The sequence below is a fragment of the Dictyobacter kobayashii genome (assembly GCF_003967555.1).
Lineage (GTDB): Bacteria > Chloroflexota > Ktedonobacteria > Ktedonobacterales > Ktedonobacteraceae > Dictyobacter > Dictyobacter kobayashii.
In genome coordinates this window covers 2,479,870-2,595,212 of the sequence record NZ_BIFS01000002.1, presented here as the reverse complement: position 1 = coordinate 2,595,212, position 115,343 = coordinate 2,479,870, and the positions used below count along the sequence as shown (strand labels likewise).

Here is a 115,343-nt window from a genome sequence, read left to right as displayed (position 1 = left end):
CGGAGGCGGTACAACACCAAAGGCCATGTTCTGCGCATAGACCGCGCAGGTCGCGTGATTATCACCACAGATGCCGCAGATCCGGCTGGTGATAAAGTGCGCGTCGCGTGGATCTTTGCCCTGCATAAACAGGCTATAGCCTCTAAAAATAGAGGAGGTGCTATGGCATTCCACCACCTGGCGTTGCTTGAAGTCGATTTTGGTGTAGATGCCCAGGCTACCAACAATACGTGTAATCGGGTCCCATGACATCTCCACCAGCTGCGGTGGAACTTCGCGCGGTCCTTTTCGGCTAATTTCGGTACTCACGTTGCTTGTTTCTCCTTCCACCCGCACTTACGCGGAGCATCTGCGATCATTCTTTCCACGTTGGATGATAGCCAGTCGTCAGCTCACTACCTGTGTGACGCCAGGACGGCTCTTTGTTCAGCGTATCATTGGTGAACTGACGCAGGGTACGAATCACACGCCCATAGGTGCGTGTAACATTGGAGGATAGCTTGGCCCCGGGCGGCTCATCCATGAAAGGCATGAATTTATCAGGGAAGCCCGGCATGGTACAACCAATACAGATACCACCGACATTGGGGCAGCCGCCGATACCAGCCATCCAGCCACGTTTGGGAACATTACACTGCACGACAGGTCCCCAGCAACCTAGCTTGACAATACACTTCGGGGAACCATATTCGGTAGCAAAATCGCCTTGCTCAAAGTAGCCAGCGCGATCACAGCCTTCGTGCACCGTTTGTCCAAACAACCAGGTGGGACGAAGGGCGTCATCAAGGGGAATCACAGGGGCCAGGCCAGCAGCCTGATAGAGCAAGTAGAGGACAGTCTCCATGAAATTATCAGGTTGAACGGGACAACCTGGCACACACACAATGGGATTACCGGCCCAGGACTTCCAATGCCAGCCCAGATAATCCGGTAGACCCATGGCGCCCGTTGGATTGCCAGACATAGCATGAATACCACCATAGGTGGCACAGGTACCGGCAGCAATTACTGCCCAGGCCTTAGGAGCCAGGCGATCAATCCATTCATTGGTTTTAATTGGCTGGCCGCTGTCGTCTGTGCCCAGGGCCGCCCAATAACCTTCCGCCTTAATCTTCTCGTTCGGAATCGATCCTTCCACCACCAGCACAAAGGGATCTAACTCGCCACGCTCGGCCTTATACCACCAGGACAAGAAGCTGGCCCCGGTTTCAAAAGCGAGCACAGGATTATGCAAATACACCTTTGGCAGGCCTGGGATCGCTCCCAGCAACACGTCTTCAATGCTTGGCTGGCTGGCCGCTGTAATTGAGATAGTGTCGCCATCACAGCTCAGGCCGGCCGTCATCCAAATGATGTGTACTTCTTCCACACGAGTTCTGGTGACCATGATGTACCTTCTTAATCGTCACACTGACTTACTTACATATGTCAACCTACTGAAAAGCTAACTCTGCGTGGGCTTATTATGTTCTGTTGATCGGCATGCTGTAAAAAGCATTTGGAAACGCCGCCTGGACGCGGCTAGCTCCGCTGCCACTGGCTCAGCAGTTGAAATTGATCAGTATCAAGCAAACAGTTTCGCCTGTCAGGCAGCTTCGCTCATCCAAATGAACGGCATGGCATTACCTGTACAGGTAACGCGGCGCTACAATGTACGTGACTAAGGGGATATTCACGATTACTCTTTGATAGCGAAGGAGCAGCAAAAGAGGAGGCTGCTCGGCTCCTACTTCAGCTCGGAGCAAGCACACAAAGAAACATTACACTACCCTCCCTGGCAATGTCAAGAACTCGCTCCTGCTTTACCTCTTGCCTATTGAAGCAATACTTTGATATCTACAGCACAAATACTATCGGCATTGGCGACCAGCGGATTAATATCGATAGACTGTATAAAGTCATAATCCTGCATCAGATATTCAACAGATTTGATGACATCAATGACGCGCTCAACATCCACTGGTTGCTGGCCACGAGCCCCTTTCAGGATCGGGGCGATACGCGTCTCATCGATCATGGTATGTAGTTCCGCACGTTCCATCGGGGCGACACGCCTGGTAACATCGTTCAAGAGCTCGGCATAGATGCCACCGCTACCAAAGAGCAGGATGTTGCCGAAATTCGCATCACGCGTGGCCCCACAATTAACGGTACCCCCGGCGCAATGTATTTCTGTACCGCGATGGTAGCATCAAAGAGCCTGTGCGCAGCAATAAGCTCTTCAAGCTTTACATGCGCCTCAAGTAACGCCACCTCATCTTTGATATTGACGATCACCCCACCGACATCAGATTTATGCAGCAGTGAGGGGGAAGAAATTTTGAGTACGCATGGATAGCCCAGAGATGACCGCACATGCATCACCAGATCATCGACACTTTGAAAGACATGGGCTTCGGAAACAGGGATATGATAGCGATGGGCCAGCGCATCTACGCTTAGCAGCGGCAAAGTTTTGCATCCCGTGGCCCTGGCCTCTTGATAGAGCTCCATCACGGCCGCCTGGTTGGCCGCATAATACGGACACTTGACGGCCGGCGGCGGCAGATTATAGGCGGTCCGCTGCCGATAGCCTGTATACCAGGTCATAGCGGCCAGTGCCCTGATCGCTGTTTCAGGAAAATGGTAGGCCGGAATCTTTTCTTCGGCCAGGAGCCGTAAACCTTTCTCAACCAGGCTACCCCAATAAACGAGGCCAGTATCGGTTTACCATACTTCTTCATCTTCCCGATATAAGCCGCCGTCTGCTCAATTTCGGTCATCACCTGGGGGGTCAGTATAACGAGCAGAGAAGAAACATCTTCTTCTTGCAATACCACTTCCATGGCCTGTAGATAGCGTAGCGATAGGGCATCGCCAACCACATCCACCGGATTATGGATACTGGCCGAGCGAGGTAGGGTACGGCTGAGCATATTCATGGTGGTAGGACTCAGGCTGGCCAGCTCTAACCCTTGCTCGATCAAGGCATCGGTCGCAATGACAGCGGCCCCGCCAGCGTTGCTAATGATCGCGACCTTGTTAAAGGTCGGCAATGGTTGCCAGGCAAAAGCCTTGAGAGTATTAAATAAGTCCTCAATCGTCTCCACCACAACGTAGCCGTATTGCTGCAAGGCCGCTTTTGTTATCGGGTACCCACCCGCCAGCACGCCGGTATGGGACTTGATGGCCGCTGAAGCAGCCTCGTTCCTCCCCGGCTTCAAAACAATAGCCGGTCGCTCAACATTATATTGCTGCCCGAGTTGTAAAAACTTTTTGCCATCTTTAATATCTTCCAGATAGCAGGCGACCAGCTTATCGCTGCGCAGGCGCTCCAGAAAATAGTTCTCATCCAGGTCCGCCTTATTGCCAAGAGAGATAAAGTAATGAATGCCCAGATGATTGGCACTGATCCAATCCAGAAAAGAAGCGCCCAGCGCACCCGATTGTGAAATAAAGGAGATGGGCTCGTAGGCAGGAAAGCTGGCGGCGAAAGAGGCATTGACATGATTAGCGGCGTCAATTATCCCCAGGCAGTTAGGACCTAGCAGGCGCGTATGTGAGCCAGCGATAATCTCTAGCAACTGCTGCTCACAGCAAGCTCCCATTTCTCCGGTCTCCTTAAAACCGGCCGTGATAACGATTGCCAGGGGAATCTCTTTGTCCACACACTCTCGTAGTACCTCGGGAACGGCCGCCGCTGGAACAGCAATCACAGCCAGGTCAACATTCCTGGCGACCTCGGTCACGCGCAGATATGTCTTAATGCCAAGGATGGTCTGGGCATGGAAACTGATGGGATAAATAACACCTCGAAAGTGATAATCAACTAAATTTTTTACAATGGTATAACCCAGTTTCTGCGGATTTCCTGAGGCACCTATCACCGCCACCGACTTTATGTTGAAAAGTTCTCGCGCCATACCGTTGTGCTCCATGTTCTTTAAAAACTGGAAAACTGGAAAACTACGCAACCGGGAAAAGGCCGGCCGGTGCCGCATACCCGAGACAACTTAATTATCCATCAGACCAGACATCACTACCACAGGAGAAGCAGTAGCGCGCACCTTCGACTTCAACGTGTGGTGCGCCACATTTAGGACAGCTCTTGACCAGGCTAGCCCCACAATACACACAGTATTTCCAACCGGCCAGCACCTCACGCTTGCATGAAAGGCACAGCTTGGTCTGGGCGGCAGGATGCACCGCATAGCTCTCGCTCAGAAGAATACGGCGGCCAAAATGGCCAACCTGTAAGAATTCGGGATTCAACACCTCTGGCCGATAGGCTGTGGCCATGACCGCCATTAAAGGCTGCCAAACAATGCTATCCAGTTCAACGATCAGTTGTCGCTGCAGCGCAGCTTTATGCGCGGGCAGCTCTAAACGTGCCAGGGCATCCAGATCATCCAGGAATAAGAGACAGGGGGACCATTGCCGCGCCAGGTCAAAGGTGGCTTTGATCATATTGCGACCCGTCTGTGCGATATCGACACGCAGGAAGGTGGGATATTCTTGTTCAAGCCAGGCCAGGTCCTCTTCATCCACAGCCTCAATCGCCAGGGCGTTAATAAGATTTACCAGTTTTGACACTGAGAGCGTGACCATGGAGACTACCGCCTCACCCGCAATAGCATGTACCAGCAACGTACGTTCAGTGCAGGGATGTCCTACCAGCAGCGTCTCTTCGAGCTCGACGGTCTGGGAGCGTTGATAGAGCTGTGGCCGGCGCAGATAGGCGATCAAACTGTGTAACTCTTGCTTGGCGGCGTTGGCCCCCAGAATATCCGCAAAGGTGATCGTTGGACGCTCACATGTAATCATCGGCAAGGCAGCAAAATGCTTGCCTGAGCGCTTATACTCACGAATTTTGATCTGGATCAATTGATCCATGGCATTGGTATAAGGAGCCCCGCTCTCTTCAGCCAGGTAGGATGGAATCACATCATCGGGCGAAAACATCAACAGCAGCAGTGGCTGGACCTGGGGATGGCGCAAGACGCCCAGCACAATATGATCTGATCTCAAGTAGGGGCTGCGGCGCTGCATGGCAAAAGTGATGGCCCAATCCAGACACTCCTGGGCCGCCGGCGAAGGAGGGAGGTCACGCCAGCCAGCTTCCGAGCCAATCACATTGTTCACCACCTGGGCTGCCGCACGCCGCAAGGCCCGCATATCCATCCCCAGCAGACTGAAGATTCTTTCATTGGTATCATCTCTGAGCCGCAAGATACTGAGCAAAAGATGTTCGGGATAATATTCAGAGGCCTGCATATGAACTGCTTCGCGCTGGGCCCCTTGAATAACAGTATGGGCCGATGGGGCAAACGCGATCCGCGTTTCCTGCATAGTCTTAACCATTGTCACCGCCTTTACAAGCTGCCCCCCAGCTACCTCCAGACATCGCCACCTTACGCCTGTGCTAGAAGGGGACACATAGCTATACCAGCCATCATTCTTAATCACCTTACTTATCGCATCACGTCCCAATAGCACAAATTGTGACACTCCAACCAGATTGCGAGGTCAATTCAAACATGCCAGTCATGTGTGCATTAACTAGACTATAAGAATAGGACATGGAATTTAAGCATACCATAGCAGCGCCAGAAAATTGCTAAGGGCGGAATCAATGCTGAGGTGATAAACATTTCGAGCACATGGAGTGGGGCACGCGAGGTCTTTTGCAGGCGTTGAATACAGAGGCGCGTGGTCATATAGAGCCAGGCACAGAGGGCGATCACCGCCAGTAACCAGAGTCCAGCCAGTAAGCCTGCTAAAAAGAGGAGGAAGACCCCAAAAGTACAGTAATAGCCCCAGAGAGGTTTGGCCTGGATACGCTCACGATAGAGGGCTGGATGTTTTTTGAATAACAGGGCCTCATAGAGGCCTTTTTTTTGCTGGCGCAGACTCGTACCCCAACGGGCAGGGCGCACCGGGTGCATCACGATGGCCGCGGGCACTTTCAGGTAGGGCAGGTTGTGTTCAAGGAGCTTAAAGAATAGATCTGTGTCTTCACACCAGGAGCGGCGGTAGCGTGCATCAAAGCCACTTAGACGCTGTAATACGCTACGGCGGTAGAAGCAGTTGGCCGTTACAAATTCGGCCTGACTTAACTGCGAAACGCTATATTCGTAGTCGGTATACTCGTGTTGCAGGGGAACAACTATCTTACCGGCGACAGCGGCAAGATCATCATCAAAGGCGGCCACACCAGCTTTCAGCCAGCTCAGTTCAGGAATACAGTCATCATCGATAAAGGCAATGATTTCGCCGCGCGCCTGCTGCCAGCCGGCATTGCGCGCAGCCGCAGGACCATGGAGCGCGCCTGCCATTGGTACATACATGATGGTATAGCCATCGCTCTGGCTACGCTGTGCCAGTTCTTCAACCTGCTGCCGTGTAGCCGCACTGTTGGCATCATCCACAATAATAATTTCAAAGTCGGCCGCTATAAAATCCAGGCTGAGCAGTGCCCGCAGGCACCGCTCCAGGTAATCAGGACGTTTATAGGTCGGAACAACGACGGAAACCTTCGGTATCATAGGTTTGCCCTTAGTTTTTCAAACAGCCAGAGCACTATAGACGAGCGTGAGATAAAACTGTTTGCTCCATACCTATTATAATGTATTCCCCGGCAGGTTTTCATCCTCGTCATGTTGATGTAGGATGGGAGGCGCGTTGAACTCACTATACCTGGTCGCTGCATTGGATGCACCATTGCGCAAGAGAATGGTGATCACTTCGCCCTGATCAAAATTCGCCTTAACGGTTACTATAGTATCACCATTTTCCAGGGCACGCTGATAAAATTTGGCATCTTCCTGTGAAAAACCAACGCTACTCAAAATGCCAATGGCGCCGCCTGCGGTAGCTCCCAGGGCAGCTCCCCCTAGAGTCGCGGCCAGTATACCACCCGCAATAGCAGGTCCAAAGCCAGGAATCAACAGTGAGGCGGCCGCGCCCAGAATACCTCCGAGGACACCACCACCCAGAGCTCCTGTGGCCGCCGGCCTGCCAACATCCTCTATCCCAATGGTAGCATCAGCAGCGACACGGGCTAAGTAGCCCAGGCGTTCATCATTATAACCAGCGCTCTTCAGCTCATCAATAGCCTTCCTGGCCTGCTCCTGGCTGGCAAACACGCCTACTACAATAGAATCTTGTGCCATCGCCATCGTAATACCTGCCTTTCAAAAATTGGTACGCTTTGCATACTTTTCATTCTAACTCGGGCGACCAGTTCATTCTTAAAACACGGTCATGCTGATCCTTTTGAGACAATGCGCTGCACCGGTCTGTAAAAACCCATAAAGTATTGACACTTTCGCGATAAGATGGACATTCCTTTCAAGTGTGGAGTGTGTGGGAGGTGGCCGCGGCCGCGGCCGTCCCCCACACACTCCTAACCCGGCGCCACAGGCGCCCAAGAGGACCATAAAAAAGCCTGGCCACTTCAATCAGTTTCGACATGCATGAGTTCTAAAATGCTACAATAAAAAAATGCTACAATAATTAAGTACAATCAATCTCTACGTGATTTTGATTGAGTATACTAATACAAAACGGTAGGATATAGATGTTCAACAAAGATATACAAAAATGGGCACGACAATTTGCGGCACAAATTATCCGCCCATTAGCCAATCTCGGCATCACTCCCAATACCTTTACATTCATTGGCCTCTTCTTCAGTGTAGTGACTGCGGTAGTTATCAGTCAGGGCTACTTTGTGATTGGTGGCCTGCTCGTGCTCTTCACTGGCATCTTTGATCTTTTTGATGGTGCCACGGCACGGCTACGCAATATCGCGACCACCTTTGGCGCGTTTCTTGACTCCACGCTGGACCGTTATTCGGAAGCGATTATCCTTGGGGGGCTGCTATTTTACGCACTCTTTCATCCCGCTATGCAAGCCAGTCTATGGTTTACAGGGCAGACGCAATTGTGGATGATCATGCTCATCTATATCTCGATCGTGGGTTCCCTGATGGTAAGCTATACCAAGGCACGTGCCGAGGGTCTGGGTATTGAGTGCAAAACAGGTCTGCTGGCTCGCCCGGAAAGGGTCGTGATCCTGGCCGCTGGCCTGCTATTCGGTCTGACCATGTGGGCCTTGCTTATTCTGGCGGTTTTCTCCAATGTTACGGCGGTCGAGCGAATGTTCGCGGTCTACCGTGCTACCCTGCAAGCCGATAAGAAGCGGGTCGAGACGACCCCTATCAGCAGACAGCAACCTATTTCTATCGACCATACCCAGCCATCAACGCCAGAGGAATCGCTCTAAAACAGGTTACAATCATTGTATTCTTTTAACTGCGCATAGCTGCATGCAAGGCAACTTTTTTGGGCGGGCAATCGTGATATCAATAGACACTTGAAGCGTAAGAAATATGCAGCACGCATATTTGGTGATATTGTACATATAGCAGAATAGGGGATACATATCATGGGACAACTCGACCAGAAAGTTGCTGTGGTGACAGGTGCGGATAGTGGGATTGGACGGGGATCGCGCTGGCGCTGGCCGCAGAAGGTGCGACGGTGGTCGTTAACTATGCACATGCCAAAGATAAGGCTGAAGAGGTGCGCCAGCAGATCGAGCAGAAGCAGGGCAAGGCCTTCGTAATACAGGCCGATGTCTCACAATATCAGCAGGCGCTGGGGTTGATTCAGCAAACCGTAGAGCAGTTCAATCGCATCGATATCATGGTCAATAATGCCGGCATGGAGATTCACAGTCCATTTCTGGATGTGACAGAAGAGCAATTCGATCGTGTGCTGGGTGTTGATCTAAAAGGTACGTTCTTTTGCGCCCAGGCTGCGGCCCGTGAGATGGTGAAACGTCAGATAGCTGGACGCATCATCAATATCTCATCAGTACATGAAGATCTGCCAATGACGGAGAATGTGCCCTATTGCTGCGCCAAGGGCGGTGTACGCATGATGATGCGCACCATCTGCCTGGAACTGGCCCCGCATAACATTACCGTGAATAACATTGGTCCGGGCGCGATCGATACCCCTATCGATGCAGACGTCAAGGCTGACCCCAAGAAATATAAAGCCCTGCTGGATGAGATTCCACTGCACCGCATGGGTCAACCCGAAGAGGTCGGTAAGCTGGCACTCTATCTCGCCTCCGACGCGGCGGCATACGTGACCGGTTCGACCTTCTTTATCGATGGCGGCCTGATGCGCAACACCGGCGGCCTCTAAGCGGCGAACGAAAAAGCGAAAATGGGGAATAAAAGCGGGGACATAATGATATGTCCCCGCTTGCCATGATGTTTAGACGGCGGTATGGAATGGTACGTTGCCATGGAATGATTCTTCGCTCAGGCCAGGAGGCCAGAGGATACGATTGATGATATGCACAACACCATTGTCGGTTGTTACGTCGGCCTGCAACACGCGGGCATGCTCGACCATCAGATGCTCCAACATCCTGACATGCAGCGGATGACCAGAAATGGTGCCCAGTTCCAACGTGGGCCTGCTCTCGCGGCCAGTACCAGTTACGCCCACAGCTGCCTGTTCGCGCAATAATTGCAGCAGATCTGCTTGCATCAGCTTGAGCGGCACCATGTGGAATGTCAACAGCAGGTTGAGCTTATCAATATCCTGCATTAGATCGAAAGGGGTCTTCACTTTAAGCCGACCAAAGGCCTCGTCGGGTGGTGCAAACACAGTGAAGCTATCCGCGTAGTTCTGCAATTCTACGTCGCGGCCCGATGCATCCAGCAATGTGTGCAAAACATTAAAGGTGAAAGCGGTTTTACGTGAGAGCAGAATATCATCAATATCTTCCATACTCCCCCCTTTTAGCGCATAGACTCCCCGGTCTCTTGATTGTAATCTATCACAGCCATCTGCTCACTGCGCAAGCGCGTGACCGGACGCTCATGGGGCGGCGGCAACACTTTCAAGGGGCCCGGACGCGATGACGGCCAGGGCGGCAAAGCTGCCAGCTGCGCAGCAACGGATCTATCACCCGATTGTCCTAAGACGACAGGATTGACGCCAGGATCATCTGTTAGCTGGGAATTATTCATAGGTGCAACCTCTCTTCCAACTATCTCAACCAGGCATATTTCAATAACCCATACGCCCTCTGCTCTCTGCACGTCCGGCTACCCACAAAAAGTAACATGGTCCTGCACAGCAACCTCTAGCCTGGTAGCATATAATCATCCTTGCCGGCTCTATTCTTGCCGGTCTCGAAATAATCGAAGGTAACTTTCAGGACCAGTGGTTGAGGATAGTTGCCGAAACGCTCGCCAAAAATATTAAGTCCGCCGACATTCTGGGCATCCTCTTTAACCCCCAGCCGGACCTCGATATAAGGGCGTGCCTTCAATTTCAAGCGTTCAATCTGCACGTCGCTGATATTTTTTCCATCGATAAAGCTCCCTTCAGGGGTCACGGACCAGACTTTGAGCAGCCCATATTGTGTATCTTTGAGCTCCCACCAGGCTGGTGTTAAAACTCCACGTGAGCCACCAAAGTCGGCCGGGCTGGTCCAGCTGCCGATCTCGATGCCATTGATCCAGACCGTGATATCAGAGGGCCAATCCAGGTGATGCAAGGGAGCCTCTGAACAGATCTCAGCACTGAGTTCCAGGCGCGTGGCGATCGCGGTAGAGGGTAGATGATTGGGGAAACGGTAGGTGATATGACCATGGCCAAACCAGAGGAGCTGGGCAGAAATATGTTCGGGTTCATAGAAGCTGGCCGGCGTGTCCAGCAGGCCAATCATCTGTGTCTCATTGACCAGGCCACAGGTCGGATAGACGTCGAAGTCGATATATTGTCCGATCGGCATAGAGACCGTAAAGGTATTCTCGGCCTCCCTGGGCTTCTTTTCCAGGCGTATGTGCACATCATCGTAAGTCCGGCCACACAGCTTCTGCAGGCCGTGGGTGGCCGGTATAAACTTTGTGCGCACGAGATCCGCTTTTTCTAGAATCTGAATATGGGTCGTAGCTGACGATGGCGCAATCTGTAGGGCCGCAGCTATTTCGTTGAGATTAACCGTGCGCTCTCCTAGATACGCCAGGATGGCAAGGCGTGTCTCTGAACTTAGCGCTTTGAGGAGTAAGAGCGTTGTTTCGTTCTTCTCCGTGAGATCTAAAAATAACACTTTTCCTGGCATATTCTCTCTTTTTAGTGGTCCAGATATAAGCGAAACAGGCAAACATAAACAGTTTGCTTTATAAGTTGCCTAATCAATGTAAGAAAGTATAAAGTATTTTTGAGGTTAAATCAATGGGATTGCTGTTTTGCTCTGCCGCCTGCGGCGGCAGAGCAAAACAAGAGGTGAGTGGGGACACCCCACACCCCGGCAGAGGGACTGTCGTCCCCCTGCACCCCCTACTTGAGGGATGAGACACCCTGCGCCCCCCACTTGAGAGGTGAGACACCCTGCGCCCCCCACTTGAGGGATGAGACACCCTGCGCCCCCTACTTGAGGGATGAGACACCCTGCGCCCACTACTACACCCTGCGCCCACTACTTGAGGGGTGAGGCGCTCTGCACTTTTCCCTTCAGGAGTTGGTGGGATTGTTAAGGGCGGCCGCCCTTAACCTGGGGTTCGGGGCTGTGCCCCGACTCTCTCTCCCCATCTCGACGCCGAAGGCGGCGTTAACAGCGGGATTGTTAAGGGCAGCCGCCCTTAACCTGGGGTTCGGGCTGTGCCCCGACTCTCTCTCCCCATCTCGACGCCGAAGGCGGCGTTAACAGCGGGATTGTTAAGGGCAGCCGCCCTTAACCTGGGGTTCGGGGCTGTGCCCCGACTCTCTCTCCCCATCTCGACGCCGAAGGCGGCGTTAACAGCGGGATTGTTAAGGGCAGCCGCCCTTAACCTGGGGTTCGGGGCTGTGCCCCGACTCTCTCTCCCCATCTCGACGCCGAAGGCGGCGTTAGCAGCGGGATTGTTAAGGGCGGCCGCCCTTAACCTGGGGTTCGGGGCTGTGCCCCGACTCTCTCTCCCCATCTCGACGCCGAAGGCGGCGTTAGCAGCGGGATTGTTAAGGGCGGCCGCCCTTAACCTGGGGTTCGGGGCTGTGCCCCGACTCTCTCTCCCCCTCTCGACGCCGAAGGCGGCGTTAGCAAATGAAAAAGAGGCTACCCACGTGGTTTCGTTAGGGCTTTGTTTAAGCAAAGATTTTTTGAAGGGCTTTAGGCGCATTTATTTCTTTATTGTACTGGAGAATCCTGGAATTCATTTCGCAATACTTGACAATGAATCTTTTCTTTTCTATACTAGAAGTGTTTCATTCGTAAAAACATGAATCAATTAATTTATTGAAAGATGGTAAGTAGATAGATACTTCAGTAATATTTTATTCGGGGAAAGGAGAGAGATAGAAGAAATACAAAACGATCTCGCCATGTAGACAGAGTATATTCATACAATGCCTCGTTCAAGGAAGTTCCCGGTATTGTAGTTCATTATCCCAGAAGTTGTGCTGCTTATTTTTAGGGCCTGATGGAGGGTTTTCCTATGTCGCACAGTAAACTTTGGCACACTGGTACATCAGTGTTGATGTCTCTGCTACTCATTCCTTTGCTCGCGGCTTGCGGTACTACGAGCAACACTGGAGGCGGCTCTACCGCCAGTTCTACCTGTTCCTCTCCCCCTAAACTGACCAAAACTTCCCATTTGAAGGTCGGTTTCTCGCAAGAGGTCAATAATGCTCCCTGGCGTATTGCTGAGACAACCAGCATCCAGGAAGAGGCTTCCAAACGTGGCGATACCGTTATTTATACGGATGCCAATAACTCTGATAGCAAGCAGGTCTCCGATATTCAGAGTATTATTGCACAGCGTCCCGATGTCATCCTGATCGCACCTCTGACAGAGGATGGTGAAGTCTCCGCCATCAAACAGGCTCGCGCCGCCTGCATCCCTGTCTTTCTGGTTGATCGTGATGCCAACCATGCCCAGGTGACGCCGGGCAAAGATTATGTCACATTTATTGGCTCTGACTTCGTGAAAGAGGGCCAGCGTGTGGCTGACTATATGATACAAGCCACCAAAGGGACCGCCAAGATCATCGAGTTGCAAGGTACGACCGGCTCCTCTCCTGCGATCGCGCGTGGTAAAGGTTTCGATGATGAGGTCGCGTCACATCCGGGGATGCAGATCGTAGCCAAGCAGGATGGCAACTTCGACCGTGCTACCGGTCTGGCCAAGATGCAGACTCTCTTGCAGGCTCATCCCGATGTTACTGCCGTCTATGCTCATAACGACGAGATGGCCCTGGGTGCCATTCAGGCCTTGAAGGCGGCCGGTAAAATTCCTGGCAAAGATGTGCTGGTTGGCTCGATTGATGGTGAGAACGAGGCTCTACAGGATGTGCAGAGCGGGACCGAGGGTGTAGTCGTCCAGTGTAATCCACGCCTGGGTCCGATCGCTTTCGACACGATTGATGCGTATGCTAAAGGTCAAACACCTGCCCCCTGGATCGTTCAGCAAGATAACGAGTATACAAAAGCGAATGCGGCTCAAGCCATCTCACAGGGACTGGGCTTCTAGTCGATCTTCTTGATTAATAGCGTATTCCGTGGTTTGTTCGGCAGTGGGCGTACTGTTCCTCTGCCGAACCTTGCACTTAGCCACGCCCAGTCTATGTTTTAAGGCGTTGGTGCATAGATAAGAGGATACTGGAATGATCCCGTCCAAACCTTTGCTCACCATGGAGCATATCTCCAAATCATTCCCTGGCGTGGTGGCGCTGGCCGACGCGAACCTCAGCGTCTTGCCCGGCGAGGTACATGCCCTGGTTGGTCAGAATGGCGCGGGCAAATCGACCCTGATTAAGATTCTGACCGGCGCGTATGCACGCGAGGGCGGCGACATTATTTTTAACGGGCAGGAGGTCAATTTTCAAGCGCCGCAACAGGCACAGGCCCATGGCATCAGCACCATCTATCAGGAGATTAACCTGGTGCCGCTACGCTCGGTCTCCGAAAATGTCTTTATGGGCAAGGAGCCGCGCAATCGTCTGGGTCTGCTCGATTGGCGCAAGATGCATGCCGAGACCAGGAAACTCCTGGAGCGCCTCTCTATTTCTATCGATGTGGCACAGCCATTGTTGAACTATAATATTGCCATCCAGCAGATGGTGGCGATCGCACGCGCGCTCTCGTTCGATAGCCGGCTGGTGATTATGGATGAGCCGACCTCTTCTCTCAATGAGGGTGAGGTGGAGACCTTATTCTCGATTATTCGGCAGTTGAAGGCTGAACATGTGGCGGTCATTTTTGTGGGACATCGTCTCGATGAGCTCTATGCGATCTGTGACCGTGTGACGATCATGCGCGATGGGCGCACCATTGAAGTGTGTGCGATGAATGAGCTGAGCAGGGTTGAACTGGTGGCCAAGATGCTGGGCAAAGAGCTGACCGATGTGCGCCAGCATGGGCAGACCAGCTTTTCGGCCAGTGCGCACCATGCGGATGAGCGTGTTTTGCTTGAGGCACGTGAGCTGACGCGCGACCGCGTTTTGCAGGGTGCCAGCGTGGCGGTTCATGCCGGTGAGATTGTGGGGCTGGCTGGCTTGCTTGGTTCCGGCCGCAGCGAGGTGGCGCGCGCCCTTTTTGGCGCCGATCCCACCGACTCGGGTCAACTCTTTGTCTCTGACCGACAGGTGCACTTTCGCACGCCGGCCGACGCCATTCAGGCCAGGCTCGGCTTCTGTCCCGAGGATCGTAAGGCGGATGGGATCATTCCGTACCTCTCGGTACGCGAAAATCTGACGCTGGCGTTGCTCCCTACCCTGGCGCGTTACGGCATCGTTGCCCAGAAGCGGCAGCAGGAGATCGTCGATACCTTTATTCGGCGGCTGGACATCAAGACGGCGGGACCCGATCAGCCGATTCGCGAGCTGTCGGGTGGCAACCAGCAAAAAGTCTTGCTGGCACGCTGGCTCTGCATGAATCCACAGCTACTGATCCTTGATGAGCCGACTCGTGGCATCGATGTAGGCGCCAAGGCTGAAATTCAAGCTTTGATCGAGGAGCTGGCAGAGAAGGGACTCGGGGTCCTGATGATATCCTCAGAGTTAGAGGAACTGATCGAGGGCAGTGATCGGATTGTGGTCTTGCGCGATGGGCAGACCGTGGCTTCGCTGCCGCGCAGTGAGTTCAGTCAAGATGTGTTGATGGCCGCAATGGCCCAGGATAGTAAGCCGGTGGTCAGCGGTCGACAAGATGAGGTGCAGCATGGCGAAGCTTGATCCGACGACGATGTCAGCAACAACATCACCGGCGCAGGAAAAACAGCGTACAGTCTTTGCGGGCCGCTGGCGTAGCGTGATTCAGGGCTATGGAGCGTTGATTGCCTGCGTGCTTCTTTTTATTCTAAATTGTATTTTCACCCCTCACTTCCTCTCCCTGCAGACGGTTGGACTGAATCTGCAACAGATGTCAACCATTGCCATTGTGGCCATTGGGATGACGCTGGTAATCGCGACCGGCGGCATTGATCTGTCGGTTGGTTCTGTAATGGCCATTGCTGGCGTGCTGGCCCCTTTGATCTTCCTGCACCTGGATACGACACTCGGCATCATCCTGTCCTTCATTGCGCCCCTGCTCATAGCGGCGATATGTGGCCTGTTTAATGGCTGGCTGGTGGCGCGTATACGGGTCCAACCGATCATTGCGACCCTGATCCTCTTTATTGCCGGTCGCGGTATTGCCCAGGTACTCACCAACGGGGCCGGGCTACCATTCACGATGCCTGGCTTTCAGTGGATCGGGCAGGGCTCCTTCTTACATATTCCGATCCAGGCGTACATCATGCTCGCTCTGGTGGGGCTCTTTGTGCTCATCGTGCAGCGTACAACCTTTGGTCGCTACCTACAGGCTACCGGTGGCAATGCCTCGGCGGCGCGCCTGGCTGGCGTCCCTGTCACGCGCACAACCTGGTTGGCCTATGGGATCAGTGGTGTGCTGGCCGGACTGGCTGGCTTGATCGTGGTGGCCCTCAACTCAAACTCTGATCCCAGTTCGGTGGGCCTGAATTATGAGCTCAGTGCGATCGCGGCCGTGGCGATCGGTGGCACACCATTGATCGGTGGACAGGCCAGGGTATTTGGGACCTTTGTAGGGGCGCTGATTACGCAACTTATCTATACGATCCTGGTCGGCAATAACGTCCCACAGGCCGTGGCCCTGGTGGTGAATGCGATCATTATTCTGGCGGCCGTCTACATCCAGACGCAGCGTCGCAAGGCATAAACAAGGGAGTTTTTATGGCACAGATTTCTAGCGGGTCGAAGCGAACTACGCTACAAGAGCTCTGGGCGCGCAATAGAGGCTTGATCCGCCAGCAGGTTCCGTTGCTGGTCTTCATCATACTTTTTGTTTTTTCGTCGATTCGCTATGATGGTTTTCTTTCAAATTTCAATCTGACAACCTTCTTTTCGTATAACACGATCTTTGTCTTACTGGCCCTGGGTGAGACTTTTGTGATTATGACGGGGGAATTGATATTTCGATTGGCTCGCTGGCTGCGTTGTGTGCGGTGGTCGCGACACGCGTAAGTGGGGCTGGTCTCTTCCCGGCACTGGGGGCCGTGATCGTCGTGGGGGCTCTGGTCGGCCTGATCAATGGCTGGGCGGTTAGCTACCTGCGCATCCCTCCTTTTATTGTCACGCTGGCCACCCAGCTGGGTGTTCGGGGCCTGGCCTTGATTGTTTCGGGCGGCTCAACCTTATCAGCCGCATCGAATAATGATTTCCCTACCATCTTCTCGGGCAGCTTTCTGGGCATTCCTATCCCTATCTATATTATGGTGGTCGCCTTTCTGCTGGCCTCACTGCTGTTGAACTACACACGCTTCGGCCGACACGTACTGGCGATTGGCGGCAATGAGGAAGCGACACGGCTGCTAGGCTTACCGGTTGAACGCACCAAGCTACTGGTCTATGTCTTCAACGGCGTCCTGGCCGGGGTTGCTGGTCTGTTACTGGCGGCGCAGACCTTCTCGGGCAATCCAAACGAAGCGGTCGGCTGGGAACTGAATGCGATCGCGGCCGTTATCGTTGGCGGAACCCTGCTCACTGGTGGAAAGGGGACTGTTTTCGGCTCGCTGGTGGGAGCGCTACTGCTCGGCCTGATCCTTAACGCGCTCAATTTCGAGAACGGCTATGGCTTGATCAACCTCAGTTCTTACTGGGAGACAGTGATCCGTGGCGTCTTCTTGTTGATCGTGGTACTGCTCCAGGTTCGTCTTTCCAACGAGAAAAAGGCCCAGCAGGCAACCCAGCGACCAATGCCTCCCGTCCCGGCCGAGGTCATCCTGCAGGACGGCCCGACTGGCCAGTCAAGGATGCCCTAGCGCGGCCAGAGCTCACACAGAAATAGTTAAGCCGAGAGTGTTAGCCAGATCCGATGCCTACTTCTTCACTTGCTGGCGCGTACGGAAGCGTCGCACGCGCATTAGATTGGCACAGGAATCTTCGCACCAGCGACGGGTATGGTTAGCACTCTCATCATAGTAGGTCCAGCGGCACTGAGGATTTTCACACCGTTTGATGCGAGAGGTATCATAGCGCGTAATCAACGTGGCGAACGAACTCGCCACTTCACCTAGCACCCAGTTCCAATCCTGCTGCAAAGCCGAATCCTGTAACTGATACTGCCCCTCGATCTCGCGCAGCGCTCGGTGGAAAGGGGCCGCGGCCAGATAACGATTGAGGGCCTCCATCTGAGCCGCGGTCGGTGTCCTTCGATCCATCAGGTTCTGTACTATCTGCTGCATTAAAGTACGCAGGGCTTGCAGGGCTGCGATCTCGCTGGCCGCAGGCTTTGTAGCTACCGCCAATTGCCAGCAAGCCAGCAGCCGCTCAAGCCAGGCTGGCTGCAGCAGGCGATCTTCATCCGGGACCAGGCCTCGATGGTCATGCCAATCGCTATTTATTACCTCCAGGCAAAGCATCTCCATTTTTCAACTTCCTTTCAACTGCTGGCTGCTCAGGGCTTTTTCATGGTCCTCTTGGGCGCCTGCGGCGCCGGGTTGGGAGTGTGAGTGTGTGTGATGGACGGCTGCGGCCGTCCATCACACACACTCACACTCCTTGAAAGAAGGTCCATCTTCCCTCTTGCTCGTGATCTCCATGCTCGCAGGAGGGAGGAGACCGCGGTCGCCCACCAGGCACACTCACACATGAAAGAATGCGCATCTTGCTGCTCCCGCTATTTGAAGTATAGCGCACGTAATGGTATAATCGCAATATTGGGCGTTACGACGTCGCAACTCAACCAACCACACTTTCTTACATCTTACCTGACTTGACTTAAGGAGAAAGCAATGCCGGAGCGATCCACCGCCACACTGACCCCACTAGCTACGCCAGAGCCAGCGGTATCATTTGATAGCCAGGGCTTTTTTGCCGGAGCCAGGGCAATCATCCCCATCGCCCTCGGTGACGCTGTCTACGGACTGGTCTTTGGCGTCCTGGCTGGCCAGGTTCACCTTAGTGTGCTTGAAGTTTTGCTGATGAGCGGACTGGTCTTCGCCGGTTCGTCGCAGCTAATTGTGCTCAGCCTCTGGACGCTGCCGCTACCTGTGGCAGCCATTATCTTAACCACGCTGATAGTAAATGCGCGCAGTATTCTAATGGGGGCCGCCATCAGCCCCTGGTTCTTACGCCTATCTCCCTTCAAAGCTTACGCCACCTTATTCTTCTTGACCGATGAAAACTGGGCCCTGACCATGAGCAAATTTGATGCAGGCCAGAATAACGCGGCCTTTCTGCTCGGCAGCGGCTTGATGCTCTATCTCTTCTGGACGACCTCCACCGTTATAGGACGCACTGTGGGCAATATGATTGTACAGGACCCGGCCCGCTGGGGACTCGATTTTGCCTTTACAGCCGTCTTTCTGGCTCTGCTGGTACCGCTCTGGAAAGGGAAGAGCTATCTGGTACCATGGCTGGTTGCGGCAGGTGTAGCGGTCCTGGCGGCCCATTTTCTGCCTGGCAAATGGTATATTCTGCTGGGTGGCTTAGCCGGTAGTATAGTAGGAGTACTTCGCCATGCAGACTAGCCTTCCAGCCATCCTGGCCATTTGCGGTATGGCCATCGTTACGTACATCACTCGCATCGGTGGACTCTGGTTGATGGGCCATGTCGCTGTATCAGCGCGCACCAGAGCCTGGCTAGGCTATCTGCCCGGTACGATCCTGGTAGCGATCGTGGCCCCTACCGTCCTGAGCACCGGCTGGTCCGAAGCAGGGGCCTCGCTGGCAACGATCCTGGTGGCCGCCCGCACACGCAACCTATTGCTATCAATGATCGTGGGCATCGGCGCTGCCATAGCTCTGCGAGCCCTGCTATGAACTTTCACTGTGCAGCCTCGCAATCCCCAGAACCTCACAGCAAGCTCACAGGCACACTTGCATTTATCAGTATACTTTGTACTAGGAGGCGATAAACCATAAAACACGTGAGGGGAGATAATATATGCATTGTCCAGTATGCCACGAGCAAATGAAAATTAAACGTAAAGATGTCAGCTATAATCGCGCCCGGCCTACCACTTATGATCGTACACTCTATCATTGTGCCAATTGCGATTCCTGGATAAAAACAGAAGTGCCACTCAAAGAGATCCTGATCCAACCCGACTTACAACAGCCTGCGTCTTAGTCCATTATCTATCGTGTACACAATCGCAATCACCTACGACCAACAAGAAAAATGCAAACCACACAGAAGCGGCCCCCAGTGGCCGCTTCCTCCCCCTATAGAGAAGGAGGAGGCGCCAATGGTTTTGCTTATACGTTTTTTTGCCCTTTGTCCTTATTTTTCCGAGCCTTGCTTTGCTTTGCTTTATAAACCCTGGGATTGTTAAGGATATATGCTGTTTGCGCCTTGAAATCTGCTTCATCACGAATAATATGATCATAGAAGCGCGATTGCCAGATGTCGCCGGGGTAATTGGCCCCTGTTGCGCTCAGGTGGCGCAGCCATGCATTTGCGACAATGGATTTATAGCCTCCAATTATCTGTCGCACACTTTTTTCTTGCTCAATTCCTTGCTTAAGGATCAAGATGCAATGAAGATGATCATGCATGACCATAAATGTTCCGGCGACAATACCAGGGAAATGTTGCGGCAGATTTGTCCATTCCTCGTATAAAATGGAACGTAATGCCGGAATATTGAATAACTTTTTCCGTTTTTTGGTGCAAATGGTAATCGCATACGCTCCCGGCAGCTTATATGTAGAAGTTGCCAGGCGCATAGGTTTCAATGGTACAAATTTTTTGCGCCGAGGCTTTTTTTGATCGCTCATATTTTCCCCTTTCGATTGGCATATACATTGCTCTACATATCTATATGCCGCCTTGCCCGAAAAAAACGGAAAAATACGCCCCACCAAACACAACCCCAAATACAAACGAACAACAACCCCAAACACACACGAACCACAACCCCAAACACACACGAACAACAACCCCAAACCGTAGGTGCGACCTTTAACGGTCGCTTGCCCCACCGGTAGTGGGGCCCGCTATCCTCGCCGCTCGGCCCCTATATACACCCACACATCCCCGCTCGCGGTGCCCAAACGCAACCTCCCCGCTCACGGTGCCCAAACGCGGACCTCCCCCTCCGTAGGTCATCGTGATTTTTGGCACGTTCGCGTATGGGGAGGTTGTTTGTAGGTGTGCGTTCCATTGTTTTAGGGACGCGCATATGCGGGAAGGAAGCGACCGTTAAAGGTCGCACCTACGGTTTGGGTTGTTGTTCGTGTATGTTTGGGTTGTTTTTCGTTTTCGTTTTGATGGGGGCATTTGATGGTTGGTCTCTCAATTACCGCCATCTCCCCGCTCGCGGTGCCCGAACACGGACCTCGCGCAACAGATTGAGCCGCACAAACGTGGCTACAGAAAGGGGTGCATTAATGTGAGCGCTTTTCTTGTGGCTTTTGTCGTGATATGATGGAGATGTGTTTAATTACAGCCGCATATAATGTGTTATCTCTATGATATTTCAAGGGGTGATTGCTTGGTTTCAAATGATATTTGTCCGGGTTGTCAGGCCGCTTCATTAGAGGTGTTGCCCGCCTCCGATAGCACGCTTACATTTTATCGCTGTCCCGCCTGTCAGGGCCAGTTCACGCGCATGGCGGGTCAGGCATTGGTTGAAAGGAAGAACGTGGAAAAGGTGGCGGATATCTTGCCGGCAGAGGCACAAGAGGATGTTGCTTTACATACGCTGACCGGCCACACCAGCTGGGTGCGCGCCCTGGCTTTCAATCCTGGCGGGAAAACGCTGGCCAGTTGTAGCAATGATGGCACAGTCAGGCTCTGGAACTATGAGGATGGCCAGTTGCTATCCACTTTTACCGGCCATCGGGGTATTGTTTTTACGCTGGCCTTTGCTCCAACGGGTCAACTGCTGGCCAGTGGCGGCCAGGATGGCACGATCAAGCTCTGGGATCTACCAACGGGCCAGCTGAGACAAACATTGACAGGGCACACCGGTGGGGTCCGGTCGCTGGCGATCACTGCGGACGGCCAGACGCTGATCAGTGGTAGCGCCGATCAGACGGTCAGGTTCTGGGACCTGCAGACGGGGGAATGCCAGCGTACTCTCTCTGACCATGCCGGTGGGGTCTATAGTGTCGCGCTGCGATCCGATGACCAGGTGGTTGCCAGTGGAGACGCCACCAGTACGATACGCATCTGGCATACTCGAACAGGCAAGCTCCTGCGTACCATTGAGGGTCATGCCGGCAAAGTGCTGGCCCTGACGATGATGCACAACGAGCAAGCGACCAGCAGTCCACATTGGCTCATCAGCGGCAACGCGGATAAGAGCATCACCTGTTGGAATGCCGAGGATGGAAGATTACTGGCCACGCTCACCGGCCATACGGGAGCCGTACGCGCAGTAGTATACAATCCCAGGTGGCGGACCATCATCAGTAGCAGCGAGGACCAAACGGTCCAGGAGTGGGATATCCATGGCCAGCAACGCAGCATTCGCACCCTGGCCAACCATCGGGGACCTGTTTATAGCCTGGCCCTGAGCCCCGATGGCCGACTCATAGCCAGTGGCAGCCAATCCATCAAAATATGGAGCCGACCAGCATAAAATAAGCACAAATGCGATAAGAAGAAATAGCCGCAGGTGTGGACTCTCAGCGACCACTTCCTCTTCCTACACCTGCGGGTCTTGCACCTGCTTCCTCCTCGTGCGTGTCCATCTTCCCCGTGCTCATATGTGCTGCGTAACTGCGGGTGCGGAGAGGTGGTCGGTGAGCTTTTTGAGCCGGCCCAGGAGCTCGAGATATTCATCAAACTCTATCCCATACTGGCAACTAATCTGTGCAGGAATTGTGCTCGCATGGACTTTCAAGGCACGTCCGGCATCCGCGAGGGTAATATCTACGATACGCTCGTCGCTCGCTCGGCGCTGCCGTGTAATAAAGTCCATAGACTCCAGGCGCTTCAGCAGCGGAGAGAGCGTGCCTGAATCCAGGTGCAGGATCTGGCCAATCTCCTTAACCGAGAGCTTTTCATGCTCCCATAGCACAATCATCACCAGGTATTGTGGATAAGTCAGCCCCACTTCATCCAGCAAAGGTCGATACACATCCATCGCGGCCCGTGAGGCCGAGTACAAGGCAAAACACAGCATATCCTCGATGTGCACTTCTGAGAGCGCAGCGCTGCCAGGTATGTTCATATCTTCAAAGGGCCATCTCTCTTGTTCTGTCTCATCCGTCATAGCGCGTATTCCTCCTTCCAACTCACTTGAGTACAATTGTATAGCACACAATTAAATGGAAGTCAAGTCAATATTGGGAGGCGCTGGCACAGGCCATATTTCCCTCCAATGTTGCCCTGGCCCTTGACAGTATCCTGAATAATAGGGTATAAATTGAGGGAAATTAAATTGTGTACAATTTAATTTCCCTCAATTTATACCCATAAAAAATTCAAATATACGAAAGGTAGCTGAGATAATGAAGGTTCTCTATACAGCGGAAGCAACCGTCCATGGTGGACGCGATGGACAAGCACAGTCATCGGATGGGCATCTGGCGGTAAAGCTGAGTGTGCCAAAGGAGATGGGCGGCCCTGGTGGTGAGGGCACCAATCCAGAGCAGTTGTTCGCGGCTGGCTATGCGGCCTGTTTCCAATCTGCGTTGATGCTGACGGCACGTCGCCAGAAGGTGGATGCCAGTGCTTCAACCGTGACGGCAAAGGCTGGTATCGGGCCAGTGGGAGAGGGTGCCTTTGGACTTGAGGTTGAGCTGCATGTCTTTATTCCCGATGTGGATCAGGAAACTGGCGAAAAGCTGGTCGAACTCGCGCACCAGGTATGCCCCTACTCCAACGCCACACGTGGCAATATTCCTGTCAGACTCTACTTTGAAGAGCAGCCGCTCGCAATTGCCTGATAGCATTGTTTGCCGCTGCTAAAACCGCGCGACCACCGGGGAAAAGATAGTGTTTGCCGGTGGTCGCGCCATAACCAAACCTGCATCCTTACCAGAGGTACTATTAGCTTGAGATTTTTTCTAAAACTCTGGCATACTTAGAAACAGAATAGTCTTCCTCTATACATATTGATACCTCTTCGGGTAAGGAGCCCTGCATGTACAAAGACACCCCTAAATTTCGTTTACTTATGTATCGCCAGTACTGCAAGATCTATGGAGAGTTGTTTTCCGGTGGCGATTATCAGCTCAATGAACAGGTAACATTCGATGATGGCCAGGCCAAAGGAACGGTTACCTGGAAATATTTGAGGCGCGAACAGGGGCTCGTCTATGTGCTTGAAGATTACTCTGGTTACCATTTTCATGTCGCAGCCCACCAGATCATAGGCAAAGCCTAGTGCTGCTGAAAGCTCTTTAATATGCAAAAGAAAGTATGGCGCCAGACCAGATTATTTGCTGAGCTTGTGCAGAACATTTAAATCCTCCCGTAGAGAATGGAGCACGTCCTCAAACGTATTAATCTCCTCGATCGCCTGCTCAATGGCAGCGGTCTCGCATTGGCCTTGCTCTTCAAGCGCATCCAGAATGACGTAGAGGGATGCGCTGAGTGATCCATCTTGCAGGCTCATCTGCACGATTGCCTGGAGAATTTGCTCACGTACAAGCATGCGCTTCTCAGAGCTGTCGCACCTTTGCTGCTCGCCCATGTGGTTCTCCCTTCTTAAAAAATCCATTTATAGCAAGCACGCGGCAACTCTGGTAATAGTGACAGGAAACATTAGAAACGAGCTCATACGGCAGAGCCGTCATACGACCATTACTTCAGCGCAATGATCGTATGACAGTTGTACTTAGAGTGAGTGCTGGTGAGCTATGCCTGGCCGGGGGTGCTCAGGCTGACAGTGTGATGGGAGCGCGGGTCTAGCCGGTCTCTGACGGCATCGCCCAGCAGGTTCATGCTGATGAGGAGAATGATGATGGTGAGGGCCGGACCAAACATCATCCAGGGGTCGCTGCTCAGGTATTGTTGCGCGTCGTTGATCATGGTACCCCATTCCGGTGTCGGCGGCTGCACACCCAGGCCAAGAAAGCTGAGCACGGTTTCGTCCAGGATGGTGAGGGAGATGGAGATGGTTGCCTGCACCAGCAGGGGGCTAAAAATATTGGGGAAGACGTGGCGCAGCAGGATTTTCCAGGTCGGCGTGCCCGTGACGTGGGCGGCGGCCACGTAGTCCTGGGTGGTGATCTGCAGGGTCTGGCCACGGGCGAGACGCGCATAGATAGGGATACGCACCACCGCCAGGGCAATGGCCAGGTTGATAATGCTGGGTCCCAGCGCCGTCACCAGGGCCAGAGCAAGGATCAAGGATGGAAATGAGAGCAGGGCATCAACGACGATGGCGATGATCTGGTCCACCCAGCCTTTGCTGTAAGCGGCGATCAGGCCCAGGGCAGTACCGATAATACCTCCAATCAGGATGGTAACGACCCCGACCGAGAGCGAGATACGGGTGCCATAGATAATACGGCTCAGCTGGTCGCGCCCCAATGCATCCGTTCCCAGCCAGTGCGCGACAGTGGGACCCTGCGTGGCCACGGCCGGATGGTAGAGGGTGGGGGAATAGGGGCTGATCCAGGGAGCAAAGATGGCGGCCAGCACAAATAGCAGCAGGACGATGGCGAACCACCAGCGCGGGTCACGCCTGAATGAGAGTACAATAGCGCGCCAGCGCTCACCCGGACTACGCGTGGAAGGTGTGACGCGCGCCTGTTTATCTCTGTTTTCTTCATCATGTACATTGGTCGATACGGCCATGCCTACCTCCGAAAGATATAAGCCAGATAGTGGGATGGATGGATGATGGGACCGGTTTTAATGGAAGCGAATCTGTGGATTCAAAAGTCCGTAGCTCAAATCTACCAGCAGGTTAGCCAGCATATACGAGATAGCCGAGAGCAAGACGATGCCCTGTACCACCGGATAATCTTTGGCTAAGATGCTGGAGACGGCCAGTTGGCCGACGCCAGGCCAGAGAAAAATAGACTCAACCACAAAGGTACCGGCCAGAATAGCGCCGACCTGAATACCTACAATAGTCAGGACCGGTAGAATGGCATTCCTCAGCGCATGCAGGTAGAGCACCCTGCGCTCAACGATCCCCTTGGCCCGCGCCGTCCGAATGTAGTCCTGATTTAACACCTCGATCATACTGGCGCGCAGTTGTCGCATATTTACGGCAATCGAGCCCAGGCTGAGGGTGAGCATGGGTAGAATCAGGTCATGCAGATTTTCCACAGGGGTCCTGGTTAAAGGGGACGTAACCTCCCGGCGGGAAGAAGCGCAACGAGACGGCCAGTAAGAATAAGAGCAAGAGGCCGATAACGAAGCTTGGAATGGCCGTTCCCAGCAGGGCCAGAATATTGACCAGCCAATCGATCCAGCTATTGCGGTGGGTGGCCGCGTAAATACCCAATGGGAAAGCGATCAAGAGCGAGAGGAGCAGCGAACAAAAGCCCAGCTCAGCGGTAACGGGGAGACGCTGGCCGATCAGCTCTGATACTGGCTGCTGAAACTGGATGGATTGGCCCAGATTACCGTGGATAGCCTGCCAGAACCAGAGGCCAAACTGCACCGGTAGCGATTGGTTAAGTCCAAGTTGCTGCCGTAGCGCGGCCACAGCCTGGGGGTAGCCTCCTCGCCCAGCAGTACACGCGCGGGATCGCCGGGGACCAGGTGGATGGTAAAGAACGTGATGAAGCTTACCAGCAAGGCGACAGGCAGGAAAAAGAGTATCCTCTGTACGGTGTAACGCGTCACGCAGTCTCTCCTTTCAAGCAAACAACAACAACCCCAGGCGGGAGCAAGCACCAGGCAGGTGCTCACTCCCGCGAAGGGAGCTAGCGAGGCGGCTTATTGACCCAGATACACATTGCTAAAGTTCATAATGGTGGTGGGCAGAATGGTAAAGTTTTTAACTTTGGTGGTGGTGGCTTGAATCGCATTCCCATGGTAGATGAAGACATAGGGGACATCTACCATAATCTGCTGCTCTGCCTGCTGATAATCGGTGGTACGTGTCTGCTGATCGGTGGTGGCACGCGCATCTTCCAGCAGTTTGTCTACCTGCGGATTGGAATACTGCATGTTGTTGTTGCCGCCCCCGGTATGGAAATATGAATACATATTGCCATCGGGATCGGGCCGACCACTCCAACCAAGCAGGGCCGCCACAAAGTTATGGTCAGAGGTATCGCTCAGCAGCGTCGCAAAGGGTTCCTGCTTGATGTTGACGGTAATGCCCGCAGGCTGTAATTCTGATTGGATAAACTGGGCCTGCTGTGTCAGCGCGGGTGAACCACTAGAAATGGAGAGCGTAAAGGTGACGCTGTTCTTGCCGCTCTTAGCCAGGGCCGCCTTAGCTTTATCCACCGAATAGGTATAGGGCGCGAAATCCTTATTAAAAGCCCAGCTACTGGGTGGAATAGGTCCCTGAGCCACACTACCCAGCCCCTTCAAGACATTTGAGACAATCTCTTCCTTATTAACACCCCAGGCCACTGCCTGGCGCACATTAACATCGTTAAAGGGGGCGACTTTGGTATTGAGCATCATGCCGTAGAAGCTCAAGCCAGGAATCTGCTTATAGATCAGGTTGCTGCTAGACCTGGCGGTAGCGACATTGGTAGCACCCACAGTATCGGAGGCCTGGATCGCTCCGGTCTGGAGATTTGAGAACTCGACACTCTCGTTGGTAATGGGACGATATTTGACTGAGCTTAGATAAGGCAGCGCGATCCCCTGCGCGTCCTTCTGCCAGTAGTGCGGGTTGCGCTTAATGGTCAGGTGATCGCTCTTTATCCACTCACTAAAGACGAAGGGGCCACTACCCGCATCGGTGGGTTCATTGCCCAGATTGGCCCCCAACTTCTGGATGGCGGTTGGGGATAAGATCATGCCCGAGCGGTCTGTCAGCGTCGCCAGTAAGGGTGAAAAGGCACGCTTCAGGTTAAAACGCACATGCGAGGCATCGATTGCCTGCACAGACTTTACGCTGGATAGCTCGCTATAGCGGGGAGAGGCCGGCGTGGAGAGGATACGGCTAATGTTAAAAACAACGGCATCGGCATTAAACGGGGTCCCGTCCTGGAACTTGACATCTGTGCGCAGGGTAAAATCCAACTCTTTAGCATTCGGCTGCGTCCACGATGTGGCCAGGTCTGGCTGGATCTGATTCTGCGCATCGATCCTTACCAATGTATCGTAGATATTGAGCATCACCTGCCGATCTACCAGGGCCGTGGACTTCAGGGGGTCCAGTGTTACGACATCGGAATTCAGACCAACTGCAAGGTCACCACCCACCTTGGATTGGGGCGTTTGTGGCTGATTCGTGCCACTACCACCACAGGCCGCTAGAAAAGCCATCATGGTCATGAGGATGACCGCAAGTGTCATGGCAGAACGTCTAGCCTGGAAAATTACTAGAGGTCTTGTGCCTTTGGGAGAAAAATATGTCATGTACATCAACTCCATGAATTCACAGGTATGATACCTATAAAAAAGTAATCAACAACGCTGTCATCATATGTTTCAGCACCTTTGCCCTCATGGCGCAAGCAGCACGAGTTTGATCCTGCCACATAGCAAATTTTGGGATTCAGGTGATGAGATATTTAAAATTCTATGGATGTTTGACTGGTTTGAGCCGTACTCAAACGAATAGCAGGTGTGTCTTCTCCTGAGAAGACAGTACGTGTACGCAATACAGTTGTCTATACATATAGCGGAAAAATCTATGGGATACTCAAGATAGTAAAACGCGCATATATATTTTGTCAAGTTTATATAACTTTTTCCAGGGCTTTTATGGATGTGTCTTACCCCCATTATCATGGGGAAGAGTTCCTCTCTTGTGTGGACGTGCGCTGACGCGCCCGAGTTTTTTTATTGTGTGGTGCCAAAGGCGCGCGCTGAGCGCACGTTTTTGCACCATACAATAAAACTTCTTGAGTGCCAAAGGCGCGCGCTGAGCGCACGTTTTTGCACCATACAATAAAACTTCTTGAGTGCCAAAGGCGCGCGGAGTGTATGGTGGGCGGCCGCCCACCATACACTCCGCACTCCCAACCCGGCGCCGCAGGCGCCAAAGAGGAACATGAAAAAGCCCTGACTTTTTCTTTGATGCGCGGTGCAGATACACGCAAAAGAAAGCCGGTCAAATAGGGCTGCAGGCAACGGAGGGCGGGATTGATGTGGTATACTTTGCCTGTTAATGTGAACCACGGCATGGAGGGATTCAACTATGAGTAGTTCATCGATCAATACCTCGACACAGCCGAATCGCTGGCTGATCGCAATCGCCGCTTTTGTGTTACAGCTTGCTCTGGGCTCGGTCTACGCCTGGAGCGTCTTTTCCAAACCTATCGCGGGCCTGTTCAATGGTGTCCCAACCGCCAAAGTGACAGCCGCGCAACTCGCACCCATTAGCTTAACTTTCTCGATTACGCTACTGGCTCTTGGTGTTACGGCCGCCTTTGGAGGATATCTACAGCTGCGCTATGGTCCCAGAGCCATCGCGACCGTGGGCGGCATTCTTTATGGATTGGGCATTGTGCTCGCGGGCCTGACGCTACCAACCCACAATGTTTATTTACTGTATCTCACCTATGGAATTATCGGCGGCATCGGCATTGGACTCGGTTATATTGTGCCGCTAGCCATGCTACTACGCTGGTTTCCCGATCGGCGCGGTTTTATTACCGGGCTGGCGGTCGCGGGCTTCGGTCTGGGCGCGCTGCTCATCGCGCAGACGGTTCCACCACTGCTGACGCCTAAATCGATTGGCACCGCATCGACATTTATCTATCTTGGAATCATCTACCTGATCGTCGTGGTCGGAGCGGCCCAGTTCTTCCGCCGGGCGCCTGAGGGATACACACCTGCTGGCTGGACCCCATCAGAGACCAACCAGGCCGTGCGCACCAGGCGAGATTATACGCTGGGCGAGGCGCTGCGCGAACCACGCTGGTATGTGCTCTGGCTCACGCTGGCGCTCAATGTAACGGCTGGCGCAGCCTTGATCGCCGTCGCCTCACCGCTGGCTCAAAAATTCACCGTGGTGGATGCCATCACGGCCGGATACTTCGTCAGTACCATCTCGGTCTTCAACGGACTGGGGCGCCTGTTCTGGGCCTGGCTCTCGGACGCCATCGGTCGTCCATTTACCTTCCTGGCCATTTTTATCGTCCAGATCGTCGCTTTCCTGGTGCTGGCCCAGATCGGCGCGGGCGGCTTCGGCCTGCTCCTGATCCCGGGCGCGCTGATCGGCCTCTGCTATGGTGGTGGCTTCGGCACCATGCCGGCCTTTGCCGCTGACTTCTTCGGCGCCAAAAATTCTGGTACCATCTACGGAGCCATGCTCACAGCCTGGAGCGCCGGCGGCATCGTTGGTCCGATCCTGATCTCCAATATGGATTACCATACCGCCATCTATGTGATCGTGGTCATCCTGGCGGTGTCCTGTGCCCTACCTCTGCTGGCACGCGTTCTAAATCGTCGCCAGCGCAACGATTTCGTCGAGATCGTGGCCAGCGACAAAGCCTGAAGCCGAGCGCGCAATATTGTATCCATAAGACATAGCTGCCGCTATCTATTGGAAAATAACGGCAGCTATGTCTTATCCCCAGCGATCTCCCATAGCGCTTCCATACTCAGAACAACTTTTTAAGCCTGAAATATGACAGAAGATGACATAAAAGAAAGCTATACTTCTAATCAGGATTGAATAGTTAAGAGAGGAGAGCTGCGATGAAATATGGAGTAACATTGCCTCTATCGGGTATCGATGGCGATGTAGAGCGCCTGGTTGAGTATGCGCAGGCTGCGGAAGAGGCGGGCTGGGATGGTGTATTCCTGGAGGATTACATCGTCTACTGGGGTGAGAAAAATGTCACGTATGATCCCTGGCTGGCGCTGACGGCGATCGCCTTGCGTACCCAACGTGTACAGCTGGGCATTAGCGTGACGCCCTTGCCGTCCAGGTTGCCCTGGAAACTGGCGCGCGAGGCCATTACACTGGACCATCTTTCGCATGGGCGTCTGATTATTGGTTTCGGGCTGGGTGATGCTCAGGATCGCCACTTTGGCGAGACGGCGGACGAAAAGCAGCGTGCCGAGATGCTGGACGAGGGGCTGGAGATCCTGGCGGGATTGATGAGTGGGGAACCATACGCCCATCACGGCAAACATTATACGGTGAATGATGTCACGTTCGCCCCACGACCAGTACAACGTCCCCGCATTCCCATCTGGATCGGCGGCTTCTGGCCACGTAAAGCGCCTGCCCTGCGGGCTGCGCGCTGGGATGGCTTTTGTCCCGCCAAAGTGGCCGATGCTCAAGGAGATGGATCTATCAAACCGCATGATATCCAGGCCATCCACACATTTGTCAGCGAGCAGCGCGCCAATCAGGCACCCTTTGACCTGGTAGCAGGCGGAAACAGCCCTGGTGATGATCCAGTCAGGGCACGTGCCCACGTTGAGCCCTTTGCAGCCGCAGGTGCGACATGGTGGGTTGAATTTATTTTACCCGATCCTGGCGAAAGCAAACAAGCCCTCACGCGCATCCAGCAAGGGCCACCCAGCTAAACGGATCTTACAAGGGTGGTAGAAGCAAACAAGGGTGTGGTACACTGCTAACTAGCGAGCAGTAATAAAGATGAGTCGGTCCCTGCTCGTTGAGCACAAAAAGGAAGTGAGATTTGGAGGACCATTACCCGAGGGCAATTAATAATGAAGGGCCAGCTAAAAAGTGGCCCAAAAATGTATGTTCTTCCCACCCACAAAGATCATCTGCTTCAACCATGAATGAAAAAACCAACAGATCATCAACAAGCATACCGTCATTGCTGACAGATCAATTTGAAGCGATCATGTCAAAGATGACGGAAGGTATCATTATTATCGACATGGAGGGCAAGATCCAGTGGATAAATGAGGCTGCGTTCAATCTCCTGGAGTTATCTCAACAGCAGATACCTCCAGGCACCTCATTTGAACAACTGTTTAGCTATCGCCGGGCATATGATCTCCAATATCGCCCCATCTCGCCTCGTATCAATCTTGAGAAATTATTAAGTCTGGCAAACTCATCAATACAAAAACAACCGCTCCTGTGCTTTTTACCTTCGGGTGGTACGGTATGCATAGATGTCGTTTATACCCTCCTAAAGGATCAGGAAAAGCCAACAGGGATTATCTGTCAGCTGCATAATCTGACAGAGTTTTATCAAACACAGGCTAACACCAGCCGGAACAATACCGCCCTGTTATCCTTGATCAATGCGATCGCCCACCTGCACGATCTGCTCGCGGCCTCGCCACCCGAAGAGGCGCTCTCGCTGCCTTCTTCCATCCACATTATCGGGCAACACCTGGCCGATCTGATTCGCGGCCTGCTGGGCGGGCAAGCTGTCTTCCTTTTCTCACTGGGATCACTCGATCAGCGGCTATATTACATAGCTTTTGGAGGCCTGACACCAGAGCAGGCCGAACTACGCTGGCAGAATAGTGGACGCTACGGGCTTGAGGACTTCCTCGACCCGCATGAGATTGCGCAGTTGTATGAGCATCAGCAGGTCATGGTTGACCGTGAACATATGCGCATCCCATTTTTGCGTGCCGTTGACTTCCCGGCCTCATATCTCTTCTGGACACCTTTGTTTGTGAAGCAGGAGCTCGTAGGCATGTTTGTGCTCGGCAGGGATTGTCCTTGTAATGCTGAAGAGAGCGAGTTAGTACAGGCGGTGGCAACCCTGACCACCCTGATGATCGAATATGTGCGACCAGTCGCCTCTATGGATCAGGAAAAGGGCAATGATCTGGTTTTGCAGGCAACCGGCCAGATTATCAATACCTTCCTGGACCTGGCCAGCCACGAACTGAAAACGCCACTGACCTCGACCATGGGCAATATTCAATTAGCCTTGCGACGTTTGGAGAAACTGAACGATCAGATCAGAGAGGAAGGAGAGGGCATCAGTAAAAAAATCGAGCTGTTACGCGATCCCCTGGAAGCGGCCAGCGATAGTGCGCGCATCCAGGAACGTATTATCAGAAATCTGATCGACGATGCACAAATCCAGAAAAAGTTACTGGAAATCCACCCCCGGCCATACGAGTTGACAGCGCTCATCCAGGAGGCGGTGAAACATCATCAGCAGCAATATCCCGATCGCCAGGTTACGCTCGCCCTGCCACCACAAGAACTATGGGCCAACGTCGATGCCATACGCATCAAGCAGGTCATACAAATATATCTGACCAATGCCCATCATCAGTCGCCAATCGATCAACCTATCGCGGTGCGCCTGCGGATTGATTTATCGCAAGCCTATATCAGCGTTCAAGATAAAGGCCCGGGCATCGCGCTACAAGAGCAGGAACGTATCTGGGACCGCCTCTATCGTTCCCAGGGGACGGCCCCGCAGAACGAGCTCGATCTAAGCATGGGCATGAATTTTTATCTTTGCCGTATGCTGATTGAGCACCATAAAGGCCAGGTGGGAGTCGAAAGCATTCCTGGTCACGGCTCAATCTTCTGGTTCTCCATCCCCTCAACCGGCATGAAATCGTGAAAAAGTGACCAGAATAAATAGTATATGCAGTGCGGGAGAAACGCAGCCGCACCGCATATACTATTTATTCTGAGAGTTGCAACACCCGGGAATAATCCTGGAGCGCTGCGCTAACTTCAGACTCTGATTTATCCTTGCCGAGGCCGAGGAAGCCGTGGGCCTCTGCTTTGTGCATCACTTCACGTGAAATCAGGAGCAGCCATTGTTTGTATTGCTGGGAGACGTGAGGCTGGTTCTTCTGGTTGAGTATATTGATAGCTTGCTCACTCATGCTATTGCGCAAAGCAATGGCGGCCTCTTTTCCGCCGCTTTGATTTTCTTCGACCAGCTTATCATGCTCCGGATGGTCCACGTGCCTGCCACCAATAATATCCTGAATCAACTCGTTGTCAGGAAATTGTGTGCTGGTATCATGCACAATCGAATTAATTGAAAGCGCTGCTTTCACCGCTTTGAAGGCACTGATGTGGATAACTGCCAGGGAGGTTCCCGCAACAACAAACGGCAGGCTGCGCAGAGTTTCCCATTCCTGGGGCGTGAAATCAATTGCTTTTACCACTATAAATATACTCCTAAAAATTTTTTTGAGAACGTTGAGGATATCCCATCCGGCTATGATAGAAACCTCTTCCACATCAATTATACATAAATTTGAATGCAAAAGCAATGAACATCACTTTTTCAATTATATAAAGCGCATTATAGAACACAGTGTTATTTAATAGTACGGATTATCGATAGTATTATATATGCTGAGGTGAGGAGAATTGGAGGCTGGAGTAGCGTGCTAATTGTAGCACGCTACCCGGTAATGTTAGCTTGCGGAGGGCTGGTAGTGACCGGGCTCGGAGCGGAAACTGATGGCGAAACGGTTCCAGGCGTTGATGGTGGCGACGAGCAGGGTCAGGTTGGTCAGTTCGGTCTCGCTGAAGTGTGGGCTCACCTGCGCATAGACTTCATCGGGCACATGGTCGACCGAGATCAATGTTAGCTTCTCTGTCCAGAGCAGAGCGGCACGCTCACGCTCACTGAAGAACGGGGTCTCCTGCCAGACGGGCAGGGCATAGAGTCGCTGCTCCGTTTCACCTCCGGCGCGCGCATCCAGGCTATGCATATCCACACAGTAGGCGCAGCCATTGATCTGGGAGGCACGCAGCCTGACAAGCTCCTTCAGGGCAGGCTCAAGTCCACAATCGGCGATATACTTTTCAAGGCTACTCATGGCGCGCATTGCACCTGGTGCGGCTTTACCATAATTCATTCTAGTTGACATAGATATCTCTCCTTGTCTGTATTTGTGCGTTGACTCGTTTACTGAGCTTTTTCATTTCGTTTCCAGGAACATAATAACACCATAATGGTATTGTTAAAAGAGCCATTATACACTATACTATAGAGGCCATTAACGAGATATATAACGCCGGTGAAATTAATTGAATTAAAGGAAGACGTAGAGATGTCTAAGCGGGTGATAGCGACCAGGAAACCTGAGATTACGTTAGATCAGAATGCGTCAGCGCCGCTGTACAAACAGCTATATGAAAGGTTGCGCGCGGCAATTCTGGAGGGCCAGCTTGAAGCCGGGGCACGCCTCCCTTCAACACGTACACTGGCCAGCGAGATGGGGATATCGCGCAATACGACAGCACTCGCCTACGAGCAATTGCTGCTTGAGGGTTACATTGAGAGCAAGGTGGGAGATGGAACGCGCGTGGCCCGGCTACAGCCAGAGCAGTTGCTGCAGATTAGCAAGGGCACGAAAAAATCTCATACGACCAGGCAGCCAACGCCGCGCCCAACGGTCCTGGGGCGGCGTGGTCAGTTGCTCGCCAACCTATCCTGGCCAGATGATTACCGCGATACCAGGGCCAATGCCGAAAAAACCACCTTCAGCATTGGACAGCCCGATGTGACATATTTTCCATACGACATCTGGGCCAAACTGATAGCCAGGCACGCGCGCCAATCACTACCGAACGTCTCCCTGTATCAGGACGCACAGGGTTACGCGCCCTTACGCGAGGCTATCGCCGCCCATATTGGCATTACGCGGGGCGTCCATTGCTCACCCAGGCAGATCATCCTCACGGCTGGCGCGCAAGGTGCGATCGACCTGGCGGCACGCGTCCTGCTGGACCCAGGCGACCAGGTCTGGGTCGAAGATCCCGGCTACCAGGGCGCACGCGGTGCTCTCCTGGCGTCTGGAGCTCAACTGATCAAGGTTCCCGTAGATCAAGAGGGCATTAAAGTCGAGGCAGGACAGCGACTCTGTCCGGAGGCACGGCTGGCGGTCGTTACCCCTTCGCACCAGTTCCCAACCGGTGTAACGATGAGCCTGAGCCGACGGCTGGCACTATTAGAGTGGTGCCGTCAGGCACAAGCATGGCTGCTAGAGGATGACTACGATAGCGAGTTTCGCTTCAGCGGACGTCCACTGGAGGCGCTGCAGGGACTGGACAATAGTGGACACGTCATTTATGTGGGCACTTTTAGTAAAGTACTCTTCCCCTCGTTGCGCCTGGGCTACCTGGTTGTGCCCCCGGCGTTGCTGGCGGGCATGGTCGCTACACGCCGCCTGATCGATATGCACCTGCCCCTGCTGGAACAACTGGCCCTGACCGATTTTATCGTCGAGGGGCATTTCGCGCGTCACCTGCGCAAGATGCGCCTGCTCTACCTGGAGCGCAGGAATACGCTGGTGGACGCGCTTAAACAAAGGCTGGGAGATATGCTGGATGTGGTAGTACCGGAGGCGGGCATGCACCTGGTAGCATGGCTGCCCACAGGCATGGATATTGGGAACGTGGTCCAACAGGCCGCCAGACATGGCCTGCCCATTACGCCTGTCGCACAAAGTTCACAGGAGCCAGCGCCACGGCAGGGGCTGGTGCTGGGGTTTGCCAGCGCCACCCCGGAAGAGTTGCAAGCAGACGTGAAGATACTGGCCCGCACCCTGCGAGAATTACATGCATAGCATTATTATTGTTGTCTCTTCGAGCGGGGGGCGGATAAAGGGGGGCAAGCCCAATACCATGTAGTTAAGAAGAATTTGAGCTCAAACATGGGATGGGAGCTTGCCCCCCTTTTCCCTTCCTGTACGAAAAAGCGACAAGAAAGACGATGCTCATAGGTTCGGCCCTCAGCGGCCGATTGCCACCCCGGTAGGGTGGCCCGGTCTCCTCACCGCTCCCTCGACCCACGCGGTGCCCAAACGCATGGTCCGTGTGTGGGCACCGCGTGAAGGAAGGGCAAATACCACGGGGTGCTTGAGTGCTGAGATACCGGGCCGCCCTACCGGGGCGGCAATCGGGCGCTGAGGCCCGAACCTATGACATCTCTTTTCTTGTTGCCTGGTCGTATGGGAAAGGGAGGGAGGGCTTGTCGTCCGATCGCAATCACCATGTTTGAGCTCAAATTTTTCGTATCTTAACGGTATTGGGGCAAGCCCCGCACGTATAGATCGTTGTTATTGTTGCTTTTTCGAGAAGGAAGCGAGCGCCCCATTACGGGACGCTCATATGATTATTATTGTTGTTGTTGCTGGGTTTGTTCGGGATAGGTGGCATGGGGATACTCGTAGGGATTATAGGCGGGCGGTTGGGTAGGAGCCTGTTCAGCCGCTGGTGGATCGGCGCGCCTGGCATAGCCTTGCTGGTAGGATTGATACTCTTCTGGCTGGGCGGCAGAAGGCTGCTCGGTTGGACGGTAATAAGGTTCCTGGGTACGCGAAGGCTGATAGTATGGTTGCTGCTGCCGCGAGGGTCGGTAGTATGGTTGCTGTTGTTGTGGTCGATAGTATGGACTGGCAGCCCGACGTTTGGGCGCGAAAATGAAGTAGATGATGGCCCCAAACACATGGGTAAAAAAGATAAAGGCCAGCCATAGGAACTTCGTTCCTCCACTAAAGGCTTGATTACGCAGACAATGCCACAGTGCCCATAACCAGAGGAGGGTCGGCACTACAGCAAAAATCAACTCGAAAAGATGTCCCATGGCCTGTCCCTTTCATGCATTTATCGATGGCTTTTCAGTAATATGTTCATAGCATTTGTTGGTCCTATAGTAGCATGGATAGGTAAGTAAAACAAATTAGCTACTCATAAATATCCACCTTAATAAAGTGGGACATTATTAACAGACTTAAGCTTGTCGTTGGCGCCTGCGGCGCCGGGTTGGGAGGGTGGAGTGTGTGTGGTGGGTGGTCGCCCACCACACACACTCCACACATGAAAGAATGTCCATCGTATCGCTGGCTCGTGATCTCTGGGCGAACATTAAAAAAAGTACTGTAGAGTGCATATTTACATATTGAATTAACTATATTATAATATAATCATGTTATGCAGCTAGTAAAGATTTAAATTCCTGGCTGCCAACAAAAGTATCCATCCACCGACAAGAAAGTAAAGATCACATGCCAGAGATCGAGAACACCGAGCAGTCGAACACAAATACGTATAATAGCTATGCTATCGGGGATATCCACGGCGAGGTAACGCTATTAAAACGCTTGCTGGCTTCGCTCCCCTTGCGCCCAGAAGACCATTTGATCTTTTTAGGTGACTATGTAGATCGTGGCGAGGATTCTATTGAAGTGATCAGGACGTTGAAGGAGCTACCAGAACAGTATGAGCATTGTTTCTTCTTACGTGGCAATCATGAAGATGCCTGGTTGGAAGTCTGGGACGGGACCGCTTTCCAGGAGCAGCCACTGATGCCGGGTGCGCGTAAAGTCTGGGAGAGCTGTGATGGGCAGATTCCCGCTGAAATCGGGGAATGGATGAACCAGACGCGCATCGATTATGAAGATGCCAACGCTTATTATGTGCATGCTGGCGTCCTACCCGGCAAACCATTCTGGTCGACCGCCCATTTTCTAAGATGTGGGGGGCGAAAGGTTTTATGGAGCGCGATTATGACTGGGGTAAGACGGTGGTCTTTGGCCATTATGAACTGGACAAGCCATTGGTTGGTAAGTATAAGATTGGTATCGATACCGGGGCATGGCGCACCGGTACACTAAGTGCTGTACGTTTGCCCGATCGCCAGATCTTCCAGGTGCTGCGTGAACAGACTGCCAGGCAGTAATCGACCAGTGCTGTGAAGAAGTAAAAGCATATATTAGCAGAAAAAAGGCTTGACAATTCATTGAGCTTCGTTTATGCTAAATATAGAATTTAGTTAGAAAATCACTTAAATGAGGAGTTGACTCGTATGCCCGACTGCCGCTAATTCTGTACCGCGTCCTTTCCTGGATGAATGTGTGCCAGTTTTTTTCTCTACACGATCTCTTGAGAGCCTATAGGCCAAAGAGAGGTTATCGTGTATGATCACGAAAATCTGGCAGGTACAGAAGGCATGTCTCAGGCGAACTACGGTCAACTCTGAGCCATCAACCCGGCGATCTGCCTTTTTCCGCTGATCACCCTCTATCTGATGTCCTCACAGCTACCCCTCAGCCAGTAGATATGTATAGCGGCAAATAATCTTTGAGCTCTACTTTGCCATCTTCTGCCCCCCTACGCTATACCACAGCGTTCGCTTCCTCTCCTGGGAAGGAAGGTTTGCGGTCCTCACTTGAACACAGCTCAGTGAACCTTACGTTACGAAAAACTTTCTACCAGAAAAGGATGCATGGTGAGTTTGCGACCCTTTCGACGCTACTTCGAGCTACTGGCACGCTATCTGCGCCCACAATGGTTGACGACGCTATTGATGGTGCTACTCTTGCTGGCCAGCATCGCGCTACAATTGATCAATCCCAGGATTCCAGGTTACTTTATCGATACAACCGTCAAGCAAGGTCTGTCACAGATGTTGATCTGGGCGGCCCTACTTTTCCTGGCGATCTCACTGCTCAACCAGGGCTTAGCGGTGGTCTCCTCCTACCTCTGCGAGAAGGTCGCCTGGACGGCCACCAATGCCCTGCGTAGCGATCTGCTGGCGCATGTGTTGACGCTCGACCAGGCCTTCCACAAAAGCCATACCCAGGGCGAGCTATTGGAGCGCATCGATGGCGACGTCAATGATCTCTCCAATTTCTTCTCCAAATTCGTAGTGCATATGCTTTTTCATCTGCTACTACTGCTGGGCATGCTGGCGGTGCTGACCACCATCGACTGGATCTTGAGTGTCAGCATGGGGCTGTATTGCTTGCTGGTGATTGGCGCCCTGACCTGGATGCGCCGCCCCACCGTGGATCGCTGGGTAGTGGCACGGCAGGCCAGCTCAGAATTCTTCGGCTTCCTCGGCGAGTCACTGGGAGCGGCGGAAGATGTGCGCGGCAATGGCGGCATGAACTACATCTGGCGCCACTTCTACCAGCGCTTCTACCGCTGGTATAGCACTACCTGTCATGCCGGATGGTCGGGCGCGACCCCCTGGATTATCTCACAGGCGCTCTTCACCCTGGGCAAAGTGCTGGGACTGGTCCTGGCCGCCTACCTATGGAGCGTGGGCATCGCCTCACCCGGTACCGTCTACCTGATCTTCGTCTATAGTGCCCTGCTGATGCAGCCACTGGACCAGATCCAATGGCAGCTACAGGATCTTAACCAGTCTGAAGCATGCATCCGGCGTATCGATGGCCTGTTTCAAACACGCTCGGCCATTCAGGATGGCCCGGGTACGGCTACGCTTGCTCCAGGAGCACTCGCGGTCTCGTTTGAAGAGGTCTCTTTCGGCTATACGAAGGACGAGCCGGTAATCCAACAGATCTCGTTTCAGCTGGCTCCTGGCCGGGTGCTGGGGATTATAGGACGGACCGGAGGCGGAAAGACGACGCTCTCACGCCTACTGTTCCGCATGTATGATCCACAATGCGGGCGCATCTGCGTGAACGATGTGCCATTACCGGAGTTGCGTCTCAGGGATCTGCGCAGGCGCATGAGCTTGATCACACAGGATATTCAGCTCTTCCAGGCTTCGGTGCGCGATAATCTGACCTTCTTCGATCGCTCGATCAGCGATGAGCGCATCCTGGCGGTGCTGGCCGAAGTGGGCTTACAGACCTGGTATGAGGCCCTGCCCGAGAAGTTGGAGACAAAGCTGGGTGCGGGCGACCACGGACTATCCGCTGGTGAGGCGCAATTGCTGGCCTTTGCGCGCGTGTTCCTGACGCAGCCAGATCTGGTGATACTGGATGAGGCTTCGTCGCGCCTGGACTCAATAACGGAGCAATATATTGAGAAGGCGGTGGATAAACTTTTTAAGCAGCGCACCGGCATTGTCATCGCCCATCGCCTGGCCACCATCCAGCGCGCCGACGATATCCTGGTCATTAAGGATGGGCGCATTCTGGAGGCTGGTCCACGGGTCGAGCTGGCCGCGGATCCCACTTCCCATTTCGCTCGCTTGCTACAACATGAGTCAGGAAGGATTCCTGTATGAATATAAAGTTGCCCATGCTGCTCGGTAGTTTGTTGCGCTACCGGCTCTTTTACGAGGTCAGAGCGGTGCTGCTCTCCTTTATCGCCAATGCTGCAACGGTTGCCTTTGGCTTATTGCTACAGCAGCTCTTTGATACGCTCTCGCAACGGCCACATTTTGATCTGCGCCTGGGCCTGCTGCTGCTTGCACTCTTTCTGTTAACCATGATACAGATGGGGATGCAGTTTATCGGCTTTGACAACACGCTCAAGGTCCATTATCCGATCCGTGGCCTGCTGAGTCGCAATGTGCTGGCCTATATCTTCAGGCAGCCAGGGGCCAGGGCTCTGTCGGTAACGCCGGGCGAGGCACTCAATACCTTGCGCGATGATAGCGAGACCATCGCTTATACGCCGGGTATTGGTCAGATAGGCGACCTGACCTTCGCGCTGGTGGCCCTGGCGATCTTATGGCGCATCGACGCCCTGGTTACCCTGGCGGTACTGCTGCCACTATTGCTGGTGATCGTGCTGGGTCGCCTGTGGATGAAGAGCGTCGCCAGCTATCGCGAGGCCAGCCGCAACGCCACCGGACAGGTCACAGGGATGGCGGGCGAGATCCTGGGTGCGGCCCTGGCGATCCAGGTAGCGGGCGCTGAACAAGCGGTGATCGAGCACTTCCGTCGCTTGAGCAAGCATCGCCTGGTGCAGATGCTGCGTGAGCGCCTGCAAAACGATGCGGTCAACGCGGTCCTGGGCAATACCGTGGGCCTGGGCACCGGACTGGTACTGTTCCTGGCCGCGTTGAGCGCCCACTCGGCCCATCTAAGTATCGGCGATATCACGCTCTTCATCTTCTACATGGAGTACATCACCGGCACGCTCACCAATCTGGGCGCAAGCCTGGGGAAATATGCCCAGACACGGGTCTCGCTTGGGCGTATGCTCTCGTTGATGCAGGTCAGGGATCACCAAGCACGCTTACTGGTCGAGCGCCACCCGGTCTCGCTAAAAAAGCAGGCCCTGACAGTGAAAGAGATACGTTTGGAACCTCAGAGCGATACGTTAGAACTGGTAACGGCCACACAACTCACGTATCATTATAGTGCTAGTGGAAAAGGGATTGAGAGGGTCGATCTCCGATTACCGCGAGGCACTTTAACGGCGATTGTTGGCAGAGTTGGCTCAGGTAAAACGACGCTGGTGCGTACGTTGCTGGGCCAACTAGCGCGACAAGAGGGCGAGATACGCTGGAACGGCAGCTCCATCCAGGACCCGGCTGACTTCTTTGTGCCGCCGAGGGCAGCCTATACCCCCCAGGTTCCACACCTCTTTAGCGATACGCTGGAAGAAAATATACTACTCGACCAGCCGGAGGCAAAGGCACAGCTACAGCAAGCGATCTACCAGGCCGTACTGGATCAGGATGTAGCGACGTTTCCGCTGGGAGTACAGACAGAGATTGGAAGTCGAGGCATGAAGCTTTCGGGCGGACAGGCCCAGCGCACGGCGGCGGCCCGCATGCTGGCACGACCGGCAGAGCTGTTGGTGCTGGACGATCTCTCCAGTGCCCTGGATGGCGAGACAGAGCGGCAGTTGTGGGAACGCCTTTTTAGCAGGCGCGATCAAACCTACCTGGTGGTCACGAACCGCCGGCCAGTCCTGCAACGCGCCGACCGGATCATTGTACTCAAAGATGGCAAAGTAGAGGCACAGGGCACACTCAACGAGCTATTGAAGACCAGTGCCGAGATGCGCCTGCTCTGGGCCGATGTAGACGGACAGGATCACACCTAGTCGGCCTGCACCAGGGAGGCTGTAACCCGCTTCTCGGCTGTAATCTCTTGCAGCTTGACCACCACCTTTTGGCTACGATGATAGAGATCAGCCGGGTGGGTAATGTAGCCAGACACAACCTGGTCCACAGGGATCAAAGCCAGAACTCCACCCAGGTCGACATAGACACCCTCGTCGGCCAGGGCGGAGATGGTACCCGGGCAGGTATCACCAGGCGCAAGTTTACTGAGAACCTCGTCGCGTCGCCGGGCATAGGTCAAGGAAAGAAGCAACGTATCCTTATTCTTCTCCATGATCATCACCGAGACTTCTTGTCCCGGCTGCACAACTTTCCAGGGATCAATAAAGCGCTGTTGCCCGGAGATGTGGTGTGGCAGAATAAAACCTTCAACGCCACCCAGGTCTACACTGGCGTGGCGGCCATGAATAGTGGTAATTCTGCCCTTACAGATATCGCCCGGTCGCAAACGGCTCAATAGCTGCTGCCGCTGGCGGCGCCGCTCAGGAGTGTCGGGATGGGTAGTAACAATCTGTTGCGAGAGGGTAAGAATATGCAACTGGCGATCAACCGCCTGCACCGTAACCAGGATCTGCTGTCCCTTGAGCGCCTCCAGTTGTTGCTGGACCAGCTCCTCCTCCGACAGGTGTTGCTCATCAACAGTCAGTTCAGCCACGCGCCAGGTAAAGCCCAGCACGGCATTCTCGATGGTGCCCTGAATGCCGTTGATGTCTACAATCAATTGACTCCCTAGCCACTCTACAATACGCCCAACCAACGGTCGACCATTCTTATAATGCTCCTCCAAAAGCGACCATGTATCTTCTGGCAGTGGATTCACGTCTGCGTGCTCTTCAGACATTGTGCACCTCGTTTCCTACAGCACATCAAACTGCATGCGGCAAACCTTTATGTATTATCAAGTATACACTGCTTTCAGCACAGAATCCTCATAAAAAAGTTGAAACACCCTCGATTGTCAATAGAGCCTTTATATGACGGACATAGATTAAGGCTGCAGGGCAAACACAAACTTTTCTAAAGCATCCGCGACGCCATCTTCAGTATTGGTCAAGGTCACATAATCTGCCACTGCCTTGACCTCTTCATGGGCATTCCCCATGGCGACACCCAGACCAGCAAAGCGCAGCATCTCTAGATCGTTATGGTTATCACCAAAGGCAATCACCTCTGAAGGCTGGATATCCAGCAAGCGCGTAATGGTTTTCAGCGCGTTAGCTTTCGAGACCTCGGGATGCAGGAACTCCAGCCACTGGGCGGCGGTCTGCGTGACATACAGCTGGTCAGCAAAGAGCCTCTCAAGCTCCAAACGCTTCTCCCTAAGCGTCTCCGCATCGCCATAAGCGCCTATCTTGATGCAGGGCTGGGGATAGACCTCTACAATATCCTGTACCGACCGTACAGGCACATCGGCCAGGTACCAGTTGTGGCGATCATATAGAGTTTTTTCAGCATAGAGCTGCTCACTGGTATAATAACAAAACTGTAGATCTAAACGGCGGGCCGCCTCAAGCACAGGCAATATATATTGTTCAGGTACCAGTTGTTCGTGTACAATAGTATTTGTGCGCGTATCGATAATGGTAGCTCCATTACTGGTAATCAAGGGCGCGTTAAGCGTGAGCTCCCGATCACAGAATGAACACTATAGGGCACACGGCCCGTGGCAATTACGAGACGCATCCCGGCGGCCAGTGCGCGTTGCAAAACGTCCAGTGTACGCGGTGTGATAGTATGCTGTGGGCTCAAAAGGGTGCCATCCAGGTCAATTGCGAGGAGACGATACATATTTTTGAGTAACTCCTGATAGATATTTCTGTGGCTATTCTTAATTACCACAACTTTAGTATACGCCTTTTTGCTTGCCAATTGAAATAGCAGAGCTTCTTTTTACAAGGGATAAAAAATCAAAAAAGAGGATATATATGCAACATTGGATTTGTGTGACCTGTGGCACGCAGTTTGCCGCTAGTAATGAAAAGCCGGATTCCTGTCCGATCTGCCTGGACCAGCGGCAGTATGTCGGACCCCAGGGCCAGCAGTGGACGACGCTGGAAGAGATGCGTGGCAGCGGTGAGTATAGCAATACCATCAAACAGCATGAGCCAGACCTGGTCGGTATTGGCACCACGCCCAAGTTCGCTATCGGGCAGCGTGGCCTGCTGGTACGCAGCGAGCAGGGCAACGTCTTATGGGACTGCATCACTTATCTGGACGATGAGACCTACGCTGCCGTAAAAGAGCTGGGCGGCATCTCGGCCATCGCCATCTCCCACCCGCACTACTATTCCTGTATGATTGAATGGTCGCAGCGCTTCAATGCCCCGATCTACCTGCATGCCGACGACCAGCAATGGGTGATGCGGCCCGATGAGCACATCGTCTTCTGGACAGGCGAAACCCATCAATTGCCCGGCGACATAACCTTGGTACGCCTGGGTGGCCACTTCCCGGGTGGGACCGTGCTGCACTGGCCGCAGGGCGCCGACGGCAAGGGTGCCCTGTTATCAGGAGACATCATCACTGTCGTCGCCGACCGCCGCTGGGTCAGTTTTATGTATAGCTATCCCAATCTGATCCCGCTGCCAGCCGCCGAGGTCGCCCGCATGCGCGATACCATCAAGCCCTACGCCTTCGACCGTATCTACGGCGCCTGGTTCGACACCATCGTCCATGAGGACGCCCACAACGCCGTCATGCGCTCGGCCAACCGCTACATCGAGGCCCTGCAGACCATCCTGCCCATCCAACAAGGCTAGCTTCACAAGCTACACGCGCCATCACGCAGGCAGGGTACGCATCTGCTTCAAGCTGTGCGGCGCCTGATAGTGACCTATACAGGAGCTATTTCACGAAACACTTGCTGAATGGCAGCAATGACGAGATTGGGCTGTTCGAGCTGAATATAATGTCCGCTCTGACTTGCTATAACAAGCTTGCTGCGGGATGAGAGTTGGGCTAATGCTGCCTGCCAGGACACTCCCGGAGGAGTTGGTAAAGCATGGAAAAGGACCACTAGCGGCAGGCTCCCCAGACTCTGCGCCGAGGTACGCACCTCATGGGCCGTCTCGCCAAAAGCCGCCAGTTCATCGGCATAGGTGCGAAAAAACTGTGGTTGGGCTTGATAGGCTTTCAGTGCGGGAAGCACAGCTGGAGCATACTCATTGAGCGTGCTGGAGTGCTCCAGATTGAGCTGAAGAACTAGCCGTGGAATGCCAAATAGCGCCAACCACCGATCAAAGTAATGATCCTGTATATCTTGAGCAGCGGGGAGCGGTTGATTTTCATAGCTTGGATCAACGAGTACCATACCAACGACCTGCTGTGGATAGGTACTGGCATAAAGGCGTACATAAAGCCCGCCCAAAGAGTGCCCGACCAGGATGTAGGGGCCGGCAATATGCGCTTTCGCCAGTAGCGTGTGAAGTTCAGTCACAATCTGCTTGCCAGTACGAGGTGTCTGGCCAACCTCGCTCCCACCATCGCCTGCCCGATCGTAGGAACAGACGCGGGTAAAGGTTGAAACGGCGGGTTGCACTTTACTCCAGACGAGGGTGGTATCGGCAAGGCCAGCTTCAAGGATGACCGTCGGACTCCCTGTCCCTGTGCAATCCAGGTGCAGCTTATACCCTCCCACATTGACCATTTGCCCAACAGGTGGAAAGTGTTGCCTGTCAATAATAGTTGCTAGCGCTTGATAGAGCGCTCCTGTACCCGCAAGCGAAACCAAAATGATCATTCCGCTGAGAAGGACACATAGGAGCCTTGCGCCCCTGTTTTTTTTGTTTTTGCGTGGAGAGGGTAACGAGCCAGGCTGTATTTCAATCAATGGATCTTGCATGCTAACATTCTCCTGGAAAATGGATATACTAACGCCGCTTATCGATCAAACTGCGCCAGCGCCCTGGAACGAATATGCATTCGAGATCGTTACCATCAGGAACCAGCGGGGCCAGATCATAAACTATGTCCTGGTGGGCATGCATAGTGACATCTCAAATCAGTTACAGCACCTGTTAAACATACTCCTGCTTATCACTCCACTTATACTGCTTGTTTCCAGCATAGGCGGCTATTGGCTCGCTTCCAGGGTGATTCGCCCTGTGCAGACGATTACGCGTACCGCGCGCGAAATGAGCGAGACCGACCTGCATCGACGTCTTAACCTGCACCGCCGCGATGAGCTGGGCGAGCTGGCGGCTACCTTTGATCGCATGCTGGATCGTCTGGAAAGAGCATTTGCACGCCAACGACAGTTTACGGCTGATGCCAGCCACGAGCTGCGCACCCCGCTCAGTATCATCAACACCGAGGTCGAACACATGCTGCAACGGCCACACACTGCCGAGGAATATATTCAAACCCTGGAGGTTGTCCAGCAGGAGAACCAGCGCATGACCCGGTTAGTCAACAATTTGCTGACCCTGGCCCGTACGGATAAAGAGCTGGTAATGTTGAAACGCGACCAGGTGGATCTCAGTGAGATTATCGTTGATGGGGCGGAACGCCTGGCCGCCCTGGCACAACAGAACGGGATCGAGATTTTCCTGTCTGGCCTGGATGAGATCCTTGTCCGGGGCGATCAACTCTATCTCACCCAACTCTACACCAACCTGCTGGAGAACGCCATCAAATACAGTGCAGGCATTGGCAAACGCGTCGATGTAAGGCTTGAGCGTCAAGAGAAACAGGCGCGAATACAAATCAGCGACGAAGGACCCGGCATCGCGGCAGAACATTTACCATTTATCTTTGAACGCTTCTATCGCGCAGATCAAGCCCGCACGCATCAACAACCAATTAACGGAGTGAACGATAGCATGGGTAGCGGGCTTGGTCTCTCTATCGCCCGCTGGATTGCGCAAGAACACGGTGGCTCGATCCAGGTCCAATCCTCTCCCGGCCAGGGAGCAAGCTTTGAGATTTCGTTACCCCTCTCCTCTCCTCCGAAAATGCATGAAATGCGATGAGTGACAAGAAAATCGCATAGAAGCCAGGACGCAGAACATACCATCCGACGCTCTGATATACAATTCTCAAGATAAAGGAAGTGATGGAATTCCAAATATTGCAATTTGCTAAAATATGGGGTATGCTGTATGTAGCTTGTAAAATTAATTACAGGTCACATCCCTCTTAACTCATGTTCCCTTTACCAGCGTGGCACCCAGAAAGCAGCTTCGGCAGTGGACCAGGATTTCCAGCGTGGTCGCGTTTGCTGCTCGTCACACGATACCTGTTTCCCTCTAACCAAACAGTAGCAATCAAAGATATATTTAGCGCGCGAGCAGGATGTATATCTGAACAATAAACATAAAGGACATCGTGATGGAAAACTTTATTAGTCCACTTCTTTTCAGCATGGTCTTATTGATGTATCTCTGGTTTTATAATGCGCGCTATCGCTTTCAGGAGGCACGAGCCGAGCAGCAGATTGCTCATCCACTTCCTCTTATAAGCAGGTAGCATGACTAGCGTCCAGGAAAGGAATAGGATGGGATTATGGAAGAACAAAAATTGCAAGAGATGGCACTGCAAGCTATTGGCGAATATATGATGGGTCATATCGCGGGTATCATGGAGATGGTGCAAGACAAAAGTTTTCTGCACCAGGATGAGGAACTGGATGAAGAGACGTTGACCGCGATTGAAAAACGGGTAAAAGCTATTGCAGAAGCGCTCACTTACCAGTCTACCAGGCAGGGAATACCTGCAGGGTCACAGGCAGAGAATCTGCAGGTTAGAGAAGCGTTCAATGAGCTACTTGCCAGCGTATCTGATTCAAGCGGGAACAAATAACAATGAAGCTAATTCCTGAGCAGGCAATACAGGAGAGATGGGACGCGCGGTCCCACCTCTCCTGTACTATCACCAGCTTTACCCAACCTCTATGGTCCATAGCAATGCGCCAGTGTTCTCGCTGAAAGCACCCATGGAGGCCTTGCGAACAGCCGGTCCGGCAAAGGGTTGCCAGTCTACCAGATAAATTCGTCCATCACCGGTGGATAGCTGTGGGGTTGCCATCATCGAGTAATCGAGCTGGCCTTTATTCCAGGGTATATCCTGTTGCCAGAGCGTCTGTCCATCTTTGCCCCCAATGGCCAGGATTGTCCTCTTGAGAGGAGGCGTGCTCATTGTCCTGGGTGTGGCAAAGACATTTACGAGCAGATAGAGATTTCCATGATCCAGCACGAGATTTCTGGTATCAAGCATTGAGAAACCAGAGTTATTGTTGGCTAATTGCCTTTTCCAATGCATAGCACCAGTAGCACTATCAATCGCGTAGACATCTGCAAATCCACTCTTAGTGCTGGTAAAGAGATATAGCATATCTGGAGCGAGCAGGAGGTGGGGAGTATTGTAGTCTCCATCGAGCTGATATTCCCACAGGTGCGCCCCGTCACTGCTGCGTAAGGCGAGAAAGCCTGTTCCTTGAACGATATAGATAATCCCCTTGCCAGACACTACCTGATCTGGATAGAAATTGCCCCCATTAAAGCTTTGTTTCCACAGCAGCTTCCCGGTAGCAGCATTCTCGACCAGTAACTGATCATCTATCTGTATATAAAGCGTCTGCTGTTCACCCAGCAGGGAATTAACCTGGCCAGTAAAGGTCTGAGACCAGAGAGGGGCACCAGTTTTTGCCTGCAGGCCATAAACTTTATACTGGTTTGGTGCAGCCTCACAGGCGAAGTAAACAGTGTGATTGAGAATGAGTGGAGGGGTCATGTTGACATCTTGACCACAATCGCTCCATTTCCAGAGTACCGCTCCATCACCGGGGCGTACAGCATACATGACCATCGCACCTATCCCCTGCGTTGGCGCCGGCCTGACAGCCATATAAAGGGTGCCATCGGCAAGCTGGGGATTATATACTTCCACATCACCAAGGTCTTTTAAGTACTGCCTGACAAAGGCACCCGTATCGGCACTGTAGACGCTAGTGTTTCTATACAGGTTGCCATTTAGAAAAAAGGCTGGCGTCGGGCTGGGCAGTCCAGCAGGGCCACCCGGATTTGACCTGGCAGGCGGTACAGATGATACCGCTTCCGGTGTGATATGGTAGACTGGCCCTGCAGTATTTTTCACCACTGGCCCTCCGCCCTTTGGCGTAACTGGACCTGGTCCAGCCTGTCCTCTTAGCGCAGAGATGCCGAGTAGTCCGGCGGTAACCACTATAATGAGCGCCGCCGCGATCAGGGCCACAATGTTTCTTAAGGTTTTGCGCGCTCGCGGCCGCTGCATACGCAGCGGGGCGGCAGAACTGACACCTGATTGAGAGTTAAACATATGCTGTATTTTTGCTCCTTCAGCCGCAGACTTATGAAATCCTGGTAACGCAGGCAGCAGATCGGGAGGGGTTGCCGCTGGCAGACAATCTTGAATCAGACCGGCCAGATAATGATAATCCTGATAAACCTGGGTACAGCCAGCGCAGGAGGCCAGATGAAGCTTGAGCTCAGCTTGCTCTGCGGGTGTCAGATCGTCCGGATGGAGGGCGGCAAGCTTTTCAGCCCAGGCAGGACAGGCTAACATTTGCATATCACTACTCATATTAATGCTTCTCCTCCATTTTCTGCTTATTATCCCCGAAAATTGTTTATAGAGCTGACGCACCTGAATACGTCCACGGCAAATATAGCTACTGACACATTTTTCAGTGATCGAGAGCAATTGTGCGATCTCACGCTGTGAAAAGCCCCACTGGTCTTGCAGGAGCACGCACATACGGTAGCGAGGTAACATCGCCGCCAGCGCTTGCTCAATACATTCTTTCTCGCTCACGCATATCTGTGGGTCCACAATCTGGGGCAAACGCGCCTGAAACTCCTCATGGGTATCATCCTCAAAGGGGAAAAATTCGATGATCACTTTATGGCGCAGGTAGTCGATGGCGACATTGGCCGCAATGCGCTTAAGCCACGGCCCGAATTGCAAATCGGCGCTGGTACCTGGTAAGCCATTCCAGGCCCGCAAAAAGGTCTCTTGAAAGAGATCATTGACATCTTCTTTCTCGCCGACCAGGGAATACAAACGCCGCCAGATGAACGCTTTATGCCGCTGATAAAGCGCTTCAAATGCTAGCTGGTCTCTGGCCTGTGCTCGTCGCACTAACGCAGCGAGCGATGCTGAATCTTCAGGATCAGGCGTAGGACTGGTATCAAGGACAGGCTTAGACATACACACAACTCCTTCCGCAGCAGAGGCATTGTTCCCTCTACCCACTACAACGCTTTGGTGCAGTCTAAACCTGTAATCACTGCCTGCAATTCAAAAACGCAAAAAGAAGCTCGAACTCACAAGGATTGAAGTTGCTCTGGCTTCGCCTCATCTTCGAGCAGCACGATGGTGCCGGTAGAACCATCCACGCGGAGCAGCTGGCCATCCTGGATGTGCTCGATCGCTCCTGCCACGCCGACCACTGCTGGTATGCCATACTCGCGGGCCACCACCGCTCCATGCGATATCGATCCGCCCATCTCCATTACCAGGCCTCCCGCGGTCAGGAAGAGGGGGTCCAGCCAGGATCGGTCGAGGGCGCGACCAGGATCTCTCCCGGTTCCAGGTGCGCGCCAACGGGATGAAGGATTACGCGCGCCCTGGCAGTGATACTGCCCGCAGAGGCGGGGGTGCCGCGCAATGTATTGGTCTCGGTTCCCTCATCAGCAGAGCTGGTTGGCTCGACGCCATCGGAGAGCAGGATGCGTGGGACATGGCGGCGTTGCAGTTCCTGCTCATAGGTGGCACGCCGCGCCTGCACCACGGAATGCATATCAGCACCGGCCAGAGCCCTACGCACCTCACCAAATGACAGGAAGTAGAAATCATCCAGCTTCTCCAGGCGACCGGCTCTGACCAGCTCCTCGGCCACCGGCCGCAGGATTGTACGCAGGCGAGCCAGAATCCAAACCAGGTAAAACTTGGGCATTTCGCGCAGCCCCAGGAGGGCACGCGTGCGCCGCAGGCAGAATTTCACCAGCTGGCCACGCAGCCAGTTGCTTTTCAGCGCACGGCGCGTCAATTCACGCACCATCGCCTCCGCCTGCTCGGCACCATGGGCGAACTGAACATCGGGGGCCTGGCTGGCGTCGTTCAGGCGCAGATAGTTCAGCAATACCCCAGAATATGCGTCGGATCGTCAGACCAGCGCGGCACACCCATGTCGATCTCCGCCACCCCACGATGTCCATAGGTTTGTAAGAATGCGGCCAGATTGTGTTGCAAGCCAGACGGCATGGCGTCCCGCTGGTATGCTTCAGCCAATTGGGCCAGCGAGTGTTCGAGCATGAAGGTTAGCGCATCCGGATCAGCGGCAAGCTTGCGAGCGATGTCCCAGAGCGCCAGATCCATCTCGGTGGTTGGATTATAGGGCAGACTACGCAGCACGGCCTGTCGCTCATCGGCGCTGGCCAGGTTGCCTAAGAGCTTGCCAGCCAGACCAAAGGCGAAGAAACCGGCAGGTATGATGGGTCCGATGGATGCCACGGTCCGGAAGAGGTCATAACGACTAGCGTTTTCCACCAGAGCCAGGCGTTCCAGCGAGCTCGCATGAGGAGAGATAGACAACTGTTGCTCCAGCTGTTGCTTGATGCCCCAGATACGCTGCCGCGCGGCCAGCGGACGGAAGAGGGCCTGGCAAAAATAGCGTAGAAGATGGAGACCGCGAATCAGGGAATGGCCCCACGCATAAAACCCATATGCCCGTGGGTCGTACGCGCAAACGAGGATCAGAGACAAGCGCCTTAACCAGGACAGCCGAACGTGCTTCAGCAAAAGGCAGCAAGCCAGCGATAATACGGCGTCCGATGGGGTTGCGCAGGCCACCTGTCAGATCAAGGAAGAGGCGCATTCCCGCCTCAACTAGAAAGTTGGGACCGGTCTCGTCTGGTCCCGAAACGATACCCACCAACCGCACAATACCAGAAACGAGCAGGCGGAAGGTCGCGATGCCCATTGGTGTGAGGGGCTGATAGACGCCCTGAGCCACGTTGAACGAGAGGTAGACACGCAACACATCATCCGTTTGTGGAGCGTTGGCGGGCAGCGGATAGAGCGTGGTGATCGGCCGTGCCTGCGTCAGCCAGAGCTTGCCGCCGGCATCAATGGCCCATTCTGTATCCTGTGGTACCTGATAGTGGGCCTCCACCTGTGCCCCCAGGCATGCCAGTTGCCGCACCTGCTGATCGGTAAGGCAGGGTTGCACGCTCTGAGCTACGCGCTCGATACGTTGCGTCCCACCGCCGGGCAGCGCTTGAATCAGCACGCGCTTATCTCCTGGCCGCCGCTCGACTATCTCTCCACTGGCTGTATTGACAACAAAATGGTCAGGATTGACCGCGCCCGACACGACCGCCTCTCCTAATCCCGGACTGGCATCGATCACGGTCTGGCGCCGTTTCCCGGTGAGCGGATTGGCCGTAAAGAGCACGCCCGCTACTTCCACCTCGATCATACGCTGAACAACCACTGCGAGACTGACGCAGTGTGGATCAATCTGATTGCGCTGGCGATAATTCACGGCACGCTCGGTCCAGAGCGAGGCCCAGCAGCGGCGGATCGCCTCCAGCAAAGCCTCCTCACCCACGATGTTCAGGTAGCTATCCTGCTGTCCGGCGAAACTGGCAAAGGGAAGATCCTCCGCCGTGGCCGAGGAACGCACAGCGACAGCGAGCGGCAGACCACTCCCGAGAGATACGTAAGCGGCGCGCACAGCAGCGGCAAGCTCTTGCGGAGCGACACCCCCATAAGACGCTCCCGAATGGTGGCCGCAAGCTCGGCGAGGCGCGCCTGTTCGACTCCAGCTGCCAGTTCTGCCAGTAATTCTCCCAGGTCCGCGCGTGCGGCTATCTGTATATAGGCAGCGGTGGTGATACAAAAACCAGCAGGGACGGGCAATCCTGCTCGGGTGAGCTCTCCCAGATTGGCACCCTTACCGCCTACTAGTGGGAGCTGAGCATAATCAATCTCATCAAAAAAGAGTATAGACGGTAATTTCCCTCCACTCTGAGGGAGAAGCGATTTTGGATACTACTCATAGTAATCCTGCCTTCCACCAGCATCTTGCTTGTAAAAAGACACTGTAGATTTTAATTAATTAACAAGATAATTAATAAGTGAGCAAAAAAAAGCTAACCAGGCATTAATGTGGCTTGATGCCATTAACAATGGTCTCGGTAATCAGGGTTGCCAGTTGCTCATGAGAGTACTGAGCGACCGTGGGATCACCAACAATTTGACGCCGCGTCACAAAGCCAACCAGGCAACTGAACGTCAGATGCGCCAGAAAGGTTGGATCGGTCTGGCAAATATTGCCCAGCTCGATCTGGTGTGTGTAGTAGCTACGAAGGAAGCTAACCACCTGGCCCAGGAGCTGGCTACGAATGGGCTCAATAACGGCCGCGTTGTGTAGCGCCTCTGGCAATAGGATACGCAACAACTTCACACACGTTTCGCCTTCGACGATCCCCAACACCTGCACAAGCAAGAACTTCAGGAACAGTTCAGGAGGCATATCCAGCCTCTCCGGTGGCAGCGAGCGCATCAGGCCAAGAGGAGAACGTGTCTCGACAATCGCTCCCAGCAGTTCATCCTTATTCTCAAAATAATGATAAATGAGGCCAGGTGTAATGCCAGCCGCGCGTGCGATATCGTTATTGGTCGTCCGGCTAAAGCCCTTCTCCGAAAAGACCGTCAGCGCCACTTCAAGAATATGCTCGCGCCGATCCTCCACGACCTTAGGCGTGCGCGCCATCATCTCTCCCTCTCTTTCGCAATCCTGATTCCTATTAATTAATTATCTCGTCAATTAATTATAGAAAGAAAAGAAAAGGAAAGTCAAGCCGTTGCAGGTTAACTCAGGGCTTTTGATCGCAGGGAGATCACGAGCAAGCGATAAGATGTACTTTCTTTCAGGAATGTGTAGTGGGCGACCGCAGCCGTCCACCATACATGAATGAAAAATAGATCCATGGCAATGTATGCATTTGTCATAATGGTTAAACTGAACATATACGAAGATATGCTTTTGGCGTGATTTAGTGGAAAAGGAGGAAAAGAAAGATGTTTATACGCTGTCTCGTTTTATTCCTGATGGCTGCATGCCTGTTGTTGGTCACCGGGATCGTCAGTGCTCCATCAACGTATGCAGCGGTTGCCACCCACGCAACGGGACCGTATGGTCCAGATACATGCCTCACTGGCTACGTATGGCGTGAGGCGTTCACGGGAGATCATGTCTGTGTCACGCCCCAACGGCGGACGCAGGTAGCATTTGATAACAGCCAGGCCTACTATCGCACCAATCCGTACGGCGGCCCCTATGGCAAAGATACCTGTCGCAACGGTTATGTGTGGCGTGAAGCAGGCCCTGATGATCATGTCTGTGTTACGCCTGATGAACGCACCCTGGTCGCGCAGGAAAACCAGCAGGCCCCCTACCGCTATCAATCTTAACATAACCTGGATAGTAGACTCACCTGCACAGCGAGATCATAAAGCAGGACATCGATAGGTACACGGTCCTCCTTCTAAGTCAAACACTCCTCACTTAGAAGGAGGACGCTCTGTATAATCCACCCAAGCGCGAACGCATCCTGGAGTGGCAGTCGCAACAGAATTTCGCGATCTGCCCTGACTCCGAAAATCCCGATGCCTGCAATGCTTATCAAAAATTGAATTTCCCACCACAAGCGTTTGATCAAATTAATAGCTACCATGAAGAGCAGGTCAAAGCTGAAGAAAAGCAAAATAGCTAAGAGCATTTCTACCTGCACTTGACGTTAATAAATAGTGACCATGCGCCAAATTTCCAATCATCTGATTGACTTTTGGCGCTTTTTATGTTAAAATGCAATCAAGTGATTGAAATTGTTAGAATGGGAAAGCAATGGATAGGAGAGCAAAGGAACCGGTGGCAACTGAGAGGGGCACGCGGGCCATGCAGAATGATGAGCGGAGACGTTCACTGGTGCTGGCTGCCTATCACCTGATCGCGGAGAAGGGACTGGAACAGTTGCGCACACGTGATGTAGCGGCTCAGGCCGGAGTTAATATCGCCACCTTACATTATCACTTTTCCGGCAAAGAAGACCTGATCCAGGCGGTGGTCGAGTATGTGATGCATATCTTCAGTACTCCTTTACCCGTCACGCCAGAAATAGTGAAGCCCACCACAGCCTGGGATCAACTAAAGCTGATGTTCTATGGTATTCAATATCGTCAGCAAGCCACACCCGAGCTCTTTGTGGTCCTGAGCGAGCTTGTGTTGCGCGCGCAGCGTTCTCCTGCTATGCAGCCGCTACTGAAGCAGCTCGATGCTGGTTGGCATGGCTATCTGAAACAGGTCATTGGAGAGGGCGTCCAGCGACAACAATTCCGATCCGATTTGGATCCGGAGACAACGGCGACTGAATTCATTGTGTTGCTGAAGGGGCAATTTTTCACCGTATCAGCAGCGGTGATACGGTTGATTTTGAGCGTATCCTGCAAGATGTGGCCTATAGGCTTGTTCATTGAGCGACCAGACAGCATTCCTTTGCGGACGTGCGCTGACGCGCCCGAGCTGTTTTATGTTGTGATATAGATACGTATCCTGCTGGTACTCATGCTGCCGGTGGTTGTCGTGTTAACGGTCGCGCCGATCATCTTCAATATCCTGCTCCTCGGCGGCATCATCAGCAGCGCTATCTGGGCCAGGCATCTGCTGCTCCAGATAAATAATAACAATACATCTCATTGAGGAACAGGAACATTACCTGGCGATAATGCTAACTATTACGTATAAAGAGATAGATATTAATTATACTAATCATGTTCGTGTTTCATGGAGGAGATAGCGATGAAGAAAGTTGTTGTTACTGGTGGGAGTGGTAAGGCGGGGCGAGCCGTCATCAAAGATCTACTGGCCCATGATTATGAGGTTTTGAGTGTGGATCTACTGCCGCCACAGGAGCGCCTGTGCCCTTTTCTTAAAACAGATCTCACCGATCTGGGACAGGTCTTTGAAGTGCTGCAGGGCAGCGATGCGGTTGTCCATCTGGGCGCTATTCCGTCCTCTGGTCTTCAGCCAGAAGAGGCGACCTTCCGCAATAATACGCTCAGTACCTATAATATTTTCAGCGCGGCCGTGGCGTTGAAATTACAGCGGGTGGTGTGGGCCTCCAGCGAGACCACGCTGGGCCTGCCATTTGAGCGCCAGAAGCCCGACTACGCACCGATAGACGAGGAGAATCCACTTTATCCAGAGTCCAGCTATGCGCTTTCAAAAGTGATCTCGGAGGAGATGGCGCGCCAGTTCAGCCGCTGGAGTGGTATCCCCTTTGTGGGGCTGCGTTTCAAATATTATGGAACCCCATGATTATGAGCGCTTCCCTTCTTTCTCTGAGGATGCCACGCTGCGCAAGTGGAATCTGTGGGGCTATGTCGATGCCCGCGATGTCGCCCAGAGCTGCCGCCTGGGGCTCGAAGCCGATATCACTGGCGCGGAGTCCTTCATCATTGCCGCAGCCGATACGGTCATGAAACGCCCAAGCCGCGAGCTCATGGCGGAGGTCTTCCCAGGCGTACCCTTGAAAGGCGAGATCGAAGAGTTTGAGACGCTGCTCTCAATTAAGAAAGCACGTAAACTCCTGGGCTATCAGCCAGAATATTCATGGCGCAACGCCTGAGCAAAAACATCGGGGCAGCAGCGTCTGCCCGGCGCCTGGCAAGGTCAATGCTTGACAGGAAAAGGGTGCAACAGTAAAATATTAAAATATTAAAACAGGCATAATTGTCGATCTCTATTTTTAGCGCGCGCATAACGGCCTCAGTTGCGCCATAGCCAGCTGCCCTTACGACATGCAAAAAATCCCGCGCCACGCCTCAGGCACAGAATTATTTCGTTATACACGTCACTTCAGCCATACGTTTCAGGGTATCTGGTCGCCGGATGGTAGATACCTGGCAACCAGCACGTCGCGTATCAACGAGGTGAGGGTGTGGGATATTGTGACAGGCAAGCTGGTGTGCAGTCATAGCCATAGTTCGGGTGGCTTTAACGGGCAGATGGCCTGGTCGCCTGATGGAACGATGATTGCATCAGCAAATGCGGGCGATATCGAGCTGTGGGACCCGTGGAGCGGGCGCAGGATCGCCAGGCTCCCAGGCTACCTGGGCGATGCCCACTGGTCATCGGTAGCGATGGCCTGGTCGCCCGATGGTTCACAACTGGCATTTGGAGCATATAGGAGCAGCATAACCAACCAGCCGGGATATGGGGTCTACATCAAGGATATCCTCAGCAGAGAAACTGCGGCCTTTTATGGTGGCCATACCCGGATCACGACCGCGGTCAGCTGGTCACCTGATGGCCGTTACGTGGCTTCTGCCTGTGGCGAGAAGGATGTACACGTCTGGGATGCACAGACAGGCCAGTTGGTCGAGCACTATCATGGCCATAGCGATGCTGTAGGGACGCTGGCTTGGTCGCCAGTTGACAATATTGTGGCCTCTGGTTCAGCAGATCATACGGTCCAGCTCTGGGTACCCGGTGAGGGATTGATAAGGAGCTATCAAGGACACAGTGAGCTTATCCGGTCGGTCGCCTGGTCGCATAATGGAAAATATCTGGCCTCCGCCAGCGCGGATACGACGGTACAGACCTGGGAAGCCGAGACCGGCCAGTTGATCAGCACCTATCGTGGTCATAACACCTGGGTAGATGCGGTCGCCTGGTCGCCCGACGATAACCTGCTGGCCTCTTCCAGCTATGGTGTGCAGCTATCAGATAGCATGAGCGGAGAAACCGTGGCCAGCTATGGAGAGCCAGCAGAGGTAAATGTGATCGAGCTCTCTCCCGATGGGCAGTTGATGGCCTCCGCAGCATCTGGCACCATCCAGCTCTGGAACGCCAGTACAGGCGCGCAATATTTTACCTACCAGCGGCAAGATAACTATATTCCCGCGCTGGCCTGGTCGCCCAGCGGTCATGCTATCGCTTCGAGCAATACCCTTACGCAGGTTGTCGAAGGCCACACCAGATGCAGCGGCCAGATCCACATCTGGAGCACAGATGAAAGCACGCGAGGCGAGCTGCTCAAGAGCTGGGAATGTCATGAAGATATGGTGGTAGATATCGCCTGGTCGCCCGATGGGGCGCGCCTGGCTACGGCCAGCTTCGATAAGACGATCCAGCTCTGGCATAGCCAGACGGGCACGCAAGCCGGCACATGTAGCCACGCCGCACGCGTCAGCGCGCTCGCCTGGTCACCTGATGGGACATACATTGCCTCCAGCGATATCAATGGCAGCGTTTACATCTGGCAGGCCCACACGCTGCAGCTCCTCACAACCTACGAGGGACCCGGCTGTATGGAGGACCTTTGCTGGTCCCCGGATGGCCAATTTATAGCGACCGGGCACCTGGACGGCTCTCTATGCATCTGGAATACTGCCACCCAACAGCTGGCCTGGCAGCGCGCCACATCCAAACAGCGCCTCGCAGCGGTCGCGTGGTCACCCGATGGTCGCCATATCGCCAGCGGCGCTTGGGATCACACCCTCAAAGTCTGGGAGGCCACCAACGGCCAGCTCATCTCGATCTATGAACACAGCGCCATCGTCCGAGACGTTCTCTGGCACCACGACAACCAGCATCTGGCGGCCGCCAGCGACGGCGTCTACACCTGGCCCTTCTAAAAGCATGTGCGGGGCTTCCCCCAATACCATGTAGTTAAGAAGAATTTGAGCTCAAACACGGGATGGAAGCTTGCCCCCCTTTTCCCTTCCTGTACGAAAAAGCGACAAGAAAGACGATGCTCATAGGTTCGGCCCTCAGCGGCCGATTGCCACCCCGGTAGGGTGGCCCGGTCTCCTCACCGCTCGGTCTCTCGTCACCGATCCCTCGACCCACGCGGTGCCCAAACGCATGGTTCGTGTTTGGGCACCGCGTGAAGGAAGGGCAAATACCACGGGGTGCTTGAGTGCTGAGATACCGGGCCGCCCTACCGGGGCGGCAATCGGGCGCTGAGGCCCGAACCTATGACATCTCTTTTCTTGTTGCCTGGTCGTATGGGAAAGGGAGGGAGGGCTTGTCGTCCGATAGCAATCACCATGTTTGAGCTCAAATTCTTCGTATCTTAACGGTATTGGGGCTTCCCCTCAATCCTTTCTTTTTATTTAAGAATAAAGCAAATAATCAATACGCATCGTTCTTTTTCGCATTTTTCGAGCATAAACGGCGAAGTCAAGCCTCATACCCACTTTTTGGATGTATTGTTGCGTAGCGCTGTTGGTTTTTGGGATTGACAACTACTTTCTTTCATGGTATATACTTTACTATGAGTAAAGTGGTTTACGATAAAAAAAGTGCTTCTCTAAATGGGAAGTTGCAAGAGTGCAGGGATGTAGAAAATATATGGAGACAAACCCACGCCAGGCCGCTGATTTGCTGGAGCAGATTGAGCAGGCATCGCGGATGGCTACCAGGTATAGTCTGGACAATGGATTAGTATTATTGGTCTGGGGTATGACCTTTTTATTGGATATGGTTGGTTTTGATGTCAGCCGCGTTCTGGGCTCGGTGTTACCAGGCTTAGTTTTTATGTGCGTCTTGAATGTGGCGATGATAACCTGGCGCGTCTGGTATAGCCGGCGCTTGCCGATCCAGCTACGCCGGGTGCTAACCAATAAGATCATTTATCTATGGTCGTTTTACTACGTGACGCTTATCGGCCTGGGAGTGGGCGCCTGGATCTTCTTGAGCGGTTCATTCCCTCCCTTCTGGTTTACCCTACTTGGCATACTGGGGGCGCTACCTCTACTTGTAAGTGGCTGGCGCATGCGACGGCGTGCATATACAACGAAAGCGCTAAAAGATGGCAGCATCGCAGCATGATTTCTCACCCGAGGAGCAACACCACCATCCTCGTTTGCAGCTCAACGAGGCTATCCACCAACCGGTCCGACTGTCCTTGATGGCGTTGCTGGCAAAGGCGAAACGAGCGGATTTCGCCTTCCTGCGGGATCAGTTGGAGCTGGGTGATTCAAATCTGTCGCGCCATCTTACGGCCCTGGAGGAACTGGGCTATATTGAGATCGAGAAGGTTTTTGAGAAGAAGCGGGCCCGCACCTGGGTTACGCTCAGTCCCACCGGTAGGCAGGCGCTAGAAGACCATATCCGTATCTTGCGGCAAATTGTAGAACAACCACTGGATCTGCCAGAGAATTAAAAATACGGCTACGTCATGAAGCATGGAGGCTTATCATGAGTGTTAAACCATTAATCACCGCCAGTATGGGCACGGAGCAGAAGGAGCCACTGCCAATTGATAGTCGTCCTAATAGTGTGCTTAAGCTACAAGAAAGGGTACGCGAGGGGAGGCTGAGCTGGCTGGGGCCGCTGGTGATGTGCTTTGTGCGCTTTCCTATCCTGTTGCTCTGTTTCTTGAGCGCATTTGGCGTCCTACAGCTAACAGGACAACAGCACGCTATGACAACAGCGTTAAATCTGACCCGCTACAACCTGCCATTGGTGGCCGACCTCCTCTGTCTATTGCTGCTGGCACGCCTGGTGCGCAAAGAGGGCATACACTTACGCGACCTGTTCTGTGCCACACGCCAGCATATACTGCGCGACCTGGTGCTCGGCATTGCGCTCTTTATGGGGAGCTATATCGCCGTGGCGGGACTGAATGTACTTTCACTGTTCGTCTTCTATGGACCCAACTTTTTTCAGAATACCCAGGCGTTGCAAACGCTACTTGGCAGTACGGGCATAAATCCGCTGGGTATACCTTTCCAGATCGCGATCAGCCTCCTGGTTCTGCCCATCAGCGTCGGCTTCGTCGAAGAGCTGGTCTACCGAGGCTATGCCCAGCCACGGATTCAGGCCCTCAGTGGCAGCAAATGGCTGGCCATCCTGCTGATGGCGCTGGGCTTCGGCTTACAACATGTCGTCTTTGGCCTGCTCAGCTGGCAATTTGCCCTCTCGGGTTTCCTGACCACCTTCGTCACAGGCATTATCTTTGGTGGCCTTTACCTGCTCAACAAACAACGCCTGAGCATCCTGATCCTCATCCACTGGCAATCGGACCTGATCAGTCTGGGCCTGCTCCCACTACTCATGGCACACTTCATTAAATAAGTTGAAGCGAGTATGTGCTATGCCGGGGGATGCTCACGCATGGCTTTTTCTGTGATGAACCAGGAGAAGGGCAGGAGCATCAAGAATGTACAGGTTGCGCAGAGAAAGAAGGCGGGACGCAGGCCGTAGAGCTGGGCAAACAAGCCGCCCAGGAGCGGGCCAATGGCGGCCATGCCATTGCTTAGAAAGCGATAGGCGGCCGTTACACGTCCTTGCAAGCGCGCGGGTACCTGGCGTCCCAGCAGGGCGGCGACGGCAATGGTCCAGAGTGGCCCGGTGAGTCCGCCCAGGACGGCGCCGCCGCCGATGATCCAGGCGTTAGTGGAGAGGGCCGGCGCCAGAAACATCAGCCCATTGCCCAGAATGTTGAGGCCGATCGGCCAGCGCCGTCCCAGCCAGCGCTGGACCGGGGCGAGCAGGAAGGCACTACCAACCCCACCCAGGCTGCTGCCCATGAGCAGAAAACCGTAATTTGCCGCGCTTAGACCCACCGGACCCGGTGCGACGGCATAGCGCACCAGCAGGGCCAGGTAGGCTCCCCAGCTGGCATTGATGACCATCGCCATCAGGGCAATCGCCAGCAAAAGGGGCTGTTGCCATAAGAAGTGCAGACCTGCGAGTAATTCGTGGCCAAGATGACGCCGCTCCTGGAGGATCGGGGCATAGGTGCCACGCAGGCAAAGGAGCGCGCCAAGCGTTAACAGGGCACAGCCGGTACCGATCCCCATCGTTAAGGCTGTGCTGATGCTGGCCAGCAGGCCTCCCAACGGTAAGGCAAGGAGTTCGATGCTATTTTGTGCCCCCACCAGCCAGCCATTGGCCCGCTCTAGATGCCTGGGAGCAACCACCATCGGCACCAGGGCCGCCAGGGCCGGCTCTTCCAACGTCTGGGTCAGGCCCAGGATAAAGGCAAGACCATAGAGCAAGAAGAGCGGGAAGTAGCCGCAGACGATGGCCAGCCAGGCCAGTCCAAAGGCAAGCAGGCGTAGGAACGCCAGCCCAAACATGAAAAGGCGTCGATCGGAGCGATCGACCAGCACGCCGGCAAGCAGGCCGAAGAGAAAGGTGGGCACCGTCAATGCAAAGGTCACGCCGGACACCAGGAGGGAAGAGGTGGTTAGCCGATTGGCCAGTAATGAGAGGGCCAGCAGCATAATCCAGTAAGCAAAATAGCTACTGCCCGAGGCGGTCCAGAGCGCGATGAAATTTGTCCAGCCTGGCCACGGGCTATCAGATGAATTACGGTCGGACTCCAGGTGGGCCGCTGGAACGCTGGCCGAAAACTCAGAACTGGTTGAAGGTTGGTCATGAGATGACATGGTCAGATTTCTCCATTTGCTAGGCTTATCACTGCATGGAAGCGCTCGTAGCGGCCATGCATGCACATAAAAGGATGGCAAATGAAGCGTGTAGTCAGCGGGGTGCGGCAAGGCAAAAATGAGGAATGATGAAGCTGATGGTCAAATCAATAAATACCAGGAGCAAGCGGCGCCCACTTGATATGATCAAGTGGTCAGCGGCCGGGTAGAGCAGTGTGGCTGGCCTGCTTCATATGAAGGGCGAGCTGCACTAACCAATGGTATTTGGTGATGATTTCCTCTCCGTTGCGTGCACCAGAGTGGCTACACGCTATGGAGAAATAGATGACGACTCATTGCATGACTGGCTTGTTCTTTCTGCTACAAATCATTGTGTTTGTGACGAACCACAGCCAGTATAGCATATATCAAGCTGTACTGACAACACGGGTAAGAAGCAATTTCGACCATTTAGTGGCCTGGCCTGGTTCCAGAAAGCGCTCCTTCGCGTACGTGCGCGTTGCGCGCATTTTCTACACCACACAAAAAAGTGTAGAGCAAGCGATACGATGGACATTAATTCATATGTGGAGTGTGTTTGGTGGGCGGCTGCGGCCGCCCACCAAACACACTCCCAACCCGGCGCCGCAGGCGCCAAAGAGGAACAGTAAAAAGCCCTGCGAAAATACTGGCGGGGGTAGCAAGGAGGCCAATAGCGGGGTATGATAGAAAGAAAAAAGGTAGTTTTATACAGATGTCACTTCCTCCATCTCATGCCCATATCCAGCAGATCTATGATCGTTTTTGGAATGATGCGCGCGAGCCATTAGCGCACGGTGAGGTTCAACCTGATCCGATTCCAGGCCGGGAGAGCAATCGCTGGGGGTCAGCGTTATTATGCGTATCCAGGGTGAGGTGGCCGAACGGCTGGTCGAAGTGGTTGAGCAACTTTCCCAATGGACCGGGCGAGAGCATTTGCGCTATGGGCTGTCAAATCTGCACACCACATTGGGAACGATCGAGTTCTATCGCCAACCGATTGTCGCTGATGATGAGTATATACGCCAGTATACCGAGACCCTGCAGAAAGTGGCGCCGCACTTCCCACCAATCCAGATCCACTACCGCGGCCTGACCGGCAATCAGATGAGCGTTATGGCTCAGGGCTGGCCAGTTGATGAGACCCTGCAACGGCTGCGCACAACCTTCCATAACCAGATCCAACAAGAAAAACACCTGGCAGGTCCAGGTGTCCGCGATCTGGCCCATAGCAGCCTGATCGTCTTTGCCGGCCCCTTACATGATCCCCAGGGCTGCGTCTCCTTTATCGAACAACAGCGCCAGACTGACTTTGGCCGTGCCACGATCAAGACCCTTGAACTGGTCAAATATCAACGCGACAACGTCTATATGGCCCGGCCCATCATCCTGGCCAGTGTCCCACTCCATTCTTAAGCAGAAAAAGAGCCGAAAACGGCAGAGGACAAACAGGCGATCCTGCTTGATCGAAACACTGGCACAAAAACTCTAGATAATGTGCACAATATTTGTGTACATGAGAGCAATAGAGGCTAAAATACATCGTTCGTCGATACATCCACTATGTTTAAAGTAGAGCAAAATTTACTAAAAATAAAAGCTCTGCCAGGCAAACTCTTGACTTTCTATTTTTACAATGTTTATACTACCAATCGATCTATAAAACTATCCATACATGACACATCCTTTCCTGTCTACGATCACACGGGCAGCCTGAGAAATTTAAGGTCAACTCGTGAAATATAGCAGGATGGGCTTGTTGTGTTTCCATGTTAGTGGTTACTTATATTTCAACCTAATCGACTCAAAGTTGAGGTAATGTGCATCTTTCTATGGATATAATCCGCTATAAAATTAGCGGCTAATTAGATCAACCCTACCATAAAATATACGTTTATAATTACTTTTCACATACCTTCGCAAGAGGCACTGTGTATCAGATAAAAGTTGCAATGAAAGGAAATAAAAATGCAAAGGTGCGATATGCGGGCACCGATGAGGATTGATGCATTTAGCCCTGTATCTACCCCGTGGGAACAGTGCGCCTGGTGCTGGAAATATATGCATCCTGACCTTCCTTATCCGGAACATTGGAGCTCTACCATTTGCGCGCAACATGACTTACAACTCAGGACAAGGCGGCGCCAACAACGCCAGCGCAAACGCTATCTCACACTACTAGAAATATATAACGCTCTGGCTGCTGGCTCTTTGTCCTCACCTCCACCCCACAATGCCCCCTGGCTAAAAGCGGCCGCAAAACTCTTTAAAAATGAACGAGATCTACCATCCCCGCTACAAGCCATTCACGAAATTGCTCGTGAACAGGGGCGAGAGGACTACCTGCGCTATTGCAAAAAAATGGAGCGCCAGGAACCTTTTTCGCTGGTCTGGGAACGCGGCAGGATCGCTGCCCTGCGCTTCTTCCGCCATGCAACCATCCTTGAGGATGAGAGAGCCGCATGTAGTGATGAGTTTATCCACTGGTACTGTATAGGGTATGTGCAATTAGAACTTAATCTTTTCTTACATCACAACAATATATCTAATTATATCAATGTAATTGCCTGATCAACTAAGCCTGAGGTAAACATAACACGTATATATGTAATGATTAGATTAAGTAACGACTGCAAGTCGTATATCAATAAAATAGAAGTTATGCAGAAAATCGATTCTTCGCCATTTTTTTAAGACAATCACGCTATCTCTCAATAATGGGCCCAGATCTTGCGCATAGAACATCTTTGCAGCCAATATATTTCGTTTAAAATAAACCATGTTCGGAACCGAAAAAGCTCTCATAACACGAAACGCCCCCCAACATAACGACCGAAAGCCCAAGAAACACGATCTGTACGTGCAGGGCTTTCACCCGCTTCAGCCGCTCCCGCACGAAAAAGCGACAATAATAATGCTATGCTCCCATCTAAATAGCTGCAAATGCTCTTTATAGCGAATTTTCGAGCAGGTAGTTTAAAAGCGGGGGCAAGCCCCGCACGTACAGATCGTTGTTATTGTTGCGCTCAGTTGCTTGTCTGGTTTGCTAAGTTTTGAGTGAAAATAGCGCTGTGAGTCGATCGAGAGCGTTATCCATTGCATTGTGATCGGTACGAGAGATCTTTGAGCTAACATCTAAATGATCTCATAGATGCTTTGTTTCAATTACGAGATAGCTAATGTAATAGATGCCTGTTTGAAGAACGAGGTGAGTTGGCTCGCTGACTATAAGGAGGTTATGATGTCGGGTTCAATTTTGGTAGCATATGCCACACGTTATGGCTCAACACAGGAGGTGGCTGAGACAATGGCGGCCACGCTGCGTGAGCGCGGGTTCGAGGTCGATCTGCAACCCGCACAGGATGTAAAGACGCTGGCAGGATACCAGGCAATCATACTGGGAGCGCCGATTTTCATGTCTCGCTGGCATAAGGATGCGCGCCATTTCCTGACACGCCACAGCATAGCCCTCGCGACGCTGCCAGTGGCCATTTTCGCGCTTGGCCCAACCCATGCCGATGAAAAAGAGTTCCAGGAAGCTCGCCAACAGCTCGATACAGAGCTGGCACAGTTTTCCTGGCTGACCGCGTACGCAGTCGAGATCTTTGGCGGCAAGTTTGATCCGGCGAAGTTCAACATTCCTTACACACTGCTGCCAGTCCTCAAGAACATACCTGCCAGCGACGTGCGAGACTGGGACGCTATCCGCGCCTGGACGAGTAAGTTGCCCGCGAAGCTACTATGGGCTCCAGCATATACAGGCGAGGTGCCTAGCGACTAGAAATATGCAAAGCTGAACGCAACAAGCACAACGATCCGCGGATCGTTGTGCTTGTTGCGTTCATTTTTTCTCTTCTTGATTTTTCTCTTCCTCAGATGGAACGCATAGGGAACGTTCAAGAAACGTTCGATAGATTACACTCCTCTCATGATCAATGGACAACAAAACACTGTCCAGGTAACGCTGGCAGACGTTGGTGGCCACGCTGGCCACGAGAGAGGATAGAGATAATGGAACCTTCTGCACCATCCAGGTCGCGACTGTTTACGCTACGCGTGTGGCAGGAAGAGGTGGGTGTTGACCAGGTTGAGTGGCGTGGCCGGGTGCAGCTAGTGAGCCGGGGCGATGTACGCTACTTCCGCCAGTGGGAGGCATTGGCTCCCCTGCTGCAAAGTATGCTGGCAGATGCCACCACCCTCTCCACCATTGAGGACTGCCCTGAACATGAATCACCAGAACAGCATTAAAACGAACTGTGCAAAATAACATGCCGTAAAAAGCATTTGGAAACGCCGCTTGAACGCGGCTCGCTCCGCTGCCACTGGCTCAGCCATTCGAATTGATCAGTATCAAGCAAACAGTTTCGCCTATCGGGCAGCTTCGCTCATCCAAATGAATGGCATGCTTTGAGAGGATTTTATGGAGACGACGATCCAGCAGACATCGATTTTTGAACGACTCTTCTTCCGCCAGCCACTATCACCTCTGGGTAAGACGGCGGTGACCACGCTCTTGATTCTCACTGTGATCTGTGGCTTGATGTCGCTCTTATCAATTACCCTATTGTATATCGCGGCTTTTATCCTGCTGTCAGCGGCTTTTATTACCACGGGCATCCGCTGGGCCCCTGCGCTCTCGGCCCTGTTGAGCGGCATCTTTCTCTACGTGCTGCTGGCGAAAGTGCCATTCCCGGTCTTTCACCTTATGCACCCCAAGGATGCGTTCACAGCAGACCAGGTCGGCATCTCATATATGATGTTTACCGTAATTGTGCTGCTGACCGGCAATACCGTGCTAGCCTGCGCATCCAGTAGCGCCGCCGTAGTCCAGAACTACCTGCATCGTCAGCGGCGTCCATTGTCCTGGTTTCCAGCTGCGCTGACGGGCGCGCTAGGCATCATGGCTGGCATGCTCTTGCTTGGAGCATTGGTGCAGCCTGCGACGGCCTCAAGTAGCAGCACAAGCGGCGGCGAAGCCACGGTACATATGGGGATCGGCAACTTCTCGCAATCTACCGTGACGGTCAGCAAGGGCAGTAAGCTCAAACTGGTTGATGATGGCTCGTTCCACCATAACCTCTCCAACGGCACCTGGGCGAATGGACAACCACAGGCAGAGAAGGTGGCGGGCTCGCCGACGGTCAATAATCTAGATATCAGCAGCAATAGCGTGGAGATCGGACCCTTCAATAGCGCGGGTACATATCACATCTATTGCTCATTGCACGCCGGCATGACGCTCACTATCACGGTTCAATAAACAGTATAAGCACATGGTATAAAAGATGACCTGTAAATGAAAGATATAAAAAAATGCAACATACATTCATGCGAGAAAAGCCGAAAAGAAATATTCCAGTGATCTGCATCTTTGTGGCCATTGCCTGCTTGCTGATAATAATGGGGTTCCTGGATACCTTTGTACTCAAACGCTCGGAGGAGACCGGAACAGCCAGTGGAGCGAGTGCTCAGCAGGGCAGTACATCGCTGGCAACCCCGGAGCTGCCAGCGGGATCAGAGGTACCGAACAATTTGAATATGGGTATGGCTGGAGCACCTCTCTCGGTAACCGATCTGCAGGCACCTCGGACGGCAGGTCCGGAGAAGCACTTTACCTTGACGGCCGAGCCTGCCAGGCTGTCGCTGAACCACGGCACATCGGTGGCGGCCTGGACATTCAACGGGAGCGCCCCCGGCCCAACGTTACGGGTACGCCAGGGAGACATGGTGGTGGTGACGCTGGTCAATCATCTCACGTTTGGTGTGACTATCCACTGGCACGGCGTCAGTGTGCCCAATGCCGATGATGGGGTGGCCGGTGTGACGCAGGATGCTGTGAAGCCGGGCCAATCCTATACCTATCGCTTCCCGGCGAAGAATGCCGGTACCTACTGGTATCATTCACACCAGTTCAGCTATGCCGAGACCACTGGCGGCCTGTATGGCATGCTGATCGTTGATCCGGCCAACCCGCAGACGCACGATGATGTGGATAGTAGCGTGACCCTGCATGATTGGAATGGAGCGAACAACGACGCTACTGGCGATCAATACGACGACCGGCACGGAGCAGATCAACGCGCGAGCGGGACAATGGGTGCGCCTGCGGGTACTGAACTCTGCCAGCGATCAACATGTAGTGACATTGCTGGGCGCGCCCTTTATGGTGGCCGCCCTGGATGGTCATGATATCAACGCCCCACAACTGTTGAAGCAGGTCCCCCTGCCAATCGGCGCGGCCCAGCGCTACGATCTACGCTTCCAGATGCCAGCGACGGGCGCCGTGACCCTGCTGACCAGCCCCGACAATCAACACTACCAGGCCAACCCGGCCGTGGTCGTTGGACAGGGAATGGTCCCAGGCAATCTGCCAGCCGTCAATAGCCACTGGTTCAACATGGACACATATGGCCAGCCAGCGCCCGATCCAATCACGACCCGCAGTCACTTCGACGCCACTTATGGTATTAGCTTGAATAATCATATGGGAGACTCCCTGGGACGAATGGGAATGGTGTATACTCTCAATGGAAAGGTTTTTCCGGATACAGGCATGATTATGCTCAAGGAGGGGCAACTCGTTAAAATGCATCTGGATAATCAAAGCGATCTCATCCATCCCATCCACCTCCATGGCCATGTCTTTACGGTCCTGACCCACAACGGACACGCGCTGACCGGTAGCCCGATTCACCTGGACACGATCAATATTCAACCACACAATAGCTATGATATCGCCTTTCTCGCCAACAATCCGGGCATCTGGATGTTGCACTGCCACAACCTGCTACATGCCAATTGGGGCATGGACATGATGGTTATGTATAACGTCTCAACGCCCTACAGGGTTGGGCGCCAATCAGGAAATTTCCCCGATTAAACAATCAGACGCTTGCTGGCTAAATAGCTTATAAATATCCCTGCCGCCGGGCCAACGGCAGTGACTGCTCTAAATGTGCGCGAGCCTGCTCGGGTTGTTGCGCCTCCCAGGCCAGCAGGACGGCTCCAAAGCGTTGCTGCAGGGCGGCGGGAGGCGGCTGCTGGGTAGGTGCCAGCATAGCGCGCACGCAATCGATTGCCTCGGCCAACCGCTCCTGACGCAGATAGACCCCGAGCAAGGGTCCCAGCGCGGCCCACTGAAATGGATTGACCGGTTGAATCTGCAGCCATTGTTCCAGGGCCTGCCGCCCATAAGCCTCGGCCTGGGCGAGATCGCCATCACGCCAGGCCAGCCAGGCTTGATGGGCAGTCTTTATACGCATAAAGGCGATGCCAGTGACATCTTGAGCATCGCGAACCAGTTCACGCAACTCCTCCACCTGCTCACGCTGTCGATAGACATAAGCCAGGAACATGCGGCAACGTTCATGGAGTTGCAGGTTGCCAACTTTCTTAGCGGCCTGCATAGCTAACTGCAATTGCTGCTCAGCCTCGTCCGGCTGGCCCGCATAGAGCAGGCTGGTCCCAAATCCAAAGCGAGCAAAACCGAGCAGGCGATAGAGCTCAGGCTGCTCAACCGCCTGAATGGCCTGGCGGAAGAGGGCCAGGGTCGCGGGCGACGACTGGTAACGATCCCGCACAAGCTGGGTAGAGGCCGCGCTGAGGCCAAACTGAGCCCGCTGCTCTTGAGCGCCCGCCCGCTCCACAATTGGACGCATACGTGCGATCAGGGCCGCCATCTCGTCACCCGAAAGAGGATGGATCTGCAGCGGCAAGAGTTTATCCAGTTGAAACGAGATCCACTCGCGCTGCCACTCCAGGCTAGAATGATCAGGGTCCTGCTCCAGCAGGCGCTCGGCCGCATCAAATTCACTGAGCAACTGCTGGCGTTGCGGGAGATGGCTCCAGGTCCCGGCGATACGACGTCGCAGGCGAGCACGCTTGAGTAGCTCATGCTCAGGCACCACGCGTAGCGCCCGCTGATAGGCTTCGCGCGCCTCAGCAGGGCGTCCGAGGGCACCGTGCAGCGTCCCCTGCTTCTCCAACAATTGGGCCAGCGCCTCCCAGGCTGGATGCTGCACGGCGCTCTTGATCGAGACTTTCTCAGACAGGTCAATGGCCTGTTGATAAATGGCGACCGCGTCTTCATTGGCATACATATTGGCCGCGACATCGCCAGCCCGCACATAATAGGGAATAGCCAGAGCGGCCTGGCCGGCTCGTTCATAGTGGGTAGCCACATGTTGACTGACGCTATCCAGGTCGTCGGCATAGATAGCGACAAAGGCTTCGGCTACGCGGCGGTGCAGTTGCCGGCGACGGATGGCGCTGAGCGAGTGGTAGGCCTGCTGGCGCAGCTTCTCATGGCTGAAGTCATAGCTCTCATCCTCCTGCTCACGCACGATGCGCCGCTGCCAGAGCTCATCGAGGCTGGTAACCACGGCATCTTCGTCCAGGCTGCTAGCCTGAGCCAGGATGCTAAAATCGAACTTGCGACCAATCACAGCGGCCAGGGAGGACAGCTCACGGGCCTCGGGGGAGAGCTGATCCAGGCGCATCCCCAGGATAGCCTGGACCTTTTGTGGCAGACTGGAGGCCTTCTGCGACAGCACTGGTAGCGCTCGCTGTTCCACCGCGGCAGGATCAATAGTATCCACGGTCGCGCCAAGCAGGCCGGCCCGCACGGTCTCAACCACAAACAGAGGATTGCCCTCTGTCTCCTGTAACAGCTCGTCGAGCTGCGCATGGGAAAGCTGTTGACCTGAGACGTGTTCCGCCAGGGAGGCGATCTCGGCCTGCTCCAGAGGACCCAGCGGAAGTTCGGTTAACAGGCCATCGCGCCGCAGGCCGGTCAGAAAAGTGCTCAGCGGATGTCCGGCCTGTACCTCTTCGGCACGCACAGTAGCCAGCAGCAGGAAGCGAGCTGGCGGCACATAATTGAAGCGCAGCACATAATGCAGCCACGCCAGGGTCTCCTGGTCGCACCATTGAAGATCATCAATCAATAATAGCAAAGGACGCGCCTGCTCAGAGGGCTGGATAAGCGCATGCGACAAAGATTCAAAGAACTGCTGGCGCTGCCATCCCTCCCGCATCAGGCCAGGCCGCCGCAGATCGGGATAGCGGGTCAAAATATCGGGCAAGAGGCGCGAAAGCTCGGCCAGCCAGAGCTCATCCAGGGTCTCCAGTTCGGCCTGCACATATTCAGAGCGCAGCCAGGTCGCCACCGGAGCATAGGCCATCTCACCATCAGTCGCATAGCAAGCAGCCCGCGCCGTCGCCATCCCCTGCCGGCTGACCCAGGCCAGCATCTCATCAGCCAACCGCGTCTTCCCAATCCCGGCCTCCCCCGACACAATCACGAGTTGCCGATGACCCTTGAGGGCCTGACTCCAGGCCAACTGTAGCTGTCCCCATTCACGCTTACGGCCCAACAAAGGCGCCTCACCGCTACGCGCAACCGGCACAGAGGTTCTGGTAGAGGTTGCGCTGGCGGGCGCCTCCATCTGCAACAGGGATTCATACATCTGGCGTGTCGTCTGGCCAGGCTCAACCCCCAGCTCATGCTCAAGCGTCGTGGCACAGGTATGATAGGTACGCAGAGCCGCCGCCCGATCACCTTGCAGGGCATAGAGGCGCATCAACTGACGATAGGTCGCCTCGCGCAACGGATCGGCGCGCTGCAGCCGTTGCACCAACTTCAGAGCCGCCTCATAGTCGCGTTCCTCTTCAAGCAAGGTAGACAGCCGCTCAGCGGCCTCCAGATATAGCTGCCGCAAACGATCCCGCTCCTGCAAGATCCATTCCTCATAACGCCCCACAAAGAACTCGCCGCGATAGAGTTGGATGGCCCGCGCCAGTGCCTGGCGGGTATCCCCAGACGTAGAGGCATGTTCAGCCTGTGCCAGGGCCTGCTCAAACTCCTGCACATCCAGGCTCCACTCAATCTCAGCCGCAGGTTGCCAGCGCACACTCTGGCGATCCACCACCAGCAACCGATCAGATTCCGGCAAGAACTGGCGTAACTGGTGTAGCACCTTGCGCAAATTTGAAAAGGCCTGTGCCTCGCTCGTCTCTGGCCATAGCAGAAAGGCCAGTTGAGAGCGCAACTGAGGCGCCTCGTGATGCAGCATCAGATATGCCAGCACAGACTGCACACGCGGGGCCTGGGTCATCCCAATCGGCGCTCCCTCCCATAGAAAACGGACGTCGCCCAATAAAGATACCTGCAAGGTCATAGCCACGATAAACCTCATTTTATAGCTGGAATTCATGTCAGTAGTTCAAACTGTACTTAAAACTGATTATACACCACATCTCTAGCTGCTCAGTATTTACGTGTTAAAGATGTGGGGCTTTTTCATCTTTCTCTTTGGCGCCTGCGGCGGCGCGTTGGGTGGGGTGGGTGGAGTGTGTATGGTGGGCGGCTGCGGCCACCCACCATACACACTCCACACCCCACCGGGAAGAATGGACATTGTATCGCTTGCTCATAATCTCTGGACAAACATAAAAAAGTGCCGCTTTTTAAACACAACAATACAAACTTAGCACAAAAGTACTAATTTAAAAGCAAGAGAGCATAAAGCTTCTTCTGTGCTCAGATACAATGAAGGCGGAGCAGCCTTGACTTGCAAAAATAAAACCATTTCTGTTAATATAATGAAACCAATATGGAGCTTCAGGTCTATGAGAGCCTTGATATATCTGCATGGAGATATTCCATGCCGGTGTAAGAGGGGATATTTACCTGGCCTGAGATGACGGTTGGGAGAGGATAGAATAACGTTAGCCTTAATATTCTACTCATAAATAATTTCCATAATAGATCTATATTTTGCACACTCAAAGTCTGTCTGCATATTAGACAAACACAGAATGAGTCGGTCACTATCAAACCTTTCATCTATGAGATATAATGCAGAAGATACTATCACATCAATTCAATCACTACAGATTATCCCACAGCAGGTCGCCGCATGCCTGATCGCAGGTCTGTTCCCGGGATGATTGCAGATATGATTTGCAGATATAATTAAGGAAAGAGAAAACGTATGGCAAAGATACCTGAGCCAGCGCCACAGGAAGAGATGAGCACCATCTCTCAACTGCGCACTGAAGTCAGGCAAACCGAGCGACGATTCCAGGCAACTTTTGAGCAAGCGGCTGTGGGGATGGCACATGTGGCACTGGATGGCCGCTGGCTACAGGTGAACCAGAGGTTGTGTGAGATTGTAGGGTATCGGCGAGAAGAACTACAGACCCTTACCATTCAGCAAGTCATCTATCAGGAAGATTTAGCGGATAGCCAGGTTGCGTTCCGGCAGTTGATGGCTGGCGAACTTCAAAACTATCGAAGCGAGAAGCGCTACATACGCAAGGATGGCACGCTCACCTGGGTGTTGTTAACCGCCACCCTGGCACGCGATGAAGATGACAACCCCCTCTATTTGATCGCAGTCATACAGCAGATCGATGAGCGCAAGAAGATGGAGAAGGACCTCTATCGTCAGCAGCAGGCTTTCCAGACATTAGCTGAAAACGCCCAGGACGTCATTGGTCGCTTCGATCGCAACTTTCGCTTCATCTATGTCAATCCGGTTGCGGCCCGGATTTCAGGCATTCCACAGGCTGAATTTATCGGCAAGTCCCACGCAGAGATTGGCCTGCCTGAGGAACACGTGGCGAACTGGCAAGCCGGGCTAACGAAGGCCTTTGAGACCCAGAAACCACTAGATATCGAGCTCAAATTTAATGGCAATGAGGGCCTGCGCTACTACCAGGCCCGTCTCTATCCCGAGTTCGATGCGACCGGCACCATGGTGTCTGTGCTGAGCATTGCCCGCGATTTCACCGAGCAGAAGCTGATCGAAGAAGAACGGATACGCCTGCTGGTCCGCGAGCAGCAAGCCCGCGCCGAGGCCGAGGCAGAACGCCAGCGACTCTACGACCTCTTTTTGCAGGTGCCAGCACTCATCTGTCTCTTGCACGGACCCGAGCATGTGTTTGAATTTGCCAATGACCGCTATCTACAGCTGGTTGGCAACCGCGAACTGATCGGCAAAACGGTCCGCGAAGCGCTGCCTGAGCTCGTCGATCAAGGTTTTTATGAATTACTTGATAATGTCTATCAGACGGGTGAGCCTTTCATTGGCAACGAGATACCGGCGAAGATCGACCGCCACTTTAATGGACAGCCGGAAGAGGTCTACATCAACTTTGTCTACCAGCCTGCGCGCAATGCTGGCGGACTGATCGATGGCATCATGGTGCATGCAGTCGAGGTCACCGAGCAGATCCGTAACCGCGAGCTCATGCGCTCCAGCCAGCAACGCCTGGAACTGGCCCAGCGGGCCGGCCAGATCGGAACCTTTGAGTGGCTGGTCCCGACCAATGATATCATCTGGACCCCTGAGCTAGAATCCTTGTATGGGCTACCGCCAGGTGGCTTTGAAGGTAAATATGAAAACTGGGCCCAGCGCGTCCATCCCGATGACCTGGCACGCGCCGAAAACAACTTGCAGCGCGCCGTTCAAGTTGGTACGCCCTATAATGTCGAATTTCGCGTCGTTCACCCGGATGGCAGTGTGCACTGGATGCTGGGCAAAGGTGACACACAGTATGATGAGCACGGCCAGGCTCAGCGTGTCATTGGCGTCAACATCGATATCACCGAGCGCAAAGAGACCGAGATGCAACTGGCCAGAACGCTCGAACAGGTAGGCTTTATTGCCTCCTCCACCAAATTGCTGGTCGCCTCCGTCGACTACCAGGAAGTGCTGGCCCATGTGATCAAAAACGCCATTCCGGCCATTGCCGATTGGTGTCGCATCGACCTGCACAGCGAGGAGAGTGGTATCCAGCCCCTGAGCATCTCCTATCCAGATCCCGAACAGGATCTGCAAGAGCTCAGCTTTGAGCAGGCGACACGCGTCATTGATGCGGTCCCGGCAGCACTGAGCACGGTACGCCTGCAGAAAAAGTCAGAGATCTATTTCCGGATCACTCAGGATACTTATCCCAACCTGACCACTAACGCACAGGAGCAGAAGCTACTACAAGAGCTCCATGCCGCATCGGCCATGGTGGTTCCCTTGACAATCGATGACAAAATTGAGGGCACGGTCACGCTGATCGCCACGAAAGAGCGCGGACCCTATACCATAGCCGATCTAAACATCGCTGAGGAGCTGGCCAGCCGCGTCGCGATGGCGATTGAGCGCGCCCGCATCTATCATAATCTCCAGGATCTAAACGCGAACCTGGAGGCCCGCGTAGCCCAGCGCACAGAAGAGCTGCGTCAGCTCAATGCCAACCTGGAACGCAGTAATCAAGAGCTGCAGGAATTTGCTTATGTGGCCTCGCACGATCTGCAGGAGCCCCTGCGCAAGATCCAGGCCTTCGGCAACCTGCTGGAAGAAGAATACGGCGAACAGATCGAGGATGGTAAAGAGTATCTGAACCGTATGCGTAACGCGGCGGGCCGCATGCGCGTCCTGATCGATGACCTGCTCACATTCTCACGCGTCGCCACCAAAACCCTGCCATTTACACCGGTCAGCCTGGAAATGATTGCCCGCGACGTCATCGACGATCTAGAGACACGTATCCAGGAGACAAAGGGCACGATAGAACTGGGCGAACTGCCCACTATCGATGCCGACTCCAGACAGCTCTACCAGGTCCTGCAAAATCTGCTGGGCAATGCCTTGAAATTCCACCGCCCCGATGTCCCCCGGTCATTAAGGTCGCAGCCACCATCCAGGATGCACCCGAGGAGGATGAATTTAATAGCGGACCGCAGTGCATCCTGACGGTACAGGATAACGGCATCGGCTTCGAGGAAAAATATCTGGATCGCATTTTTACCGTCTTCCAACGCCTGCATGGTAGAAATGAATACGAAGGTACAGGCATTGGGCTGGCGGTAGTCCGCAAAATCGTAGAACGACATGGCGGTACTATTACTGCCACCAGTACCCTTGGTGAGGGCTCCACATTTATCGTGACCTTACCAGTACACCATGCAACGAAAGATATGGATATAAATAATGACAACAACTAATTCAATCGTCATTTTGATGGCGGATGACGATGAAGACGATATTCTGCTGACCCAAAAAGCGTTGAAGAAAGGCAAATTGCTCAATACGCTTTATAGTGTTAGCAATGGAGAGGAATTACTGGACTACCTCCTTCGTCGCAATAAATATGTTGATGCCGATGCCTCAACCGCCCCCAAACCGGGGCTGATCCTGCTGGATCTCAATATGCCCAAGAAGGATGGGCGCGAAGCTCTGCGCGAGATCAAAAATCATCCAGAATTGCGCGACATCCCGATTGTGGTTTTCACCACCTCAAAGGCTGAGGAAGATATTTATCGCTCCTATAAATTGGGCGTTAACTCATTTATTACCAAACCAGTTACTTTTGAGAAGCTCATCGAGGTCATGCAGGCACTTGGCAAATACTGGTTTGAAGTAGTAACTTTGCCATCCAAGTCAAAGAAGGACACGTATGGAACTACAGCGAACGACGATTCTGCTCATTGAGGACGATGAAGAGGATTATATCCTCCTCAAAAAAGTGCTCACCAAGATGCGCAACGCTCGTTATGATCTCATATGGGAGAGTGATCCGGTCGCTGGCCTGGCACGTATGCTGAATTTTGAGCATGATCTTTGTCTGCTTGATTATCGCCTGGGACCTCAAAATGGCATTGAGTTGATCAGGAAAGCGCGTAGCCAGGGTTATACATTGCCAATCGTGCTACTTACAGGTGCTAACGAATCTGAAATCGATATCCTGGCCCTGCAAGCCGGTGCGGACGATTACATTTCCAAAGAGAATCTGCAGGAAGATTTGCTGCGCCGCATTATTCGCTATGCGATCGAGCGCAAAAAAGCTGAGCGCGAGCGCGAGAAACTGATCAGTGAGCAACTTGCCAGTCAGGAACTGGAGAAGAAGCGCAATGAGTTTATCAGCATGGTAGTGCATGAATTGCGCACCCCACTCACCAGCTTAAAGGCCCATGCCCAGATTCTACGCAAGCGCTTCCTGCTCAACGGAGACGAACAGGTTGTGCGCACCACCACGCGCATGAATACCCAGATCGACAAGCTCACCGAGCTGATTAGTGACTTTCAGGATGTCACCAGAATCGAAGGCGGCAAGCTCCAGTTTCGCGAGAGCTACTTCGCATTCGACGAACTGGTATCTGAACTGATAGAAGAGATTCAGCCCGTGACCGAGCGGCACCTGATCTTGCGCGATGGCGAATCCCAGAAAACGATCTGGGGGATCGCGGGCGCATCGGACAGGTGATAACCAATCTGCTGACGAATGCCATTAAGTACGCTCCTAACAGCGACCGGATCGTGGTTAAGACGATCGCCGATAATACCTCTGTGACCCTGCGGGTTCAGGATTTCGGCCCCGGCATTCCTAAGGCCATGCAGCAAAAGATCTTTGATCCTTTCTATCGCCTGGTTGATGCCAGGCAGACGACGATTTCTGGTCTCGGGCTGGGCCTGTATATCGCCTTTGAGATTATTCACCGCCAGGAGGGGCGGATCTGGGTGGAAAGCGAAGAAGGACAGGGTTCAACCTTCTGCTTTACGCTGCCGCTAGATCGGGCCCATGCCTCGGAAGACGAAATTGAAGCCGTTGTCTAGCCAGATTGGGAGGCCACGAACGAAGGCACAGCAATCATGTGGGCGCGCGCCTGAAGTGGCTTGAGCGCCTACATTGCCCTCGGACTAACATAGGTCGGCTCCGATGCTACATTGATAACTACAGTTGACCACGTCCCCGGCCAGCGGCTCACACCGTGCAATGGCCTCACTGCCCTGCTCAATACCTCATATTCCTCCTCAATCTCTCTGTGCCAGACAGGCATTATTGTTGACCATCCCCCAGCAGTCTTGATCACCGCCCACCAAAAGTCCTTGTTCAGGCGAGATTGTGCCGCAAAAAACAACTTGTGTAGGCAAAAATATGTATAATTTTTATCACGAGACATATGAAAGAGGGGAACACTTTATGCAAAAAGGTCTGGCAGTCTTATTCATGAATATGCTGGCTTCTGAGCTTGGCTATAAGATTAAATTAATTACAACATCTGATCGATCTACGACGGATACTCTTCTGCTCAATAATTCTGAGGGGGATATGCAGCGCTTCAGTGGTTCCGATAAGTTCGAGCAAGCGGTCGAGTGGCTGCGCCAGAAGGTTTGAGGCCCATTGGGCTGGATTTCTATGATCTACCTACGGCGGCGATGAGCCCCTTGTATCCCCACGTGTAAAGCCCCCATCATGCTCCTGAAAGAGGAGTCGATGGGGGCTTGATTTTTATGTTCTTTTATATTATTATAAACTCATAGATTATTCTAATTACTTATAACAATGAAGGCGAGAACGATGGATAGAGCAGATGTGTTGATGCATCCGGTGAGGATGCGCATAGTGAACCTGATTAGCCGTAGACCGCAGACGGTCCAGCAACTGTCAAAGGATTTGCCTGAGGTTGCCTCTCCTACGCTCTATCATCATTTGAACTTGCTGGTTAAAGCAGGCATTCTGGAGGTGGTCAAGACGGAGCAGAAGCGGGGCACATATGAGAAGACGTACGCACTGGTGCAGGGCAATGCGGTTCTGAGTAAGGATGAACTGGCAGAGGCTACACATGAGGATTTGATGCGTTTTTTCCAGGTGTTTGTGGGAGGTTTGATAGGGATTTTGCCCAGTATCTGCAGCAGAAGGAAGATACGGACTATAGCGATATGGGGCTGCGCCAATTGCCGCTTCACATGAGCGATGAGGAGTTCCAGAGATTTATCCAGGAGTTCAGGGCGTTCATGCGTCCCTGGTTGGAGTTGCAGCCAGGTCCCGAGCGGCAACAGCGCCTTTTCAATATGATTCTTATGACCATGCACCCAACAGATGAAAATAATCAGAACTAAGAGATTGTAAAAACTGACAAGAAAGGCCATGAGGTAAGAGGATGGAAACAAGTAGCAATATCGATGCATTGTATACAACCACCCCGAAAACATCAACACTGATCAATTGGAAAGGGATCGGTTGGTACCTGGTACTGGCTTTTGGCATTTCGTGGAGTATGTTTCTCCTGCTGAAATTGGTAGGGGTGCCCTTTATCATTCGAGCGGCGCTGGGCATGTATGGTCCGACAGTGGCGGCCCTGCTGGTGCGCTGGTTACGCCATGAAGGCTTTGCGGATGTGGGCCTGCGATTGCGTGGTAAGGAATGGAAAGGCGACCGGCACATCTGGCGGCTATATGTCGCGGCCTACCTGATACCTATCATTTTACTGACGATTGGCTTTGGGATTGTAATCGCACTGCATATGCAATCGTGGGCCGTGGATGAAAAGATAGGGCTGTTGCTGAAATCCTTGCCGAAAACCACAAGAGCGCTCCCGCCGGCCAATACTACGGCCCTGATCATCGTGCTCTCGGCCTGTACGGTGGACCTGCCCATCACTATGCTCGCCACCTTTGGAGAAGAGTTTGGCTGGCGCGGCTACCTGCTCCCCAGGCTGATGCCGCTGGGGAACGTCAAAGCGGCCCTGCTCATCGGAGTCATCTGGGCCTATGGCACGCCCCCTTGATCATCTGGGACGGCTATGAGTTCGGCGGACTCTATCCAACCCTGGGAGTCTTCTTCTTCCTGCTATCAACGATCCCCTACAGTATCGTATTGAGCTGGTTACGCATACGCACAGGCAGTATCTGGCCAACCGTGCTGGCCCATGCCAGCATCAATGCAGTAGCCGGAGGAGTCATCGGCTACATGCTCAGTGAGGGCAATCCCTACCTGGGAGCGCCACTGGGGATCATCGGACTGCTCCCCTGGTTCATCTTTGCAGGCTGGCTGATCTACACCCATCGCCTCCAGCCAGCCAGCAGCCGAAATATTAGGAAGGACCGCACAATTCCAACTTATGTTGCCTTGACAAAAATGAAAGCACCAATAACGATTTGTACGTGCGGGGCTTGCCCCCGCTTTTAATCTTTTCGATCGTAAAATAAACAATAATAATGATATGCATCTAATATATCATCTGCAAATCGCTGTTATCATTGATTTTTCGAACATAAGCTTTAAAAGCAGGGGCAAGCCCCGCACGTACAAATCGTTGTTATTGGTGCTTTTTCAGGATACAAGATAAATATTGCGCAGGAGGGCGGTCAGAGCTAGATCAAAGGGATAAGAACTTTGATCTAGCGTTTGAGTTGGGCTGCCAGACGTTTGGGGGCGGTCAGCAGATAGCTGTCGGTGACCAGTCCGGCGATCAGTTCCCAATCGAGATCGACATCGAACCAGAGCCCAATCCAGCCGTGATGGCCGACATAGGGTGGCACAAAGAAGTGTTCGGGATCAGAGCCAACCAGCGCCTGCTGGGCTCCAGCAGGGGCCTTGCACCAGACGGTTATGCGGCCGTCTACCGGATGCTGCATGGCAAAAATCTTATCGCGCACCCGAAAGGTGGGGTTCCCGACCCCTGCGCCCTCGGTTGCTTGTGGCAAAGCCAGGCAGATTGTACGCAAACGATCAATCAATTCTTCATGCATGCAACAGGCCTCTCAATCTATCGATATTAGAAATAATGTTCTTGACTCATTGTGCCATAAACAGGAATAAAATGCAAATATTACGACGATTGGGGGATTGCGCATGATTTTCATTGGAATTCCACAGCGAACAAACGTCTTGCTTATTAAGGGACAAAAAACGATTTAATGGTCTGGAGCAGGCGAGACAATGGTTCGTACGAAGCAGCAGCGCCTGGAAGAGAAGCGGCGACTCGCTAACGCTAAAAGTCGGGCAAAACATAAGGAATCGCTGCGGCGCAAGGATCGCGAGACCAAACAGCGCTGGCGCAGGAAAGGCATTATACAGCCACCACTTATCTTCAAACCAGGCGTACGCCGCAGCGATATGGGTACGGCCATTCCTACCCGTCCAACTACCATGCAGAAGACGATCCAATATCTGGCGAAGGTGCCCACGCAATTTCAGGAACAGATCGCCAGGCGTACGCGGCTCACCATCTTTTTGCTACTAGTGGGAATAGCACTTATAGGAGGTATTCTGCTATACATGATCTTTGTGACAGCTTACTAACAACTGAGTAAAAGTAGATAGATAACCATTTAGAAATGTTTAAATAGAGAGGACATACGTATGGCTACGCAAAAAAAAGTAGTCCCAGAAGAATTAATTATTATCGGTCACTGGCCTCGGACCCGGGCAGGAGAAGAGAATATTGGCTATGGCATGGCGCGCAAATATCTGCTCTACCACTTGCTGGCAACCCCGATCTCACTTGCTATCAGTTGGTTCATCGCCCCAAGGATCAACCCGCTGTTGTCGGTAGGGAAACGGGCCCTTATCACTACACTGCCAATGCTTATATTCCCTTTCTTCATCCCGGCAAGTCGAAAAACTGGCTTCTATATACTCGATGACCAGGCCGACCGGTTAGCTTTCTAAAAAGGTGGACGCCAGCATATACCAGGGGACAGATAGGTGTGGGGCGCAAGAAGTTTTTGGCTCAAATAGGCGATCTGGCTTAACTATGAATAGAAAAACTTTAAGCTAAATAGAGAGGATGCTATGATGCAACCACTACCAGCATCAGTAGTGCCTGGGGCATTATTGATTACCAATTACTGGCCACGCCAACAAACTGATGGAGAGAATATCGGGTTTGGGGTGAGTCGCAATTATATATTTTATCGTGCCGGCTTCAGGCCACTGCAGAGCCTGTTCTTCTTCCTGGTCGAACCGCGCCTACGCACCAGGTTCTCGCCGCCCGTGCGCATCATCATGCTGGCACTCATTATCCTGATCCCTTCCCTCATAACAACGCGAAGCATGGTAAAACGAGGTGGGATGCAGAACAGCCGGGGCTACTACGTGCTTGACGACGAAGGTAAGGCCATCTCATTCCTGGGAACCGCGCAACCCGAAGCGATCAATGGCCACCTGGGAATGGGGCGTAAGAAATTCTTGCAGCAGATAAACAAATAGACGCTAGACAATATCATGCAGGCCATTTTCTTTTCTGGCCTGCTAACTCTAAAAGCAATCGTCAACACCACATCTCCCAGGAACTGCATGTAACCCAGATAGATAAGTCATGGTAGTGATTATTTGTCTCGCTTTTTTACTTTGGCTCGTAACATATATACAGTGTCTCTATAGCGAATAGTAGCCCCAGGAGATGAACAATATATGAAAGCTATTATCATTCACGATGGTGGCGATATACGACTAGAAGAGGTGCCAGATCCTGAAATAGAACAATCACATGACGCTATCGTGAGACTAACGGCCAGTTCAATTTGTGATAAAGATTTAAATATTCTGAATGAAAAATATTCTGCTATGATTCCTGAAAACTTCTTAGAACATGAAGGTGTTGGTATAGTAGAGCAGCTTGGAGCGGGTGTTAACAATTTAAATATTGGTGATCGGGTAATCGTTCCATCTATCATGGCCTGCGGTAGCTGTTCCCATTGTCGTGCCGACGACTATGCCCACTGTGATCAAACCAATCCAAATGAGAGGGTAACTGACGCAAGTTTTTTTAACAGGCAAAAAGAGCATGGTCCGTGGGCCGAGAAAGTGCGCGTCCCACTTGCCAATATCAACCTGCTGAAACTTCCAGATCCGACAACGGACAACCAGGCAATGGACAATGCAGACACGTTACCGACCAGGTATAGCGGAGATGATAAGGCTACTACTAAAGCAGGCCATACAGTCGCCGTGTTTGGCTGCGGGCCTGTAGGGCTGCTGGCCATTGCCAGAGCCAGGCTACTACATACCGAACGCATTTTTGCCATTGATACAAGCCCCGAACGCCTGCAGAAGGCCAAAGAACTAGGGGCAGAAATCATCAATTGCAATCGCGAAGATCCAATAAAAGCGATTAAGCGCTTAACTGCTGCTCCGGCTCCAATCCAGGCGGTAGCAACAATGTAGCCAGGGCTTTTTCATGTTCCTCTTGGGCGCCGGTGAAGAGTGTGGAGAGTGTGGTGGGTGGCCGCGACCACCCACCACACTCTCCACACCTGAAAGAATGTCCATCTGATCGCTTGCTCGTGATCTCCCGGCAATGTAGCGTCTAGAGGTTGACACAGATACTCAACTCTCCTTGATACACCAGTCATCAAAAAATAGCATATGACTTTACGACACCGTAGGCGCTGGTTCCGCGCTGGCGGTCGGTGCGACATCGGATGGGCTCAGGCGGAACAGGGCATAACAACCACTGACGAAGATGAGCAGCGCGGCCAGCGTAAAGATGGTGTCGATGGGCCCAATAATAAATCCCAGGAAGGTGCCATGGATACCCTTGAAGAGATTGCTGGCCAGATAGCCGGAGAGCGAGACGGAGACCAGGCTAGCAAGCGTTCCCACGGGATTGAGCGTACCGAGGACGCGCCCGACTAGCTCACGTGGCACGGCTCCAAGCGCAAGGGGAACAAACGTGACGTTGACGGCGGCCTGGGCAACGCCCAGACAGAGCATAATGACCAGGGCGATCCAGAGATTTGTGGTGCGGGCCAGCAAGAAGAAGAGCACGCCAAAGCCCAGGATGGCGCTGGTGAAGATGCGCGTGATCTTAAACTTGCTGGAGAGAAACGAGATCAGCAGGGCTCCAAAGATGACGCCGCCCCCGAAGAAACCATCCAGCAGGCCCACGTAGGGGAGGCTGATATGCAGGTTTTGCGCCACAAAGAAGACCATTAAGGCATTGACGGCGCCGGTTCCCAGAGAGGCAACAATAATTGTTACGAAAAGTACCTGTAGGACACGGTTGCCGAAGGCATAGCTGATGCCTTCGATAAACTCACGGCGAAAGTTGGGTGCTTTGCCGCTACCGGAGCTGCTGGCGGCTGGTGGGGCCTGCACCCTCAACACGCACAGGAACGAGAGCAGGAAGGTTAAAGCATTAAAGAGCAGGGCCCACTGTACCCCAAAGCCAAACAATACCGGGGCCGCCAATGGTGGTCCCATGATCATCGCGATACTCTGAGAGACCTGGGCCAGCCCGGAGGCGCGCCCCAACTGCTGCTTCTCGACGATATCACCGATCAAAGCTGCCCGCGCGGGTGTGAAGAACTGTGAACAGATGCTGGAGAGAAAGACGGTGACGTAGATCGCGCCAAGCTGCACAGCCATCGGCGGCCGCCAGGGCAGCCACGACGTACCAGAGACCAGGATCAAGACCACAATCAGCAGCATGCGCAGGAGGTCCATCCAGAGCATAGTCTGTCGCTTATTCCAGCGATCGACAAAGACGCCCGCCAGCGGTCCAAAGAACAATGAGGGGAGCGCGACCGCGATCAACACGCCGCTTACAGCGGTAGGAGCCCACGCCGCAGGCTGTCCATTCGCCTGGCGCGCAATCGCCGCCGCAATCCATACGATCAGCGTTAGATCATAGATCGAGTCTCCCAGCGAGGAGATCGCCTGGCCAGACCATAAAAAGGCATAGTTGCGATTAATGAGTAGTGTGCTCAACGAGCGCCGCGTCGATGTTTTAGCATCCATGCTGCTTCCATCCTTGCATCCATAAATAGCATTGCTGTGAGAAGCACGTTACTATCATCTTATTCGCTTATCCTGCTACAAAAATAGAATTTAAGGTAGAAAATAAAGATGATAGTACATAGCAACTCAAAGATTCCTGTAACAATGGAGTAGCTTTTACCCATAAATAATGAACAAATTGGGCTGCAGGTAGAAAAATATGAATAAAGCTCCACTAAATTATAATAAACTCTAGTATATTAGTCAATATCGCGCTAGAAAATATTAATATAGTTTATTATAGGTCTGGCACAGTTCCTAAACTTTATAACAGGCAAGAAGACACCATACCGATAATTGTTTGTGCAAAGTAATCGGTATGGTGTCGACTATTATTTGCGTGTGCCTCTATAGGCGATAGGGCCTTCATTGTAGCGCTGAAAGTAACCAAAAAAAGTGTTCATATCGGATGAGAAACCAACGGCAAAGGAATTGCCTTGCTGATCACGCCCGGCTAAGTTAGCAGGAATAGAGTTTGTGCCAAGATCAAAACTGAAACCGATATCAGGAGCATCATGCCACTCGGTTATGTTTCCCCAGGAAGTCTGGGTAGCATAGCTATAGGTGTTGTCATCCTTTGGCTTATGGTTCTCGCTGGCCTGAGCGTAATTCGAGCTGCCATCGGCAACCAATATCGTTGCGATACCGGCGGAACCCGCAGTCTTGATAAAACTACGTCGATCAGTCAATACCTCTTTAGTATCCATAACCTCTGCCTTTCAAAACGTGGTAAAACGTATTGATTTCTACCTCCTTCTTCTCGATAGGCTTCAATAGCCTTACGACCGAGATTGAGCAGGTAGCACACCGCACTCGTGAGAGTGTGTGGCCCAGCCGGGCAAGAGACCGTGAATCGTATCTCATTTTTATAGATTACACCTGTTTCCAGGCATGAATGGTTCTTTCAACCGCTTCATTTTTTTTACGTAATCTGAGATACATTTTACCACTTTTTCAGCGTTTTTCAAGAGCTGTTGTTAGCTCCTTTGCGTTCATAACAAGCTGAACGACTTTAACAATGAATAGCGCGAATCAAGCTATCTATTGTTATCTTACAGAAAAGGACCAAAAAGGCTCAGGACAGAACAGCAGCTTGCAAATCCGCACTACCGAGGAGGGCTCCATACAAATTAGCTCCACTTAAATTAGCTCCAACGAGACAGACGCCAGAGAGGTCGGCATGGCTCAGGTCAGTGTTACGCAGGTCAGCCTCAATCAGAAATGCATCACTCAGGTTAGTATGGCTGAGATTAGCTCCGCGCAAATCGGCTCCGCTAAGATTGGCTTCACTCAAATTGGTATAGCTCGGGTCGATATTGCAGAGCAAAGCATCACTCAGGTCAGCCACACAGAGATCGGTCCGGGTCATTTTCGCGTTCGGCAGGCTAGCACGCGTCAATATAACCTGGACCATTTCGCACCTATTCAGGATTGTTCTTTCCAACAAGGCCTCACTCATGTTAGCTCCATTAAGAATGGATCCACTGAGGTCTAATTCGCGTAAGTCTGCCCTGCTCAAATGAGCTCGGCTCAGAACTGTGCCATCTTCAAAGAGAACTCCACGCAGGTCAGTTCCATCCAAATTAGCCTCGGTCATAGTTGTATAAGAAAATGAGGCCTGGCTGAGATGGACCCCTTGAAAATCGACATGATGGAGGTTAACATCGAAAAAGTGGGTTCCTTGAAGATTAGCAAACTGGAAAGTGGCCCCCTCAAGGTTAATATCACCGCAAACGTCTGACTGGTGCAAATCTGCACCGCTGAGATTAATGTTGCTCAGATCCAGCCCACCATGATAAGCACCATACAATCCGGTTTCGCTCAGGTCGGGCGTAATCTCAGGGTATTTTTCCCGCCAGGCATTCCAGTCTGCAACATTTTGCATTAGAAGTTTCAGATGCTGTGGATCGGCCATGCTGCATATACTCCGTTTATGTTCAAGTAAGTAGATCAGCCCCATCATACCACATCTATTTCCCTGACACTGGGCTTTTCCCCGCTTCAGCCGTTCCTGCACACACAGATCGTGTTTCTTTGGGCTTCCTCCTCGCGTCTTCGCCTTAAGTACGAGACGCTGGCTACCATATCAGGCGGCGTATGACATGTTGGTTTTCATATCGTCAATGGGACCTTCTATACGATTCTTAGGGAGGTTTCGTGCGTGAAGTGAGCGGCATGCACGAGGCCGGATTACTGCTGGGTTTGTCGCGTTGCGTTACGAGAAGGCCGTAATCCTAATGCCGCCTACAAGGGGATCGTTGCGTGTTTCGGGAACGGTTGTTTATGGGATGGGATGGGGTCATGTTGCATAGACCGCTTTATCCGGGCGACTACGCAATAAATTCTAGTGCAAGAAGCGGATAGCATTCATAAATCTGCCTGTCTATACTGGTTACTGGCAAGCTCAGTTGCTAGAATGGATAACCTCAAGTAATGAATAATGAGGATGGGATGATTATGAAGACTAAAGATGTGGTGATGCTACTATTGCTCGCGATTATGTGGGGTGGCTCCTTTTTGTTTATGCGCATTGCGTCTCCCGTACTGGGTCCGGTGGTTTTAATAGAGCTGCGAGTCCTGATCGCTGGCGTGGCACTGTTGATCTACGTTAAAGCTATAGGAAAGACATTGGAGCTACGGGAGCGCTGGTTTCACTACCTGGTAGTGGGCGTGATAAATTCAGCAATTCCATTTACGCTGATTGCAACGGCAGAATTGAATCTAACAGCCGGGCTGGCGGCAATCCTCAACGCGACCACGCCCCTGTTCGGAGCACTGGTAGCCGCGCTGTGGCTGAAAGATCCCCTGACGCCAAAGAAGATAGTGGGGCTCCTTCTGGGGCTGATCGGAGTGGCGATTCTGGTGGGCTGGAGCCCATTTCCGTTCTCACTGACACTGGCGCTGTCGATCCTGGCCATGCTGGGGGCGTCCACATTTTATGGGATCGCTGGTGTCTATACGAAAGTCTATCTAAAAGGGGCCAGTTCACTGGCGATGGCGACCAGTAGCCAGCTGGGGGCGGCGCTCTTTTTGTTGCCATTGACTTTTGTGGTGCCCATCAGGAGCGTCCCAACACCACCAGTGATAGTGTCTGTAGCGGCGTTGGCCCTGATATGCACAGCAATCGCCTACTTACTCTATTTCCGCTTGATTGAAAATGTCGGGCCGACCAATGCCATGACCGTTACTTTCTTGACGCCGTTCTTCAGTATCCTGTGGGGTGTGCTACTACTACATGAACCACTGACCCTGAGCACCTTCGTTGGCTTCGGCATTATCCTGCTCGGAACTGGCTTCGTGACCGGGATTAAGTTCGCGCGCCGTGCAACACCACCTGATCCGGTAGAAAAAACGCATGAAACTCCTGCAGGTAGGATTAATACAATGAGTTAAAAAAACTGATCTTCGTTATCCAGAAGCATAGCCATTTTACAAATAGTGCAATTCCTGCTACTTACTCCTTAGCAGAGAAAGACTTTTCTCATTTTAATTGTAGCAGATTCGTCAATAGCTGCACATCGTTCTTCTGGCCGGTGTTTTTTTGGTGGGTTGGCCCTATACTTTTCACTGAACGTATGAACTGATAGTGTAGGACAATGACGACAAGGAAGGAAATGAAGGTAGATGTCAGCCGATAATCTTGATGCAGCAGCAAAGACGAACTTACATGAAGAGACTCGCCGGATCTGGGATCAGAATGCTTCATTCTGGGATGAGAAGATGGGAGAGGGCAACGATTTTCAGCGTATCCTGGTTGGACCGGCCAGTGAGCGTCTGTTGAATATCCAACCCGAGGAAAGTGTGCTGGAGCTGGCCTGCGGCAATGGTGTCTTTAGCCGGCGCCTGGCCCAGCTCGGTGCGCAGGTTGTGGCCACCGACTTTAGCGCTGGCTTGCTGGAACACGCTCAGGCGCGCCATTCTGAGCATGCCGAGCGCATTCAGTATCAACTGGTAGACGCCACCAATGAGGAGCAGATCGTGTCCCTGGGCCGGCAACGCTTTGATGCAGCTGTCTGCAATATGGCAATCATGGACATGAGTGAGGTTGATCCGCTGATGCGCGCTATGCGCCAGGTCGTGAAGCCCGGCGGACGCTTTGTCTTCTGCATTATGCATCCCTGCTTCAACCAGAGCGGCATGACCCTGTATGGGGAAGAAACGAATGTGGATGGCAAGCTGGTCACAACCTATGGGATCAAGATTACGTCGTACCTGCACAACCAGCCACAAAAAGGGATCGGGATCATCGGACAACCTGTGCCGCAATACTATTTCGATCGTCCACTGCACGTCCTCTTCGGCGCCTGCTTCAAGGCTGGATTAGTAATGGACGGCATAGAGGAACCAGCCTTTAATCATCCCTACGATGGCTCACACCGCCCACGTTCCTTTGGCTGGGCCAACTACTCAGAGATTCCACCGGTCCTGGCTGTCCGGCTGCGTGTTCCATAGCAAGTGCAATCCGGTAGTGGATTTTAGTATACGATTGCCCAATTGATGGTGACAATCTATCTGATATATTACTACTAATTGCCGACTTTACTCGTTATAGATAGAATATAGCCTATAGATTGTCTTACGCTAAACAGCAACAAAAAAGTTGAGTACTATGGTCGATGGGTCCAGTCGAGGAAAGGAAACGACATGGAAGCACAAGAAGATGTGATCGTGGATATCGCTAAAAATCGGGAAAAATATTTTGGCTGTTCAGGCAAGATGTTGCTACCCTGTGCCGCCACGGTAGAGGCCCAGCTACAGAACATACCCGAGAGTAAGCTGATAACGACAGAGCTCCTCCAAAAGAGGCTGGCGGCTCAATTCAACGTTGAGGTCGCCTGTCCTGTGGTTACAAGAAAAGCACTAGAGACGATTGCCAATAATCCAAACAAAAATGTCGCATACTGGCGCGTGATAAAAAAGAACGGCGAGCTGATGGCCCGCTTCCCTGGCGGGGTAGAGGGACAGGCCGCACATCTCAAGGATGAGGGCTTTACCATTGATGCAGGCGGCAATAAACCAAAGGTGGAAAAGTTTAGAGATAGTCTGGTGCGCTTCGGCTAATGCTTAGACTTTGATGGATTTCGATGCATCTTTACAACGGTAATTACCTTTTAGATCTTGCTCTTGATTACGGCAAAGCCGTTTCAACACGAACCAGAACCCATCATTTACGGCAAGGCCTCCGTAATGATGGGTTCCGGTTCGTGTTGAGGGAAGTATGGCGCATTGGTGGTGGCTTTTCCGTGTGTCGGGAGCTGCCTCGTATCCATGATGGTCTTTTTGGATTCTTTAGGTTGGTTCTTCAATATATATATCGAAATGAAGAGCAAAATTATAATTTGTTCGCCTTTGGGCGACAAGGTGAGCGTAGAACATGTATTTTTAGAGGAGGTTGAGCACATGAAATATTATAAAAAAATTACTGGTAATCGTTTATATCTCTCACCTATAAATACCGATGATGCAGAGAAGTACATAAAATGGCTGAACGAGAAGGCAGTAGCCAAAACATACGCTCAGTATTCATCGGTAGTAGCATCGAAAAATGATTTGAAATGGCTTTTTGAGCCTGCAGATGGGGTACATCGTTATGCTATAGTGCTCCTTGACGGTGATGTCTTGATTGGTAGCATCAGCCTACAGAACATCAACCACCTCAACCGTAATGCTTTCATTGGCATTTTTATAGGCGAGGAGGAGCAAGGCAAAGGTTATGGTACTGAAGCCATTCGGTTACTACTTGGCTATGGATTCAACACAATGAATCTTCACAACATCATGCTTTCCGTCCATGCTGACAATGATGCGGGCATCGCTTCTTTCAAAAAGGCGGGTTTACGGGAAACAGGACGACGGCGCGAGTGGGTATTCAAAGACGGAAAGTATATAGATGTGATTTACATGGATCTATTGGCACGCGACTTTGAAGAATAATGTGCGTTTGGATAACAAGCACGCAGTACAAGCAGTATATCCATTCACATGTTATTCCAAAGGTGGGCATTGGCTCTATCAAACTCATCGGTTCCCCCTGAAGGACGGAGAACCCACAGATACTATTGTTGGACACCTTTGCCTTAAATTTATAGCATTATACAGCGAATGCTTCATTTTACGTTGTATCACTAGATGACAGGTACGCCTTAAAGCGGAACAGGCATTGCACAAATTGGGCCTCGAAGCGACCTCCAATTAAACAACTGGCCACAGATCGCGAGGGTGCATCTTTAGTCAAAAAGTTATCGTCAGCGCAAAATACGTTTCTCAAAACAATGATATTTGCGCTGACTATTTTTGGGATAAAATTTAACTGTTTTTTAACAAAAAGCATGAATAGATAGATTGAATATTGTATTTCTGTTGAAAGCATTGTATGCTTTTCATGGAATTTCTTACGTCTCGAAGGCAGTGGAAGGGAGGAGCTACGAGAAGTTATGTTGTTCTTTAAGGGAGGGAAGCAGTATGAGCTCATTGGAGCCTCTGTCAGGAGCGAAGGAACCACCCTTGCTCATCCATCGCCTGCAACGGTTATTTATCGCGGCTTGCATCATCCTGGGGCTGTTCACACCACTCATTGCGGCCGTCAGTAATCCGCCATACTTCAGTGCGCAGGGTGGAGTGGTGGCGGCCATCACGTCTAACGCAGCCGATAGTGATCTGATGGATCAGACACATATCATAGCTGAAGTTATTGGTGCCTACACGCTTCCTCTAGCGTTCCTGGCGATAGCATGGCTGGCCATGCGCCGTGCTCCCTGGTTGGCGAGCATCGCAGCGGTTATCTCGCTGCTTGGTACGCTCCCCATAGCTGTCTTCACTGGCGAAGATTCACTCTACTACGATATCGCCCGCATGGGCAGTAGTCCTCAGATTATCGAGATGGCACAGCGCTTCAATGGCGATTGGGTCATGACCTTCTACAACACGATGTTTGCGTTAAGTACAGTACTTGGTCCGGTATTCCTTGGCCTGGCCCTCTGGCGCGCGCGTGTCATCCCCAGATGGGCAGCCGCTATATTTGGGCTCAGTCGCCTACCAGCCATCCTCCTCTATGCTGTTGTGCCTTATCATGTGCTCTCTATCATTGTAATAATTGGTTTTGGCCTCCTCTTCGTCGGTGGCATTCCTGCCGCATTAGCGATCCTGAAGGAAAAAGACAAAGTTGGGGCGCCCAACCTATCCCCCACGACGTAACGAGCAGTTAGAAACAATATCGTTGTCCATAATAATAGCATTTCAATCGTATGAGCGCAGCTGCCTGACAGGCGAACCTGTTTGCTTATAACTGCTCAATTCGAATGGCTGAGTCAGTGGCAGCGGAGCTAGCCGCGTCCAAGCGGCGTTTACGCTTGCTTTTCAATAGTATGACGCGTCTTCTCTATTCCTTGATTCACTGCTCCGATGCCTTCAATGGCGCAAGATTCGAGAAGTTTTCTTGAGCTTAAAAGGATATACTTATAAACGGCCATTGACAATCGACAACTAAACGGTCACAGACGATCAACAGAAAGGATAGAGGAAAACATGTTCACGAAAATCGGTACTATCACCATAGGAGTCAGCAATCAGGACAAGGCCCTCGATTTTTATGTTAATAAGCTCGGCTTTGAAAAGGTTGATGACCAGCCCATGAGCGAGACTGAGCGCTGGCTTGAAATTGCGCTTCCTGGCACCCAGACCCATATCATGCTCGGCCTGCGCGGCCAGAGCGCAAACGACACAACAGGCATGACCGGCTTCGTCCTGCACACCGATAACATAGAAGAAACCTGCGCCACCCTCAAGGCTCGTGGGGTCACGATTACCCAGGAGCTTTCCACGCAACCCTGGGGCAAATGGGCCCAGCTCGCCGACCTCGATGGCAACGAATTCGGTATCTGGGGACCCGCCTGGTAGCATCCCTCGCTCAGTACAAACCAACCTTCTAGCATGAAGGTTAGTTTGTACTGAGCTCCCTTCTCCCTTCAAAATAGAGGTTATCCACAGCGGTATAGTGCTTATGCACATCACACTGGCATTTATACACAATGCTTCCACATAATTGCTATAAAAGTTGTGGATAAGCCTCTAGCGACCGTGCAGGCTGATCCGCTATACTTCCCGTAGAGAAATGCTTACGCAGGTATCTCCGATTTTCCACTATGCGACGCTCTATTTCGACGAGTCTTTGTATGTTTTTGTGCATCAGGAGGGGAAACATTATGCAAGCACCAGTGAAGGCGTCGGAGATTACACCACAAAGCGCATTGCGCCATCGGCGGATCTCACCGCAGACGGAGGAAGTGCGCTTTGTGCAGCCACGAGCGTCACTGACACGGACCAAGCAGGAGCCACATACAACCGGCGGCCCTGCTTCGGTGAACAAATTAGCGAAGCCCGTTCAACAACAGCAACAGTCACAGCAGCGCTACACCAGCAACATGCACTGGTCGCTACCGGTCGGCCTGGCAATGATCGGAATGCTGGTCGTGCTCTGGCTAGGACAACAGGCGGTCATGTGGGGCACCACAGCGTATGATGATCTGCGCTATGGACGCCCGCGAACCGTGCAGGCAGATGCCTTTGTAGGACATGAAAGCGGCAAAACGCCCAGCCACTTTATCGCGCTCAACGACCATGGGCGCGTCGAGATCATTGAATTCCCTGGCGGCGATCCCGCGCACTCACGCATCTTCATGGGTCCACAAATCTGGGAGACAATGCCGACCTGGTCCCGATTAACATTGATTTTGTACCATCAACACCGAATAGCAAACTACTGGATATGGACATCTCATTCCACGGCACGCATATCCTCTTCCACAACGAAAAGGGCACCTTCGTGATGCAGAGCAGTTAAGGCTGCTCTGCATTATGCCAGATCAATCATTAGCGCTTTACCTACAAGGCTATAAAAAACACAAAACATACGATAGCTATTGCTTGAAAGGTATGAATTCTTTATACTAAAAGTATGAGTAAACCGCATATTGATACTGAAACTGTCCGGGCTGATTTTGATCGTATCGCGCTATTGGCTCCCGAGAGTGAACATGGGCGCTGGAATCATAATAATCATTATCACCCATTTTTGCTGGCCCAGCTGCCTGCACAGTGTGACCATGCATTGGATCTTGGTTGTGGAACCGGCGATTTTGCGCGTCTGCTAGCCGCGCGGTCTAAACATGTATTGGCCATGGATCTATCTCCACAAATGATTCAGCGCGCACGGATGCAATCCAGCGCATCTCCTAACATCGAGTTTGTGGCGGCGGATGCACTCTTATGGGATTTTCAGCCAGGGCAATTTGATTATGTTTCATCAATTGCCACCCTGCATCACATCCCGCTGGAAGAGATTCTTATCCGCATGAAAGAAGCCCTGGCCCCGGGAGGAACGCTGGCCGTGCTGGACCTCTACGCCCACCGTCCCTCCGATCTCTTCATCGATCTGGCAGCCATCCCGATCAACCTGGTTATGGAGCGCATCAAAAATGGTCACCGCCCGCCCGGGTCGCAGGCCGCCCGAGAGGCGATGGCCGCCCATTACGCCCACGATAGCCACCTATGGATGATGCCACTCGCACAAATCCGGCACATCTGCCACAAAATATTGCCAGGCGCCCGCGTAACCCGACACCTCTACTGGCGCTATTCGATTGTCTGGCAAAAACCCAGCGACGCCCCCCGGCAAAAATAAAATGCCCTGAAGAGAGGGAGTTCCCTCGCGCCACATACATATATGGGGGTTTATATTTAGCATATTTATGGGGTTAAAAAAGATTGACAACTATTTTTGTGGCGTGCTATCGTTAAGAGGTTATCAAACTCATTTACTTCTTTAAATGAAACGAATCGATATATGAATTCATCTGTACGGTTTTGCGATAATTGCGGAGCTACGAATCGGCCCGATGCGAAATTCTGCTATGCCTGTGGGCAACCACAAATCTCTTATGCGACTACAAATACAGTGACGGGCCTGCTGACTTCTGCTTATGAGTTAAAACAGCGCTATCATATTCTACAAAAACTGGGACAGGGTGGCTTTGGCGCGATCTATAAGGCGGCGGATCTCCTCTTCAATGATACGCCACGGGCGGTGAAGGAGATGGGGATGCGCGGGCTGGATGAGCAGGAGACGAAAGAGGCGATTGTGGCTTTTCGCAATGAGGCGACGTTGCTGGCAAACCTCTCGCATCCCAATCTGCCGCGCATCTATGATCATTTTGAGGAGCGTGGCCGCTGGTACCTGGTGATGGATTATATTGAGGGTGAGACGCTGGAGAAGCGGCTGGAGATGGCTCCCGGTGGCTATTTACCGCTCAAAGAGGTGGTGGAGCTGGGCATCCAGTTGTGTACGGTGCTGGGCTACCTGCATAGCCACCAGCCTCCAATTATCTTTCGGGATCTTAAGCCGGATAATGTGATGCTGACACCTGATGGCCAGGTCTATTTGATCGATTTTGGCATTGCGCGCTTCTTCAAGCCGGGACAGACGAAGGATACGATGAGCCTGGGTACGCCAGGCTATGCCGCACCCGAGCAGTATGGGCGCATGCAGACCACGATTCGATCAGATATCTATAGCCTGGGCGCCACGCTCTATCAAATGATCTCCGGCATTCATCCAGGCCTGACACCATTTCTGCAACAGCCACTCGAACTGGATGCCTCTCAGCCAGCCAATGTGGCCCTGGAAAAGCTGGTGATGCAGATGCTGGAACTGAAAGAGCAGCAACGTCCCCAGGATGCGATGATAGTTAAGCAGGAGCTGCAAAGTGTCCAGCAGATGCTGCAGAGTGCCAGCATCAAGCGTATCGTCCAGCCAATGCAGGCAGCCGTTCAGTCGAGCCCGGTGACAACAACCAGCCAGGCCACTATGCTATTGACGACGCTGGCACCACGACCGAGCATTATTGTGGATCAGCATGGCGGCGGCAACTATAGCTCGCTCAGTGAAGCAATACAGCAAGCGGAAGCGGGCAGCTTTATCTTTTTACGCGAAGGACTGTATAAAGAAAGTATCATCCTGGATAAGCCGGTAGAGATCATCGCGAATGGGCCACGCGACCGCATTATCCTGGAAAGCGACGATACCCACTGTGTGGTCATGCAGACGACCACGGCTACGCTGCGCGGCCTGACCATCCACTGTCCGGCTGGACCAACCGGCAAGACATCCTACGCGATAAATATCACGGAGGGCGAGCTCTTCATCGAAAATTGTGATATCAGCTCGGCTTCATCTTCCTGCATCGCGATCCGCAACGCCAATACCAATCCGACCATCCGCTACTGCACCATCCACGACAGCGCAAACCATGGCATCACCATCGCGCAAAATGCCCGCGCCACCATCGAATACTGCGACATCTTCCATCATCCCCGGGCCGGGATACATATCACGAGCGGAGCCGATCCCGTGCTGCGCCACTGCAATATCTATAACAGTGAGCGCTACGGCCTGCTTATCAACGAACAGGGGCGCGGCACCTTTGAGGATTGTGACATTCATCATCATGGATATGCGGCCGCTACGATCAGCACGCAGAGCAATCCGCTGCTGCTGCGTTGCCAGCTCCACGATAACCAGAAGTATGGTATCGAGGTGCTCCAGGAGGGACAGGGCTCCTACCAGGACTGCGAGATCGCGGGCAGCGGCATCGATAATGTGTCGATTAGCACTGGCAGCACGCCTTATTACTACCTCTGCCGCATTCATGATGCGCAACAACATGGCGTTAAGGTCAGTGACAATGGGCTCGGCATCCTGGAATACTGCGACATCTCTACCAGCCAGCAAGCCAACGTCGCCATCACCAGCGGAGGCAACCCACAGTTCCAGCGCAGCACAATACATAAAGGTCTGGATTATGGCATCGCCGTCTTCGAGGGTGGACATGGTACCATCGAGCGCTGCACGCTGGCCGCTAACGCCAAAGGAGCATTCTCGATTGAACCCGGCAGTAACGTTATTCTCAAGCAGAATGTACTGTAGCGAGGTTATCGAGATGGCTTTTCCATTAAATGATAATTGAAAACGCCGCTGGATAACTGCTAACTGCGCTAGCACAATTTAGCATTTATTGAGGAAAATCGCATGCAGGAAGAGAGCAAAGCAGCATTCACATTGTGTGAAAAACTGGTAGCCAATCCACATCTATCTGATTATTTTCATCACTTAAGTTTCTCATTATCAGGTTCTGTAGAAATGGCTGATGGTGCCGGACATTCAGTCCTCTCAATCGTCAAAGGAAAGTTTTCTATACATCCCATAGACCAGAACTCTATCCATGTGAGATTTTATGATCTAGTGGAATTACACCCCTACAAAAACAACGAGCAGATCCGCATCCTGGAACAAAGCACCATCAAAGTAACACGCGAGGAGGGGTTATTCGCATTGAGAGGAACATGGTGGCAATGGCGAGGTCATGACGAAAGCGAGTGGCCTTGCATGCTCTATTGGGCCAGATACTTTTTCGAGGTTGACCCTTTAGAACAACTATCGGCAACAGGCAGGGAAACGCGTATCATCGCAGCATGGTGGAACCTGATACGCGCTACTACTATTGCCAGGAAGATCTTGATGGAGATACACTCACAGTGGCCGAACTGAACGAACTGGGAGTTTCGCTGCAACCAGAAGCATACCCAAAAGGAAATTATAAAGGGAAGATTGTGCTGGGATATCGATAAAGAGCAAGCAGCATGCTACCACCCTCTACAAGCAATCGGATAGCCAGACACATTTCTACACATCGTCAATATAGATGCTGTTTTCTACTACGGCCTTATCACATTGATAGATATCGATTGTATTCTCGGTGCATTTCGTGTAAAATACCTCTGTGACCAATAAGCAGCTATTGCTTATACAATACTATTATCACCGAAAGGGCAGAGAAGTCGTAGAATTGATACCAATTTCCCGGTACACTCCCCCATCTATTACTTCTGGAAAAAATATTTCCGCAAATCACATCAAAGATTGGAATAGTACTGGTAAGCGCAAAAAATTACTTTTATAGCTACCACAAGGCCAGCTTTGCTAATGCAGGTTTCTGCAGATGATCGTCTCGCAGCAACGCAAATAGGCAACTGGCGGAAGAAATATGTACTACAGGACTTATAAGGTGCAGAATAGGGTGGAAGGTGTTGATATATCTCTATCCGCTAGCATAGAAGCGAGGATACCATTGCCAAAAACACTGTCAGGTCGCTGTTGCTCCGCATGCCCCTCCCCAGGAGACCGCTACATCTTTCTTCATATCAACATTCCTCCATTTCTAGCATACAACGAAGGATTGAACTTTATGTTTACCATACCCTCAACCACAGATTATACTTTTCCCGCCACTCCTGATATCGATAGGTGGGAACAGATCGATGCCAGCCGGCAAGGGGTCCTGCTCAATACGTGTAGGCCCAGGGCGGTTGAGCTGTACAAAAAGCTGCTGAACCTGGCGACCATTGAGTATTCCCCCGAGCAAGGGGCCGTCGCGGTACTGGTCTGTCCGACCATCCGTGCGCTGGCCCAATGGTTGCGCGGCAGCTATGATGTCATCTTGCGCTACATCTCGATCTTCAAGGCGCTGGGCCTGGTGCAGCACTTTACCAGTCGCAAGAAAGGTACCCACCTGTATCTGCCGCTGGGTCCATATCGACCGCTCACCTCTTTTGCCGCCCTCAACAACTTGATCCTGAGCAGACGCTACAAATTAGGCCAGCTCGCCGATCAGGCCATGAGACTCTATATCAAACACTATGGAGATCCCGAGCGCCATATTTATCCCACCACCACTATCCAGCAGCTCAAGGCGACCTGTGAACAACTGCTGCAGGGTCCTTTGAACCAGGAGAGCATACAGCTACTGCATACCCATGTCGCTAGCCTGGTGGCCTGCTTCCAGGACCCCTCGCAGCGAGGAGACCTGACGGCCTTAAAAGGAGACCCGAAGGGCAAGGCCTGGCACACGTGCTCATACCAGACGGGAGACCTGGAGACGCAAAAAGGAGACTTTTATGCCATGCACAGCGAGGAACGCGCACCCATAGAGGACTTAAACGCTCCTGGCAGGTCCCCACAAGGAGACCCGTCATCTCAAAAAGGCGACCCGTCCGCCAGCCAGGCGACTTCAGCTCCCGAAGAAGAGGGACTCTGCCACAAAAAGGGAGACTTTTATGCGGCAAAAAGGAGACCCGTCCATAAAAAGGGAGACTTTTACACCTCAAAAAGGCGACCCATTCACAAAAAAGGTGACTTTTATGTCCCGAAAGAGGACTTTTATGCGCCTCCTGAGCTCAAAAAAGAGACTGTTGTTGAAAAAGTGGAGACTCAAGTCCTCTCTGTATCGATTAACGATATCGGTAATGATAATAATAAATTATTATCTTCTTCTTGCTCTAACGATCCCGTTATCGATAGTGAGATGGAGACCTTCCTCAAAAACAGTCCATCAGCCAGACGGCAACCAGAGGCGGAACAGATTCGCAAAGAGGCGCTGGCCCTGGCCATCTTTGTCGAGAATACGCCTCGCAACCTGGCTTCGTTTATCAGCAAGCTGTCAAAGAATCCACTGGCCACCCGGGCAGCGATTATCGATCTGCTGGTCCAGACATACCAGCCCGATTACCGGGCCAGCCGCGCAATCGAGGCGCCTGGGTGAATGGGGCTTATAGCCGCTATGCCACCCCCCAGGCGCTCTTCTCCCCCACGATTGAGCGCTGGCTCTACACCCAGGAAAGCTGGCAAGAGATCGAGCAGGCCCTGGCCGAGGAGACCTACCAGCGACACCAGCCCACGGGCAGCACGCCCGGCGCACCAATCTCCCCCGCGCAGTCCGCGATTGCCTCTCCCGTAGACCAGGGCAAAGCCTGGCTCGACGAGGCCGATGCCCGGCAACTGGCCAGGCAGATTATCCAGGATGGGGCCGCCCACGGCTACCGCCTTGCCACTGAGGTGCGACCAGACCAGGCCGTCTGGCTGGTGCGCGTCACGTGGGAAGAGCATAGCCTGAACATCCATAGCGTGGAGCACTGGCGCAGCGAGTTCGTGGAGATCCACAGTATGCTGCAAGCGCGCCAGCGCATCCCCGGTTAACACACAAAAGACAGAAAGGGATTTTTTCAGATGGAAAATATTAACAACCTGCTCAACGATAGCAAGCGTATGATCCGCATCCGCTCAAGCGTATGGAGCCGTAGCGAGATGCTAACCCCGCTTGAGACATCCAGCAGCGAGCAAGATGAGTTGGAGCTAGATGATGAACAAGCAGCCGCCCAGGCACGGGAGTTGGAAAACCACCTGCAGGCCCATCTGCGTATCCTCCATCCGGCCTCGGTGGCCCCTCAAGGTCGGGGCGTGGATCAGCCAGGCGAGCCAGTAAAAAAAAACGTGTCCCTATTGCCATGGGCGCCGCTATTTCCGCCATGATGTCCCCTTTGGAGATCCCCTGTTTGGTAAGGCGGTCGCGTGCATCTGCCAGCACGAGCGCCAGCTAGAGCTGCAGCGCCAATATCTCCGCCAGCTCTCCAACCTGGATACGCTGGAGGAGTTCCGCGACAAGAGCCTGCGCACCTTCAACGGCTTTATCCCGGGCTCGCGGATCGCTTTCCAGCAGGCCACCGATTACGCGAACAAGCCCGATGGCTGGTTGATCTTCATCGGTCATAACGGTTGTGGCAAGACGCACCTGGCCGTCTCCATCGCGCGCTACCGCCTGGAGGCCGGGGATAGCGTCCTCTTCATGGTCGTGCCCGATCTACTGGACTACCTGCGCGCAACCTACGCCCCAACGCACAGGTGCGTTACGATAAGGTCTTCCAGCAGATGCGCGAGACCCGGCTGCTGGTGCTGGACGATCTGGGCACCGAGCAAAATTCACCCTGGGCCAACGAAAAGCTCTTCCAGTTGCTCAACTATCGCTACAATGCCCACCTGCCCACCGTGATTACCACCAACCTGATCGGACTGGCAGGGATCGAGCCACGCATCCGCTCCCGCATGAATGATCGACGCCTGGTTCGCATCGTCGCGATGGAAAATGTTCCCGATTATCGCCAGCAGTCAGACGACAAGGGAGCCGGGGCGCACGGAAATCCAGGCTGCTAACGGCGAAGTGCAACCAGTGGAAGCTTCAACCGTTTAATTAGTAGAGATCATTCAGCAAGGGATACCAAGACAAAACGATGGAAAAATTTACTGATTATTACGCTGTACTCGGGGTTGAAGCCAATGCATCAGCCGAGGTGATTAAAAAGGCCTTTAAGCACCTGGCCTTGCAGTATCATCCCGATGTCTATAAAGGGGATGACGCGGAGGAGAAGACGCGCGAGATCTTGCTGGCCTACCAGACCTTGAGCGATCCCGAGCGGCGACGCAGCTTTGATGTGAGTCGCCGCCGGCATGTGCCAGGCGCCGCTTCGGCCTCAGCAAACGGTGCGGCCAGCGCGGTGTATGAGGCGGAGCCACGCAAGCCCAGCCGAGCCTTCGCGTTTCCGCCCCTGGATGACCGCTCACCGGCACAGATCGATCTGGGAGACATCACGTACCTGCTATCGGCCCACGAGGTACGCAAGCTCAAGGATCTGGGCATGTTGCGCGGTGCCAGGCTGCCTTCAACGGGGGATAATTACTATTGTCATCGCTGCCACCAGCGCTGGCAGAGCAGTTCACGCCCAACGATCTGTCCAAATTGCAAGGCCCGCGACTGGAACGAATACCTGCTACTGCGCTGCCAACACTGCCAGGCCGTTTTTGAGAGCGAACAGATTCGCTACGAAGTCGGCTCAATACGCTACGGCGACGGCGCGCTCTGTCCGCCCTACGAGCTCTTCCCGCTCTGCCCACAATGCGGCAAAGCCGAATGGTGTCCCGCTGAAGAAACACGCCTCTGGAACGTCCGCGACCGCGCGGCGCGCATCTCGAAATGGCGCCATCGCTTCGGCCTCGATTAACAGCGAAAAAGCTTGAAAACACTGGACAGGTCGTTTATACTTGAAGAGAAACCCGTCCAGTGCTTAATGAAAGGTATATATTCACCAATGACATGGACATTAGTTGGCCGCTATCTTCCCTAGTGGCTTAAGCTCTTCATTGAGGCTCGATCCTATTCACACCATAATCGTATAGGATCAAAGCTCCCGAATCTCGCCGCACCCTGGCCACCATCCTGTCCGGTACCACCCACCACAAGGACAGTAGCTATTCCTGGTGTGCGCGTACTTGCCCGCTTAAAGCCACAGGCCCGTGGATACCAGGCAAGAGCGTTGCATCACCATCGCGTCACAACTATAAGCCACGCCATTGTCGTCAGAGCACACCTCTACCTCCCTGGTATCCACCTGATCCCTTTTTCATGGAGTGGATTATTGTATAGCTTCACGCTATGCGCAGACACGGAGGTTTATCATGCCTGATCTAAAAGCCGTGGTTGAGATGCCACAGATTTTGCAGCTGCTCGCCAGCCATTTCACGACACCTATCATTGATCTCGCCCCCGTCGAAGGTGGATTAATATCGCGCACATGGTCCTTTCAGGCTGGTGGAGAAGAGTATATTATCCGCTTCAACAAAGATAATATGTTGAGCTCCAACCTGCCTAAGGAACAGTATCTCTATCAGAAATTGGCGCCCACAGGGGTCCCGATACCAGAGATTCTCTACACCGGGCGCCTGGGAGAGCTCTATTATGCGATCTCGCGCAAGGCGGCTGGCAAAATGCTGGCACAGCTTCCGCTGAAGGATGTTGAGCAGCTGTTCCCGCAGCTGGTTGAGATTATGGATGCCATCCACCAGATAGATATCAGCGATACAACTGGCTATGGAGTATTCAACTATCAAGGCAAGAGCCCGGCCAAAAGCTGGCGTGGCGTGCTCTTACGTGTGAACAAAGAGGAAGATGATAAGGACTTCTTCGGCAAATGGCATCACCTGTTCGAAGATAGCTTCCTGGAACGGCCACTGTTCGAGGAGATTTATCAACACATGCGCCAGTTGCTCATCTTCTGTCCCGAGGAGCGCTACCTGATGCATGGTGGTCTCTCGGTACGCAACCTGCTGGCCCAGGATGGTAAGATCACGGCCGCCCTGGACTGGGTCGATGCGATGTACGGCGATTTTGTCTATGATATCGCCTACCTGGACTTCTGGAGTCCGAGCTGTATGTGTCCGAGCGTTTCCAGGCCCACTACCAGCAGCGGCAGATCGCTGTACCTGAGTATGCACAACGGCTTCTTTGCTACCAATGCTACATAGCCCTCAGTGCCCTACGCTTCTATGCCTTTAGCGCTGACGAGCCCGCCTACCAGTGGTTGCGCCGGGTCATCGAGTCCAAACGCCTGGCCGGCGGCGGCTAAGCATTGCGTCCGATAACCAGGTAACCAAAATCAGCAGGGACAATGATACACACATAAGCTCGATTTTTCACCCGAGCGTATCATTGTTCCTGCTGCCTTATATAACTTCGTTACAGACCAGCTGATATCTCTTGTAATAACCATACGTTGCCATCGGGATCACTGAAGCGAACATACTTCACGCCCCCGAGATCGTCGATCTCGCCCACCTCAACACCCCGGCCGGCGAGCTCCGCACGGGCCTGAACGATGTCCGCAACCACCAGATGCAGGCCCTTGACGCTTCCCGGTTGCATGGCTGAGATTTCGCCCATCCCGGTGCCGATAACGATCGAGCAACTTGAGCCAGGAGGCGTAAGTTGGACGATTCGCATCCCGTTACCCGGCTGGATATCGTGGTCTACGTTAAACCCGATCTTCTCGGCATAGAAGTCTCTGGCACGATCAACATCTGAGACCGGCATAGGCACAACCTCAAGCTTCATATCCATCTGCTTTTCCTTTTTTTGGGCTAAATATATAGCACAATAAGATTGCGAACAACTTAATTGTGGCAATCATAACACAGAATTAAAAAAGAAACTTCTTCCAGCTTGCTCTTAAATAATGAGCCAGGCACGCTTATTCTGCTTGTTGAGGAGTTTTCAACAGCAGAAAAGCAACGACAGCCATGATTAAAGAGAAGACCACGCCAATCGCAAAGGTTGTCTGTGGGGTGATCCAGTGTCCAACCAGGGCCTGTGCCAATGGACCAAGCATGACCGCCGCCGAGATGGCCGAGCCGCGTATCCCCATGACCTGGCCACGATTTTTCTCGGTTGTGGCACCCAGATAGATGCCGCCCAGGGCTGGCCCGGCGAGGGCATTGCCCAGTCCTGCCAGTGCCGCGCCCACCAACAACAATGGATAGAGGGGAGCCGCGAACATAAACATATTGAGGGCACCGAAGAGCACGCTGCCAAGCACGATGAGCGGCTTCTTCGGCCACCGCTCCGACAGGCGCCCCAGGAAGAGCGGCGAGACCGCCAGGGCCAGGCCAAAGACACTGATAATCAAGCCATATTGTGGTGCACTATAGCGCAGCACTTTCTCAAAAAAGAAGGGATATTGTGGGAAGACAAAGGGATAGGTGAAGATCAAGCCGAAATCGATCAGCAGGAACGGCGCGAAGAGCCAGATCAAACCACCCAGGCGCACTTCATTGGTCTTTGTGCTCGTTGATCCCGGGCGGGCTCTTTGCGTCCGCGCCTCTAGCCGCACGTGCGCTGGCAAGGTTTCGGGCACCAGAAACATAGCCAGCAGAGAGGCCAGCAAGGCGATACCAGCAGAGAGATAGAAGGGGCCGGTAAAACCCAGGGCTTGATAGAGGAAGCCACCAATACCAGGTCCCAGCGCGATCCCGGTGGCCTGCGCCGTCGTGAGATAACCAATCCAACGCCCCTGCCTGGCCTGCGGAATCGTATCGCCGATCATAGCCATCGAGGCAGGCATCAAGCCAGCAATCAACGTACCCTCAACAAAGCGAATCAGTATGAACAGCAAGGGGATATTCACGAACGTAAGGAGCAGGTTGGTAACGATAAAACCGGCCAGGGAAATAAAGAGGATCGGCTTGCGCCCGATGCGACCAGCCCAGGTTCCCATGGGAGTACTGAAAAGGAACATGCCCAGCCCAAAGGCACCTTCCATCAAGGCCAGGGTCTCTGCACCCAGCCCCAGAGCTTGCAGGCGCTGTGGGAAGACGGGCATGATAATAGCAAATCCAGTCATTAACAAGGTGACGCAACCGATAAGGAACGTCAGCGCAACGGTGATTGAGCGCGCTGGCCTGGCGGAACCTGTTATAGTAGGCTCTGCCTGCATCGCAGTACTCTCTTTTATGGTGGCGGATTCAGGATCCGGGCACATTGTCTGCATAGAATTCGTCATTCCTTTCATGCTCGCGCATATAGCTTGCATTTCGCAAATATCTTCTCTCTATCTCTTCTTCTCACCCGGCACAAAAATGGCAATCAAATGTTTATAGAAAAAATTAGAGAAATTTAGAAAAATCAATGTTCGGTTAGATACAAGGCTATTTCATGTTCGTCCAGCGAATGGACATCTTTCAGGTGTGGAGTGTGTGGAGTGGGCGGCCGCAGTCGCCCACTCTACACACTCCACACCCCCAACCCGACGCCGCAGGCGCCAAAGAGAAATATTACATAACCCAGGGTTAGACACTTCATACATTGACGGTAAAATACATCCTATATTAAAATGAAAATTAGCCGAACACAGAGAGGATTATACAACACATTATGAATAGAGATCGTTTAGTAGAAGCGATTCAATTACGTGAAGAGGGCGCGCCAAACAAGATCAAACCACTCTAAAGCAGGCCCTGGCACTGCTCACGGAACTGGGCGCAGCCTTCCCCAACGATGCCGAGATCAGCTTTCAAAGGGGAGTGGCGCATGACAATCTAGGACTTGAGGATGGGGCGATCCCGCTCTATTTGCAGGCCATTGAACAAGGGCTCGCCGGGCCAGACCTCGAAAGGTGCTTGCTTGGCCTGGGAAGCACATATCGTGGCCTGGGAGAGTATGCGAAAGCCGAGGAAACCTTACGTCGGGGCGTCAGAGAGTTCCCTGACAATCGGGCGCTGCAGATCTTTCTCGCGATGACCCTCTATAATGCGAAACAATACAGGGAGGCGATGGAGATAGCTTTAACCAATCTGCTGGAGACCACCACCGACGAGAAACTGCTGTACTTCAAGCGCGGCCTTTCATACTATTCACAGAACCTCGATGAGGTCTGGCAATAATAGTGCTATTTATACTTATTCAGAAAGATTAATAGTATATGTTGGTAGTTCAAAATCATCGTACGTCCCCGGCAACGATACAGCAGCGCTATCCAGGGGCCAGGATCATTGATGTGACATCCCAGGGGGTCGAGCCATGGATTCGCTTCAGCCCGTTTTATCCGCACGGTGGCATTCCGGTTCCGTTCTCGCCCGGCTGGAGCAGCGCCAGCGTAGAGGGGATCTGGCAGGGACTCAAGGTGTTTGAGCGGGCTGATATAGATACAGGCAAGTTTACCAATACCAGCATGCGACAGCTCAAGCGTACCGTACGCACCTATGGTCGCGTACTCGGACACCGCGCGGGCGTCAACGGCAAGGAGCTGCTGCCGTATCTAGAGGCGCGCCAGCAAATCTATCTGCCCTCTTATCAATGGGTGATCGAGCACTGTTTGCAGGAACAACTGGCCGAGCTGCGCCGCCTCTCACAAAACGGGACAGTTGTCCTGCTCGACTATGAGACGAACACCGACCTCAACGATCCCAGCAAACCTCTCTCGCACGCCGGCCTCATCATTCACCATTTAACATAATGTGCTGCTTCATTCTTTATAGTGTTTTAGCAGCTAGTGTTTTAGTATAATGAGCGGACGAGGCCGCCATCGACCTGGATGGTGGTGCCGGTGATGTAGCCTGCCTGGCGCGATGAGAGGTAGGCTACCAGGCTGGCCAGTTCTTCGGGTTGACCCAGGCGGCCCATAGGAATGCCCTTGGCCAGGTCTTTGAGCGCCTCTTGCTCGCTGATGCCTTGCTCGCGCTTCTGCTGCATGCCGGGACCTTTGCGCAGGCGATCGGTTAGAATGCGGCCGGGACAGACATTGTTGATGGTAATGTTGTCAGGAGCCAGTTCGATAGAGAGCGATTTCGCCAGCCCGATCACGCCGGGCCGAATGGCATTGGAGAGCAGCAGGTCATCTATCGGTTGTTTGACCGAGGTGCTGACGATGTTGATGATACGCCCACTACCACTCTCCCGCAGATAGGGCAGGGTCAGGCGGATCAGGCGTACGGTGCTCAGGAGGGTCAGTTCAAAGGCGGCCTGCCACTGGGCATCATCAAATTGCGCGAACGAGCCGATCGGTGGCCCACCAGCATTATTGACCACGATATCCAGCCGACCATATTCACGAATGGTGGCATTCACAATCGCGGCCAGATCCGCTTCGCGCGTCACATCAGTGGGCACCACCAGAACATTCGCCCCGTTATGACTCCGGATCTCGCTGGCCGCTTCCTCCAACGTCTCCTGGTTACGCGAACCGATCGTAATCGAGGCTCCCTCGGCCGCCAACGCCAGCGCACAGGCGCGACCAATCCCCTTACTGGCCGCCATGACCAGCGCGACCTTGCCCTGTAAACCTAAATCCATAACATTCTCCGATATCTTCATCCATTGACAGCATTGATTTAATTCATTATAGGATGGCCTAAAAAATAACCGCAAGGGCTAATATTTCTCGATCAAGAAATAATGCAAACAAGCAAAAGCAGCAATAAAAAAGATCTGTACGTGCGGGCTTGCCCCGCTTATTCCGCTCCTGCTCGAAAAAGACGAAATAATAATGCCACGCATCCAATTAAATAGTTGCAAATCGTTATTATTGTTGCTTTTTCGAAATGGAAGGTTAGAAGCGGGGGCAAGCCCCGAACGTACAGATCGTTATTATTGTTGCTTTTTCGAAATGGAAGGTTAGAAGCGGGGGCAAGCCCCGCACGTACAGATCGTTATTATTGTTGCTTTTTCGAAATGGAAGGTTAGAAGCGGGGCAAGCCCCGCACGTACAGATCTTTTTTATTGTTGCCTTTTCGAAATGGAAGGTTAGAAGCGGGGACAAGCCCCCGTACCTATTATTTGATTTTATCGATGACCACCGTGCCCACAATAAAGATGGTCAAACAAGCGGCGCAGAAGCTGATCCAGCCGCCGGTGCCACCAACCATCAGCAAGCAGATCATGGCACACACGATTAGAGCCACCAGTGTCATGCCAAACGCGATGAGGCGGAACAGATTCGTGTTGTCGGGTGCCGGTGGATACAGCTTGCTGGCTGACTCCTCACGCAGGGGTTGCTGGTAGGGAGGCTCGAATTGTTGGTATGAGTAGGCCGTCTCGCCCTCATATTTTCCATAGTCTGCGCCTGCTTGCGCCTTTGATGGCTCGTTAGCTTCTTGCTGCGGCATCATAGCAATTATTCCTCTCACGTAAACTTTTTACAGGATTCAACCTTCTTCTTTGAGATACGTTCAAAAGAATACAAGGTTGTATGGCACAGATTAGCGGTTGCCACAAACTTTTTCGCACAGCCACGAAAAGCGCAAGAATGGAACAGTAGAACACAATTTCGCTTGCTATAATGCTGACATCGGTTAAGAGGAGGAACGCCATGGATTACCTCAAGTGTATCCAGCATAGTATTGATTATATTGAAGAGAACCTGCAAGGAGAGATCAGGGTTGATGAGCTGGCCAGGATCGCGGGTTTCTCGCCCTATCACTACTATCGTGTGTTTAACGCTTATGTTGGCATACCCGTTGTGGACTATATCAGGCGCCGGCGCCTGGCGCACGCGGCCGCCCAACTTGCCTGTGGCAAACGGATCATCGATATCGCGCTGGACTATGGCTTTGATACCCACAATGGCTTCGCCAAGGCTTTCCGCAAGACGTATGGCTGTTCTCCCGAACAATACCGTATCTATGTCTCAGGACAAACGCCCAAAAAAGTAGATTTGCTACTTTTGATGCAACACAATTTGAAAGGATCGATTGTCGTGGAACCAAAGATCGTGGTAAAACCGGCCGCCAAAATCGCAGGCTACGAGCTCAAAACAACCTGTAACGAGGGACAAAATCTCAGGGATATCCCGGCATTCTGGGCCAGATGACGCCCGAGAAGTTTGATATGCTGCACAAACAGCTCCATGTTGTCCGTCACAATGAAATCGGGGCATGTCTACCACCAGACCCTATAACTGGCAACTTCTCTTATGTGATTGCCGTTGAGGTCCATGATTACGATGGCGTCCCGGCAGAGATGTTCCGTGGCGAGATACCTGAGGCGACGTATGCTGTGTTCACGGTGCCAACCGCTGAGTCGACGGCAGGGCCCGAGTTCTCTAATGCAATCCAGGGGACGTGGAAGTATATTCATGGTACCTGGTTCCCTGACTCCGGCTATGAGTTCGCCGAGGGAAAGGTCGATTATGAGCTTTATGATGGTAATGAGCAACAAATTGATAATGTCGAGATCTATATCCCAATCGTCAAAAAAGCCTGATCTACACTTAACCATAGACTAGCAGTACGGTTCTCGTATAGCTGAGTGCGTGGGGCTCATCGGCTCCACGCACTCATCCTCTCTTTTAATCAGGCACCAGACCGCACCACTCCAGGGCCCCATAGCCGCGCTCCCAATGATCCCCCCAGGAAACGCAGCCCGGACGATGCCACAGGCTGCCGCCAGCGCCCCTCACCATGCTCCAGCAACGACACCCGGCGATCCTCCAACTGCACAGTCACCGCATCCGGTGCCCTTTGCACAGCTAAATAATCCATACTCCAGCATCCTTTGCTATTGTAATTCAGGGTACTATCTTCCCATCCAAAACGCAGTTAGCGTGGTTTTGACCAGCGGGCCTGATGAGCCTATGGGGCAATCAGTACTTCTAGCAGAAAATGAACATTTATGCATAGAAAAGCATCTCTATCTAATGAAGACATATTTTGCAGATAAAGGGGACTCCATGTTAAAATACCGTTGGCAGAAACTCTGCCTGTTCGCCGCTCTTTTCACGCTATGCAGTTTGCTTATCGGTTGTGATTCGTTCGTAAATGCATGGATCTCGACCAGATCCACTCCCACAGGAACTTCTCTTCATTCTACACTTCCAGGAAACAATGTGGCCATCAGTAGCTGTCAGGACCGGCCATCAGCGCCCGTTGTGACCAGGAACGCACCAGGCAGGGCACAACAAACCCTCTATGTCTCGACCTACACCCATCTCTACGCTATGAATGCCAGCAATGGTACAGTGCGCTGGTGTCAACAAGTGAAATCAACCAGACAATTTGAATGCCCACCAGGGGCGCATTGTCCGCAACATCCATTTCCCACATTCGGCACGCCAAAAGTGATAAACGATGCTGTCTATATTTGTATTAGTCAGGATGGAGACTATACAGTAGCCTTTAATAGGAAAAGTGGTTCGCTGCTCTGGAGCGCGCCTGGCGATTGTGGAGTTGTTAATATACCCTTTGCAGATTATGCAGCTCCCCTCGTGAAGGACAATATTGTATACAGCGGCAGCTACGCGTTGCGCGCGCAGGATGGGAAAGCGCTTTGGCGCGTTGCCATCAACCAGGATGCAGATGGGACACTCTCACTTCAGGCTCTGGTAGACAATACCATCTACGCTAATACTCAGAATCACATCTATGCCATTGATGCCAGGAATGGCAAAATCCTTTGGCGCTCTGCACCTGATGAGAGTGAACCTATCAGCGGTCCACTCGTTGTCTCTGACCAACGGATCTTCGTCGGCACGCTCGGTTCAATCGGTAGCCCGGATGCTGGTAGTTTTTATGCCCTGGACGCCAACTCAGGCAAGGTACTCAGGAACTATCACCTGCACTTCTATCAAGGCGCGGTCGTACAGAATGGGAACATTTATATCGGTGCCCAGAATCTTTACGCTCTGAATAAGCAAACAGGTAGCGTGCTCTGGGTCAAGCAATTGGCCGGTCAAGGAACAGGAATGAGTGTCAGCCCAGGAAATGTGCTCTATATCAATGCCGATGGCACTTATGCTCTCAACAGCATGAATGGCAAAGTACTCTGGCATGAGAGCCTGGGGAGTAGCCCGAGTGTCTATTTCGTGCCACCTGTCGTGGTAAGCGGAGTGGTCTATCTCGCCAGCATTGATGGACAGGGGCGGAGTATTCTTTATGCCCTCAACGCCAGCAACGGCACCGAATACTGGCATAGCAACTATCCCTATCAGTTGGAGCCCCTGACGGTCGCATAATGGCTCGTGACTCAAATTTTTCTATATAATGGAATATAACAATAAACAAGTGAAAGGGTAAAAATAATATGTTAAGACGCGCCATTGTTATTTTCCCGCATCTAGAGTTGGCCCAGATAGCAGCCATTCAGCAGATCAGAGATACCTAATAGAAGAACAGCATGGAAAGCGGCAGGTAGAGTGCAAGGTAACGCTCTCATAAATCCTCCAGGCCAGATTCACGCAGACCCAGAGCAGAAAGGCGCCGGGGAGCCCTTTCTGGGTGGCGATCAGGCGCAACGGCATGCATTTCATCGACCACCCGACCGAAACCCACAACCTGCTGGGAATCCTCAACAACCCTTATCTCTCCCCTGAACAAACCCGCTAAAGCAACAATAACAACGATCTGTACGTGCGGGCTTGCCCCCGCTTAATCCGTTCCCGCGCGAAAAATTAATAATAATAATGCCACACTTCCAATTAAATAGTTGCAAATCGTCGTTATTGTTGCTTTTTCGAAATGGAAGGTTAAAAGCGGGGCAAGCCCCGCACGTACAGATCGTTATTATTGTTGCTTCCGATGCATTGCTTGATTCTTAAATGAAATGTATCGAGGACAGGCTACGCGCACAGGCAATTTGTGTTCTTGTTGCTGTTTCAGCGAATGGTATTGGTCGTCGAGAGGCAACTACAGCTCTTCTGGCAAGGGTGGGCGCACAGATGCCAGGGCGTTTTTGTGTATCGCTCCAAACTTATGATAATTTTCTCTGGCCAACGCAAGACTCATATGGTTCGGGCTCAAAGAACGGTTTATGTTGGCATCCACATCCCTCTGTCCATCGTCTTGCCAGTAACAAACCACACAAATCTCGTATTCGCCGCGCTCATTCAAGGTTCTAAAGCCGCAACAAGGGCAGCGATATTTCCCTCCATCCTCGGGTTTGGGAAAGGTCAGCTCCCTTAGGATTCCCGCATGACCGAACTGCTGCTTATGTTCTGCGATCGACGCGATTAACTCACCACGATATTGGTATTTGTCGTCAAGCATGAATGAGGCAAACTTTTTTCTCCCGTCAGCTCGATAGGTAAGCAAAGTTCCTGCTGCTGAAACTTCTACCACATCTTGCCAAAGTACAACTTTTATGCTCTTGCGCCCGATCATTCTTATAATCTCAAGCAGGCCATGTTCACAAATAATTACACGCCTTTCCTGCTCTTGTCGCATTATAAGATAGCCAAAAAGACATGTGAAAAACAGGGAATAGAGAACTTTCCATAAAAGGGGAATATGATAAATACGAGAGATATCATTAAGTAGTGAGGACAGCAAAATTATGCCTGTAATAACCTCGGTCAAGATAGTTATAAGAAGATCGCGCTTAGATCCAGGCTTTATATAGACACTTAGAGGCGTGCCCAGCTGATTGGCCGCGCTAAGTTGATGGTCTTCCTCAGAGAACGTGCTCGTAGCCGCTATTGTCATGAAAAGTTCCCTCTTCTCAAACAATCTACCTGTGCATTAGATTCTTTGTATACAGTAGAAGATTTTCCGCTATTATACTCTTCAATATAGTCTCGTAGCAATCTATTCGTTCTTTTTACTACTTCGTCAGCAGAATTAATCACCTGAGGAGTAGCGTTTGTGCCAATACTACTACATGCAAGCCCTGCCAGAAACTTGTTGGCTCTTTTCTAATATGTTATGATATTTTCCTCAAGACTATCGTTCAAATTCTATCATTCAGGAAAGGCCGTCTCATGGTTGCTGTGAATCGGTAAGTCCCTCAGTTTAGAGCTTGATGCCAGGGCAAAGAAGAAGGCTGTCACGTGACAGTCCAGTGTTCATGCGGGCTGCGCGCTCACGCGTAGCAGTATCAACCCACAGAATATGCGCTTCTGCCCTTGATTCATGCGCTCTCAATTGATGGCACGGACAAGCAGCCAGGGATGCAGCCAGGTAATCTTCTTCCATTCCGTCTCTTCTGCCTTTTCTCCATATAGGGGACCACTTCAGGTCTGCTCTCCCTCATGCTCTACCCTCCTGCCTTGTTGAGTGCGCTCCTTCCTTTACCCACATGGGTACAACGAAATGGAGCGAGAGCTATGCACCGAAGATCCAGATGGCGGAAAAAACGTTCCGCTCAAAGAGATCGACAGATGAGGAGCTTGTGGACCAGCCGGGAGCTGCTGATCCAACAGCAGGCACAGTTGGGGCTGCGCGAGTATGACTCGCGCCAGCCTGCCTGTCATTACAACCTGCATATTCAGCCTGCCTGTGGCGGCCTGGATTACCATAATTACCATATCCGATACCTGGGAATTAAAGAGGATAAACATGTCTGGTCAGTGGTCGATGCGCCTTCTGGTCAGGAGAAGAGCCACCGAGTCTACGCCTTCTCGAAGGAGCAACTCATTCGAGAAGTGATCGATGCTGCCAGCAGCCTGCTGGTCACGGACATGACCAACGACGTCGGAGATCCCTCTCTCTGGACCAGGCTCGCTGAGTCACTCGCGCTTGCTTTGCTCGATCTATATCAACACGAGCTGGAAAAATCTTCCGCGCGGCGATAGATCACAAACCAGCTAGCCTGGATACGGCTCTTCCAGAGCCAGTCCACATTCATTTATACATATTGAAATGATGCAGTTGGTTAAGTGACCACATCATTTCAATATGTATAAGATAAGGATAGATCTTTGCCCTGGCATAATAACAGGTTGAGCTAACTTTTTAGGCGCGCCTGCTTGTTGCATGTCGTTAGCTGATAGTGTATGGTGTATTTTGCATGGGTAGAAGGGATTTCCACCGTATCAGGGAAGGGAAAGGGGACAATATATGTATGATCCACAGCGTAAATATACTGTAGCTGAGTACTGGCGCATGCGCGAGACGTTTCCTGATCGAAAGTATGAGTATATCGATGGCGATATTCGTTTGATGACAGGCGGCTCCCTGGCTCATTCTGAGATCGGGGCAAATATAGTTAGCTTGTTACGCAGTGCTTTACGCGAGAGTGAATGTCACGTCTACAATTCTGATGCCCTGGTGCGGCTGTCAGAAAGTAAATATTATTGCCCGGATGCTTCTGTATCCTGCGATCCCGCCGATTGGACACGTAAGGAGGCCCTGGAAGCGCCAACAGTCGTCGTAGAAGTGCTGTCCCCACCACAGAGCGCATAGACACCACCGAGAAGCTAAGAGCCTACAAGCATTATCCAACTATTCTAGAAATTCTTTTGATTGATTCTCGTTCCTGCTCAATTGAACATCATCACCGCGTCGGCACCTATAAGTGGGAAGTTTCTCAGTATGAGGATCGCCAGGACACCATTCAGCTTGAGAGCTTAGAAATATCACTTCCGGTTAGTGAGGTTTATTTTAAGGTCTATCTGGAAACTGAAGATTAAACTTATATCTTTGTTTCTCTCAGCAAACCCAATCATTTGGATCAGGGCTTTTTTATGTTTCTCTTTGGCGCCTGCGGCGCCGGGTTGGGAGTGTAGAGTGTGTGGTGGGCGGCCGCCCACCACACACTCTACACATGAAATAAGGTATGTCTGATCACTTGCTCGTGATCTCCCTGTTTGCAGGAGGGAGAGGCTGCGACCGCCCACCACACACTCTACACATCTTACCGCTGACTCGTGATCTCCCTCCCTGCGATCTCTGGAGGAAGTTAAAAAAGCCCAATCATTTGGATAATATAATATTTGCTGAATTGGCTTATTTTGTGGCATGATGAAGGGAGAAATATCAATAGTAGAGTATAAGGTAGAGTATAATATATGGCAGTACGGTCTTTCACTATAGATGTAGAAGAATCGGTCCTTACAGATTTGCAGCAGCG

At 52.6% G+C, this 115,343-nt stretch carries 111 protein-coding genes and 8 pseudogenes (2 of these 119 only partly in view); 77 read left to right on the top strand and 42 right to left on the bottom strand.

All coding sequences use genetic code 11. The annotated features are described in order from the left end of the window. Window positions 1-252: pseudogene (locus EL645_RS46160) on the bottom strand (nickel-dependent hydrogenase large subunit) (it extends 1,487 nt beyond the left edge of the window). A gap of 103 nt (window positions 253-355) precedes the next feature. Further along, window positions 356-1,387, bottom strand: a complete 1,032-nt coding sequence (locus EL645_RS37845) for an NADH-quinone oxidoreductase subunit B family protein (protein WP_126557537.1) — start codon at window positions 1,385-1,387, stop codon at window positions 356-358. A 67-nt stretch (window positions 1,388-1,454) separates the two neighbouring features. Here EL645_RS37845 and EL645_RS37840 point away from each other — a divergent pair, with 67 nt between their 5' ends. After that, window positions 1,455-1,664 carry a hypothetical protein gene (locus EL645_RS37840; RefSeq protein ID WP_126557536.1) on the top strand — a complete coding sequence of 70 codons (210 nt, stop codon included), beginning with the start codon at window positions 1,455-1,457 and terminating at the stop codon, window positions 1,662-1,664. Between the two features lie 149 nt (window positions 1,665-1,813). Here the strand turns inward: EL645_RS37840 and EL645_RS43640 are convergent. The 5 genes and pseudogenes from EL645_RS43640 to EL645_RS37810 form a co-directional block, all read right to left on the bottom strand. Beyond that, window positions 1,814-2,493: pseudogene (locus EL645_RS43640) on the bottom strand (acetate--CoA ligase family protein). Window positions 2,494-2,585: 92 nt separating this feature from the next. Continuing rightward, on the bottom strand, window positions 2,586-3,902 hold the full coding sequence (locus tag EL645_RS37825) for an acetate--CoA ligase family protein (RefSeq protein WP_161978030.1): 1,317 nt from the start codon (window positions 3,900-3,902) through the stop codon (window positions 2,586-2,588). A 94-nt stretch (window positions 3,903-3,996) separates the two neighbouring features. Then, window positions 3,997-5,340 carry an AAA family ATPase gene (locus tag EL645_RS37820; RefSeq protein ID WP_126557532.1) on the bottom strand — a complete coding sequence of 448 codons (1,344 nt, stop codon included), beginning with the start codon at window positions 5,338-5,340 and terminating at the stop codon, window positions 3,997-3,999. A 203-nt stretch (window positions 5,341-5,543) separates the two neighbouring features. Then, the gene (locus tag EL645_RS37815) at window positions 5,544-6,524 is read right to left on the bottom strand and encodes a glycosyltransferase family 2 protein (RefSeq protein WP_126557531.1); all 981 of its coding nucleotides are present in this window, start codon (window positions 6,522-6,524) and stop codon (window positions 5,544-5,546) included. A 75-nt stretch (window positions 6,525-6,599) separates the two neighbouring features. Beyond that, window positions 6,600-7,157, bottom strand: a complete 558-nt coding sequence (locus EL645_RS37810; protein ID WP_136625366.1) for a hypothetical protein — start codon at window positions 7,155-7,157, stop codon at window positions 6,600-6,602. A 401-nt stretch (window positions 7,158-7,558) separates the two neighbouring features. Between EL645_RS37810 and EL645_RS37805 the strand changes: the two genes are divergently transcribed. Beyond that, a complete protein-coding gene (locus EL645_RS37805; RefSeq protein ID WP_126557529.1) occupies window positions 7,559-8,266 on the top strand; it encodes a CDP-alcohol phosphatidyltransferase family protein in 708 nt (235 codons plus the stop codon). Window positions 8,267-8,523: 257 nt separating this feature from the next. Next, window positions 8,524-9,198 (top strand): SDR family oxidoreductase, encoded by a 675-nt coding sequence (locus EL645_RS37800; protein ID WP_218032263.1) that lies wholly within the window; start codon window positions 8,524-8,526, stop codon window positions 9,196-9,198. A 72-nt stretch (window positions 9,199-9,270) separates the two neighbouring features. On the opposite strand, the gene EL645_RS37795 is transcribed toward EL645_RS37800, so the two are convergent. The 3 genes from EL645_RS37795 to EL645_RS37785 all read right to left on the bottom strand — a co-directional run bounded on the left by EL645_RS37795 (window position 9,271) and on the right by EL645_RS37785 (window position 11,134). Beyond that, window positions 9,271-9,792, bottom strand: coding sequence for a fasciclin domain-containing protein (locus tag EL645_RS37795; RefSeq protein ID WP_126557528.1), 522 nt, complete (start codon window positions 9,790-9,792; stop codon window positions 9,271-9,273). A gap of 11 nt (window positions 9,793-9,803) precedes the next feature. Then, window positions 9,804-10,034, bottom strand: coding sequence for a hypothetical protein (locus EL645_RS37790; protein ID WP_126557527.1), 231 nt, complete (start codon window positions 10,032-10,034; stop codon window positions 9,804-9,806). A 116-nt stretch (window positions 10,035-10,150) separates the two neighbouring features. Continuing rightward, a complete protein-coding gene (locus EL645_RS37785; RefSeq protein ID WP_126557526.1) occupies window positions 10,151-11,134 on the bottom strand; it encodes an ArsR/SmtB family transcription factor in 984 nt (327 codons plus the stop codon). Between the two features lie 539 nt (window positions 11,135-11,673). On the opposite strand from EL645_RS37785, the gene EL645_RS37775 reads away from it, so the two are divergent. The 6 genes from EL645_RS37775 (at window position 11,674) to EL645_RS37755 (ending at window position 17,327) form a co-directional block, all read left to right on the top strand. Continuing rightward, window positions 11,674-12,273 (top strand): hypothetical protein, encoded by a 600-nt coding sequence (locus tag EL645_RS37775; RefSeq protein WP_161978029.1) that lies wholly within the window; start codon window positions 11,674-11,676, stop codon window positions 12,271-12,273. Between the two features lie 212 nt (window positions 12,274-12,485). Next, on the top strand, window positions 12,486-13,520 hold the full coding sequence (locus EL645_RS37770) for an ABC transporter substrate-binding protein (RefSeq protein ID WP_161978028.1): 1,035 nt from the start codon (window positions 12,486-12,488) through the stop codon (window positions 13,518-13,520). A gap of 133 nt (window positions 13,521-13,653) precedes the next feature. Beyond that, window positions 13,654-15,222 carry a sugar ABC transporter ATP-binding protein gene (locus EL645_RS37765; protein ID WP_126557522.1) on the top strand — a complete coding sequence of 523 codons (1,569 nt, stop codon included), beginning with the start codon at window positions 13,654-13,656 and terminating at the stop codon, window positions 15,220-15,222. Beyond that, complete coding sequence (locus tag EL645_RS37760; protein WP_126557521.1) at window positions 15,209-16,225, top strand: ABC transporter permease; 1,017 nt, start codon at window positions 15,209-15,211, stop codon at window positions 16,223-16,225. Before EL645_RS37765 ends, EL645_RS37760 begins: the two co-directional genes overlap by 14 nt. A 14-nt stretch (window positions 16,226-16,239) precedes the next feature. Then, window positions 16,240-16,530 carry a hypothetical protein gene (locus tag EL645_RS42020; protein ID WP_218032262.1) on the top strand — a complete coding sequence of 97 codons (291 nt, stop codon included), beginning with the start codon at window positions 16,240-16,242 and terminating at the stop codon, window positions 16,528-16,530. Then, complete coding sequence (locus EL645_RS37755; RefSeq protein WP_246035718.1) at window positions 16,512-17,327, top strand: ABC transporter permease; 816 nt, start codon at window positions 16,512-16,514, stop codon at window positions 17,325-17,327. The genes EL645_RS42020 and EL645_RS37755 overlap by 19 nt, the downstream gene beginning before the upstream one ends. A 57-nt stretch (window positions 17,328-17,384) precedes the next feature. On the opposite strand, the gene EL645_RS37750 is transcribed toward EL645_RS37755, so the two are convergent. Then, window positions 17,385-17,933, bottom strand: a complete 549-nt coding sequence (locus EL645_RS37750; RefSeq protein WP_126557520.1) for a CGNR zinc finger domain-containing protein — start codon at window positions 17,931-17,933, stop codon at window positions 17,385-17,387. 366 nt (window positions 17,934-18,299) lie between these two features. On the opposite strand from EL645_RS37750, the gene EL645_RS37745 reads away from it, so the two are divergent. The 3 genes from EL645_RS37745 (at window position 18,300) to EL645_RS37735 (ending at window position 19,639) form a co-directional block, all read left to right on the top strand. Further along, window positions 18,300-19,037, top strand: coding sequence for an AzlC family ABC transporter permease (locus tag EL645_RS37745; RefSeq protein ID WP_126557519.1), 738 nt, complete (start codon window positions 18,300-18,302; stop codon window positions 19,035-19,037). Further along, complete coding sequence (locus EL645_RS37740; RefSeq protein ID WP_126557518.1) at window positions 19,027-19,329, top strand: AzlD family protein; 303 nt, start codon at window positions 19,027-19,029, stop codon at window positions 19,327-19,329. Before EL645_RS37745 ends, EL645_RS37740 begins: the two co-directional genes overlap by 11 nt. A 124-nt stretch (window positions 19,330-19,453) precedes the next feature. After that, the gene (locus EL645_RS37735; protein WP_126557517.1) at window positions 19,454-19,639 is read left to right on the top strand and encodes a hypothetical protein; all 186 of its coding nucleotides are present in this window, start codon (window positions 19,454-19,456) and stop codon (window positions 19,637-19,639) included. Window positions 19,640-19,767: 128 nt separating this feature from the next. Here EL645_RS37735 and EL645_RS37730 read toward each other — a convergent pair whose 3' ends face one another. Continuing rightward, complete coding sequence (locus EL645_RS37730; protein ID WP_136625365.1) at window positions 19,768-20,289, bottom strand: transposase; 522 nt, start codon at window positions 20,287-20,289, stop codon at window positions 19,768-19,770. Window positions 20,290-21,005: 716 nt separating this feature from the next. Between EL645_RS37730 and EL645_RS37725 the strand changes: the two genes are divergently transcribed. Next, window positions 21,006-22,097 carry a WD40 repeat domain-containing protein gene (locus tag EL645_RS37725; RefSeq protein WP_246035717.1) on the top strand — a complete coding sequence of 364 codons (1,092 nt, stop codon included), beginning with the start codon at window positions 21,006-21,008 and terminating at the stop codon, window positions 22,095-22,097. Window positions 22,098-22,220: 123 nt separating this feature from the next. Here the strand turns inward: EL645_RS37725 and EL645_RS37720 are convergent, their stop codons facing one another. Further along, window positions 22,221-22,691 (bottom strand): MarR family winged helix-turn-helix transcriptional regulator, encoded by a 471-nt coding sequence (locus tag EL645_RS37720; protein WP_126557804.1) that lies wholly within the window; start codon window positions 22,689-22,691, stop codon window positions 22,221-22,223. A gap of 280 nt (window positions 22,692-22,971) precedes the next feature. Here EL645_RS37720 and EL645_RS37715 point away from each other — a divergent pair, with 280 nt between their 5' ends. Next, window positions 22,972-23,409: an organic hydroperoxide resistance protein gene (locus tag EL645_RS37715; RefSeq protein ID WP_126557514.1), complete on the top strand. Its 438-nt coding sequence runs from the start codon at window positions 22,972-22,974 to the stop codon at window positions 23,407-23,409. A 197-nt stretch (window positions 23,410-23,606) separates the two neighbouring features. Then, a complete protein-coding gene (locus EL645_RS37710) occupies window positions 23,607-23,849 on the top strand; it encodes a hypothetical protein (RefSeq protein WP_126557513.1) in 243 nt (80 codons plus the stop codon). A 51-nt stretch (window positions 23,850-23,900) separates the two neighbouring features. Here EL645_RS37710 and EL645_RS37705 read toward each other — a convergent pair whose 3' ends face one another. The 5 genes from EL645_RS37705 to EL645_RS37685 all read right to left on the bottom strand — a co-directional run bounded on the left by EL645_RS37705 (window position 23,901) and on the right by EL645_RS37685 (window position 27,907). Continuing rightward, window positions 23,901-24,158 (bottom strand): hypothetical protein, encoded by a 258-nt coding sequence (locus EL645_RS37705; RefSeq protein WP_126557512.1) that lies wholly within the window; start codon window positions 24,156-24,158, stop codon window positions 23,901-23,903. Window positions 24,159-24,322: 164 nt separating this feature from the next. Then, window positions 24,323-25,267, bottom strand: coding sequence for an ABC transporter permease (locus EL645_RS37700; RefSeq protein WP_126557511.1), 945 nt, complete (start codon window positions 25,265-25,267; stop codon window positions 24,323-24,325). A gap of 57 nt (window positions 25,268-25,324) precedes the next feature. After that, on the bottom strand, window positions 25,325-25,747 hold the full coding sequence (locus tag EL645_RS44965) for an ABC transporter permease (RefSeq protein ID WP_126557510.1): 423 nt from the start codon (window positions 25,745-25,747) through the stop codon (window positions 25,325-25,327). Continuing rightward, window positions 25,731-26,129, bottom strand: a complete 399-nt coding sequence (locus EL645_RS44960) for an ABC transporter permease (protein WP_161978027.1) — start codon at window positions 26,127-26,129, stop codon at window positions 25,731-25,733. The genes EL645_RS44965 and EL645_RS44960 overlap by 17 nt, the downstream gene beginning before the upstream one ends. A 233-nt stretch (window positions 26,130-26,362) precedes the next feature. After that, entirely contained in the window at window positions 26,363-27,907 is a 1,545-nt protein-coding gene (locus EL645_RS37685; RefSeq protein ID WP_126557508.1) for an ABC transporter substrate-binding protein, read from the bottom strand. Window positions 27,908-28,754: 847 nt separating this feature from the next. Between EL645_RS37685 and EL645_RS37680 the strand changes: the two genes are divergently transcribed. The 3 genes from EL645_RS37680 to EL645_RS37670 all read left to right on the top strand — a co-directional run bounded on the left by EL645_RS37680 (window position 28,755) and on the right by EL645_RS37670 (window position 33,087). Further along, window positions 28,755-30,056 (top strand): L-lactate MFS transporter, encoded by a 1,302-nt coding sequence (locus EL645_RS37680; RefSeq protein ID WP_126557507.1) that lies wholly within the window; start codon window positions 28,755-28,757, stop codon window positions 30,054-30,056. 203 nt (window positions 30,057-30,259) lie between these two features. After that, a complete protein-coding gene (locus EL645_RS37675; protein WP_126557506.1) occupies window positions 30,260-31,099 on the top strand; it encodes an LLM class flavin-dependent oxidoreductase in 840 nt (279 codons plus the stop codon). A gap of 215 nt (window positions 31,100-31,314) precedes the next feature. Then, entirely contained in the window at window positions 31,315-33,087 is a 1,773-nt protein-coding gene (locus EL645_RS37670) for a sensor histidine kinase (RefSeq protein ID WP_126557505.1), read from the top strand. Between the two features lie 64 nt (window positions 33,088-33,151). Here EL645_RS37670 and EL645_RS37665 read toward each other — a convergent pair whose 3' ends face one another. Then, a complete protein-coding gene (locus tag EL645_RS37665; protein ID WP_126557504.1) occupies window positions 33,152-33,721 on the bottom strand; it encodes a hypothetical protein in 570 nt (189 codons plus the stop codon). A gap of 180 nt (window positions 33,722-33,901) precedes the next feature. Next, the gene (locus EL645_RS37660; protein ID WP_126557503.1) at window positions 33,902-34,360 is read right to left on the bottom strand and encodes a carboxymuconolactone decarboxylase family protein; all 459 of its coding nucleotides are present in this window, start codon (window positions 34,358-34,360) and stop codon (window positions 33,902-33,904) included. Between the two features lie 183 nt (window positions 34,361-34,543). Here EL645_RS37660 and pdxR point away from each other — a divergent pair, with 183 nt between their 5' ends. Further along, window positions 34,544-36,061 carry a MocR-like pyridoxine biosynthesis transcription factor PdxR gene (gene pdxR, locus EL645_RS37655; protein ID WP_126557502.1) on the top strand — a complete coding sequence of 506 codons (1,518 nt, stop codon included), beginning with the start codon at window positions 34,544-34,546 and terminating at the stop codon, window positions 36,059-36,061. A 551-nt stretch (window positions 36,062-36,612) separates the two neighbouring features. Here pdxR and EL645_RS37645 read toward each other — a convergent pair. Continuing rightward, window positions 36,613-37,080 (bottom strand): PLD nuclease N-terminal domain-containing protein, encoded by a 468-nt coding sequence (locus tag EL645_RS37645; RefSeq protein WP_126557500.1) that lies wholly within the window; start codon window positions 37,078-37,080, stop codon window positions 36,613-36,615. A 421-nt stretch (window positions 37,081-37,501) separates the two neighbouring features. On the opposite strand from EL645_RS37645, the gene EL645_RS37640 reads away from it, so the two are divergent. From EL645_RS37640 to EL645_RS37630, 3 genes are all read left to right on the top strand, one after another. Beyond that, window positions 37,502-38,110 (top strand): metallophosphoesterase family protein, encoded by a 609-nt coding sequence (locus EL645_RS37640; protein WP_126557499.1) that lies wholly within the window; start codon window positions 37,502-37,504, stop codon window positions 38,108-38,110. Window positions 38,111-38,730: 620 nt separating this feature from the next. Continuing rightward, entirely contained in the window at window positions 38,731-40,476 is a 1,746-nt protein-coding gene (locus EL645_RS37635) for an ABC transporter ATP-binding protein (RefSeq protein WP_246035715.1), read from the top strand. Next, on the top strand, window positions 40,473-42,251 hold the full coding sequence (locus EL645_RS37630; RefSeq protein ID WP_126557497.1) for an ATP-binding cassette domain-containing protein: 1,779 nt from the start codon (window positions 40,473-40,475) through the stop codon (window positions 42,249-42,251). Before EL645_RS37635 ends, EL645_RS37630 begins: the two co-directional genes overlap by 4 nt. Here EL645_RS37630 and EL645_RS37625 read toward each other — a convergent pair. Together EL645_RS37625 and EL645_RS37620 are read right to left on the bottom strand one after the other, a co-directional pair. Then, window positions 42,248-43,111: a S1 RNA-binding domain-containing protein gene (locus tag EL645_RS37625; RefSeq protein ID WP_126557496.1), complete on the bottom strand. Its 864-nt coding sequence runs from the start codon at window positions 43,109-43,111 to the stop codon at window positions 42,248-42,250. The two genes, EL645_RS37630 and EL645_RS37625, sit on opposite strands and share 4 nt — an antisense overlap. Window positions 43,112-43,258: 147 nt before the next feature. Further along, window positions 43,259-43,992, bottom strand: a pseudogene (locus tag EL645_RS37620) (Cof-type HAD-IIB family hydrolase); the annotation flags it as partial. A gap of 203 nt (window positions 43,993-44,195) precedes the next feature. Between EL645_RS37620 and EL645_RS37610 the strand changes: the two are divergent. Next, entirely contained in the window at window positions 44,196-45,029 is an 834-nt protein-coding gene (locus tag EL645_RS37610; protein WP_126557493.1) for an MBL fold metallo-hydrolase, read from the top strand. A gap of 74 nt (window positions 45,030-45,103) precedes the next feature. Here EL645_RS37610 and EL645_RS37605 read toward each other — a convergent pair whose 3' ends face one another. After that, window positions 45,104-46,000, bottom strand: coding sequence for an alpha/beta fold hydrolase (locus EL645_RS37605; protein WP_161978026.1), 897 nt, complete (start codon window positions 45,998-46,000; stop codon window positions 45,104-45,106). 109 nt (window positions 46,001-46,109) lie between these two features. On the opposite strand from EL645_RS37605, the gene EL645_RS37600 reads away from it, so the two are divergent. The 3 genes from EL645_RS37600 (at window position 46,110) to EL645_RS37595 (ending at window position 48,069) form a co-directional block, all read left to right on the top strand. Next, window positions 46,110-47,240: a sensor histidine kinase gene (locus EL645_RS37600; RefSeq protein ID WP_161978025.1), complete on the top strand. Its 1,131-nt coding sequence runs from the start codon at window positions 46,110-46,112 to the stop codon at window positions 47,238-47,240. A gap of 358 nt (window positions 47,241-47,598) precedes the next feature. Then, window positions 47,599-47,736 (top strand): hypothetical protein, encoded by a 138-nt coding sequence (locus EL645_RS39880; protein WP_161978024.1) that lies wholly within the window; start codon window positions 47,599-47,601, stop codon window positions 47,734-47,736. Window positions 47,737-47,772: 36 nt separating this feature from the next. Then, window positions 47,773-48,069: a hypothetical protein gene (locus tag EL645_RS37595; protein WP_126557490.1), complete on the top strand. Its 297-nt coding sequence runs from the start codon at window positions 47,773-47,775 to the stop codon at window positions 48,067-48,069. A 78-nt stretch (window positions 48,070-48,147) separates the two neighbouring features. On the opposite strand, the gene EL645_RS37590 is transcribed toward EL645_RS37595, so the two are convergent. From EL645_RS37590 to EL645_RS37570, 5 genes and pseudogenes are all read right to left on the bottom strand, one after another. Next, entirely contained in the window at window positions 48,148-50,454 is a 2,307-nt protein-coding gene (locus tag EL645_RS37590; RefSeq protein ID WP_126557489.1) for a sigma-70 family RNA polymerase sigma factor, read from the bottom strand. A gap of 116 nt (window positions 50,455-50,570) precedes the next feature. Next, the gene (locus EL645_RS43630; RefSeq protein ID WP_246035714.1) at window positions 50,571-50,759 is read right to left on the bottom strand and encodes a PEP-utilizing enzyme; all 189 of its coding nucleotides are present in this window, start codon (window positions 50,757-50,759) and stop codon (window positions 50,571-50,573) included. A 17-nt stretch (window positions 50,760-50,776) separates the two neighbouring features. Continuing rightward, window positions 50,777-51,759, bottom strand: a pseudogene (locus EL645_RS46375) (hypothetical protein). A gap of 22 nt (window positions 51,760-51,781) precedes the next feature. After that, window positions 51,782-53,169, bottom strand: a pseudogene (locus EL645_RS42005) (PEP/pyruvate-binding domain-containing protein). Between the two features lie 244 nt (window positions 53,170-53,413). Continuing rightward, on the bottom strand, window positions 53,414-54,028 hold the full coding sequence (locus EL645_RS37570) for a TetR/AcrR family transcriptional regulator (RefSeq protein ID WP_126557486.1): 615 nt from the start codon (window positions 54,026-54,028) through the stop codon (window positions 53,414-53,416). Between the two features lie 305 nt (window positions 54,029-54,333). Between EL645_RS37570 and EL645_RS37565 the strand changes: the two genes are divergently transcribed. The 7 genes and pseudogenes from EL645_RS37565 to EL645_RS37530 all read left to right on the top strand — a co-directional run bounded on the left by EL645_RS37565 (window position 54,334) and on the right by EL645_RS37530 (window position 61,396). Next, the gene (locus tag EL645_RS37565) at window positions 54,334-54,726 is read left to right on the top strand and encodes a hypothetical protein (protein ID WP_126557485.1); all 393 of its coding nucleotides are present in this window, start codon (window positions 54,334-54,336) and stop codon (window positions 54,724-54,726) included. A 457-nt stretch (window positions 54,727-55,183) separates the two neighbouring features. Continuing rightward, window positions 55,184-55,855, top strand: a complete 672-nt coding sequence (locus EL645_RS37560) for a TetR/AcrR family transcriptional regulator (protein WP_161978023.1) — start codon at window positions 55,184-55,186, stop codon at window positions 55,853-55,855. A 255-nt stretch (window positions 55,856-56,110) separates the two neighbouring features. After that, window positions 56,111-56,939, top strand: a pseudogene (locus EL645_RS46155) (NAD-dependent epimerase/dehydratase family protein). A 172-nt stretch (window positions 56,940-57,111) separates the two neighbouring features. Continuing rightward, a complete protein-coding gene (locus tag EL645_RS37550; RefSeq protein ID WP_126557483.1) occupies window positions 57,112-58,950 on the top strand; it encodes a WD40 repeat domain-containing protein in 1,839 nt (612 codons plus the stop codon). A 718-nt stretch (window positions 58,951-59,668) separates the two neighbouring features. Then, a complete protein-coding gene (locus EL645_RS37540) occupies window positions 59,669-60,148 on the top strand; it encodes a hypothetical protein (RefSeq protein WP_126557481.1) in 480 nt (159 codons plus the stop codon). Beyond that, window positions 60,129-60,482 (top strand): winged helix-turn-helix domain-containing protein, encoded by a 354-nt coding sequence (locus EL645_RS37535; protein WP_126557480.1) that lies wholly within the window; start codon window positions 60,129-60,131, stop codon window positions 60,480-60,482. Before EL645_RS37540 ends, EL645_RS37535 begins: the two co-directional genes overlap by 20 nt. Before the next feature lie 35 nt (window positions 60,483-60,517). Beyond that, window positions 60,518-61,396 (top strand): CPBP family intramembrane glutamic endopeptidase, encoded by an 879-nt coding sequence (locus EL645_RS37530; RefSeq protein ID WP_126557479.1) that lies wholly within the window; start codon window positions 60,518-60,520, stop codon window positions 61,394-61,396. A 17-nt stretch (window positions 61,397-61,413) separates the two neighbouring features. Here the strand turns inward: EL645_RS37530 and EL645_RS37525 are convergent, their stop codons facing one another. Further along, window positions 61,414-62,715, bottom strand: coding sequence for an MFS transporter (locus EL645_RS37525; protein WP_126557478.1), 1,302 nt, complete (start codon window positions 62,713-62,715; stop codon window positions 61,414-61,416). A gap of 876 nt (window positions 62,716-63,591) precedes the next feature. Here EL645_RS37525 and EL645_RS37520 point away from each other — a divergent pair. The 7 genes from EL645_RS37520 to EL645_RS37490 all read left to right on the top strand — a co-directional run bounded on the left by EL645_RS37520 (window position 63,592) and on the right by EL645_RS37490 (window position 69,613). Continuing rightward, window positions 63,592-64,149 (top strand): hypothetical protein, encoded by a 558-nt coding sequence (locus EL645_RS37520; protein WP_126557477.1) that lies wholly within the window; start codon window positions 63,592-63,594, stop codon window positions 64,147-64,149. 552 nt (window positions 64,150-64,701) lie between these two features. Continuing rightward, a complete protein-coding gene (locus tag EL645_RS37515; RefSeq protein WP_126557476.1) occupies window positions 64,702-65,304 on the top strand; it encodes a hypothetical protein in 603 nt (200 codons plus the stop codon). Window positions 65,305-65,974: 670 nt separating this feature from the next. Further along, window positions 65,975-66,514, top strand: a complete 540-nt coding sequence (locus EL645_RS37510) for a flavodoxin domain-containing protein (RefSeq protein WP_126557803.1) — start codon at window positions 65,975-65,977, stop codon at window positions 66,512-66,514. A gap of 230 nt (window positions 66,515-66,744) precedes the next feature. Continuing rightward, window positions 66,745-66,981 (top strand): hypothetical protein, encoded by a 237-nt coding sequence (locus tag EL645_RS37505; RefSeq protein ID WP_126557475.1) that lies wholly within the window; start codon window positions 66,745-66,747, stop codon window positions 66,979-66,981. A 172-nt stretch (window positions 66,982-67,153) separates the two neighbouring features. Next, a complete protein-coding gene (locus EL645_RS37500; RefSeq protein WP_126557474.1) occupies window positions 67,154-67,993 on the top strand; it encodes a cupredoxin domain-containing protein in 840 nt (279 codons plus the stop codon). 98 nt (window positions 67,994-68,091) lie between these two features. After that, window positions 68,092-68,922: a multicopper oxidase domain-containing protein gene (locus EL645_RS37495; protein WP_161978022.1), complete on the top strand. Its 831-nt coding sequence runs from the start codon at window positions 68,092-68,094 to the stop codon at window positions 68,920-68,922. After that, a complete protein-coding gene (locus tag EL645_RS37490; protein ID WP_161978021.1) occupies window positions 68,897-69,613 on the top strand; it encodes a multicopper oxidase domain-containing protein in 717 nt (238 codons plus the stop codon). Before EL645_RS37495 ends, EL645_RS37490 begins: the two co-directional genes overlap by 26 nt. Before the next feature lie 28 nt (window positions 69,614-69,641). Here EL645_RS37490 and EL645_RS37485 read toward each other — a convergent pair whose 3' ends face one another. After that, window positions 69,642-72,911 carry an ATP-binding protein gene (locus EL645_RS37485; protein ID WP_161978020.1) on the bottom strand — a complete coding sequence of 1,090 codons (3,270 nt, stop codon included), beginning with the start codon at window positions 72,909-72,911 and terminating at the stop codon, window positions 69,642-69,644. A gap of 816 nt (window positions 72,912-73,727) precedes the next feature. Here EL645_RS37485 and EL645_RS42000 point away from each other — a divergent pair. The 8 genes and pseudogenes from EL645_RS42000 (at window position 73,728) to EL645_RS46145 (ending at window position 80,703) form a co-directional block, all read left to right on the top strand. Further along, entirely contained in the window at window positions 73,728-76,487 is a 2,760-nt protein-coding gene (locus EL645_RS42000) for a PAS domain S-box protein (RefSeq protein WP_218032259.1), read from the top strand. After that, on the top strand, window positions 76,388-76,738 hold the full coding sequence (locus tag EL645_RS46150) for a sensor histidine kinase (RefSeq protein ID WP_371865853.1): 351 nt from the start codon (window positions 76,388-76,390) through the stop codon (window positions 76,736-76,738). Before EL645_RS42000 ends, EL645_RS46150 begins: the two co-directional genes overlap by 100 nt. Further along, a complete protein-coding gene (locus tag EL645_RS37465; RefSeq protein ID WP_218032258.1) occupies window positions 76,725-77,225 on the top strand; it encodes a response regulator in 501 nt (166 codons plus the stop codon). The genes EL645_RS46150 and EL645_RS37465 overlap by 14 nt, the downstream gene beginning before the upstream one ends. Continuing rightward, window positions 77,191-77,997, top strand: coding sequence for a hybrid sensor histidine kinase/response regulator (locus tag EL645_RS37460; RefSeq protein WP_126557470.1), 807 nt, complete (start codon window positions 77,191-77,193; stop codon window positions 77,995-77,997). Before EL645_RS37465 ends, EL645_RS37460 begins: the two co-directional genes overlap by 35 nt. Next, entirely contained in the window at window positions 77,994-78,347 is a 354-nt protein-coding gene (locus EL645_RS37455; RefSeq protein WP_161978019.1) for a sensor histidine kinase, read from the top strand. Before EL645_RS37460 ends, EL645_RS37455 begins: the two co-directional genes overlap by 4 nt. A gap of 367 nt (window positions 78,348-78,714) precedes the next feature. Then, the gene (locus EL645_RS37450) at window positions 78,715-78,909 is read left to right on the top strand and encodes a hypothetical protein (RefSeq protein ID WP_126557468.1); all 195 of its coding nucleotides are present in this window, start codon (window positions 78,715-78,717) and stop codon (window positions 78,907-78,909) included. 183 nt (window positions 78,910-79,092) lie between these two features. Then, entirely contained in the window at window positions 79,093-79,485 is a 393-nt protein-coding gene (locus EL645_RS37445; RefSeq protein ID WP_161978018.1) for a helix-turn-helix domain-containing protein, read from the top strand. A 190-nt stretch (window positions 79,486-79,675) separates the two neighbouring features. Continuing rightward, window positions 79,676-80,703: pseudogene (locus EL645_RS46145) on the top strand (CPBP family intramembrane glutamic endopeptidase). A 212-nt stretch (window positions 80,704-80,915) separates the two neighbouring features. Here the strand turns inward: EL645_RS46145 and EL645_RS37435 are convergent. Continuing rightward, window positions 80,916-81,266, bottom strand: coding sequence for an MmcQ/YjbR family DNA-binding protein (locus EL645_RS37435; protein ID WP_126557465.1), 351 nt, complete (start codon window positions 81,264-81,266; stop codon window positions 80,916-80,918). Window positions 81,267-81,456: 190 nt separating this feature from the next. Here EL645_RS37435 and EL645_RS37430 point away from each other — a divergent pair, with 190 nt between their 5' ends. The 4 genes from EL645_RS37430 to EL645_RS37415 all read left to right on the top strand — a co-directional run bounded on the left by EL645_RS37430 (window position 81,457) and on the right by EL645_RS37415 (window position 83,685). Then, a complete protein-coding gene (locus EL645_RS37430; RefSeq protein ID WP_126557464.1) occupies window positions 81,457-81,819 on the top strand; it encodes a hypothetical protein in 363 nt (120 codons plus the stop codon). A gap of 60 nt (window positions 81,820-81,879) precedes the next feature. Further along, a complete protein-coding gene (locus EL645_RS37425) occupies window positions 81,880-82,188 on the top strand; it encodes a hypothetical protein (RefSeq protein WP_126557463.1) in 309 nt (102 codons plus the stop codon). A gap of 123 nt (window positions 82,189-82,311) precedes the next feature. Continuing rightward, window positions 82,312-82,728 (top strand): hypothetical protein, encoded by a 417-nt coding sequence (locus EL645_RS37420; RefSeq protein ID WP_126557462.1) that lies wholly within the window; start codon window positions 82,312-82,314, stop codon window positions 82,726-82,728. 204 nt (window positions 82,729-82,932) lie between these two features. Continuing rightward, the gene (locus tag EL645_RS37415; protein WP_126557461.1) at window positions 82,933-83,685 is read left to right on the top strand and encodes an alcohol dehydrogenase catalytic domain-containing protein; all 753 of its coding nucleotides are present in this window, start codon (window positions 82,933-82,935) and stop codon (window positions 83,683-83,685) included. Window positions 83,686-83,892: 207 nt separating this feature from the next. Here the strand turns inward: EL645_RS37415 and EL645_RS37410 are convergent, their stop codons facing one another. From EL645_RS37410 to EL645_RS37400, 3 genes are all read right to left on the bottom strand, one after another. Beyond that, entirely contained in the window at window positions 83,893-85,260 is a 1,368-nt protein-coding gene (locus EL645_RS37410) for an MFS transporter (RefSeq protein WP_126557460.1), read from the bottom strand. Between the two features lie 371 nt (window positions 85,261-85,631). Continuing rightward, a complete protein-coding gene (locus tag EL645_RS37405) occupies window positions 85,632-86,006 on the bottom strand; it encodes a hypothetical protein (protein ID WP_126557459.1) in 375 nt (124 codons plus the stop codon). A 368-nt stretch (window positions 86,007-86,374) separates the two neighbouring features. Beyond that, the gene (locus EL645_RS37400) at window positions 86,375-87,214 is read right to left on the bottom strand and encodes a pentapeptide repeat-containing protein (RefSeq protein WP_161978015.1); all 840 of its coding nucleotides are present in this window, start codon (window positions 87,212-87,214) and stop codon (window positions 86,375-86,377) included. 542 nt (window positions 87,215-87,756) lie between these two features. On the opposite strand from EL645_RS37400, the gene EL645_RS37395 reads away from it, so the two are divergent. From EL645_RS37395 to EL645_RS37335, 13 genes are all read left to right on the top strand, one after another. Then, complete coding sequence (locus EL645_RS37395; protein ID WP_126557457.1) at window positions 87,757-88,692, top strand: DMT family transporter; 936 nt, start codon at window positions 87,757-87,759, stop codon at window positions 88,690-88,692. Window positions 88,693-88,923: 231 nt separating this feature from the next. Further along, window positions 88,924-89,751 (top strand): class I SAM-dependent methyltransferase, encoded by an 828-nt coding sequence (locus EL645_RS37390; protein WP_126557456.1) that lies wholly within the window; start codon window positions 88,924-88,926, stop codon window positions 89,749-89,751. Between the two features lie 192 nt (window positions 89,752-89,943). Then, entirely contained in the window at window positions 89,944-90,360 is a 417-nt protein-coding gene (locus EL645_RS37385; protein ID WP_126557455.1) for an MGMT family protein, read from the top strand. Window positions 90,361-90,567: 207 nt separating this feature from the next. Next, window positions 90,568-91,233: a GNAT family N-acetyltransferase gene (locus EL645_RS37380; RefSeq protein ID WP_126557454.1), complete on the top strand. Its 666-nt coding sequence runs from the start codon at window positions 90,568-90,570 to the stop codon at window positions 91,231-91,233. 528 nt (window positions 91,234-91,761) lie between these two features. Beyond that, window positions 91,762-92,493, top strand: coding sequence for a hypothetical protein (locus EL645_RS37375; RefSeq protein WP_126557453.1), 732 nt, complete (start codon window positions 91,762-91,764; stop codon window positions 92,491-92,493). A 330-nt stretch (window positions 92,494-92,823) separates the two neighbouring features. Beyond that, window positions 92,824-93,195 (top strand): VOC family protein, encoded by a 372-nt coding sequence (locus EL645_RS37370; RefSeq protein WP_126557452.1) that lies wholly within the window; start codon window positions 92,824-92,826, stop codon window positions 93,193-93,195. 305 nt (window positions 93,196-93,500) lie between these two features. Continuing rightward, window positions 93,501-94,124: a hypothetical protein gene (locus tag EL645_RS37365; protein WP_126557451.1), complete on the top strand. Its 624-nt coding sequence runs from the start codon at window positions 93,501-93,503 to the stop codon at window positions 94,122-94,124. 128 nt (window positions 94,125-94,252) lie between these two features. Further along, entirely contained in the window at window positions 94,253-94,978 is a 726-nt protein-coding gene (locus EL645_RS37360; RefSeq protein ID WP_126557450.1) for a class I SAM-dependent methyltransferase, read from the top strand. Window positions 94,979-95,140: 162 nt separating this feature from the next. Next, window positions 95,141-97,279 carry a protein kinase domain-containing protein gene (locus tag EL645_RS37355; RefSeq protein WP_126557449.1) on the top strand — a complete coding sequence of 713 codons (2,139 nt, stop codon included), beginning with the start codon at window positions 95,141-95,143 and terminating at the stop codon, window positions 97,277-97,279. Window positions 97,280-97,381: 102 nt separating this feature from the next. After that, the gene (locus EL645_RS37350; RefSeq protein ID WP_126557448.1) at window positions 97,382-97,900 is read left to right on the top strand and encodes a hypothetical protein; all 519 of its coding nucleotides are present in this window, start codon (window positions 97,382-97,384) and stop codon (window positions 97,898-97,900) included. 697 nt (window positions 97,901-98,597) lie between these two features. Next, a complete protein-coding gene (locus EL645_RS37345) occupies window positions 98,598-99,950 on the top strand; it encodes a hypothetical protein (RefSeq protein ID WP_126557447.1) in 1,353 nt (450 codons plus the stop codon). Then, entirely contained in the window at window positions 99,947-100,384 is a 438-nt protein-coding gene (locus EL645_RS37340; RefSeq protein ID WP_126557446.1) for a hypothetical protein, read from the top strand. The genes EL645_RS37345 and EL645_RS37340 overlap by 4 nt, the downstream gene beginning before the upstream one ends. A 30-nt stretch (window positions 100,385-100,414) precedes the next feature. Beyond that, window positions 100,415-100,717, top strand: coding sequence for a hypothetical protein (locus EL645_RS37335; protein WP_126557445.1), 303 nt, complete (start codon window positions 100,415-100,417; stop codon window positions 100,715-100,717). Window positions 100,718-100,781: 64 nt separating this feature from the next. Here EL645_RS37335 and EL645_RS39870 read toward each other — a convergent pair whose 3' ends face one another. Next, entirely contained in the window at window positions 100,782-100,976 is a 195-nt protein-coding gene (locus tag EL645_RS39870) for a hypothetical protein (RefSeq protein WP_161978014.1), read from the bottom strand. Between EL645_RS39870 and EL645_RS46140 the strand changes: the two genes are divergently transcribed. The 4 genes from EL645_RS46140 to EL645_RS37315 all read left to right on the top strand — a co-directional run bounded on the left by EL645_RS46140 (window position 100,938) and on the right by EL645_RS37315 (window position 103,540). Then, on the top strand, window positions 100,938-101,234 hold the full coding sequence (locus EL645_RS46140; RefSeq protein ID WP_161978013.1) for an ATP-binding protein: 297 nt from the start codon (window positions 100,938-100,940) through the stop codon (window positions 101,232-101,234). The two genes, EL645_RS39870 and EL645_RS46140, sit on opposite strands and share 39 nt — an antisense overlap. Continuing rightward, complete coding sequence (locus EL645_RS37325) at window positions 101,195-101,395, top strand: hypothetical protein (protein WP_503827031.1); 201 nt, start codon at window positions 101,195-101,197, stop codon at window positions 101,393-101,395. Before EL645_RS46140 ends, EL645_RS37325 begins: the two co-directional genes overlap by 40 nt. Before the next feature lie 77 nt (window positions 101,396-101,472). Then, complete coding sequence (locus EL645_RS44955; protein ID WP_126557443.1) at window positions 101,473-102,240, top strand: J domain-containing protein; 768 nt, start codon at window positions 101,473-101,475, stop codon at window positions 102,238-102,240. A gap of 454 nt (window positions 102,241-102,694) precedes the next feature. Beyond that, window positions 102,695-103,540, top strand: coding sequence for a phosphotransferase family protein (locus tag EL645_RS37315; RefSeq protein WP_126557442.1), 846 nt, complete (start codon window positions 102,695-102,697; stop codon window positions 103,538-103,540). A 211-nt stretch (window positions 103,541-103,751) separates the two neighbouring features. Here the strand turns inward: EL645_RS37315 and EL645_RS37305 are convergent, their stop codons facing one another. Beyond that, window positions 103,752-104,132: a VOC family protein gene (locus EL645_RS37305; RefSeq protein ID WP_126557440.1), complete on the bottom strand. Its 381-nt coding sequence runs from the start codon at window positions 104,130-104,132 to the stop codon at window positions 103,752-103,754. A 130-nt stretch (window positions 104,133-104,262) separates the two neighbouring features. Further along, window positions 104,263-105,504: an MFS transporter gene (locus EL645_RS37300; protein WP_161978012.1), complete on the bottom strand. Its 1,242-nt coding sequence runs from the start codon at window positions 105,502-105,504 to the stop codon at window positions 104,263-104,265. 520 nt (window positions 105,505-106,024) lie between these two features. Between EL645_RS37300 and EL645_RS37295 the strand changes: the two genes are divergently transcribed. Further along, window positions 106,025-106,450, top strand: a complete 426-nt coding sequence (locus EL645_RS37295) for a tetratricopeptide repeat protein (protein WP_307720610.1) — start codon at window positions 106,025-106,027, stop codon at window positions 106,448-106,450. A gap of 38 nt (window positions 106,451-106,488) precedes the next feature. Then, entirely contained in the window at window positions 106,489-107,022 is a 534-nt protein-coding gene (locus EL645_RS37290) for a DUF6939 family protein (RefSeq protein ID WP_126557438.1), read from the top strand. Between the two features lie 41 nt (window positions 107,023-107,063). Here the strand turns inward: EL645_RS37290 and EL645_RS37285 are convergent, their stop codons facing one another. Both EL645_RS37285 and EL645_RS37280 read right to left on the bottom strand, forming a co-directional pair. After that, a complete protein-coding gene (locus EL645_RS37285) occupies window positions 107,064-107,858 on the bottom strand; it encodes an SDR family oxidoreductase (RefSeq protein ID WP_126557437.1) in 795 nt (264 codons plus the stop codon). A 479-nt stretch (window positions 107,859-108,337) separates the two neighbouring features. After that, the gene (locus tag EL645_RS37280) at window positions 108,338-108,673 is read right to left on the bottom strand and encodes a hypothetical protein (protein ID WP_126557436.1); all 336 of its coding nucleotides are present in this window, start codon (window positions 108,671-108,673) and stop codon (window positions 108,338-108,340) included. Between the two features lie 200 nt (window positions 108,674-108,873). Between EL645_RS37280 and EL645_RS37275 the strand changes: the two genes are divergently transcribed. Then, window positions 108,874-109,374 (top strand): helix-turn-helix domain-containing protein, encoded by a 501-nt coding sequence (locus tag EL645_RS37275; protein ID WP_161978011.1) that lies wholly within the window; start codon window positions 108,874-108,876, stop codon window positions 109,372-109,374. Window positions 109,375-109,391: 17 nt separating this feature from the next. After that, window positions 109,392-109,766, top strand: coding sequence for a GyrI-like domain-containing protein (locus EL645_RS37270; RefSeq protein WP_161978010.1), 375 nt, complete (start codon window positions 109,392-109,394; stop codon window positions 109,764-109,766). A gap of 89 nt (window positions 109,767-109,855) precedes the next feature. On the opposite strand, the gene EL645_RS39860 is transcribed toward EL645_RS37270, so the two are convergent. Next, complete coding sequence (locus tag EL645_RS39860; RefSeq protein WP_161978009.1) at window positions 109,856-110,044, bottom strand: hypothetical protein; 189 nt, start codon at window positions 110,042-110,044, stop codon at window positions 109,856-109,858. A gap of 188 nt (window positions 110,045-110,232) precedes the next feature. On the opposite strand from EL645_RS39860, the gene EL645_RS37265 reads away from it, so the two are divergent. Beyond that, on the top strand, window positions 110,233-111,513 hold the full coding sequence (locus EL645_RS37265; protein ID WP_161978008.1) for an outer membrane protein assembly factor BamB family protein: 1,281 nt from the start codon (window positions 110,233-110,235) through the stop codon (window positions 111,511-111,513). Between the two features lie 670 nt (window positions 111,514-112,183). On the opposite strand, the gene EL645_RS41995 is transcribed toward EL645_RS37265, so the two are convergent. Beyond that, window positions 112,184-112,978, bottom strand: coding sequence for a CPCC family cysteine-rich protein (locus EL645_RS41995; RefSeq protein WP_218032257.1), 795 nt, complete (start codon window positions 112,976-112,978; stop codon window positions 112,184-112,186). 674 nt (window positions 112,979-113,652) lie between these two features. On the opposite strand from EL645_RS41995, the gene EL645_RS37255 reads away from it, so the two are divergent. From EL645_RS37255 to EL645_RS37245, 3 genes and pseudogenes are all read left to right on the top strand, one after another. Continuing rightward, window positions 113,653-114,066, top strand: a complete 414-nt coding sequence (locus EL645_RS37255) for a hypothetical protein (protein WP_126557432.1) — start codon at window positions 113,653-113,655, stop codon at window positions 114,064-114,066. A 265-nt stretch (window positions 114,067-114,331) separates the two neighbouring features. Beyond that, window positions 114,332-114,903, top strand: a pseudogene (locus tag EL645_RS46135) (Uma2 family endonuclease). A 378-nt stretch (window positions 114,904-115,281) separates the two neighbouring features. After that, window positions 115,282-115,343, top strand: partial view of an epoxide hydrolase family protein gene (locus tag EL645_RS37245; protein ID WP_126557430.1) — the beginning only. It continues 1,075 nt past the right edge of the window; 62 of the gene's 1,137 nt are visible here — the first part of the coding sequence; its start codon is at window positions 115,282-115,284; its stop codon lies beyond the right edge, outside the window.

Excerpts from the sequence above, each read along its gene's own strand:
- EL645_RS37645 (WP_126557500.1), bottom strand. The coding sequence starts at position 37,080 with ATGGGACATCTTTTCGAGTTGATTTTTGCTGTAGTGCCGACCCTCCTC.
- EL645_RS37405 (WP_126557459.1), bottom strand. The coding sequence starts at position 86,006 with ATGGATACTAAAGAGGTATTGACTGATCGACGTAGTTTTATCAAGACT.
- EL645_RS37375 (WP_126557453.1), top strand. The coding sequence starts at position 91,762 with ATGAGCTCATTGGAGCCTCTGTCAGGAGCGAAGGAACCACCCTTGCTC.
- EL645_RS42000 (WP_218032259.1), top strand. The coding sequence starts at position 73,728 with ATGGCAAAGATACCTGAGCCAGCGCCACAGGAAGAGATGAGCACCATC.
- EL645_RS37435 (WP_126557465.1), bottom strand. The coding sequence starts at position 81,266 with ATGCATGAAGAATTGATTGATCGTTTGCGTACAATCTGCCTGGCTTTG.
- EL645_RS39860 (WP_161978009.1), bottom strand. The coding sequence starts at position 110,044 with ATGGATTATTTAGCTGTGCAAAGGGCACCGGATGCGGTGACTGTGCAG.
- EL645_RS37720 (WP_126557804.1), bottom strand. The coding sequence starts at position 22,691 with ATGAACATACCTGGCAGCGCTGCGCTCTCAGAAGTGCACATCGAGGAT.
- EL645_RS37670 (WP_126557505.1), top strand. The coding sequence starts at position 31,315 with ATGAATGAAAAAACCAACAGATCATCAACAAGCATACCGTCATTGCTG.
- EL645_RS37530 (WP_126557479.1), top strand. The coding sequence starts at position 60,518 with ATGAGTGTTAAACCATTAATCACCGCCAGTATGGGCACGGAGCAGAAG.
- EL645_RS37765 (WP_126557522.1), top strand. The coding sequence starts at position 13,654 with ATGATCCCGTCCAAACCTTTGCTCACCATGGAGCATATCTCCAAATCA.
- EL645_RS37365 (WP_126557451.1), top strand. The coding sequence starts at position 93,501 with ATGCAAGCACCAGTGAAGGCGTCGGAGATTACACCACAAAGCGCATTG.
- EL645_RS37370 (WP_126557452.1), top strand. The coding sequence starts at position 92,824 with ATGTTCACGAAAATCGGTACTATCACCATAGGAGTCAGCAATCAGGAC.
- EL645_RS37630 (WP_126557497.1), top strand. The coding sequence starts at position 40,473 with ATGAATATAAAGTTGCCCATGCTGCTCGGTAGTTTGTTGCGCTACCGG.
- EL645_RS37390 (WP_126557456.1), top strand. The coding sequence starts at position 88,924 with ATGTCAGCCGATAATCTTGATGCAGCAGCAAAGACGAACTTACATGAA.
- EL645_RS39880 (WP_161978024.1), top strand. The coding sequence starts at position 47,599 with ATGGAAAACTTTATTAGTCCACTTCTTTTCAGCATGGTCTTATTGATG.
- EL645_RS37700 (WP_126557511.1), bottom strand. The coding sequence starts at position 25,267 with ATGGCCGTATCGACCAATGTACATGATGAAGAAAACAGAGATAAACAG.
- EL645_RS37845 (WP_126557537.1), bottom strand. The coding sequence starts at position 1,387 with ATGGTCACCAGAACTCGTGTGGAAGAAGTACACATCATTTGGATGACG.
- EL645_RS37610 (WP_126557493.1), top strand. The coding sequence starts at position 44,196 with ATGCAACATTGGATTTGTGTGACCTGTGGCACGCAGTTTGCCGCTAGT.
- EL645_RS37795 (WP_126557528.1), bottom strand. The coding sequence starts at position 9,792 with ATGGAAGATATTGATGATATTCTGCTCTCACGTAAAACCGCTTTCACC.
- EL645_RS37675 (WP_126557506.1), top strand. The coding sequence starts at position 30,260 with ATGAAATATGGAGTAACATTGCCTCTATCGGGTATCGATGGCGATGTA.
- EL645_RS37520 (WP_126557477.1), top strand. The coding sequence starts at position 63,592 with ATGCGTATCCAGGGTGAGGTGGCCGAACGGCTGGTCGAAGTGGTTGAG.
- EL645_RS37760 (WP_126557521.1), top strand. The coding sequence starts at position 15,209 with ATGGCGAAGCTTGATCCGACGACGATGTCAGCAACAACATCACCGGCG.
- EL645_RS37350 (WP_126557448.1), top strand. The coding sequence starts at position 97,382 with ATGCAGGAAGAGAGCAAAGCAGCATTCACATTGTGTGAAAAACTGGTA.
- EL645_RS37290 (WP_126557438.1), top strand. The coding sequence starts at position 106,489 with ATGTTGGTAGTTCAAAATCATCGTACGTCCCCGGCAACGATACAGCAG.
- EL645_RS37275 (WP_161978011.1), top strand. The coding sequence starts at position 108,874 with ATGGATTACCTCAAGTGTATCCAGCATAGTATTGATTATATTGAAGAG.
- EL645_RS37815 (WP_126557531.1), bottom strand. The coding sequence starts at position 6,524 with ATGATACCGAAGGTTTCCGTCGTTGTTCCGACCTATAAACGTCCTGAT.
- EL645_RS37705 (WP_126557512.1), bottom strand. The coding sequence starts at position 24,158 with ATGGGCGAGCAGCAAAGGTGCGACAGCTCTGAGAAGCGCATGCTTGTA.
- EL645_RS37490 (WP_161978021.1), top strand. The coding sequence starts at position 68,897 with ATGGTGGCCGCCCTGGATGGTCATGATATCAACGCCCCACAACTGTTG.
- EL645_RS37515 (WP_126557476.1), top strand. The coding sequence starts at position 64,702 with ATGCAAAGGTGCGATATGCGGGCACCGATGAGGATTGATGCATTTAGC.
- EL645_RS37305 (WP_126557440.1), bottom strand. The coding sequence starts at position 104,132 with ATGGATATGAAGCTTGAGGTTGTGCCTATGCCGGTCTCAGATGTTGAT.
- EL645_RS37525 (WP_126557478.1), bottom strand. The coding sequence starts at position 62,715 with ATGTCATCTCATGACCAACCTTCAACCAGTTCTGAGTTTTCGGCCAGC.
- EL645_RS37345 (WP_126557447.1), top strand. The coding sequence starts at position 98,598 with ATGTTTACCATACCCTCAACCACAGATTATACTTTTCCCGCCACTCCT.
- EL645_RS37730 (WP_136625365.1), bottom strand. The coding sequence starts at position 20,289 with ATGAGCGATCAAAAAAAGCCTCGGCGCAAAAAATTTGTACCATTGAAA.
- EL645_RS37660 (WP_126557503.1), bottom strand. The coding sequence starts at position 34,360 with ATGTCAACTAGAATGAATTATGGTAAAGCCGCACCAGGTGCAATGCGC.
- EL645_RS37430 (WP_126557464.1), top strand. The coding sequence starts at position 81,457 with ATGGTTCGTACGAAGCAGCAGCGCCTGGAAGAGAAGCGGCGACTCGCT.
- EL645_RS37790 (WP_126557527.1), bottom strand. The coding sequence starts at position 10,034 with ATGAATAATTCCCAGCTAACAGATGATCCTGGCGTCAATCCTGTCGTC.
- EL645_RS43630 (WP_246035714.1), bottom strand. The coding sequence starts at position 50,759 with ATGGAGATGGGCGGATCGATATCGCATGGAGCGGTGGTGGCCCGCGAG.
- EL645_RS37750 (WP_126557520.1), bottom strand. The coding sequence starts at position 17,933 with ATGGAGATGCTTTGCCTGGAGGTAATAAATAGCGATTGGCATGACCAT.
- EL645_RS37540 (WP_126557481.1), top strand. The coding sequence starts at position 59,669 with ATGGAGACAAACCCACGCCAGGCCGCTGATTTGCTGGAGCAGATTGAG.
- EL645_RS37255 (WP_126557432.1), top strand. The coding sequence starts at position 113,653 with ATGAGGAGCTTGTGGACCAGCCGGGAGCTGCTGATCCAACAGCAGGCA.
- EL645_RS37410 (WP_126557460.1), bottom strand. The coding sequence starts at position 85,260 with ATGGATGCTAAAACATCGACGCGGCGCTCGTTGAGCACACTACTCATT.
- EL645_RS37385 (WP_126557455.1), top strand. The coding sequence starts at position 89,944 with ATGGAAGCACAAGAAGATGTGATCGTGGATATCGCTAAAAATCGGGAA.
- EL645_RS41995 (WP_218032257.1), bottom strand. The coding sequence starts at position 112,978 with ATGACAATAGCGGCTACGAGCACGTTCTCTGAGGAAGACCATCAACTT.
- EL645_RS37335 (WP_126557445.1), top strand. The coding sequence starts at position 100,415 with ATGGAAAATATTAACAACCTGCTCAACGATAGCAAGCGTATGATCCGC.
- EL645_RS37625 (WP_126557496.1), bottom strand. The coding sequence starts at position 43,111 with ATGTCTGAAGAGCACGCAGACGTGAATCCACTGCCAGAAGATACATGG.
- EL645_RS37380 (WP_126557454.1), top strand. The coding sequence starts at position 90,568 with ATGATGGTCTTTTTGGATTCTTTAGGTTGGTTCTTCAATATATATATC.
- EL645_RS37535 (WP_126557480.1), top strand. The coding sequence starts at position 60,129 with ATGGCAGCATCGCAGCATGATTTCTCACCCGAGGAGCAACACCACCAT.
- pdxR (WP_126557502.1), top strand. The coding sequence starts at position 34,544 with ATGTCTAAGCGGGTGATAGCGACCAGGAAACCTGAGATTACGTTAGAT.
- EL645_RS37550 (WP_126557483.1), top strand. The coding sequence starts at position 57,112 with ATGCAAAAAATCCCGCGCCACGCCTCAGGCACAGAATTATTTCGTTAT.
- EL645_RS37735 (WP_126557517.1), top strand. The coding sequence starts at position 19,454 with ATGCATTGTCCAGTATGCCACGAGCAAATGAAAATTAAACGTAAAGAT.
- EL645_RS37465 (WP_218032258.1), top strand. The coding sequence starts at position 76,725 with ATGACAACAACTAATTCAATCGTCATTTTGATGGCGGATGACGATGAA.
- EL645_RS37820 (WP_126557532.1), bottom strand. The coding sequence starts at position 5,340 with ATGGTTAAGACTATGCAGGAAACGCGGATCGCGTTTGCCCCATCGGCC.
- EL645_RS37770 (WP_161978028.1), top strand. The coding sequence starts at position 12,486 with ATGTCGCACAGTAAACTTTGGCACACTGGTACATCAGTGTTGATGTCT.
- EL645_RS37445 (WP_161978018.1), top strand. The coding sequence starts at position 79,093 with ATGGATAGAGCAGATGTGTTGATGCATCCGGTGAGGATGCGCATAGTG.
- EL645_RS37505 (WP_126557475.1), top strand. The coding sequence starts at position 66,745 with ATGGAACCTTCTGCACCATCCAGGTCGCGACTGTTTACGCTACGCGTG.
- EL645_RS37805 (WP_126557529.1), top strand. The coding sequence starts at position 7,559 with ATGTTCAACAAAGATATACAAAAATGGGCACGACAATTTGCGGCACAA.
- EL645_RS37715 (WP_126557514.1), top strand. The coding sequence starts at position 22,972 with ATGAAGGTTCTCTATACAGCGGAAGCAACCGTCCATGGTGGACGCGAT.
- EL645_RS37395 (WP_126557457.1), top strand. The coding sequence starts at position 87,757 with ATGAAGACTAAAGATGTGGTGATGCTACTATTGCTCGCGATTATGTGG.
- EL645_RS37510 (WP_126557803.1), top strand. The coding sequence starts at position 65,975 with ATGTCGGGTTCAATTTTGGTAGCATATGCCACACGTTATGGCTCAACA.
- EL645_RS37825 (WP_161978030.1), bottom strand. The coding sequence starts at position 3,902 with ATGGCGCGAGAACTTTTCAACATAAAGTCGGTGGCGGTGATAGGTGCC.
- EL645_RS37595 (WP_126557490.1), top strand. The coding sequence starts at position 47,773 with ATGGAAGAACAAAAATTGCAAGAGATGGCACTGCAAGCTATTGGCGAA.
- EL645_RS44955 (WP_126557443.1), top strand. The coding sequence starts at position 101,473 with ATGGAAAAATTTACTGATTATTACGCTGTACTCGGGGTTGAAGCCAAT.
- EL645_RS37590 (WP_126557489.1), bottom strand. The coding sequence starts at position 50,454 with ATGTCTAAGCCTGTCCTTGATACCAGTCCTACGCCTGATCCTGAAGAT.
- EL645_RS37315 (WP_126557442.1), top strand. The coding sequence starts at position 102,695 with ATGCCTGATCTAAAAGCCGTGGTTGAGATGCCACAGATTTTGCAGCTG.
- EL645_RS37420 (WP_126557462.1), top strand. The coding sequence starts at position 82,312 with ATGATGCAACCACTACCAGCATCAGTAGTGCCTGGGGCATTATTGATT.
- EL645_RS37570 (WP_126557486.1), bottom strand. The coding sequence starts at position 54,028 with ATGATGGCGCGCACGCCTAAGGTCGTGGAGGATCGGCGCGAGCATATT.
- EL645_RS37640 (WP_126557499.1), top strand. The coding sequence starts at position 37,502 with ATGCCAGAGATCGAGAACACCGAGCAGTCGAACACAAATACGTATAAT.
- EL645_RS37785 (WP_126557526.1), bottom strand. The coding sequence starts at position 11,134 with ATGCCAGGAAAAGTGTTATTTTTAGATCTCACGGAGAAGAACGAAACA.
- EL645_RS37280 (WP_126557436.1), bottom strand. The coding sequence starts at position 108,673 with ATGATGCCGCAGCAAGAAGCTAACGAGCCATCAAAGGCGCAAGCAGGC.
- EL645_RS37745 (WP_126557519.1), top strand. The coding sequence starts at position 18,300 with ATGCCGGAGCGATCCACCGCCACACTGACCCCACTAGCTACGCCAGAG.
- EL645_RS37810 (WP_136625366.1), bottom strand. The coding sequence starts at position 7,157 with ATGGCGATGGCACAAGATTCTATTGTAGTAGGCGTGTTTGCCAGCCAG.
- EL645_RS37450 (WP_126557468.1), top strand. The coding sequence starts at position 78,715 with ATGCAAAAAGGTCTGGCAGTCTTATTCATGAATATGCTGGCTTCTGAG.
- EL645_RS37565 (WP_126557485.1), top strand. The coding sequence starts at position 54,334 with ATGTTTATACGCTGTCTCGTTTTATTCCTGATGGCTGCATGCCTGTTG.
- EL645_RS37285 (WP_126557437.1), bottom strand. The coding sequence starts at position 107,858 with ATGGATTTAGGTTTACAGGGCAAGGTCGCGCTGGTCATGGCGGCCAGT.
- EL645_RS37485 (WP_161978020.1), bottom strand. The coding sequence starts at position 72,911 with ATGACCTTGCAGGTATCTTTATTGGGCGACGTCCGTTTTCTATGGGAG.
- EL645_RS37740 (WP_126557518.1), top strand. The coding sequence starts at position 19,027 with ATGCAGACTAGCCTTCCAGCCATCCTGGCCATTTGCGGTATGGCCATC.
- EL645_RS37425 (WP_126557463.1), top strand. The coding sequence starts at position 81,880 with ATGGCTACGCAAAAAAAAGTAGTCCCAGAAGAATTAATTATTATCGGT.
- EL645_RS37460 (WP_126557470.1), top strand. The coding sequence starts at position 77,191 with ATGGAACTACAGCGAACGACGATTCTGCTCATTGAGGACGATGAAGAG.
- EL645_RS37685 (WP_126557508.1), bottom strand. The coding sequence starts at position 27,907 with ATGACACTTGCGGTCATCCTCATGACCATGATGGCTTTTCTAGCGGCC.
- EL645_RS37400 (WP_161978015.1), bottom strand. The coding sequence starts at position 87,214 with ATGGCCGATCCACAGCATCTGAAACTTCTAATGCAAAATGTTGCAGAC.
- EL645_RS37265 (WP_161978008.1), top strand. The coding sequence starts at position 110,233 with ATGTTAAAATACCGTTGGCAGAAACTCTGCCTGTTCGCCGCTCTTTTC.
- EL645_RS37710 (WP_126557513.1), top strand. The coding sequence starts at position 23,607 with ATGTACAAAGACACCCCTAAATTTCGTTTACTTATGTATCGCCAGTAC.
- EL645_RS37270 (WP_161978010.1), top strand. The coding sequence starts at position 109,392 with ATGCTGCACAAACAGCTCCATGTTGTCCGTCACAATGAAATCGGGGCA.
- EL645_RS37415 (WP_126557461.1), top strand. The coding sequence starts at position 82,933 with ATGAAAGCTATTATCATTCACGATGGTGGCGATATACGACTAGAAGAG.
- EL645_RS37300 (WP_161978012.1), bottom strand. The coding sequence starts at position 105,504 with ATGCAGGCAGAGCCTACTATAACAGGTTCCGCCAGGCCAGCGCGCTCA.
- EL645_RS42020 (WP_218032262.1), top strand. The coding sequence starts at position 16,240 with ATGGCACAGATTTCTAGCGGGTCGAAGCGAACTACGCTACAAGAGCTC.
- EL645_RS37600 (WP_161978025.1), top strand. The coding sequence starts at position 46,110 with ATGCTAACATTCTCCTGGAAAATGGATATACTAACGCCGCTTATCGAT.
- EL645_RS37360 (WP_126557450.1), top strand. The coding sequence starts at position 94,253 with ATGAGTAAACCGCATATTGATACTGAAACTGTCCGGGCTGATTTTGAT.
- EL645_RS37680 (WP_126557507.1), top strand. The coding sequence starts at position 28,755 with ATGAGTAGTTCATCGATCAATACCTCGACACAGCCGAATCGCTGGCTG.
- EL645_RS37355 (WP_126557449.1), top strand. The coding sequence starts at position 95,141 with ATGAATTCATCTGTACGGTTTTGCGATAATTGCGGAGCTACGAATCGG.
- EL645_RS37500 (WP_126557474.1), top strand. The coding sequence starts at position 67,154 with ATGGAGACGACGATCCAGCAGACATCGATTTTTGAACGACTCTTCTTC.